General features: G+C 31.6%; 60 protein-coding genes and 1 riboswitch. Of the genes, 55 read left to right on the top strand and 5 right to left on the bottom strand.

Annotation, left to right across the window (positions count from 1 at the left end; genetic code table 11):
- Positions 1–367: 367 nt before the first annotated feature.
- On the top strand, positions 368–1,873 hold the full coding sequence (locus BUB36_RS07170; RefSeq protein WP_131821218.1) for a HAMP domain-containing sensor histidine kinase: 1,506 nt from the start codon (positions 368–370) through the stop codon (positions 1,871–1,873).
- 52 nt (positions 1,874–1,925) lie between these two features.
- Here the strand turns inward: BUB36_RS07170 and BUB36_RS07165 are convergent, their stop codons facing one another.
- The gene (locus BUB36_RS07165; RefSeq protein WP_073148494.1) at positions 1,926–2,849 is read right to left on the bottom strand and encodes a sulfurtransferase; all 924 of its coding nucleotides are present in this window, start codon (positions 2,847–2,849) and stop codon (positions 1,926–1,928) included.
- A gap of 348 nt (positions 2,850–3,197) precedes the next feature.
- On the opposite strand from BUB36_RS07165, the gene BUB36_RS07160 reads away from it, so the two are divergent.
- Positions 3,198–4,145, top strand: coding sequence for a sulfurtransferase (locus tag BUB36_RS07160; RefSeq protein WP_073148492.1), 948 nt, complete (start codon positions 3,198–3,200; stop codon positions 4,143–4,145).
- An 82-nt stretch (positions 4,146–4,227) separates the two neighbouring features.
- On the opposite strand, the gene BUB36_RS07155 is transcribed toward BUB36_RS07160, so the two are convergent.
- Positions 4,228–5,103: a nucleoside hydrolase gene (locus BUB36_RS07155; protein WP_073148489.1), complete on the bottom strand. Its 876-nt coding sequence runs from the start codon at positions 5,101–5,103 to the stop codon at positions 4,228–4,230.
- A 195-nt stretch (positions 5,104–5,298) separates the two neighbouring features.
- On the opposite strand from BUB36_RS07155, the gene BUB36_RS07150 reads away from it, so the two are divergent.
- The 10 genes from BUB36_RS07150 to BUB36_RS07105 all read left to right on the top strand — a co-directional run bounded on the left by BUB36_RS07150 (position 5,299) and on the right by BUB36_RS07105 (position 13,252).
- Positions 5,299–6,003, top strand: coding sequence for a YeeE/YedE thiosulfate transporter family protein (locus BUB36_RS07150; protein WP_242655738.1), 705 nt, complete (start codon positions 5,299–5,301; stop codon positions 6,001–6,003).
- Positions 6,004–6,018: 15 nt separating this feature from the next.
- Entirely contained in the window at positions 6,019–6,246 is a 228-nt protein-coding gene (locus BUB36_RS07145) for a sulfurtransferase TusA family protein (RefSeq protein WP_073148487.1), read from the top strand.
- A gap of 21 nt (positions 6,247–6,267) precedes the next feature.
- Positions 6,268–6,786 carry a YeeE/YedE thiosulfate transporter family protein gene (locus tag BUB36_RS07140; protein WP_073148486.1) on the top strand — a complete coding sequence of 173 codons (519 nt, stop codon included), beginning with the start codon at positions 6,268–6,270 and terminating at the stop codon, positions 6,784–6,786.
- Positions 6,787–6,807: 21 nt separating this feature from the next.
- Positions 6,808–8,046, top strand: coding sequence for an ABC transporter substrate-binding protein (locus tag BUB36_RS07135; protein ID WP_073148484.1), 1,239 nt, complete (start codon positions 6,808–6,810; stop codon positions 8,044–8,046).
- Positions 8,047–8,050: 4 nt separating this feature from the next.
- A complete protein-coding gene (locus tag BUB36_RS07130) occupies positions 8,051–8,914 on the top strand; it encodes an ABC transporter permease (RefSeq protein WP_073148482.1) in 864 nt (287 codons plus the stop codon).
- Between the two features lie 99 nt (positions 8,915–9,013).
- Positions 9,014–9,820, top strand: coding sequence for an ABC transporter permease (locus BUB36_RS07125; RefSeq protein ID WP_073148480.1), 807 nt, complete (start codon positions 9,014–9,016; stop codon positions 9,818–9,820).
- A 23-nt stretch (positions 9,821–9,843) separates the two neighbouring features.
- Entirely contained in the window at positions 9,844–10,872 is a 1,029-nt protein-coding gene (locus BUB36_RS07120) for an ABC transporter ATP-binding protein (protein WP_073148478.1), read from the top strand.
- A gap of 22 nt (positions 10,873–10,894) precedes the next feature.
- Positions 10,895–11,569 (top strand): TIGR04283 family arsenosugar biosynthesis glycosyltransferase, encoded by a 675-nt coding sequence (locus BUB36_RS07115; RefSeq protein WP_073148476.1) that lies wholly within the window; start codon positions 10,895–10,897, stop codon positions 11,567–11,569.
- Complete coding sequence (locus tag BUB36_RS07110; RefSeq protein WP_242655737.1) at positions 11,566–12,276, top strand: TIGR04282 family arsenosugar biosynthesis glycosyltransferase; 711 nt, start codon at positions 11,566–11,568, stop codon at positions 12,274–12,276. The genes BUB36_RS07115 and BUB36_RS07110 overlap by 4 nt, the downstream gene beginning before the upstream one ends.
- Complete coding sequence (locus BUB36_RS07105; RefSeq protein ID WP_073148472.1) at positions 12,251–13,252, top strand: phosphotransferase; 1,002 nt, start codon at positions 12,251–12,253, stop codon at positions 13,250–13,252. The genes BUB36_RS07110 and BUB36_RS07105 overlap by 26 nt, the downstream gene beginning before the upstream one ends.
- 386 nt (positions 13,253–13,638) lie before the next feature.
- On the opposite strand, the gene BUB36_RS07100 is transcribed toward BUB36_RS07105, so the two are convergent.
- Positions 13,639–14,529 carry a LysR family transcriptional regulator gene (locus BUB36_RS07100; protein ID WP_073148470.1) on the bottom strand — a complete coding sequence of 297 codons (891 nt, stop codon included), beginning with the start codon at positions 14,527–14,529 and terminating at the stop codon, positions 13,639–13,641.
- 397 nt (positions 14,530–14,926) lie between these two features.
- Here BUB36_RS07100 and BUB36_RS07095 point away from each other — a divergent pair, with 397 nt between their 5' ends.
- From BUB36_RS07095 to BUB36_RS07080, 4 genes are all read left to right on the top strand, one after another.
- Entirely contained in the window at positions 14,927–16,720 is a 1,794-nt protein-coding gene (locus BUB36_RS07095; RefSeq protein ID WP_073148468.1) for an FAD-dependent oxidoreductase, read from the top strand.
- A gap of 16 nt (positions 16,721–16,736) precedes the next feature.
- Positions 16,737–17,510, top strand: coding sequence for a (Fe-S)-binding protein (locus BUB36_RS07090; RefSeq protein WP_073148466.1), 774 nt, complete (start codon positions 16,737–16,739; stop codon positions 17,508–17,510).
- A gap of 85 nt (positions 17,511–17,595) precedes the next feature.
- Positions 17,596–18,570 (top strand): sulfurtransferase, encoded by a 975-nt coding sequence (locus BUB36_RS07085; protein ID WP_073148464.1) that lies wholly within the window; start codon positions 17,596–17,598, stop codon positions 18,568–18,570.
- A 60-nt stretch (positions 18,571–18,630) separates the two neighbouring features.
- Positions 18,631–19,329 (top strand): TVP38/TMEM64 family protein, encoded by a 699-nt coding sequence (locus BUB36_RS07080; RefSeq protein WP_073148462.1) that lies wholly within the window; start codon positions 18,631–18,633, stop codon positions 19,327–19,329.
- A 115-nt stretch (positions 19,330–19,444) separates the two neighbouring features.
- Here BUB36_RS07080 and pdxT read toward each other — a convergent pair whose 3' ends face one another.
- Together pdxT and pdxS are read right to left on the bottom strand one after the other, a co-directional pair.
- The gene (gene pdxT / locus BUB36_RS07075) at positions 19,445–20,026 is read right to left on the bottom strand and encodes a pyridoxal 5'-phosphate synthase glutaminase subunit PdxT (protein ID WP_073148460.1); all 582 of its coding nucleotides are present in this window, start codon (positions 20,024–20,026) and stop codon (positions 19,445–19,447) included.
- A 1-nt stretch (position 20,027) separates the two neighbouring features.
- Positions 20,028–20,906 carry a pyridoxal 5'-phosphate synthase lyase subunit PdxS gene (pdxS, locus tag BUB36_RS07070; RefSeq protein ID WP_073148458.1) on the bottom strand — a complete coding sequence of 293 codons (879 nt, stop codon included), beginning with the start codon at positions 20,904–20,906 and terminating at the stop codon, positions 20,028–20,030.
- 441 nt (positions 20,907–21,347) lie between these two features.
- Here pdxS and BUB36_RS07065 point away from each other — a divergent pair, with 441 nt between their 5' ends.
- The 39 genes from BUB36_RS07065 to BUB36_RS06875 form a co-directional block, all read left to right on the top strand.
- The gene (locus BUB36_RS07065) at positions 21,348–22,136 is read left to right on the top strand and encodes an enoyl-CoA hydratase/isomerase family protein (protein ID WP_073148456.1); all 789 of its coding nucleotides are present in this window, start codon (positions 21,348–21,350) and stop codon (positions 22,134–22,136) included.
- Positions 22,137–22,150: 14 nt separating this feature from the next.
- Positions 22,151–23,437: an acetyl-CoA hydrolase/transferase family protein gene (locus tag BUB36_RS07060; RefSeq protein ID WP_084111825.1), complete on the top strand. Its 1,287-nt coding sequence runs from the start codon at positions 22,151–22,153 to the stop codon at positions 23,435–23,437.
- A gap of 70 nt (positions 23,438–23,507) precedes the next feature.
- Positions 23,508–25,847, top strand: coding sequence for a 3-hydroxyacyl-CoA dehydrogenase/enoyl-CoA hydratase family protein (locus tag BUB36_RS07055; RefSeq protein ID WP_073148455.1), 2,340 nt, complete (start codon positions 23,508–23,510; stop codon positions 25,845–25,847).
- Entirely contained in the window at positions 25,780–27,042 is a 1,263-nt protein-coding gene (locus BUB36_RS07050; protein WP_330390444.1) for an acetyl-CoA C-acyltransferase, read from the top strand. The genes BUB36_RS07055 and BUB36_RS07050 overlap by 68 nt, the downstream gene beginning before the upstream one ends.
- A gap of 261 nt (positions 27,043–27,303) precedes the next feature.
- On the top strand, positions 27,304–29,040 hold the full coding sequence (locus tag BUB36_RS07045; RefSeq protein ID WP_073148451.1) for an acyl-CoA dehydrogenase family protein: 1,737 nt from the start codon (positions 27,304–27,306) through the stop codon (positions 29,038–29,040).
- 196 nt (positions 29,041–29,236) lie between these two features.
- Positions 29,237–30,703: a two-component system sensor histidine kinase NtrB gene (locus BUB36_RS07040; RefSeq protein ID WP_073148449.1), complete on the top strand. Its 1,467-nt coding sequence runs from the start codon at positions 29,237–29,239 to the stop codon at positions 30,701–30,703.
- A gap of 20 nt (positions 30,704–30,723) precedes the next feature.
- Positions 30,724–32,064 carry a sigma-54-dependent transcriptional regulator gene (locus BUB36_RS07035; RefSeq protein ID WP_165613048.1) on the top strand — a complete coding sequence of 447 codons (1,341 nt, stop codon included), beginning with the start codon at positions 30,724–30,726 and terminating at the stop codon, positions 32,062–32,064.
- Positions 32,065–32,200: 136 nt separating this feature from the next.
- Positions 32,201–33,529, top strand: coding sequence for an amidohydrolase (locus BUB36_RS07030; RefSeq protein WP_073148447.1), 1,329 nt, complete (start codon positions 32,201–32,203; stop codon positions 33,527–33,529).
- A gap of 100 nt (positions 33,530–33,629) precedes the next feature.
- Positions 33,630–34,775 (top strand): BMP family ABC transporter substrate-binding protein, encoded by a 1,146-nt coding sequence (locus BUB36_RS07025; protein ID WP_073148445.1) that lies wholly within the window; start codon positions 33,630–33,632, stop codon positions 34,773–34,775.
- A 71-nt stretch (positions 34,776–34,846) separates the two neighbouring features.
- Positions 34,847–36,400: an ABC transporter ATP-binding protein gene (locus tag BUB36_RS07020; protein WP_073148443.1), complete on the top strand. Its 1,554-nt coding sequence runs from the start codon at positions 34,847–34,849 to the stop codon at positions 36,398–36,400.
- On the top strand, positions 36,393–37,484 hold the full coding sequence (locus BUB36_RS07015) for an ABC transporter permease (RefSeq protein WP_073148441.1): 1,092 nt from the start codon (positions 36,393–36,395) through the stop codon (positions 37,482–37,484). Before BUB36_RS07020 ends, BUB36_RS07015 begins: the two co-directional genes overlap by 8 nt.
- A gap of 1 nt (position 37,485) precedes the next feature.
- The gene (locus BUB36_RS07010) at positions 37,486–38,421 is read left to right on the top strand and encodes an ABC transporter permease (RefSeq protein ID WP_073148439.1); all 936 of its coding nucleotides are present in this window, start codon (positions 37,486–37,488) and stop codon (positions 38,419–38,421) included.
- A gap of 20 nt (positions 38,422–38,441) precedes the next feature.
- Positions 38,442–39,773, top strand: coding sequence for an amidohydrolase (locus BUB36_RS07005; protein WP_073148437.1), 1,332 nt, complete (start codon positions 38,442–38,444; stop codon positions 39,771–39,773).
- A gap of 227 nt (positions 39,774–40,000) precedes the next feature.
- Complete coding sequence (locus tag BUB36_RS07000) at positions 40,001–41,998, top strand: sigma-54 interaction domain-containing protein (protein ID WP_073148435.1); 1,998 nt, start codon at positions 40,001–40,003, stop codon at positions 41,996–41,998.
- 482 nt (positions 41,999–42,480) lie between these two features.
- Positions 42,481–43,911 carry a Na+/H+ antiporter NhaC gene (gene nhaC / locus BUB36_RS06995; RefSeq protein ID WP_073148433.1) on the top strand — a complete coding sequence of 477 codons (1,431 nt, stop codon included), beginning with the start codon at positions 42,481–42,483 and terminating at the stop codon, positions 43,909–43,911.
- A gap of 14 nt (positions 43,912–43,925) precedes the next feature.
- Positions 43,926–45,071, top strand: a complete 1,146-nt coding sequence (iadA, locus tag BUB36_RS06990; protein WP_073148431.1) for a beta-aspartyl-peptidase — start codon at positions 43,926–43,928, stop codon at positions 45,069–45,071.
- A gap of 1,108 nt (positions 45,072–46,179) precedes the next feature.
- Positions 46,180–48,396, top strand: a complete 2,217-nt coding sequence (locus BUB36_RS06985; protein ID WP_073148429.1) for a glycosyl hydrolase family 18 protein — start codon at positions 46,180–46,182, stop codon at positions 48,394–48,396.
- Between the two features lie 287 nt (positions 48,397–48,683).
- Complete coding sequence (locus BUB36_RS06980) at positions 48,684–50,882, top strand: hypothetical protein (RefSeq protein ID WP_073148427.1); 2,199 nt, start codon at positions 48,684–48,686, stop codon at positions 50,880–50,882.
- 357 nt (positions 50,883–51,239) lie between these two features.
- Positions 51,240–52,706: a metallopeptidase TldD-related protein gene (locus BUB36_RS06975; protein WP_073148425.1), complete on the top strand. Its 1,467-nt coding sequence runs from the start codon at positions 51,240–51,242 to the stop codon at positions 52,704–52,706.
- Between the two features lie 14 nt (positions 52,707–52,720).
- On the top strand, positions 52,721–54,040 hold the full coding sequence (locus BUB36_RS06970) for a metallopeptidase TldD-related protein (protein WP_073148423.1): 1,320 nt from the start codon (positions 52,721–52,723) through the stop codon (positions 54,038–54,040).
- Positions 54,041–54,084: 44 nt separating this feature from the next.
- Positions 54,085–55,476: a radical SAM/SPASM domain-containing protein gene (locus tag BUB36_RS06965; RefSeq protein ID WP_073148421.1), complete on the top strand. Its 1,392-nt coding sequence runs from the start codon at positions 54,085–54,087 to the stop codon at positions 55,474–55,476.
- A 397-nt stretch (positions 55,477–55,873) separates the two neighbouring features.
- The gene (locus tag BUB36_RS06960) at positions 55,874–57,076 is read left to right on the top strand and encodes an MFS transporter (RefSeq protein WP_073148419.1); all 1,203 of its coding nucleotides are present in this window, start codon (positions 55,874–55,876) and stop codon (positions 57,074–57,076) included.
- Positions 57,077–57,090: 14 nt separating this feature from the next.
- A complete protein-coding gene (locus BUB36_RS06955; RefSeq protein WP_073148417.1) occupies positions 57,091–58,008 on the top strand; it encodes a serine hydrolase in 918 nt (305 codons plus the stop codon).
- A 315-nt stretch (positions 58,009–58,323) separates the two neighbouring features.
- Positions 58,324–59,019, top strand: a complete 696-nt coding sequence (locus BUB36_RS06950; protein ID WP_073148415.1) for a transglycosylase domain-containing protein — start codon at positions 58,324–58,326, stop codon at positions 59,017–59,019.
- Between the two features lie 214 nt (positions 59,020–59,233).
- A complete protein-coding gene (locus tag BUB36_RS06945; protein ID WP_073148413.1) occupies positions 59,234–60,394 on the top strand; it encodes a DUF4430 domain-containing protein in 1,161 nt (386 codons plus the stop codon).
- Positions 60,395–60,451: 57 nt separating this feature from the next.
- Entirely contained in the window at positions 60,452–62,500 is a 2,049-nt protein-coding gene (locus tag BUB36_RS06940) for a hypothetical protein (RefSeq protein ID WP_073148411.1), read from the top strand.
- Positions 62,493–63,290, top strand: coding sequence for a hypothetical protein (locus BUB36_RS06935; RefSeq protein ID WP_073148409.1), 798 nt, complete (start codon positions 62,493–62,495; stop codon positions 63,288–63,290). The genes BUB36_RS06940 and BUB36_RS06935 overlap by 8 nt, the downstream gene beginning before the upstream one ends.
- Entirely contained in the window at positions 63,250–64,809 is a 1,560-nt protein-coding gene (locus tag BUB36_RS06930; protein ID WP_073148407.1) for a hypothetical protein, read from the top strand. Before BUB36_RS06935 ends, BUB36_RS06930 begins: the two co-directional genes overlap by 41 nt.
- Positions 64,790–65,761, top strand: coding sequence for an AAA family ATPase (locus BUB36_RS06925; RefSeq protein WP_073148405.1), 972 nt, complete (start codon positions 64,790–64,792; stop codon positions 65,759–65,761). The genes BUB36_RS06930 and BUB36_RS06925 overlap by 20 nt, the downstream gene beginning before the upstream one ends.
- A 1-nt stretch (position 65,762) precedes the next feature.
- The gene (locus tag BUB36_RS06920) at positions 65,763–66,602 is read left to right on the top strand and encodes a DUF58 domain-containing protein (protein WP_073148403.1); all 840 of its coding nucleotides are present in this window, start codon (positions 65,763–65,765) and stop codon (positions 66,600–66,602) included.
- Positions 66,603–68,318 carry a vWA domain-containing protein gene (locus BUB36_RS06915; RefSeq protein WP_073148401.1) on the top strand — a complete coding sequence of 572 codons (1,716 nt, stop codon included), beginning with the start codon at positions 66,603–66,605 and terminating at the stop codon, positions 68,316–68,318.
- The gene (locus tag BUB36_RS06910) at positions 68,302–70,827 is read left to right on the top strand and encodes a VWA domain-containing protein (RefSeq protein WP_073148399.1); all 2,526 of its coding nucleotides are present in this window, start codon (positions 68,302–68,304) and stop codon (positions 70,825–70,827) included. The genes BUB36_RS06915 and BUB36_RS06910 overlap by 17 nt, the downstream gene beginning before the upstream one ends.
- Positions 70,828–70,848: 21 nt before the next feature.
- Positions 70,849–72,468, top strand: coding sequence for an S-layer homology domain-containing protein (locus tag BUB36_RS06905; protein WP_073148397.1), 1,620 nt, complete (start codon positions 70,849–70,851; stop codon positions 72,466–72,468).
- Between the two features lie 118 nt (positions 72,469–72,586).
- Positions 72,587–73,849 (top strand): S-layer homology domain-containing protein, encoded by a 1,263-nt coding sequence (locus BUB36_RS06900; RefSeq protein ID WP_073148395.1) that lies wholly within the window; start codon positions 72,587–72,589, stop codon positions 73,847–73,849.
- Positions 73,850–74,059: 210 nt separating this feature from the next.
- Positions 74,060–75,397 carry a prenyltransferase/squalene oxidase repeat-containing protein gene (locus BUB36_RS06895; protein ID WP_073148393.1) on the top strand — a complete coding sequence of 446 codons (1,338 nt, stop codon included), beginning with the start codon at positions 74,060–74,062 and terminating at the stop codon, positions 75,395–75,397.
- 33 nt (positions 75,398–75,430) lie between these two features.
- The gene (locus BUB36_RS06890) at positions 75,431–78,556 is read left to right on the top strand and encodes an S-layer homology domain-containing protein (protein ID WP_073148391.1); all 3,126 of its coding nucleotides are present in this window, start codon (positions 75,431–75,433) and stop codon (positions 78,554–78,556) included.
- A 109-nt stretch (positions 78,557–78,665) separates the two neighbouring features.
- Positions 78,666–78,869, top strand: a riboswitch (cobalamin riboswitch).
- Between the two features lie 276 nt (positions 78,870–79,145).
- Complete coding sequence (locus BUB36_RS06885; protein WP_207550776.1) at positions 79,146–79,298, top strand: DUF2292 domain-containing protein; 153 nt, start codon at positions 79,146–79,148, stop codon at positions 79,296–79,298.
- Between the two features lie 175 nt (positions 79,299–79,473).
- A complete protein-coding gene (locus BUB36_RS06880; RefSeq protein WP_073148387.1) occupies positions 79,474–80,319 on the top strand; it encodes a DUF4430 domain-containing protein in 846 nt (281 codons plus the stop codon).
- A 141-nt stretch (positions 80,320–80,460) separates the two neighbouring features.
- A partial coding sequence (locus BUB36_RS06875) for an Ig-like domain-containing protein (RefSeq protein WP_207550775.1) occupies positions 80,461–80,792 on the top strand: 332 nt, incomplete at its 3' end.

Genomic DNA, 80,792 nt, shown 5'->3' with positions numbered 1-80,792 from the left:
GTATTAAGCCAATTTTTTCAAGAAAAGAACGAACTATTATTAACCCTGCATCTGAAGAAAGATTACCTCCACCGAAATCATATGAAAAACTTTTGTTGAAGTTAAGTGAATTTTGATGTAAACTTGTCATAGAAAGAACCTCTTTTCGTGATATAGTTTTTGTTTTAACGCTTTAACTTTAACACAAAATTAGGTTCTTTTCTTTATTTTTTTGTTATTTCACCCAATGGGTGCAAAGTCCAATTTGTTGGACTACTTGTTAATACTACGATTCAATCATTTTTGATGTTTTCTATGAATAATTCAGGTATATATTGATTTATTCTTAAAAAATCTTAGTATAGATAAAAAAGCTTTTATAGACGGATTGGCGATTGAGGTTATTGGAGAAATGGAGAGTTATGATAATCAAAATACATACATATTTCCATATCAAATTATTATAGATGGTAAAGAATATGACAGTTTTGGAATAGGAGGTTTTGAGAGCAACGAAGGACAATATAATACTATTATACTAGAAGATATACTAGAAGATTTTCAGACGACTAATGTTGTAACTGGTAGTATTGATTATGATTTTATACTTGAAAACAGTGAGGATATAGAGTTAGTTAAAATTAAAGGTTATATTTCATCCCTATACATTCCAGATGAGAAGTTCTATAGTAGTTTATATAAGGAACAAACACTTTATAATAATATATTAAATTTAATGGAAAATAAAAACCTTAGCGACATATTTAAAGAAAATGAATTATCTTTCTATGAATTAATGGATGAAGGCACAGGTATAAAGAATATTATATTTATTAAACCAGTTGATATAAAAAATCATGGACAATATTTATTTTTTGCTTCCACTTCACTACAGCCAGTAGATGATGCTATAGCTATTATAAAGAATTATAATAAATATTTCTTTCTCTTGGCATTTATAATGGTTGCAATTGCTGCATATTTCTATTCTAAGATCATTTCACGACCCTTGATTCATATGAAAAATATAGCATGTAAAATGGCAAACCTAGATTTTTCAAGTGAATGTAAAATTGATTCAGATGATGAAATTGGAGATTTAGCAAATAGCTTGAATACTTTATCAAATAATTTAAATACAAGCCTTACACAATTAAAAGAGGCTAATGAAAAGCTTGTTGATGATATTGAAAGAGAAAGAAAACAAGAAAAGATACGAAAGGAATTTATAGCTAACATATCCCATGAGCTAAAAACACCCTTAACCATTATCGAAGGGATTGCTTCAGGTATTAGAGACAGTGTATATGATAGTCACGATGTTTATCATATAAATTCTTTGATCGAAGAAGTAAACCATATGAATGAATTAATATTTGAAATGTTACAGTTATCAAAAATTGAAGCTGATGGTTACAGTTTGAATTGGGAAATATTTGATATATCTGATATTGTATTAAAGGTTCATAGCAAATTTAAAAAACTAGTTAAGGATAAAAATATCGAAGTAATATTAGATTTAGAGGAAGTTTTCGCTAATGGTGATAGTAAGAAGCTTGAGCAGGTAATAACTAACCTATATAGTAATGCTGTTAGATATACTAACGAAGGAGAAAAGATATTAATCAATATTAAGGAAAATGAAGAAAAAATCTTCGTTTTCGTGGAAAATACTGGAGTAAACATACCAGAGAATGAGATAGAAGAAATATGGAAACCCTTCTACAGAATTGAAAAATCAAGAAATAGAGAGTCTGGTGGCACTGGGCTAGGACTACAAATAGTAAAAAGAATTTTAGAGCATCATAAAAGCGATTTTGGTGTAAAAAATAGTAATAACAGTGTAATATTTTATTTTTCATTAGATAAACATGTTGATGCAAGAATTATATAAATATAAAAAAAGCAAGGTTATTATTAAGTAGTAACCTTGCTTTTTTGAATAATTACTTTTCTATAGGTTCACCAGATTCTCCGAATTCTGCCCATGAACCGTCGTAGTTTTTAACATTTTCATAGCCAAGTAATTCAGATAAAACGAACATTGAGTTAGCTGCTCTCCAGCCACCTAAGCAATATGGCATTATTAAATCCTTGTCAGCAGTAACTCCCTTTCCTTCATATAGTGCTTTAAGTTCGCTAGCACTTTTAAATGTACCATCTTCACTTATAGCATTAGTCCATTCGACCCAGACTGCACCTGGAATTCTTCCTTTTTTCCATTCTTTTTCAGAACGAGTATCCAAAGTAATTATATTTTCATTATCATAGCTTGTCTTTATAGTATCCAATGTAGCAAGTACATCTGGATTTTCACCTTTTATTTCATAGCTTGAGGCTTTTCTTTCAGCGGGAGTTGAGTCTGTATTAAAACCAGCATTTTTCCATGCATTGATACCACCGTTTAAAATTTTAACATTTTCATGTCCATAATATTTAAATATCCACCAAACACGTGCTGATAGCAGCATATTTTTTGTATCATAAAGAACTATTGTATCATCGTTATCAATTCCGTAATTTGATAAAGCCTGTACCCATATTTCTGGAGTAGGTCTCATATCAGGTACCCCATTAAGCTCTGTATTAAAATCTTTTTCCTTTAGGTTAACAGAACCAGGGATATATTTTCCTTTTACCATAACACCAACAATGACAACATTTTCATCATCCATTATTTCTTTTAACTCTTTTGCTGATATTAGGCTTTCCGGATGTGCATATTCTTCTTTAGTTTTTTCGTCAGCTTGCTGTTGAGCTGGTTTTTGTTCCTTAGTGGGCTGTGGTTCTTCAACCTTTGCAGTACATCCAGCCATAAGCGCAACAATTAACAGTAATACTAGTAAGAATTTTGCATTGAATTTAAACATGAACGTATTCCTCCTCTTTTCCTAAGCTTTTGCTAGAATATCAAATGGACATTTGTTAATAATTTGTCCAGCGAAACTATATTATCATAACTATTTTAAAAGGCAAGAATTTATAATTATTATTTATAACTATAATAAAAATTTATATTATTATTTCTACATCTTCTAAAGTGGCACATTAGTGCATATTAAATTTTTTGTATAAACAACTTTTATACTTATAATGATTTCATATAAATACTATCAAAAAAATCAAATTAGTTTTATAATTATCATAGATAATAATTTAACAAATATTGTCCATTGCATTAAGACCTAAATGCAAAAGAAAAGAGGAGGTAAAAGAATATGTTAAAATCAAAAAATTTATTTGTACTACTTCTCGTGTTAGCACTAATTTTTAGTGTAGTTGGATGTACTACTACGGTAAAAGAAGAGCCTGCAGTAAAAGAAAAATCTGAACAAGAAAAAGAACCAGAACAAGGTCAAGAAGCAAAGAATGATATGGGCTATGCTAAACCACAAAGCCTAGTATCAGCAAATGAACTAAAAGACATGATAGATAAGGGTGAAGTTAAGGTTGTAGACTTTAGAGATGCAAAATTACCTGGAGGTTATATACCTAGTTCAGTAAAAATAGCTAGAGGCGATATAGCAGCAACTGTAAATGGTGTTAAAGGTATGATAGCACCTAAGGAACAAATAGAAAAAGTACTTGGAGCAGCAGGAATAACTAATGAAGATACTGTAGTAATTTATGATGCTGATAATGAGCTTTGGGCAGCTCGCCTTTGGTGGGTAATGAAGGTATATGGACATGACGATGTAAGGCTACTTAATGGCGGTTTAAAGGCATGGGAAGCAGCAGGGTTTGAAACTGAAAAATCTCCAGCGGATGTTGAAGCTGCAACATATACTGCCAAGGAAGCAAATAAAAGCTTGATTGCGGATTTAGATATGGTAAAAGCCAGCTATGATAATGATAAGTTAATAGTATTAGATACTCGTTCAGAGAAAGAGTGGAATGATGGGCATATTCCAAGAGCAGTTTGGATAGAATGGACAAAGGCTTTAAATGAAGATGGTACATATAAAAGTGCTGATGAATTGAAAAAAATATATGAAGCTGCTGGAATAACAGCTGATAAGGAAGCAATAATTCCTCATTGCAAAAGTGCTGTTAGAGCAGCCCATACAATGTTTGCTTTAACAGAATTATTAGGGTATGAAAATGTTAAGAATTATGATGGTTCATGGTTAGAGTATTCAAAAAGCGGTGAAAAAATAGAAAAATAAATTTAAGAAAGGGTTGGGCCAATCATTAATGGCTTAACCCTTTTAAATTTAAAAAATATTGATAAATTAAAAGCTTTACCATTTAAATTTTCACCTTTGCCCATGAATCAAAAATTACTTTATTAAACTTATCTATATCCTTTATCTTGGTAGGAATATTTATTTCATAGCTATTACCAGATAAGTTATTAATTTTAAGATATCCATTATCTAAGTCCTGAGAAGTAGAGGTAATTTTTTGAATGTTTCTATCAAATAATTCAGGATGCGTTATATATACGGAAGCAACTATATCCCAGTTGTAAAAGCCTTTTATACCAAATTTTTGCATAATGAATTCAAACCAATTTATAGTCTTATCTCTAATATACTGATAAATCTTTACTGAGTCATTTTCCATTAGTCTTTTGTATTCATTTTCTCCGAAGAAGGCTTGAAGACAAATATGTCCAGTAATTACTGTTACATTGGTATTAGAGCTTAAAACTTTATATGTGGCTTCTGAATCGCAAGAGAAATTTAGTTCATCTAAATTTTTACCATTGATTATCAGTGGCTCGGTAATACCACCCATCAAGACAATTTCTTTTAAATTGTTAAAAAAATTGTTATCCAGTTCATATGCTCCTAGTAAATTGGTTAAGGAACCTGTTGCAAGTAGTATTATTTCTCCAGGATATTTTTTTGTCATTTTTGTTAAAAATTCAGCAGCTTCACTTTGTCTATCTTTACTTGAAGAAGCACCTTTGTATAGAGGAATGTCATTAAGTTTTAGTTCATTAAACATCTTTATAGTGTTGTTATAAACGATATCAATTTTACTATTGCCAAAGGTAGTGGTGACACCTAAAAGGTCAATATCCTGTCTACCTAGTAGATATAATAGAGTTAGACCATCATCAACATCACAGTTTTCAACTCCCATAGTGTTGTCACAATCAAAAATAACTTTATGCATTTTAGACCACCTTAATAATTGGATTATTTAACATTTTTATTTTAGCACAGAAGCTGTTAAAATATAAATAGCAAAGCTATATAATATTTAGTTATTCTATATAAACATTTTAAATGCGAAATGTTTTTTATATAATATATAATATAACTAATGGATTGACTAGAATTTAACATACTAGTCTATCCATATAAGGGAGTGAAGCAATTGTCTTCAAGTAAAATACAAGAGTTGAAGAAAAATCGACAATTAAATTATAAAGGCAAGAAGAATCAACTAAAATACGGTTTGATTTTTATAATGATAGTAAGCTTTATATATCTTTATTTATTCAGAAATAACTTTATATATAGCATAATTTGGCTTTTAGGACTCTTTATAGGTTTTACACTCCAAAAATCGAGATTTTGTTTCACGGCTAGTTTTCGAGATCCGATAATGGTGGGAAGTACATCTATATTCAAAGCTGTAATAATAGCATTTATTATTTCTACTGTAGGATTTGCTATCATTCAGTATAAATCTTTAGGAGGAAATATAGATACAGATATAATGAAAATTCCTGGACAAATTGCTCCAGTAGGAGTGCATACTGCTTTAGGAGCAATATTATTTGGAATAGGAATGGTTATAGCTGGTGGATGTGCAAGTGGAACCCTCATGCGAATAGGAGAAGGGTTTATTTTGCAATTGATTGTATTAATAGGATTTGTTATAGGAACACTTTTAGGTGCAAGACACTTTGAATTTTGGGATAAATTATTTATCAGCAAATCACCTGCTATATATATACCACATTATCTAGGGTTTCCTTTATCAATAACTATTCAAATATTAGTTTTGATTATTCTATACTATATAGCTGATTGGTATGATAAAAATAATAATATGATGGCAATGTAATTTGGGGGTTTTTATATGGCAGAAGTCAGAATAGATTGCATGTATGAGGCATGTCCCATACCACTTATCAAAGCATTAAAAAAACTAAATAATATGAAAATCGGAGATGTTTTAATAATGGAAACTGACCACAGCTGTTCAATAACTAATGTCATTGAATGGGCTAAGAAACAAGGGCATGAAGTTGATTATGCTGAAGTGGCTGATGGTGAATGGGAAATATACATTGAGAAGAGACGATAAAGGGTGATTAAGGGTGATTATATGAAATTTTATCAAAAGATAATAAAGAAACCTTGGACTTATGTAGTTGGAGGAATTATTTTAGCAATACTCAATATAATTCTTTTTTGGTTTTCTGGTAAAACATGGAGAATAACCAGTGGATTTTTATATTGGGGAATGGGAATATTAGAAAAATTTGGACTTGAACATTCGAACTGGTATTATTTTAATGTATATGGAAATGAGTTAACAAAGGGTAAGACCTTTTTTAATAATGAATATACGATATTAAATTTGGCAGTTATTTTAGGAGCACTAATAGCAGCATTATTAGCATCAGAGTTTAAATGGAAGAAGATAAAAAGCAAAAAGCAATTAGTATTTGCTCTTTTAGGTGGAATTTTAATGGGATATGGAAGTAGATTAAGCTTTGGGTGCAATATTGGAGCATACTTTAGCGCAATACCGTCTTTTTCCTTGCATGGATGGGTATATGCAATTTTTATGTTTGTAGGAGCATGGATAGGATGTAAGCTTCTATTTAAATTCTTACTTTAAAAAATGTGAGGGGGTAATATCATGAAAAAAATATCAATTATTTTACTAATGATAATGCTAGTTGTTAATTTGACAGCGTGTGGCAATAATTCAAACAAGGAAGAATATAATGTCTTAGATAAGGAGTGGAAAGATATTTTAGAAGATGCTAAGGGTACTACAGTTAATTTTTATGGATGGGGAGGAAGTCAAAAAACTAATGAATGGCTAGATGATTTCGTAGCCAAGAGACTTAAGGAAGAGTATGATATAACCTTTAATAGAGTACCCATGAATATAGATGATATATTAAACAAACTATTAGGTGAAAAGCAAGTAGATGTAAAGAAAGGTAACATTGATATAGTATGGATAAACGGTGAAAATTTTTATACTGCTAAAAATAATGATTTATTGTTAGGTTCTTTCACAGAAAAGCTACCGAATTTTAACAAATATATTGATAAGGATTCTCCAGAAGTAAAGTATGATTTTGGATTTGCTGTAGATGGATATGAAGCACCCTATGGGAAGGCACAATTCGTTATGATTTATGATAAAGTTAGATTGGATAAAGCTCCTAAAAGTCATGAAGAAATACTAGAAATGGTAAAAAATAACCCTGGTAAATTTACCTATCCTGCACCGCCAGATTTTACAGGAAGTGCCTTCGTTAGAAATATAATATATGATATTGTAGGTTATGAAAAGTTCATAAGTATGGAAGCTGATAAGGAAAGGATACAGAAGGAAGTTGCACCAGCAATGGAGTTCTTAAAAGAAATAAGACCATATTTATGGAAGGAAGGTAAGACTTATCCTGCTACTATTGCTCAGTTAGATAATATGTTTGCAGATAATGAAGTTTTAATGACTATGAGCTATAATCCCAATCATGTAGCAAGTAAGATTGTAACTGGTGAATTTCCAGAAACAAGTAGTGTAACAATACTTAATAGAGGAACAATCGGCAATACACATTTCTTAACGATACCTTATAATGCTCCTAATAAAGCAGCAGCTTTAGTAGTTATTGATTTTATATTAAGTATTGAAGCTCAAAGCTCAAAATATGACCCTGAAAATTGGGGGGATTTACCTGTAATCGACAATGGTAAGTTAAATGAGGCAGAAAAGAAAATCTTTGAGAACATTAAGCTGGGAAAAGGGACACTTCCTCAAAGCGTACTGTTAGAACATAGAGTTCCAGAAATGCCAGCTAATATAATACCAATAATAGAAGAAATATGGCAGGAAAACATACCAGTAGAGGGTGAATAGGAAATTGTATAAAAAACTAAAGCCTTATATTATGCTTGCTCCAGTTATGATAATAATCTTGGGGATATTCACAATGGGGCTTGTATTAGGATTTTTTCAGAGCTTAGGATATTTTCCAGTTATAGGACTTAATGATTTCACTTTAAAATATTATAAAGAGGTATTGTTAGATAAAAGTTTTATAGATTCCTTCAAATTTAGTATATATATATCCCTTATATCTTCGGTTTTATCAGTTATTATTGGAGTATTACTGGCTTATTCAATTTTTCAAAGTAAGCATAAAAAAGGAATTGAAGAGATAATTTATAAATTGCCTATAATAGTACCCCACTCCATAGCGGCACTGCTTGTATATAATATGCTGACCCAGAGTGGGGTTTTAGCAAGAGTATTATTTTCATTAGGATTTATAAGTGAACAGGCTCAATTTCCTTCCTTAATATTTGATAAAAATGGAATTGGTATAATAGTTACGTATATTTGGAAAGAAACACCCTTTATTGCAATGGTGGTGTATACTGTGTTAAGTAATATAAACGAAAAATTAGCTGAAGCAGCCTTGAATTTAGGAGCTAATAAAAGACAGGTTTTTTGGAGAATCATTTTACCTTTAATTATGCCAAGTATATTGTCATCATTTATAATAATTTTTTCATTCTCCTTTGGATCTTTTGAGGTACCTTATTTATTGGGACCTACTAATCCAAAAACGTTGCCAGTAAAAGCATATATTGAATATACAAATCCTGATTTAACCCATAGGCCTTATACTATGGTTATAAATATGATTTTAACATTTTACTCATTCCTTTTGGTATGGCTTTATAGTAAAACCTTTAAGTTGATTTCAAAATTTAATGGGTGAGTTATGGCTAACTGGTTATTGGTTGACGATTAACAGTGAAAAAGGATAGCCATTTAAGATATTAGAAGCGTTTCAAGGATATAGAGAAAGGAAAATGAAATGAAAAGAAATAGCTATATATCCAAAGTTATAATGTGTGTTATCATATTTTTATTAATTTTTCCACTTGGTGTAGTATTATTATGGAGCTTTGTTAAAATATGGCCTTGGCCAAACCTGGTTCCTAGAGATTTTGGAATAAGAGCATTTGAATATATATTAAATCCTAATAATAAATCCATAAGAATTCTTTGCTTTAGTGTATGTTTATCCAGCGTAGTTACTGTTATTACTCTTTTGATAAGTATTCCTGCTGCAAAGGCATTAGGAGTATATAATTTTAAAGGTAAAGACTTTTTTAAGATATTAGTTCTTGCACCTATAATTGTTCCAACGATAGCAGTTGCAATGGGAATTCATGTTGCTTTTATTAAGCTTGGATTAGCTAATACTGTTTTAGGAGTTGTGTTAGTTCATTTGATTCCTTGTTTACCATATGGTATAAGAATACTTACAAATGTTTTTGAGATAATCGGAGAATCTATGGAAATGCAGGCTAGAGTATTGGGAGCAAATTCTATCCAAACTTTTATAAGAATTACTTTGCCATTAATTGCTCCAGGGTTATTGTCGGCAGGAAGTTTAGTATTTATAGTATCCTTTAGTCAATATTTTCTGACATTTTTAATAGGTGGTGGAAGAATTATAACTTTTTCGATGTTGATGTTTCCATATATACAAAGTGGAGATAGGATGATGGCTTGTTCATATAGCATAGTATTTATATTATCAACTTTAGTTATTCTTCTGATAATAGAAAAAATAGTTAGATCTTATTATAAAGGGGAAAATTATTTCTATATGTAGCTATTTAGGTAGGAGAATGGATAATGTGTAAGATAGAATTAAAAAATATATCTAAGGTTTTTGAAAATAAGAGAGTATTAAATGATATAAATTTTACTGTAAATGAAGGTGAGATGGTTTCTTTACTTGGTCCATCGGGCTGTGGCAAAACGACAACCTTAAAGATTATAGCAGGTCTTATTTCTCCTGATTGTGGAGATATACTTTTTAATGAAAAATCCATTGTTAATATCCCTGTGGAAAAAAGGGGCGCTGTAATAGTTTTTCAAGATTATCTTTTATTTCCTCATATGACTGTGGAGGAAAATATAGGCTTTGGACTTAAAATGGCTAAGATAAAGAGAGCTAAAAGGATAGCACGGATAAAGGAAATGATTGAATTAGTTAAATTAGATGGGCATGAGAGAAAATATCCAAACGAACTTTCTGGTGGACAAAAACAAAGAGTTGCAATAGCAAGGGCATTAGCTATAGAGCCAAAGGTACTTTTGCTAGATGAACCTTTTTCAAATCTTGATACTAGACTTAGGGAATCTATGAGAAATTTTGTTTGTGATATACAGAGAAAGCTTAAGATAACGACTTTACTGGTAACCCATGACAAGGAAGAAGCATTGATGACATCTGATAAAGTGGCAGTTATGCTTGATGGAGAAATAAAACAGTTTGGAAGTCCTTGGGAAATTTATGAAAAGCCTGTTTCCACTACTGTAGCAGATTTTTTTGGTGAGAAAAATTATCTGACAGGTGAAATAAAGGAAGGTATTTTTTATTGTGGAATAGGAAAGTTTAGGACTAGTTTTAACAAATATTCTAAGGTGATAGCTATGATTAGACCTGAAGAAATAGAAATAACTGATTCTGAAGAAAATTGTGGTTTGTGGGTGAAAATATTATCAAAACAATATGCTGGTGACAAAATTTATTATACACTAATAGCTGATAATATACAGTTAAAATGTATAACTAACTCAAAAAATATTTTTGAAGTAAATCAGAAAGTATGGTTAAAGGTTGATTTTGATAATATCGTGTTTTTTGAATCAGAATGACTCTTAATATGAGGTGCTAAATATGATATCTATAATTGTTCCTGTTCTAAATGAAGAAAAAAGTATAGAAAATTTATTAATAGAGTTGGACTCATTGAAGGGGGAAAAGGAAATTATAGTTGTTGATGGTGGAAGTCACGATAAAACTGTGGAGAAAGCATTTAAATACGCTAAGGTTATCCACAGCGAAAAGGGTAGAGCAAAGCAAATGAATGAGGGGGCTAAAGTAGCTTTAGGAGATATACTTTGGTTTCTACATTCGGATTCAAAGGTTCATAATAGTTCATTGGAATATATTGAAAGAGCCATACACAAAGGTAGTATAGGTGGAGGATTTTCCTTATATTTTTATGATTATGATTCATTGTTTATGAAATTTGTAGCAAAAACGTCGAATTTAAGGGCTAAGTTCCTCGGGTTGATTTTTGGAGATCAAGGCATTTTTGTAAAAAGGGATGTTTTTACAAAAATAGGAGGGTATCCAGATATAGAGCTTATGGAAGATTGGAAACTATCTAAGAAACTTTATAAGTCAGGAAAAGTTAGTATACTTAGCTTACCTATCGGAACATCAGCGAGAAGATTTAAAAATGGGGGACAGCTTAAAACTCTATTACTGATGCATAAAATAAAAATATTATATGTACTAGGTGTATCTCCCTCGAAGCTAAAGGAAATATATAGGGAGGCAAGATGATGAAAGCTTTAATACTAATGACAAGAGTACCTATGCCAGGTAGAACTAAAACGAGACTTATGAAAATTTTATCTGGAGAAGAATGTGCAAATCTCCATAAATGTTTTTTATTGGACTTGTTTAATGTATTTGAATTTATAAAAGAGGATATAGATATATATTTAACCTATACTCCAGAGGAATCATTTTTTTTGATGAAAGACTATATTCCTGGTTATATAAAGTGTTTTCCGCAACATGGCAAGAATCTTGGAGAAAAAATGTTCAATGGTTTTAGATATCTTTTTAATAAAGGCTACACTAAATTAGCCCTTATGGGAGCTGATATCCCAGATATTCAACCTGATGATATTAAAAAATCCTTTGAAGTTTTAGAAAATTCCGATGTTGTATTGGGTCCAACGACTGATGGGGGATATTATTTCATTGGTATGAAAAAGGCTTATGAGAATTTATTTGAGGACAAATTAAAATGGGGAAACAAGTCGGTTCTAGAAGGTACTATTGATATTGCTAATGGTTTAGACCTAGAAATAGGATTTGCAAATAAATTTAGAGATATAGATACTAAAGAGGATTTAATAGCTTTTATAGAGGAAATTGATAATAAGAAAGATAGATTAGATGTTGTGCCATATAATACAATAAATTATTTGAATAACTTGTGGAGTGATAAACACTATGTTAAAGGATACTCTAAAGGATAAAATAAAAGAATATATATTAAAGAAAAAAATTTTTTTGGATTTGAAAATAGATAGAAGTTTTAATGTGGATTTTTTAGCACAGGGAGAATATAATATAAACTTTATCATAGATGACGAAAAAACCAAGTATGTTTTTAGGGTTAACACGGGAAGCCAACTAGAACTTACTAATCAGATAAGCTATGAGTATAATGCCATAAAAGCTTTAGAAATAAGTGGAGTAACTCCAAAGGTCTATTTTGTTGATGATACAAAGGAATTTTTTGATTATGGTATTTTGATTATGGAGTTTTTAGAAGGCAGACCCCTTGAGTACGATAAAGATTTAGCAAAGGCTGCTAAAATATTTGCTAAAATACATTCTATAGATATAAATACTATTGGCGATTGTTTTATTATTGAAGAAAATATTTGTAGTGATAGGATTTTAGAAGGTAAAAGACTATTAAAGAATTATTTAGAATCTCCCATAGTAAACAAAGAATTAAAGAACTTTTTCTATAATTTTTTAAACTGGGCTGAGAAAAATAGAAATCGAGAAAAGTATTTTATTAAAAACAAATGGCATGTTATCAATAATACCGAAGTAAATTCTCATAATTTCATTATTGGAGATAGAAGCAGCTATCTAATAGATTGGGAAAAACCTGTTATAAGTGACCCATGCCAAGATATAACTCAATTTTTAGCTCCAACAACTACTCTTTGGAAAGCTAATTATATACTTACTAAAGAAGAAAAAGATAACTTCTTTAAGACCTATATAAAAAGCTTAGACGGAGGAGATAAGAACATCAGAGAAAGAGTACATCTGTATAGCCCATATCTATACTTAAGAGCATTATCATGGTGTGCCTATGCATGGCTTGAGTATCAAAAACCCGATAAAAATATTAAGAATATGGACACCTTTAGGAAGATAGAACAGTATCTAAATATAGATTTTATGAAAAGCTTACTTAAAGGGTATATGTAAATAAAAAAGTTGAAGGTTAGATGTTGTATGTTTATAGGATAAAGCTCTGAGGATGTCAAAGTTTTTAAGGGCTTTTCTAATATATAGATAACCAACTCTAAAGTATTATAAATTTGGTTATCTATAATAATGAATCAAATTATTGAGCATGTAAAAAGAATAAAGAGTACTATTCTTTTTTATTAAAATTTTTCTAAAAGCTTTTTATATAGATTTCCAATAGTAAAACTTAATTTATGCATATCAAAATATCCAAAGCTTTTGGGGATTTTTGATGTGTATAAATTAATTGTTTTACTAGAATATCTATAGTTGTACTTTACATCTATATACTTTAAACAATGAACTGAAAACTTGTAACTTAGAACATGGAACTTGTAACTCTATTAACAAAATCCTCGTTTTGATGATTTTATAAAGTTTATGAAATCAGATTCAAAGGGAGTGAGATTATAATCTTTTCTATATGCGATATAGAAATCGCTATGAATCTTTAATCCTTCTATTTCAATAGGTTTTAAAACTCCGTCTTTTAAATCTCTTTTAATTGTTAATTCTGGTATAAAGGATATACCTTTACCTGCAATAACAGAAGTTTTTATGGCTTCCATAGAGTTAAGCTCGTAAATAATATTCAGGTCATTATCTTTTATCCCATGGGGTTTTAGAGCCTCAAGTATAGTTTTTCTAGTGCCTGAACCATCTTCTCTGAATATTAAAGGCAGACGTTTTAGTTCATTTATTGATATCTTATCTTTTACTAAGGGTAGGGATGTAACTAATAATAATCTATCTGAGGTAATATTTTGAATTATAAGATCTTTATTGCTTTTATAACCATGCAATACTCCAATATTTATTGTTCTGCTAATGAGGGCTTGAACCACTGCACTTGTATTACTTATCTCTAAATTTATATCTACATCCTTATTATTTTGTTTATACATGTATATGCTACAAGGCAGGGCATATTCACCAACGGCTTTACAAGAACCTATAAGAAGGTATTTTTTATCTGATTTTAGATTTGCTAGGTCTCTTTCTATATTATCCTGCAAAGATAATATAGTTGTTGCATAATCGAAAACAATCTTACCAGCTTCAGTAAGTTCAACTCCCTTATTACTTCTGTTTAGGAGACTAACACCCAGCTCTTTCTCTAATGATTGTATTTGCATACTAAGACCTGGTTGTGTCAAATGTAGAAGTTTAGCAGCCTTTGAAATACTATTTGCTTTTACAGTCATATAGAAAGCCTTTAAATATTGTATATTCATATAATCCTCCATTATATAAAAAACTATTGGAAAACAAGTAATTTAAAATTTTGTTTATATATTATTATAACATAATTAGTTGTGGTATTTGTTACTTTTATATCAAAAAGAATATATAAATAAATTAAGGTCTGCTATGGGGAATTTATATAGATATTCCAGTAAAACAGTTAATTTATACATATCAAAAATCCCCAAAAGCATTGGATATTTTAATATATATAAATTAAATTTTACTATGGGAAATCTATATAATAAGTGATTATTATATATCATAAATAATACTTATTAAGTATTTGTGAAAAATTATATTATAATTATATTATAAATTGTAGAGTTTTTAACAAAGGTTGTTTTTATATAAACAATCCGTGTTGAAAAAGAAGGGGGCAAAGGTATGAAAAAAATAACTTATCCAAAACAAGTTTTGGATAAAATGCAGGATATAGTAGATAATTGTATGGGTGATGCACCGCCCTATTGTCAAGCTACATGTCCAATGCATACAGATGTAAAGGGGTATGTAAACTTAATTGGAGAAGGAAAGCATAAGGAAGCTATAAATCTAATTAGAGAAAAGCTTTTTTTGCCAGCTACGCTAGGCAGAATTTGTGCCCATCCTTGTGAAGAAAAATGTAAAAGAGAAGAGGCATTTAGGCAGCCCATGGCAATTGCAGCTTTAAAAAGATTTGCTGCTGATAACTATGACGATAAAAAGGATTGGAATCTAACAATTGAAGTAGAAAAGCCTCAAAAAATAGCTGTAATTGGGGCAGGCCCAGCTGGAGCACAAGCAGCACTGGATTTAAGGAGAAAAGGCTACAAGGTAACGGTATTTGAAAGACTTCAGGTAGTTGGTGGAATGATGAGGGTTGGTATACCTGAGTATAGATTACCTAGACATATTATTGACCATGAATATAGCTTATTAAAGGATATAGGTGTTGAATTCAAAATGGGTGTTGAAATCGGAAAAGATATTTCCTTTGAAAGCTTAAAAAACGACTTTGATGCAGTAATAATAGCAGTAGGAGCTCATAAAGGAGTAGTTATTCCAATACCTGGACATGATTTAAATGGGGTACTAAATGCAGTTGACTTTTTAAGAGAAGTCAGCTTGACTAGAAAATACGATATAGGAAAGAAAATTGCAGTTATTGGTGGAGGAAATGTTGCTATAGATGTTGCAAGGAGTGCTAGAAGAGTAGGAGCAGAAGAGGTACACCTTGTATGCTTAGAAAGTAGACCTGAGATGCCTGCCCATGATTGGGAGATTGAGGAAGCAGAAGAAGAAGGCATAATTTTACATGATGGCTTTGGGCCTGTAAAAATCGTAGGAAATAACGGAAAGGTATCAGGCTTTGAAATAAAGAAATGTGTATCTGTTTTTGATGAAGATGGTAAATTTAATCCTAAGTATGATGAAAATGTGAAGAAAATATTGGATGTTGATAATGTTGTTTTTGCTGTAGGACAGGCAGTAGATAATTCCTTTGATCAAGAGGGTGACCTAGAAACTATAAGGGGCGGAAAATTTAAAGTAGACCCTATAACACTTCAAACCAAAATAGAAAATGTTTTTGTAGCAGGAGATGCCAGTGGCAGATCCGTTATAGCTATAGAAGCCATGGCAGAAGGTAGAAAAGCTGCAATATCTGTAGATAGATTCTTTAATAATCAAGATATGCTAGAGGACAGAGAATATGAAGGAGCTTATGAAACTTGGCTCGAAACAGATTTAAAGGAAGACGATATTGATATTCCAAGAATAAAAACGACCCAAAGGGATCCAAAAGAGAGAGTAAAAAGCTTTGAAGAAGTTGATTTAGGTTTTACAGAAGAACAGGCTATCAATGAAGCTTCTAGATGTCTAAAATGTGAATGTAAGCTTTGTATGAAGGAATGTGAGATGCTTGGTGACTATTGTGAATGTCCTAAGGATTTATTTGAAAATATCTTAAAAACTGGTGAAGTAGATCCAATAATACCTTATTCATGTAATATGTGTAGTCAATGTACTATTGCTTGTCCAAAGGATTTTGAGATAAAGGATAGATTTATGGATATTAGAAAGCTTATGATTAAAGCCAATGATGGGAAGTCACCTATTAAGGGACACGGAGCTATCGAGGTTCATCAGGCTCTAGGTTTCTCAAAATTATTTAATACTGCTAGACCAGCTAAAAAATAAGGGGGGAGGCACTATTATGACTGTTAAAACAAAGAGAGTTTTTATTCCAGGATGTAGTTTACCATCCTATAATCCAGAAGCAGTGAAAAGAACTTTAGAATATTTACAGGAGAAACTACCAGGTACTGGAGCAATATTAAAGTGTTGCGGTAAGCCAACGAAGGCTCTAGGGCAGGTGGATAAATTTAAAGAAAGATATAGTCAATTTCAAGCAGAAGTTGATAAGTTAGGAGCAGAAGAAATAATAGTTGCTTGTCAGTCATGTTACATGACTATGTCTGAATATAGTCCAAATCAAAAAGTTACTTCATTATGGCAGCTATTACCTGAGATTGGTTTGCCTAAAGAAGCCATTGGAAAAGGAAAAGATAGTGATATCGTATTTGCCATCCATGATTCATGTCCCACTAGAAATGTAAAGTCAATTCATGATGGAATAAGATGGATTATGAATGAATTAGGATATAAGGTTGAAGAACCACCTCATACTAGGGAAAATACAAGATGTTGTGGCTTTGGAGGAATGGTTGTGCCAGCTAATCCAGAGTTAGCTTTAAGAGTTATGAAGAGAAGAACATCAGAAATGAAATCAGATTATGTTGTAGCATATTGTGCGGCATGTAGAGAATCAATGGTTAAGGGTGGTAAGAAAGCTGTTCATATACTTGATTTAATATTCGGAGAAACATGGAATTCTAAATCTGAATTTCCAGGAGTGCCAGGCAGTCCTGTTACTAGCTGGGCAAACAGATATAAATCAAAGAAAAATATAAATAAAGTGTTAAAGTAAGGCAGATCTATAAGGGAAAGAAAATTTTTCCCTATAAATAAATATTAATATGTTTAATTATTAACAACAAAGGAGAGGAAGAATTATGAAGAAGTTTTTATTATTAATTTTAGCCTTAACGTTAGTTATTGGACTAGTTGGATGTAATACACCTGTTCAAAAAACAGAAGATGAATTAAAGAAGCAAGAAACAAAATATGATAAGTATGCAAATCCAGAAGTTATAGTAAGTGCTAAAAAAGCAAAGGAACTGATTGAGTCAGATGAAAAAGTTGTAGTAATTGATATTAGAAAATCTGCTGAGTACTTACTTGGACACATTCCAAAGGCTGTAAATATATGGAGACCAGATTATAGTGCTGATGAGGGTGAATATGAATTTGGTGGTATGAGAAGCAAGTCAGAAAAACTTGTTAAGCTTTTAGGCGATATTGGCATAGATAATGATACGATGATACTTCTTTATGATGCAAAGGGCGACTATGATGGAGCTAGATTTTTATGGCAATTAGAGATTATTGGACATAAAAAGATGGCTTTAATCGATGGTGGTATAAATGGTTGGAAAGCTTCAGGATTTAAAACAACTACTGAAAAGCCAGAAATAACTAAAACTGAATATAAATTTGATGGTAAGGAAAATTTAAGTAAATTAGCTACTTTGGAGGATGTTAAAGCAGCTATAAATGATCCAAATGTAATAATATTAGACACTCGCTCTATTAAAGAAGCAACAGGCGAAGATTTAAAATCAGGTGCTTTTAGAAAGGGAAGAATTCCATCAAGCGTATTTATAGAATATAAAAATGCTATCAATGTAGGAGAAGGTGAAGATACTACTTTTAAGACTGTTGAAGAGTTGAAGGAAATATACGAGTCCAAAGGTGTAACACCTGATAAAACTATAATTGCATATTGTCAATCAGGAGTTCGTTCAGCTCATACAACTTTTGTTTTAAGTCATCTTCTTGGATATAAAAATGTAAAGAATTATGATGGGTCATGGATTGAGTGGAGCTATAATAAAGACTTACCAGTTGAAACTGGAGAAATAAAATAATATGTATTGATATAGGTGGGGGTCCCCCTCCCCTTATATTTTAATTAGGAGGTGTTTTTCATGTCAAAGACACAAGATAAAAAGAAAAGTTCAGGGAAATTAGTCATTGCAGTACTTGTAATCGCAATAGGCTTTTTCATAGCTTGGAAAACTGGTTTAGTTAGTAAGATTCAAGATGTTGAAGCCATGCAAGCGTTTTTTAAGTCATTTGGTGTATGGGGTTATCTTGTTTTTATTTTAGTATTTATAGCATCTTGTGTATTCATGTTACCAGGATCAATGCTTACCATAATAGCTGGAATAGCCTTTGGACCAATAATAGGTGGTGTTGTATCATTACTAGGAGCTACTCTTGGTGCCACAGCAGCATTTTTGGTTGCAAAGTATGTGGCTAGAGGTATGATTGAGGACAAAATTGGACAAAATGAAATGTTTAAAAAGATAGATGATGGAGTTGAGAAGAACGGTACAAGTTTTTTAATACTAACTCGTTTAGTTCCTGTATTTCCATTTTCTTTCCAAAATTATGCCTATGGATTAACTAAAATTAAATTAAGCACATATTTTATCGTATCATTGATTTGTATGGCACCAGGAGCATTTATCTATGCATATATGGCTGGTGAAATAGTAACAAATGGATTTTCAGCAGGATTGTTAATTAAATTTGCCGCAGCGGGTATTATATTATTTTTGATCTCATTAATTCCTAAGTATATTGCAAAGAAAAAAGGTATTAATATGGATGAGTTGAAATAAAAATAGGTTGAAGGTAAAAGGTTGTTTTTGAATACTTTGTCTATTAAAATCCATGGGGGATAGACTACAACCTATACTACCTTCAACCTATAAACTACAACCTAAAATCATGCTGTTAGACAGATTTATTATTTTTTATCATTTTAACAAAATATCTATGAAAAGCTCTATTTTCAGTAAGCTCAGGATGAAATGATGTGACAAGGATGTTTCTTTGCTTTGCGGCTACAATATTTCCGTCAACCTCACATAAAATGTCTACACCGTTATTTACACTGTTTATATAAGGTGCTCGAATGAAAACCAATTCAATTGGCTCATCAGAAATCTCAGGGATTATTTTTTCAGTAGAAAAACTACCCAGTTGTCTACCATAAGCATTTCTTTTTACATCTATATCCATTACTCCAAGATGAGCCTTATTTTCTCCATCGATTTTTTTAGCAAGTAGTATCATACCTGCACATGTACCCCAAGCTGGAAGACCGTTTTTGATTTTATTAGAGAGATTCTCCTTCATATTAAAATCTACAAGTAGTTTTCCCATGGCGGTACTCTCACCACCTGGTAAAATGATTCCATCTATGCCCTCTAGGTCTTTATTGCTTTTTACAAGCTTACCATGAATACCAATTTTTTTGAGGCATTTCATATGTTCTCTAAAGGCACCTTGTAATGCTAAAACACCTATAATCATTTTACCACCCACGATCAGCCATTCTATTATTTGCATTTATATCACTTACTGAAATGCCAACCATTGCTTCACCAAGATCTTCAGATACTTCAGCTAATACCTTAGGGTCATTGTAATGAGTTACAGCCTTAACGATTGCCTCAGCTCTTTTCTTAGGATTACCTGATTTAAAAATTCCCGATCCAACAAAAACACCATCACAGCCTAATTGCATCATTAAGGCAGCATCGGCAGGAGTAGCAATTCCACCAGCAGCAAAGTTAACAACAGGTAATTTACCATGTTCATTTACATATTTGACTAATTCATATGGAGCACCCATATCTTTAGCAGCAGTCATTAATTGTTCATCAGTCAAGGACTTGATATATCTAATCTCTTCATTCATTCTTCTCATATGAGTTACAGCTTCAACAACATCACCGGTACCTGGTTCTCCCTTAGTTCTAATCATTGAAGCTCCTTCCCTGATTCTTCTTAAAGCTTCACCTAGATTTTTAGCACCACAAACAAATGGTACCTTAAATTTACTTTTATCGATGTGGTATACATTATCGGCAGGCGTTAATACTTCACTTTCATCTATATAATCGATTTCCAAGGCTTCAAGGATTTGAGCTTCAACAAAATGACCAATTCTCACCTTAGCCATTACTGGAATAGAAACAGCTGCTTGAATTTCTTTGATCATTTTTGGGTCGGAAGCCCTTGAAACACCACCTTTAGCTCTAATGTCTGCAGGAATTCTTTCTAATGCCATAACCGCACATGCTCCAGCAGCTTCAGCAATTCTAGCTTGCTCTGGATTCATAACGTCCATGATAACGCCACCTTTAAGCATTTCGGCTAAGTTCTTATTTAACTCATATCTTTTACTCATTATAAATCCCCCTTATATTTTAAAATTGTAACTATAATGTATCTATAGAAACACAATAGATACAAATACAATAACATCACAATTTTATTTTTGCATAAAATTGTATCCATGTCAATATGATTTATAAATTTAATATAGAAAAATATTTACGGAGGATTATGGGTTTAGTAGCTAATAATGTTTATTTAAGATTTGTTTAAATTTTTAGTAACTCCAAATTTGTTTGAGGGTGAATAGAGTTTTATTCAAAATTTTTATGTCTAATACAAATTAAGTAAATATCAAAGAAATTGTTTATATTTAGTACGAAAATTTCACTTGGTGTACAATCTTTGCACCAATAAAAGATTTCTGCATAGTTATTTAGCGGATTCTAAGTTGGCATTGTTTTTGCTCAATATATTAAACAAGTATAGAAAAAGGGTGAAAGGAGTGCTAATTTTGAACTTTAAAAAGATAAGGTATTCTGTTTCAAAGGGAATAGCTTCAATTGTATTAGATAGCCCCAAAAATTTGAACGCATTAGATGAAGCTATGATTGATGATTTATTAATTGCTTTGGATATGTGTGCAGAAGATGATTCTGTAAAGGTTATAGTTATTTCTGGTGCAGGAAAAGGTTTTAGTGCTGGTGGCGATATCGGAATGATGTATAAAGGCATAAAAGGAGAAGAATTAGACTTTGTTGGAGCAATTGAAAAGGTTGGGAAGGTTTCACTAAAAATAAAGAAATTATTAAAACCAGTTATAGCAGCTGTAAGTGGACCAGTAGCAGGAGCGGGCTTTAACGTAGCATTAGCTTGTGATTTTAGAATTGCAGCAGAAAACACTAATTTCATACAAGCCTTTGTAAATATTGGATTAGTTCCCGATGCTGGAGGAGTATATTTGCTCACTCGTGCTATAGGTGTGGCTAAGACTACTGAATTAATCATGACAGGTAAACCGATAGATGCTAATACTGCCCTTGGTTTAGGATTAGTTAATAAGGTAGTGGTTTTAGAAAAGTTAAAGGCTACTGTAGAAAATTTTGCACTTAAATTAGCTAGTGGACCTTCTTTAGCTTATGCAGGAATGAAGGATTTGATTTTTGAAAGTGAATATAAGGAGTTTGAGAGCTTTATAGCGAAAGAAGTAGAGCATCAAGTGAGATGTGGACAATCAGAGGACTTCAAAGAAGGTGTAACTGCCTTTATAGAAAAAAGAAAAGCCAACTTCCAAGGCAAATAAAAGGGGGATTAATTGTGGATTGGAAAAAATATTATGAGAGTAAGCTAGTGTCAGTTGAGGAGGCTGCTTCAAAAATAGAATCTGGAGATAAAGCATGGTTTGGATGTTGTTCAGCAGCACCTATTCAATTGTTAGAGGCAATTTCAGATCGTGTAGGAGAATTAGAGAATGTGGACTTAATGTCAGCATTAGTGCTTTATCCATTTAAGTTTTTGAAATCACCTGAATATATAGGTCGTATTAATTATCATACAACTTTCTATGGAGGTTATGCTAGAGCCTTTTATAAAGTTGGAAATGTAAATATAAACTCAGTTCATCTTTCAAGACTAGATAAAGCTATAATTAATTTTCAACCGAATGTTCTACTAGCAGATGTTTCTATGCCCGATGAAGAAGGTTATATGTATTATGGACCTATGGGGGTTTCTGCAAATGGATTAGTTGCTGATTTAGCAGATAAAATAATAGTTCAAGTTAACAAATATCAACCAAAGGTTAAGGGTATAAAGCATAGGATTCATGTAAGTGAAGTAGATTATATATGTGAATTTGATCATGAACTGCCAATATTACCACAACCCGAAGCAACTGAAACAGATAAAAAAATTGCAGAGTTAATTCTTCCAAATATTTCAGATGGATCAACCATTCAGATTGGACTTGGTGGTTTAGCTAATGCAATAGGCTATGGACTAGAGTCTAAAAAGGATTTATCTGTACATACTGAAATGTTTACTGATTCAATGGTTTATCTTGCTAAAAAAGATGTTATTAATGGAAAAATGTATGCAGGATTTGGTTTAGGAAGTAAAGAGTTATATGAGTTTGTTGGAGAAGGGAAGGTTGAACTTGCTCCTATCTATGTTGTAAATGAACCATATGCAATTGGCAAAAATGAAAATTTTGTATCAATTAATGCTTGCTTAATGGTTGATTTAACAGGACAGGTTTGCTCAGAATCTATTGGATTTAGACAATATAGCTCTACTGGTGGACAATTGGACTATGTAAGGGGTGCTGGAATATCTAAAGGTGGAAAGAGCTTTATTTGTCTAGCATCTACAACTAAAGATAAGGATGGAAAGCTTAAGTCTACAATAACATCAGTTCTTCCTCCAGGAGCAGTTGTTACAACCCCTAGAAGCGATGCTATGTACATTGTAACTGAATATGGTATAGCTGATATATTTAATAAACCAATTAAAGATAGAGTAAATGCCTTAATTTCTATAGCACATCCTTATTTTAGAAATCAATTAAGAAAAGAAGCTATTGAGGCAGGTTTGATTAAAGAATAGTAATTAAATGGGATTTCTTAACTAATAATTTATATTTAAGATATGCACTTTAGAAAGAGAGGGAAGACTAATGGATTTTAATATAAATAAAGTGGCAGTGTTAGGGGCAGGTGTTATGGGAGCTGGAATTGCAGCCCATATAGTAGGAGCAGGGATACCTGTTTGTCTATTGGATATAGTGCCTAGAGAATTAACTGAAAAGGAAAAGGCTAAGGGGCTGACACTAGATAGTCCTGTAGTTAGAAATCGTTTTGCACAGGCGGGAAAAGATAGAGTTACTAATCCTAAAAATAGAGCAATATATGATGAAGCCTTTGGAGATATGATTGAAGTAGGTAACTTTAGTGATAACATGGATGTGTTAAAGGATTGTGACTGGATTATTGAAGTTATCGTTGAAAATTTGGAAGTTAAAAAGAATTTTATGAAACAGATAAATAAATATCGTAGACTAGGTAGTATAGTGTCATCAAATACTTCTGGAGTATCAATAAATAAAATAGTAGGAGATATGCCTTTAGAGTTTAGACAACACTTTTTAGGTACACATTTCTTCAATCCACCTCGTTATATGAAGTTGTTTGAGCTAATACCTGGGGAGCATACTTTACCTGAAATAGTTGATTTTATGACTGAATTTGGTACTAAAAAATTAGGTAAGGGAGTTGTATTGGCAAAGGATACTCCTAATTTTGTAGGTAATCGAATAGGAACATATGCTATTGCTAATACGATACAGCTTATGGAGAAATATAGATACGACATACCTAAAGTAGATCAATTAACAGGTAATGTTATGGGTAGACCAAAGAGTGCTACTTTCCGTACTTTAGATATGGTTGGATTAGACATTTTTCATCATGTTGCTGAAAACGTTATCAATAATATAGATGATGAAGCAGAAAAGTCAGAGTTTAATGTTCCCAAATTTGTTGTTGATTTAATTGAAAATGGACAATTGGGGGATAAAACAAAACAAGGATTCTATAAGAAAATTAAGACAGAAAGGGGTAAAGAAATCCTTGTTTGGGATAGACAAAAAAAAGAGTATGTAGCACTAGTTAAAGAAAAGCTTGAAGCTATAAATGAAGCACTTAAATCATCTAATAAGTATGAGACCTTAGTTTATGGTAAAAGAGAAGAAAATAAATTTGCTTGGGAAGCTATTAAAAATGTCTTACTATACAGTGCTAGAAAGATACCAGAAATAACAGATAACTACAAAGAAATAGATAATGCTATGATGTGGGGCTTTAACTGGGAATTAGGACCTTTTGCTATTTGGGATGCAATTGGATTAAAGAAATCTGTATCAAGAATGAAGAAAGAAGGAGAGGTCATTCCAGAGTGGATTGAAGAAAGATTGGCAGCTAATAAGGTTAAATTTTATGATGAAGTTGATTTTGAGACTCCTTATATAACTATTTCATCGCCTAAAAATAATATTGTAAAGGATAATGGACATGCTGCTTTAGTTGATATTGGAGATGATGTTTTATGTCTACAATTTAAAACTAAAGGTAATACAATTACAGATGAAGTCATGGACATGATATATGATGCAGTAGAAGAAGTTCAGAAAAATTATAAGGGATTAGTAATTGGTAATCAAAGCAAAAATTTTTCAGCAGGTGCCAATTTAATGCTTGTAGGTAAATTAGCGTCTGATAAGAAATGGAATGAATTAGAGGACATGGTTAACAAGTTTCAAAGGGCTAATATGGCAATTAAATATTGTAAGAAACCAGTAGTTGTAGCTCCCTATGGAATGACTTTAGGTGGGGGGGCAGAAATAACTATGCATTCTCATTTTGTTTCAGCTCATGCTGAGACCTATATGGGACTTGTAGAAGTTGGAGTAGGCCTTGTTCCAGCTGGTGGTGGAACTAAAGAATTATTGGTTCGTAGTATAGAGAATCTAGGTAAGGTTAATAATGGAGAGATGCTTTCCCATATTAAAAAGGCTTGGAAAAATATTGCTACGGCTAAAGTATCAAGCAGCGGATATGATGCAATTAAAAATGGCTATATGAGAAAATGTGATAATGTTGTAATGAGCAAGGAATACTTGATAGATGAAGCTAAGGCAAAGGTCCTTTATTTAGCTGAAAGTGGATTTAGACCACTACAGAAAAATACAATTAAAGTATTAGGAACTAGTGGAAAAGCTTCATTACAATATGTCATAGATTTTATGCTAAAAGGCGGCTTCATCTCAGAATATGATGCCTATATTGCTGATAAGGTTGCTCACATTTTAACTGGTGGAGAGGTTCCCGCTGGCATAGATGTTACTGAAGAACAAATTCTTGAACTAGAGAAAGAAGCCTTTGTTAGTCTTTGTGGAGAAGAAAAAACCTTACAAAGAATTGGGCATATGCTTAACAAGGGTAGACCCCTTAGAAATTAATGGAGGTGACAGTAAAATGAGAGAAGCAGTTATAGTAGCCTATGGTCGTTCTGCAATAGGTAAAGCGCCAAAGGGAAGTTTAAGATATACTAGACCAGATGATATTGCAGCTCAAGTTATTAAAGGAGTTTTAAAGAAAGTACCACAGTTGAAGCATGAAGAAATAGATGATTTTGTTATGGGATGTGCATTTCCCGAAGCTGAACAGGGATTTAACGTTGCTAGAATTATTGCCCATAGGGCTGGATTACCAAACTGTATGCCTGCTCAAACGATAAATAGATTTTGTTCCTCTGGACTTCAATCAATAGCAATAGGAGCAAATAGCATTATGGCTGGTCAAACAGATATAGTAATGGCTGGTGGAGTAGAATCCATGAGTATAGTTCCAATGGGAGGAAATATTATTACACCAAACCCATATCTTATGGAAAATTATCCTGAGGCATATACTGCAATGGGATTAACAGCAGAAAATGTTGCAGTAAGGTATAATGTAACACGGCAGATGCAGGATGAGTTTGCTGTTGAAAGTCATAGAAGGGCAGCTAAAGCACAGGCTGAAGGAAAATTTGATGAGGAAATAATTCCTATAGAAGGTGTTAGACCTGTTACTAATGATGCAGGAATAGTAAAGAATGAAACCTTTATATTCAATAAGGATGAAGGAGTCAGACCAAATGCAACTATTGATGGTTTAGCAAAGCTAAAACCAGTTTTCAAAATGAAAGGATCTGTAACGGCAGGAAATGCATCGCAAATGAGTGATGGAGCAGCAGTGGTAGTACTTATATCAAGGGAAAAAGCAGAAGAACTTGGAATAAAACCATTAGCTGCGTTTAGATCATTTGCTTCTAAAGGTGTAGATCCTGAAATTATGGGAATCGGTCCAATTAAAGCAATTCCTAAAGCTTTAAAAATTGCAGGCTTAAATAAAGAGGATATACAGCTGTTTGAATTAAATGAAGCCTTTGCTTCTCAAGCTATAGCATGTATCAATGAGTTAGGTTTAGATAAAGAAAAAGTAAACGTAAATGGAGGAGCTATTGCATTAGGACATCCGTTAGGCTGTACTGGCTCCTTTTTAACCGCTAAGCTGCTTTCAGAAATGAAGCGTAGGAATAATAGATATGGTGTTGTGAGTATGTGCATTGGCGGTGGTATGGGGGCAGCTGCTGTATTTGAGCTTTTATAGAGCTCAAGTAATACTATTAATTTATACATATTCTAAACTCTTATAAGCACTGTGTATTTGTACATGTATAGATTAAGTTTTACTATTGGAAATCTATATAGATAACCAGTCTCAAAGATCAATAAATCAATAGTATGTGTCATAGCCCTGGGACATTGAAGAGATGCACGGGAGTGAAGCCTGCACCTAAGAAATATATGGCTTAGGTGCAGAGTTGACACATTAATATAAAAAATTAATATAAAAAAGGTGGGAATAAGAATGTCAATTAAATCAGTATTGTTAAATCCAAGTGAATATAATGTAAAACATGCTGACCCAAAAACCCATGACGCAATGATTAAAACTATAAAGTTTTTTGAAAATAAAGGCTTACGGGCAATAAGAGAAGATCATAAGGCTTATAGATGGCAGGAGGATTGGATAAAATATCAGGCAGAGCATAAAATATTTGCAACAATGTTAACTGCTAAAGGATATGGTGCAGATGACTCTCGTTTTGATTTAGCAAGAATTTGCGAAATGAGTGAGATACTTGCATTTTATGGTGAAGCTTATCAATATCCTTTTCAGGTTTCAGTGCTGGGTGTAGGACCAATTTGGATGAGTAAAAATGAGGAACAAAAAAAGGAATTGGCTGCTCAATTAGAAGAGGGACATGTATTTGCCTTTGGAATGTCTGAAAAGGAACATGGTGCAGATCTCTATTCTAATGAATGTACAATCAAACCAGTTGGTGATGGAAAATATGTTGCTAATGGTAATAAATACTATATAGGAAATGCTCAAATAGCACCTAAGATAACTACTTTAGGTAAAAATTCTGAAACAGGTGAGTGGACTTATTGGGTAGTAGATAGCAGACATAGGAATTATAAATATATAAAGGATATAGAAACTCCATCAATAGGGCAGGCTAGAGTTGGAGAATATGAAATGATAGAGTATCCTCTTACTGATAGGGATATTTTAAAGATTGGGGATGAAGCCTTTGCCGATGGATTATCATCAGTAAACATTGGTAAATTCCAGTTAGGCTTTGCAGCAGCAGGGATAGCTGCCCATGCATTTTGGGAAGCAATTACCCATGCAAATAGACGTGTTATCTATGGTAGAAAGGTTACTGATTTTCCACATATTAGATCATTTTTATCTGAAGCCTTTTGCCGTACCAATGCAATGAAATTATATGCACTTAGAAGTCTTGATTACTTCAGATCCATGTCTGAGAATGATAGACGTTACTTATTGTTTAACCCAATTCAGAAGATGAAGGTTACAACTCAAGGTGGAGATGTAGTTAGACTTATTATGGATGTTGTGTGTGCCAAGGGCTATGAAAATGAAAATTATATATCTGATGCCTATGGAACTATGGATTATCTATTTAGACTAGAGGGTACTGCCCATGTAAATATGGCATTAGTACTTAAGTTTATGAAGAATTATTTCTTTGGAAATATACATTATCCAGAAATTCCAATACGTGACGAAGCTAAGGACGATTCTAATGTATTTGCGCAAAGAATGGGTGGACTTAGAAAGGTTAAGTTTCCTGATTATAAAAAGGCATATGAAGGTGTAGAAATTCCTAACGTAAAAATATTCTTAAACCAAGTAGAAATCTTTAGAAAAATGTTGGCTGATGCTGCACCAGACGAGAAATTAGTTAAAAATATGGATTATATGCTTAACTATGGAGAGATATACACAATGATAGTATATGCTCAGCTCGTATTAGAAGGTGCTAAATTAAGGAATGTACACGAAGATTTGATTGATCAGATGTTTGCATTGTTTGTTAAAGATGTAAATAGATATGCATTAACCCAGTTAAATAGCCAAAATAATACTGAAGAGCAAGAAAAATTCTTAAAAGAATTAGCTTTGACTAAGCCTATTATAGACAAGAAAAAAGACATGAAGTTTTGGAAGGAATTTGTTGAAATTCTTGATGGTGCATATATAATGAATGGAGCTGTAATTGGTAAAGAATAATCTTAATTGAATAGACTCAATAGTGCAGAAAGACAAACTCCTATATCAGTGATAGGGAGTTTGTTTTTTTTAGATATAAATAAACGATGTTTATATTTTAGAAAGTAAATTGAAGGGATTGAACATATTGTATAGAATAATAGTAAATAAAAGTATAAATTCAAAATATTCAAAATATTATTACGGAGGATTGAAAATGATTTATTCTGACGTTAGCTGCAATGTAAAGAATACTTTAAAAAAGCTTATAAATTTAGATTTCGATAAAATAATAAAATCCGATTATTTTGCATTAATTACTATAACAAGATATGGAAGGATTTTAATAGACGGAGATATTAATTATTCAAATGTTGATAGTAGTGTATTAGCAAAGCTTTTACAAGGGAAAAGAAAGGAGTTATATATACTTGAAGAAGGTAAGATTTATAGCTTTAATGAAAATGGTAAAAAGCTAGATATTATTGTGGTTCCATTAAGAATGCAGGACAATTATAAGGTGTTTTCCATATGCTGTAGTTTGGATAAAGATTATACTGAAAGAGATTTATCTATAATGAAATTTGTTACAAAGGTCACTTACGAAAATGTATTATTAGATAATGAAGTTATAAAAGAAAGAAATTATTTACAAAATCTTTTTGATAGTGTAGATTCCTTTGTTATTGGCATAGATATAGATGGCAAGATAACATCTGCTAATAGAGGAACCTTTGGGATGTTTGGATTGGAGCCAGATAAAATTGTAGGTAGAAGCTATAGTGATTTTATTACAGAGGAAAATAATATTAAAATACAAAACACAATAGCGAAGGTAATAAACAAGAATAAGAGTTATAGTGGTAAGGAAGAAATTTTTTCAAATTTAAATCATGAAAAAATATATGTCAATCTCACTATTTCACCTATTAATAATAATAAAGAAGAAGTAGTTGGTGTTGTAATTATTGGAAGAGATGTAACAAAACAAAAGATATATGAGAGGGAGATAGAACAGATAAAGCAATTTGCTCTTTTAGGCGAGTTAGCAGCAGGTCTCGCCCATGATATTAAAAACCCCCTTATGAGTATTAGAGGCTGTGCTAGGATTTTAGAAAAAAAGCTGTCAAAAGATTATAAGTGTAAAGAGTTTATTGAACCTATTATATATGAAGTTGATAGAATAGATGAAAAAATAAAGCAAATGCTTTCCTATTCCTTTATAACGCAGGAAGAATTATATTCATTATTAGATATAAATGAAGTATTAGAAAAGTGCTTTAATGTTGTGAGTTTTCACAAAGAATCAAAGTATATAAATATAGAGAGGAAATTTTCAAAGAATTTACCACTTATAAGAGGAAATAATGTCCAATTGCAGCAGGCTTTTATAAATATTTTATTTAATGCAGTTCAAGCCATTGAAGTAGAAGGAACAATATATATAGAAAGCCATAATGTAGAGAAGGAAAAAAAAGTTTTAGTTATTATTTCTGATGATGGAAAGGGAATAAGCGATGATGAAATGAATCGGATATTTAAGCCCTTTTATTCTACTAAAGGTAGTGGAACAGGATTGGGATTATCTATTGTTAAGAGAGTAATAGAAAAATGTGGTGGACAGATAATAGTAAACTCTAAGTTAGATGAAGGTACTGAATTTAAAGTTTACTTACCTTACTAGGAATGAGGAGAGGATACTATATGTATATGAGGAAGAAGATACTTGTAGCTGATGATGAAGGGATTATATTAAAGATTATAAATGAAGAATTAATTAATGAGGGCTACGAAGTAGATACAGCTAGTGATGGAGAAGAGGCAAGTATAAAGATTAAGCAAAAAAAATATGATTTAGTTATACTTGATAATAAAATGCCTAAAAAAAGTGGTATTGAAGTATTAAAGGAAATTAAAGATAATAGACCCAATATAGTAGTTATTATGATGACAGCATTTGGTACAATTAATAATGCAGTAGAAGCTATGAAGCTAGGGGCCTATGACTATATAACCAAGCCCTTTGAGAATAATGATTTAATATATAAAGTTAAACAGGCATTTAAAGTTAAGGAAAGTATAATATATAAAGCCGATAGTAGGGAAGAAGAACCCCAATTAGTGGGGTCAAGTAAAGAAATTCTTGAAATAAAAAGAAAAATTGAGAAAATCAAGGATTTAGATACGACAGTATTATTGACAGGTGAAAGTGGGACTGGTAAAGGTGTTATAGCAAGGGAAATTCACAATTTAAGTAATAGAAGCAAAGCTCCTTTTATTCATGTGAATTGTGCAGTGCTGCCAGCCAATCTTATTGAAAGTGAGCTTTTTGGACATGAAAAAGGTGCTTTTACAGGTGCTAATGAAAGCAAACAAGGAAAATTTGAATTGGCTTTAAATGGAACTATTTTTCTTGATGAGATAGGAACCCTTGATCATAGCTTGCAGGCTAAGCTCTTGACTGTGTTGCAGGAAAAGAAATTTGAGAAAATTGGAGCTTCAAAAACCATTCCTCTAAGGGCAAGAATTATTGCGGCTACAAACGATAACCTTGAAGAGGCAGTTAAATATAGGAGATTTAGAGAGGATCTATACTATAGACTAAATGTTATTTCTATAGAATGTCCACCTTTACGATTTAGAAAAGAAGATATAGAAAAATTAGCACTATATTTTGTAAAGAAAATGAATACAAGATTGGGAAAGAATATAGAAAAAATTTCTCCAGAGGTTTGGGAGATATTTATGAACTATAATTGGCCAGGAAACATTAGAGAACTTGAAAATACCGTTGAAAGTTCAATAGCTTTATCAAATGGGAAGATATTATTAGCAGAGGATTTACCCCTTAGAATCAGAAAAAAAGTGGGTAGTTTAGATGAACCAACCAAGGAAGATGGACATAGCATCTTAGAAATTGAAGAAATTAAAGTTATAAAAAAAGCATTAGAAAGAAATAATGGACATCGTCAGAGAACAGCTAAAGACCTTGGAATATCTAGAAGAACACTTCAATATAAATTGAAGAAATTTGGATTATTATAAGAGGACAGCCTAGCTAGATATGATTTATTCTAATCGATCATATCCTTTTCTAAGTGCTACAAGGACTATGAAAAACATTGTATTATAGTAATTGAATATGATAAAATCTTCATGTATGTGAAATATCAATAATGGGGTGGTAACAATTAAGGGTAAATTATGTGAAATTATAGATAAAAACAGGGACGAAATAATTAATATTGGAAATGATATTTTCAGAAATCCTGAGTTAGGATTTAAAGAGTTTAGGACATCAAAAATAATGGTTACATATTTAAGAAATATAGGCTTAGATGTAGAAGAAAATATATCTGTAACAGGTATTAAATCGTCCCTAGGAAATAACGAAGGAATAAATATTGCTTTAATAGCTGAACTTGATGCTGTTCCAACACTTGGACATAAATATTCTACACAGGATAATGGAGCAGCCCATACATGTGCCCACTCAAATCAGATAGCTATTATGTTGGGGGTAATGAAGGCATTAAAAGAAAGCAATATGATGGACAGCTTAGGTGGGAAAGTAACATTGATAGGAACTCCAGCCGAAGAATTTACAGATTTTGAATATAGAAGAAGGCTAATAGAAGAAGGAAGGATAAACTTTATGTCGGGTAAACAGGATATGATTAGTAAAGGTGTATTTGATGATGTAGATTTAATTATATCCTGTCATACTATGGGAGGAATAAAAGAGAGGAAAGCAGATGTCAATTCATCCCTTAATGGATTTATATCAAAGAAAATAACCTACTATGGTAAAGCTGCCCATTCTGGTGCTGCTCCTCACCTAGGTATAAACGCTTTAAATGCAGCTACCATTGGTCTTACAGCAGTAAATGCTCAGAGAGAAACCTTTATGGATGAACATAACATAAGAGTACATGGAATAATCAAAGAAGGTGGACAAACCGTAAATACAGTGCCAGAAAGGGTTGTTATAGAAGCCTATGTAAGAGGAAGAACTCTAGAATCAATTTTAGATGCCAATTCCAAGGTGGATAGAGCATTTGAGGCAGGAGCCTATGCTGTTGGAGGAAAGTGCGTAATAGAGGATATTGCTGGATACATGCCATTTGAGCAATGTTTTGATTTATCAGAGGTCTTGAAACAAAATCTTAGCAGACTAATAGGTACAGAAAATATTTTTGATGGTCAAAAATCTATGGCATCGGGAGATATAGGAGATTTGGCAGCTATAAAGCCCACGATTCAGTTTGGTTTTGGTGGTTTTATGGGAAATGTACATGGGCCAGATTTTGAGATAGTTGATGAGGAAATGGCCTATATTGTACCTCAAAAAGCAATAATTATGACAATAGTAGATCTACTAGAAGATGACGGAAAGAAAGCAAAAAAAATTATTAAGAGTAATCCGTCAAAGCTTACAAAGGATGATTATATAAGGAACTGGCTTAAAAATAAATCTGTGAAGATGTTTCCACAACTCCAAAAAATTTAAAAATTCTGACTTGTTCAGCAAAGAATTTACAAATTGATTTAAATGTGATATTATTAGCATAGTTTGGCGAAAAAAGTATAAATATGTAGGAGGATGTAGAATGAAAAAGGTTTTATCTTTACTATTGGTTGTATCAATGATTTTTATTTTTGGTGCTTGCTCTGCTCAAAAAACTGAAACAAATACTGATAATTCAGCAAAAGAGGCAAATACTGAAGAACCAGCAGATGTGACAAAGATTGTGCTGTTGGTTTCAGGTTCATTGGGGGATAAGTCATTCCATGATTCATCACAAGCTGGAATGGATATGATTAAAGAGAAATATGGTGATAAAGTAGAAGTAAAAACAATAGAAATGGGTTCAGATAAGACTAAGTTTATTCCTACTTTAGAAGATGTTTCTGAAGAAGAATGGGATATTATCATAACAGGAACTTTCCACATGAAGGAGCCTGTAGAAGAAGTTGCTCCAAACTATCCTGAAAAGACTTACATATTATTTGATACCGCAGTAAGCTATGATGAAGTTGAAGGATTAGATAATGTATACTCAATTACATATAAGCAAAATGAAGCAGGATTCTTAGCTGGTGCTTTAGCTGCTCAAATAACTACTAGAACAGATGTAAAAAATATAAATGAAGAAAAGAAGATAGGTTTCTTAGGAGCTATGGATATACCAGTAATCAATGACTTCTTAGTTGGCTATATTGAAGGTGGTAAATATATTGATAAAGATATAAAGGTAGATATATCCTATATAGATTCATTTAGTGATGCTGCAAAGGGTAAAGAATTAGCATTAATTCAGTATCAAACTAAGGGTGTAGATATTGGATTCAATGTTGCTGGTAGAGCAGGATTAGGACAAATAGAAGCAGCACATGAGACAAATATGTATGCTATTGGTGTTGATTCAGATCAAGCTGAATTATTTGCTGACAATGAAGAAAAAGCAAATAAGATTTTAAGTTCAGCATTAAAGAGAGTAGATAATTCATTATTAAGAGCTGTTGATATGTACTTTGATGGAACTATTCCAACAGGAAAAGCAGAAGCAGTTGGTCTAGAGGAAAACGGAATTGGCATTGCTAAAAATGCTTACTATGAAAAGCTTGTACCACAGGATGTAAGAGAGAAAATTGAAGAGATTGAAAAAGAAATATCAGCAGGAAATATCAAAGTAAGCAGTGCATTTGGTATGGATAGTGAAACACTTGCTAAATTAAAAGAGTCTGTAAAATAAAACTCTAAGATATAGAAATCACGAGCCAGCTTATAGCTGGCTTTATTTATAATCGAAAAGAGGTGTATTAAATGTCAGAGATACTAAAAATGGATAAAATCACTAAGATTTATCCTGGCGGTGTAGTAGCCAATTATCAGGTCGATTTTTCTCTACAAGAAGGAGAAATACATGCTTTAGTAGGTGAAAACGGAGCAGGAAAATCAACACTTATGAAGATACTTTTTGGCATGCAAAAGCAAACTGAAGGTAAGATATACTTAAGAGGAAAAGAAATAAATATGAACTCTTCACAGGATGCACTTGAACTCGGTATTGGTATGGTTCATCAGCATTTCATGCTAGTACCAAGTTTAACGGTTGCAGAAAACATTGTTCTTGGTCATGAAATAAAAAAGGGAATATTCCTTGATAAAACAAGAGCCATAGAGGCTACAAAGGAACTATCTGAAAAATATAATCTTCCTATAAATCCTAAAAACAAGGTTCAAGATATATCTGTATCACAAAAGCAAAAGGTTGAAATACTTAAAGCCTTATATAGGGGAGCAAAAATATTAATACTAGACGAACCTACTGCTGTTCTTACACCTCAAGAAATTGAAGAATTGTTTGAACAATTGATGCTATTGAAAAAATCTGGACATACTATAATATTTATCTCCCATAAGCTCCACGAAATTAAGAAGCTTTGTGACAGACTTACTATTATGCGAGATGGTCTTTCAGTAGGTGTACATAATGTAAATGAAGTTTCAGAAGATGATATTTCAAGACTTATGGTAGGTAGAGATGTAAAATTAGAAATAGATAAGGCTAAGGCACAGCCTAAGGAAGTACTACTAAGAGTAGATGGAATTAATTATATAAATGATTTTGGTAAAGCTGTAGTTAAAAATGTCTCTTTTTCAGTTAGAAAAGGTGAAATTGTAGGTATAGCTGGAGTAGAAGGAAATGGACAATCAGAAATAATAGAGATCATAACTGGACTAAAAAAAGCTACTAAGGGAAAGGTTTTAGTTCATGGCAAGGAGATAAGCAATCTGAGTGTAAGAGAAATAAGAGAACTAGGTATGGCTCACATACCAGAGGATAGAATGCACACAGGTATAGCTCCTAATATGAGCATAGAAGAGAATTTTATATCTGAAAAATATAGGAGTGAAGAATTTAGTAAAAACGGATATTTATTAGATAATAAAAAGATAAGTGATTTAGCAAAAAGACTAATACGGAAATTTAATGTAAAAACAGACAGTGAAAAAACAGCTGTTAAAGGACTATCAGGTGGGAATATACAGAAAGTAGTAGTTGGTAGAGAATTTAGTTCTGATACGGATTTGTTAATAGTAAATCAACCAACAAGGGGTATAGATGTTGGAGCTATCGAGTTTATAAGAAAAATGATAGTGAAAATGAGGGATGAAGGAAACGCAATATTATTGGTTTCAGCTGATTTAAATGAAGTAATGACATTAAGTGATTCTCTCATTGTAATGAATAGTGGCGAGATAGTAGGATATTTCCCTGATGCAAGTAAAGTTATGGAAAAAGAACTTGGACTATATATGTTGGGAGTAAATAAACAATCAGAAGAGGAGATAAGGAGGGCTGTAAATGAGTAGTTTAAAATTAAGCACCAAAATTAATAAATATGATACTTTAAGAACAGTGATAGCTATACTTATAGCTCTGATAATCTCTGCAATAATTATTTTTGCAACCAGTGAAACACCTATCTATTCTATTAATAATTTTCTTTTTGGTCCCATACAGAAGCTTAAATACTTCTCCAATGTCCTTGAAATGATGATTCCTTTGACTTTTACTGGATTAGCACTTTGTATAATATATCAGTCGAAGCATTTTAGTTTGATTGCTGATGGCTGCTTTTTTATGGGAGCAATAGTAGCATCCTATGTTGCCATAAACTTTACATTGCCAAAGGCAATACATCCAGTAGTAGCCATGATTTTTTCAGGTATTATTGGGGGATGTATAGGGGTATTACCAGGCATCCTCAAGATAAAATGGAAGGCAAATGAACTAGTAACTTCACTTATGTTCAACTATGTATTTTATTTTTTTGGTTTATACATAGTAAATTACTATCTAAGGGATCCAGAGGCAAGTGTATTTGCATCCTATAGATTCAATAAAAGCTTTGCACTTCCAAGAATATTACCAGGAACAAGATTACATGCTGGTTTTTTAATAGCTATACTATTTATAATTTTAGCTTATATATACATATACAAAACTAAATGGGGATATGAAATACGTACTGTTGGCGACAACATAAACTTTGCAAAATACTCTGGTATAAATACTGCAAAGGTTATAATAAGCTCACAATTTATTGCTGGTGCTGTTGCTGGCATAGGTGGAGCAATAGAGATGTCAGGAATGTATAAGAGATTTCTCTGGGATGTTACTCCATCATATGCTTGGGATGGAGTTATCATTGCCCTACTTGCTAAGAATAATCCTAAATATGTACCTTTAGCTGCATTTTTCTTATCCTATTTAAGAATAGGTGCAGATATGATGTCTAGAAGGGCAGATGTGGATAATGAAATTATTTCTATTATACAAGCAGTTATGATACTTTTAATTGCAGCCGAAAGATTTTTAGCTTATTGGAAGCAAAGAGAAGAAAACAAATTAGCAAAAGAGAAATATCTAAATGCTAAGAAGGAGGTACAATAATATGGATTTGTTACTTAGCATGATTTTTAAGGATGCATTTTGGTTTGCAGTTATAAGATCTACTACACCTATACTTTTTGCTACATTAGGAGCGGTTGTAGCAAGCAGAGCAGGTGCTATTAACATAGGCATTGAGGGAACTATGCTGACAGGTGCATTGATGGGTGTGATATTTAGTGCATACACGCAAAATGTATGGATAGGACTTTTAGCAGCAGTTTTATCAGGGATTTTAGTAAGTATGCTTCTTGGATATTTTGCACTAAAGCTTAGGACTAACATTGTACTTACTGGTATAGCTATCAATATATTGGCTGCTGGAGGTACTGTGTTTTTACTTGCTGAGTTGACAGGAGACAAAGGAATATCTACATCATTAAATAGTTTAGTTTTGCCAAATGTTAATATACCTATAATAAACAGCATACCAGTAATAGGAAATATATTGTCGGGACACAATATACTTACATATGTTGCAATATTATGTATAATACTTATGCATATACTATTTAATAATATGTCCTTAGGGCTTAGAATAAAAGCTGTTGGAGAGTCCCCAGAGGCTGCTGAATCTGTTGGTATAGATGTATTTAGAATAAAATTTATTGCTTTGATAATAAGTGGCATATTTGCTGCATTGGGTGGAGCTTTCCTATCAATGGGCTATGTTTCTTGGTTCTCATCAGGAATGACTGCTGGGAGAGGTTTTATTGCATTAGCAGCTAGAGCCATAGCAGGCAATACCTCACTTGGTTCACTTTTTGCTTCATTTTTATTTGGATTTGCAGATACATTATCAAATTATCTTCAAGAATTTTCTATACCCGTTGAATTTATCCATATGACGCCTTATTTAGTTACTATAATAGGATTTATTGTAATCTCGATAATAAATGACAAGAAGGAATTAGAAAGAAAGAAAAAGCAAATGAATTAGAGCAAAGGAGAGTAGGAACAATGTCCTATAAATGTATTTACAATGGTACCATTATTACTATGAATGAAAATAGGGAGATTATGGAGTCTGGAGCTGTAGTAATAAATGGAACTGAAATATTAGAAATAGGTACTACAAGTGAATTATTAAACAAATATGATTATGATGAGAAGATAGATGCAAAAAATGGTATTATTATGCCAGGATTTATTAATGGACATTGTCATGTATCTATGTCTGTATTTAGAAGTCTTGGAGAAGATATACCCGATAGACTTACAAGGTATATGTTCCCATTAGAAGATATGCTTGTAGATGAAATATTGGTAAATATTGGAGCGAAGCTAAGTATTGCTGAGATGCTTCTTGGGGGAGTTACCACCTTTGTAGATATGTATTATTTTGAGGCTGAAGTTGCAAGGGCTGCTAAGGAATTAGGAATGAGAGCAATAGCAGGAGAAACAATTCTTGAAAAAATTGCTCCAGATACCAATGTTCCATATGGCGGAATAGAATATGCTACTAAGTTCATAGAAAAATGGAAGGATGATGAACTGATTATCCCAGCCTTTGCTCCACATGCAACCTATACCAATGATGAGGAACATCTAATTGAAATAAAAGAATTATCTCAAAAATATAATGTGCCAATACTCATGCATATATCTGAAATGACCTTTGAGATGGAAGGGTTTAAAGAAAAGTATGATATGACACCAGTACAATATCTTGATAAAATAGGTTTTTTGTGTGATAAAGTTATAGGAGCACATCTAGTATATACAAATGAAGAGGATATGGATATATTGCATAAAAATGATGTTGGTGTAATACATAATGTAGCTGCAAATGCTAAAAGTGGTAGAAAAGTAGCTCCAGTTCCTAAAATGTTAGAAAAAAAAGTTAAGGTAGGTTTAGGAACAGATGGGCCTATGAGTGGTAACCATCAGGATATAATAAATGTATTGGATCAATACACTAAAATTCAAAAAGTTGCTGCCAATAACAATAAAATTTGTCCAGCAATAGAAGCTGTTGAGCTTGGAACTATTGGAGGAGCAAGAGCTATAAAACTAGACAATATCATTGGATCGATAGAAGCTGGGAAAAAGGCAGATATAATAATAATTGAAACAAACACACCTAATATCCAGCCTATATATGATTACTATTCAGCCATAACCTATGCAGCCTATCCCCATAACGTTGTAATGACTATGGTAAACGGTAAGGTTGTCATGAAGGATAGAAAGCTCCTAACAGGTGATTTAGATAAAATAATTGCTGATGTAAAAGGGATGCAAAAAAAGATAAAAGAGGTTGCATTAGAGCTTGAAAGAAAGGCTAAATAAAGGTTTTGACTTTTTAAGGAGGTGGTTATATACTGCTTCCTTAAAATTTTTTATGGAAAAATTTATTCATTATATAGAAATATTGATAAAATAAAGGTATTCTTAATATAAGAGGAATGGTTTAAGATATTCTTCTGATTTAATATGATAAAAGTTACGATATTAAAAGTCTTGGTAAAATAATTTTAGCTTAGATATAAAATATAATCCTATTATGGAGGGACTATATGAAAAAGCTAACAATAGTAAGTATGGGAAAGACTACAGGAAATGCAATAGCACAGCAGATTAGAAGTCTAATAGGTAAACATATTATAGTAGAAGCAGTTCTCATGTCTGAGGTATCTAAAACCAATATGAAATGTGATCTTGTACTTTTTACAAGTGAATTCACTGCAAGATTAGCTTTGAAGCGCTATGAGGGAAATACTCCTTTTTTGATAGCCGATAGAGTAATAAATCATAAGAACATTGAAAGAGTTATTTCCCTTCCTGTGGGAATGGAGGTACTTTTTGTAAACGACGGTGAGAACTCTGCTTTTGAAGCTATAGAGCAGCTAGTTGAATTGGGGCTTGATCATGTAAAATACTATCCATTTTATCCTGGTTGCACATATTATCCAACACTAGAAACAGCTATAACTCCAGGTGAGGTGCCCTTGGTGCCTAATTTTGTAAACAACATAATTGATATAGGAACGAGGATACTTGACATAAGAACTATATATGAAATTATTTCAAGGCTTGACATAAGAGAAACATTAAGAGAAAGTCTTGTTACAAGATATATCAAGGATATAGTCCGAATTTCAAAATCTATAGATGACAGTAGAAAGTCTGCAAAAGAATCTGAAAAACTTCTTGAAACAATTGTTGATAGTGTGGAATCTGGAATAGCCTATGTTAACTCTCTCGGAAGAATTGTAAGAGTGAATTCAAAATTTCAGTCGATTTTTGAAAAAAAGCAAAAGGATATTCTTAATAAGAAACTCTCAAAGGTTATAGATTCTATAGATATCTTATCTAATGAAAATAAAACCCTGATTACAGAAATAGAGGGAAGAGAAGTGCTTATAGATATTCATCAAATAAATTTGGAGGATAATTTAGGTCATTTGGTGACAGTTGACTATACTGATAAGATATCAAAGCTTGATCACAAGATAAGAAGAAATTATGAAAAGAGGATAACAAGAAAGCTCTATACTTTTGAAGACTACCTGAGTGTAAATAGAGAAGTAAAGGAAATGATAAAAAAAGCTGAAAGATTTTCGAAAACCGATGCTACAATACTTATTCAGGGAGAAAATGGAACTGGTAAGGAGATAATTGCTCAGGCAGTCCATATGAATTCATTTAGAAGAAAAAATGCCTTTATCCCAGTAAATATTGCAGCTATAACTCCAAATCTTCTTGAAAGTGAGCTTTTTGGATATGAGGAAGGGGCATTTACTGGAGCTAAAAAAGGAGGAAAAGTAGGACTTTTTGAGATAGCAAATGGAGGAACAATATTTATAGATGAAATAGGTGATGCCCCTATTAATTTTCAAGTAAAGCTTTTGAGGGTTCTTCAGGAAAAGAGAATAAGAAGGGTCGGAGCTCTTGAGGAAATTCCCATTGATGTGAGGGTTATTGCAGCTACTAACAAGAATTTGCTTAACCTTATAGATAAAGGACAATTTAGGGAAGACCTATTTTTTAGGCTTAATATTCTTCCACTTAAGACTATACCTTTAAGACGAAGAAGAGATGATATATTATATCTTTTTATGCACTTTGTAGGTATCTACTTTAGAAGAGAAAAGCTAAAATCCCTTGACGAATTGTTTGAAGATATAGTAGTGGAGTTTCTTCAAAATTATCGCTGGAGAGGAAATGTAAGGGAGCTTATGAATCTGGTGGAGTATCTGTCATTTATATATGAGGGTAAAAGATTTGAACTGTCATCTCTTCCTTATTATATGCTAGAGGATACACAAAATAGTGAAAGGATAATTCTTGATGGCAATGAACTGTGGGTTCTTAGAGAAATCGAAAAGAACAGTGGAATAGGAAGAAGTTCTTTAGCACAGCTTGCACAAAAACAGAATGTAAATCTTGGGGAAGGAAAGATAAGAGGGATAATGAAAAAGCTTGAGGATAAGAAACTGATAGACTATAAGAAAGGTAAAAGAGGATGTATAATTAGCGAAAGGGGAATAAGAGTTTTGGAAAGTTATGAATAAATGGATAAAACCATCCTGATAATGGACAAAAAAAGCCTGAAATTATTTTTGGGCTTTTATTTTTAATTATTAAGACGAAAGATTAATATTTGGATTTTTATGAAAATTCCCCATGAAATAAATGGAAAGGAAAATATTTTTATATTAATTTCTTTATTTTTAGCATTTGGCACATTAATTGCTATTATAGATAATTGCTAATATATTTTTAATAATAGATGATTGCGAAACTATTTAGAGAGTTATCCACAATCAATTTTTAAGTTTTTAAATATTGACTATTAGAAATACTGTATTTGCTAAGATAGCAAGTTAATAAAATAGCTTTAGCGATACTTAAAATTGAACCATATATGTATTCTGTGGATAAATTTTATGTCAAGTGGAGGAAAGTTTTCGTTTTTCTCTATGAAAATCTTGAAAATACTAGCTTATGAATTTTGCAATCGACTATATTTTTAATAATTTAAGGAGGAAATTTAATGAAGCAGAAAGAAAAGAAAAACCCAACAATTGGGCAGGCAGTTATTCCTATTATTTTTATGATTATATCACTTGCAGTAGGGTATGGTTATTTTAAGCTTAGGACTGAACCACTTCTTATAATTTCAGCATTTGTTGCAGGCATAATTGCCATGAAGCTGGGATATACATGGAAGGATATGCAGGAGGCAATTATTGAAAAGATAGCAAGGGCTTTACCAGCTACGCTTATCTTGTGGAGTGTAGGTTTCCTTATAGGTTCATGGATGTTTTCAGGAACGGTACCTATGATAATATATTATGGTGTACAGATAGTTAATCCTAAGTTTCTGCTTGTGACAGCTTTCATCATAACTGCAATAGTATCTATAGTTACAGGTACTTCATGGGGTTCAGCAGGTACAATTGGAGTTGCACTTATGGGTATTGCAGGAGGACTTGGAGTATCACTTCCAGCAACTGCTGGAGCTGTAGTTGCGGGTGCATATTTTGGAGATAAGATATCACCACTTTCAGATACAACAAATCTTGCTCCTATAGCAGCAGGAAGTGAGCTTTATGAGCATATAAAGCATATGCTTTATACTACAGTACCAGCATTTATAGTATCTCTTATAGTATATCTTGTAGTAGGTCTTGGAGCTTCAGGAAACGTAAATACACCTGAAACAGTAAAAACAATGCTTCAGCAGCTCGATACAATGTTTGATTGGAATATTGTTCTTATTTTGCCTGTTCTTATTATAATAACAGGTTCACTTAAGAAATGGCCTACAATACCTACTATGCTTGGGACAAGCTTATTTTCAGTTTGTCTTGGTGTGCTTATACAAGGCTTTACATTTAAAAATGGATTTACAGCTATTGTTAAAGGATTTAATGTATCAATGACAGGCTATGAAGGTGAAGTTATTTGGGAAGTTACAAGACTAATAAACAGAGGCGGAGTGGTTTCAGTTACAGGTACAACTGTTCTTATTTTCTGTGCCATGGGCTTTGCAGGAATAGTTAGCAGATCGGGGATGCTTGATACAGTACTTCAAGCATTAATGTCAAAGGTAAAATCAACAACTGGAATAATTCTTTCAACTATAGCATCATGTTTTACAGTAGCATTTGTGACAGGAAGTTCATATCTTTCAATATTGCTTCCAGGAGAACTTTTTAAGGATGTATATGTACAAAGAAAGCTTCATCCAAAGAATCTATCAAGAACTTTAGAAGATTCAGGAACAGTTTTAGTTCCTTTGATACCTTGGTCAGCTGCAGGAGCCTATATGACATCTACTCTTGGAGTTTCAACGGTTGAATATCTTCCATGGGCAATTCTGAACTATATGGGTATAGTGTTTGCAATAATACTTGCTATTACTGGAATTGGAATAGCACATATTGATGAAGATAAGGAAAAAGTGGAAAAATCTATATAGCAGAGGAGTAGGATATGATGATTTTAGTAAAAAATATAGAAATATATGATCCTAAATATATAGGTAGAAAAGATGTATTTATTTGTGGAGGAAAGATTGTTCTTATAGAGGATAGAATTGAGATTCCCAACAACAAGGTGAAGGTGATCGATGGAAGTAGAAAAAAAATGGTTCCAGGCTTCATAGATCAGCATGTACATATTACTGGTGGTGGTGGTGAAGGAAGTTTCAGAACAAGGGTTCCTGAAATAACTTTATCAAAGCTTATAACAGCTGGGATAACAACTGTAGTTGGTCTTCTTGGAACTGATTCAACTACAAGGAGTGTTGAAAACCTTGTGGCAAAAGCCAAGGCCTTAAAGGAAGAGGGAATCACAGCATATGTTCTTACAGGTTCATATGAATACCCTACAAAAACACTTACTGATTCTGTAAAGAAGGACATCGTATTTATAGAGGAAGTAATTGGAGCTAAAGTAGCACTTTCAGATCACAGATCCCCCAGTCTTAGCAACGAAGAATTGGCTAGATTAGCTTCAGATGTAAGGGTATCAGCAATGCTTTCTGGGAAGGCAGGTATTCTTGTAGTTCATATGGGCAATGGTGAAAAAGGATTGACACCTATAAATGAAGTTATTGAAAGCACTGATATACCTATCAGAACTATAAGACCTACCCATGTTAACAGGAATAAAGACCTTCTTCTTGAGGCCTTCGATTATGCAAGAAGAGGAGGAGTAATAGATCTTACCTGTGGTATATATGAGGAGTTAGGTCCAGGAAGAGTGATACTAAAAGCTACAGAATCGGGTGTACCTCTTGAAAACATTACTATTAGCTCCGATGGATATGGAAGCTGGTCAAGATATGATTCTTTGGGGAATATGACTGAAATAGGAGTTTCACAAGTTGATAGTATATATAAAGAATTTATAACTATGGTTCAAAATCTTGGGTTTGATATTGAAAAGGCCCTTAGATTCGTTACAAAAAATGTATCAAAGGCATTGAATATTTATCCCCAGAAGGGAACTATAAAAGAGGGTTCAGATGGAGATGTACTCATCCTTGATGAAAATCTTGAGATAAAAACTGTCATTGCAAATGGAAGGCTTATGATTTATGAAGGAGAACTATTATTAAAAGGAACATATGAATAAAGGACAGGGGTACAGTTCCTCATGGACTGGTTCGAGCTAGAGGGTACGGTCTAAAAAGCATGTCTATACAAGCTAAAATTACTGAATTAGCGGTAAATTTAAAGAGGATAGCCAATCTAGTATTCTCTTTAAATTCATTCGTTTTACACAAAATGGTAATATTCTGCTAAGATGATAAGATATTCGAAAATTTCAAAATTAGATAGGGAAAAACACCCACTTTTTCAGTGGTTTCAAATGTTTAGCTTGTCGTGAAGTGGTAAAGTGTGTAAAATAGTGTGTAGTCAAATTACACACTATTTTGTTTTTTTTATAATAAATATATGAATATATTTTTAAGTTTTTTATGTATTTATATTTTGAAAATGGCTCAAATACATGTTTATGAAAACTTGGAATAAAATAACTGGAAATTTTAAGAATAAAAGATACTTGGCATCATTCATGCGTATATAATATGATGTATAACAAATGAAATAAGTTTTATTTATCTGGAATGTTTTCTTATTTGAGAAACTTGAATAATTCACACTAATAATTTTGAAATACAATATGCAGATAGCTTTCTTGACTTTCTCTACTACATTTTGTATCCCAAAAATTCTTTAAATGTATTATGCAATTTCTTCATTTGATTTCTAATCTATAGTATTTTAAAAGTTTTTTGAGGAATTAAGGTTTGAAGATTGATATTGATAGATTTAATATAGTAAAACTTAATTTATACATGTAAAAATACGCAATGTTTATGGGTGTTTTAGATATATAAAGAAAAGTTTTTACTAAAATTTCTATAATTGATTTTGGAAAACCTTTATCCACAAAATACATATAAAATATCTTTTTATGGATAAGCAACTAAAGTTTGAAGTTGTGTATCTCTAACTACAATTCGCAAATTTCTTAGTATAGTACAAATCATTATTTTCATAATAAATGTTCAAAAATTCAAAATTATATTGTGGATAATTCTTAAAAGCATTTTGCAAAGGAGGTGTTTTTTATTAGATAAAGTTGATGATTATGAGAGTTTATAAACATAGACATTGTGTATTGAAAGTAAAATAATGAAACTATTCATTAAAAAGAAAAAGGAGTTGAGAATACCATGAAAAAAATTATTAAGAGTAAATCAATAGTGGCTTTAGTATTGATGTTATTGTTAGTACAATTACCATTTATTTCAGAGGCTGCTGAAACATCTTCTAGTAAGAATATTGTAGTATATTTTCCAAATTGGGGAATGTATCAGGCTGGGCATAACAATTTTACAGTTTCTATGATACCTTGGGATAAGGTAACAGTGATAAATCATGGATTTTTTACTGTAGATAAGAGCTTTAAATTAGCAAGTATTGATCCCTTTGCAGATTTTGATAAATCCTTTGAGCATTCGGAAGGTTGGGAACAGGGAGCACTTAGAGGTCATTTTGGAGAGTATAAATACTATAAATCCCAATATCCAAATGTAAAGGTACTTGTATCTGTTGGAGGCTGGACTAGAGGAGAAAATTTTCATGATATGGCATTAACAAAAGAGAGTCGAACTATATTCATTAATAGCTGTATTGAATTTCTTCAGAAGTATCCTTTTATTGATGGTATAGATATTGATTGGGAATATCCAAGTATTGATAGACCAAAGGACCCCAATGATCAGTATGACCGAGGATGTCCAGGAGGCCCAGAAGATAGGGAAAATTTCACAGCGCTGCTGCGTGAATTAAGGCAGGCATATGATACAAATAATATGGCTGATAAGATGTTGACAATAGCTGCTCCAGCAGGCTATGATAAGCTTGAAGGGAAACAAGACCCTAATATTTATCACCAGTATTTAGATTTCATTAATGTAATGACATATGATTTCCATGGGGCGTGGGAAAATAGAACCAATCACCTTTCTCCATTATATGCTAATCCTAATGATCCTTCACCAGAAGCACCGATTGACATAAAAAATAAATATAATATGGATTCTGCAATGAAGCTTTATAAAGATACCTATAATGTACCATCCTACAAACTGAATGTAGGTAGTCCATTCTATTCACGTGGATGGAAAAATGTAGATCCTAATACTGGAACAGATGGATTATTTGCAAATGCAAATGGTGCACCTGTGGGTACTTGGGATAATCCTCAAGCTCCTGGTGGGCAATATCCATATTTTAAGTTAAAGGAATTAGAAAATACTTCTGGTTATAACAAGTATAGAGATGATTATGCAAGGGTTCCATATTTATATAACCCATCACTGGGTGTAATGCTCACCTATGAAGATGAAGTATCCCTTGGTGAACGTTGTGATTATGTAAATACTAACAATTATGGTGGTATTGTAGTTTGGGAAATTTCAGGTGACGATATTAATGGTTATCCGATGACCAGTTTAATATATGAAAAATTGATTGGAAATGTCCCAAAACAGAAACCTGGAATACCTGTTCTCAATGTTGAAAATGTAGAAAATACTACAGACAACATTGATAACAATGGAAATTATACTATAAAAATGAACATGAATTCTGGTAATAATGGAACTTCATGGAAATTATATGAAAACGGACAATTGATACATACTGAAGCACTTACCGACAATTCGCCAAACCCACAGACCGCTTCTTATTCCGTTGCAAACAAACCGAATGGCAAGTATACCTATACCTGTGAGCTTATTAATAAATATGGAGCCACCTCCAGTACACCTGTTACCGTTACCGTAAATAAAGATGGTGGAGCTACTGGAGTACCTGGGACACCCGTTTTAAATCACGATAACAACGATAACGACGGAAATTATACAATAACAATGAATATGGCTTCTGGTAACAATGGAAGCTCATGGAAGCTATACGAAAACGGGCAATTGATACATACTGAAGCACTTGTCGACAATTCGCCAAACCCACAGACCGCTTCTTACTCCGTTACAAATAAACCAGATGGGACTTATGTTTACATCTGTGAGCTTATTAATGAATTTGGATCTACTAGCAGTGCTGAAATTTCCGTTACTGTAGGGCTTCCTCCTAAAGCAACAGATAAACCAGCTACTCCTGTATTGTCCCATAATAACTGGGATAACGATGGAGATTATTCTATTACAATGAATATGTGGTGGGGAAACAATGGAACTCTTTGGAAGCTTTATGAAAACAACGAACTAATATATTCTGCTCCGCTTACCGACAATTCACCAAATGCACAAAGTGCTTCTTATGATATTACTGGAAAATCCAGTGGGATTTATACCTACAAATGTGAACTTATCAATGCTTTTGGCAATACAAGCAGTAATGAAATTGAAGTAACTGTTAAATAAAAACTTAAAGATACCAAGCCTTCATTTTCCCCCAAATTATTATTATATAAGCATTTTATAAGAAAAAAAATTTAGATTTCTAAGAAGACACATATGTTTTATGAAGGATTCCTTTATAAAGTAAGTTTTATCCTTATGCTATTGAGGTGGAAAATTTACTTTCAGGATAAACTGGAGGAAAACATATGTGACTTCTCTATATATTTATATTATTTTATATTATGTAAATTATCGTAAGTCTGAATTATATAATTTATTTAAATAAATGAAAGGAGTCTAATAAAATTATGAAAACAACATCAAAAAAATATCTATCTTTTTTATTAATTTTAATCTTGGTATTTTCACAAATATCGATAGCATTTGGAAGTGAAAAGAGTACATTGAAAGCTGATATAATCACTGCTAATACAACTCAAAGTCATGGTTATTATACGATTATTATAACCATACCTAAGGGGAATGCTGCTTCTTTAATGAAATTGTACGAGAACAATGGGGTTGTTAAAACTGAAAGGTTGAATTCAAATTCAAAAACTGTCAAAATCATATATTATCCTGTTGTAGATAAAGCTCCTGGAACTTACACTTATAAATGTGAATTATTGGATACATCTCAGATCATATTTAGTCAGGAAATTACAGTAACTGTAACCCCTGGTGGACCATATATGGCAACAGGTGTTCCTGCTATACCACAGCTTTCAAAGGATAAGTGGAATGGTGAAGCAGACTATAATATAGAAATGAATATATGGTGGGGAAACAATGGATATGCATGGTTGCTTTATGAAAATAATGAATTGATTTATGCAGAGGATCTTACCGATAATTCCCCTAATAAGCAAATTGCATCTAAAGCCTTTACAGGTAAAACAAATGGAACTTATACGTATCAGTGTGAACTTGTAAATGCTTATGGTGCTACATCAAGTAGTACACTCGATTACACAGTAAACGTTCCAGGTGGTGAACCTGAACTACCTATTACAGGACCTGCACAAACTGAACCAGCTTATGGCTATGTGGTAGTAAGTGAAGACGATAAACAATTTGAATGGCTGTTTTATATCTCCAATCCAAACAAAAAATATGTTTGGGATGGTACGAGCTTTGACGTATGGGCAATCAGTTTTGATACAACATCAGATATTAGCAGTGTAGAAGGTTGCGATTCCTTTATAAAAAAAGGAAATACAGTTACTATCAATCTTAAAGGGTATGAAAGAGTATTTCCCTATGATACTACTAGGACAATAAGGGTAAAGGGTAATAAAAGTGGAAATATAATAAATCCTCAAAACATTAAAGTAAATTTAATGAGAGGTGATATTCCTTATCCTCAATATACAGGACTTCCTTCAAGCTGGTATAAGGGTAAGACTGATTTGAAGCTGTCAGACCTTGTTGCTGACTCCAGTGCTTATTATAACACAGGTGTAGCTCCAAGTACTGACCACCTAATTGCCTATAATCCTGTAAGTGATACACAGCTAATTATTGCTGAACCTCATTCAGTAAACTATCCAGTCAATGGCGTAGAAGGATTACGCATGTGGGTGCCGTCGAAATTTATAGCAATGGGGCTAGGATTTGCAAAGGAAACTTTTAGAATTAATCCCCATTACATGTGCGGTCTTGGTACAAAGGAAAACTTTACCTTTGGGCTTGTTCCTGCAAGTACAGGATCTACTACTAATCCTGTTGTTATAGATGGGGAAACATGGTATTGGCCTATTCAAAAAGAACACCCAGATGGACCTTTCCAGCAGGAAGCAGGCAATTTTAACGAATGTAAAGGGGAATATCCAGATTACCTCTCTCCCGATGCAAAACACGATGAGTATACAAAGCTTATAACAGGTGATCCAAATGATGCAAAATTTGCTACTGCAGCTATTTCATCTGCGATTAGCTTAACTATGACAAGGGAATTCTTATACTCGATACCAAAAATAAAATTTAAGGAGTTTGTAGAAAATGCAGCAGACCCTTGGGCGGAATTTGTATGTATAAATTATGCATATAATAGAGGAGTGTACGGTTTCCTGCAAAAAGGCATATTTACTGAGCATAGGGCAAGAGCTTTAGCTACAACGGATTTTGCAGCGGAATTTGGTTTATCGGGTTTTGCAAGTCATGTAGAAAATGTTCGTGCCATGATTGAAGCTGCTAATGCTGATACAACTCATATCTATGATTCACAGTTAACATGGGATGACTTTGAAGCCTTCTTTAAGGAACTTAGATTGTTCTATAGACAGGGAGTACCGACAGATGCTGAATGGAACGCTATGAAAGAGGATGTTCACAGAGCCTTTAATGTACTTGCGCAGCACTGGGGCGGTTCAACGGTATCTTTGAGATATGACTTCCTTACACTACTTAGAGTTGCAAAAGCACATTTACCATATCCAGATACACCCAATCCGACAGGACAAAACTGGGCAGATCATATAAATAGTTCAAATCAAAAACTTAAATGAGGGGGAAAAAATTCGTAGTATTTAAGTAAAACTGTTCTTGAAAATCGGCATATGCTATACAACAATAATGAAAGATGAAACAAAAATTCTTTCAGCAGAAGATTAGATAAAAAGAAAGATATCTGAATAAGGTATCTTTCTTTTATCGAGGGTTTATAGCTGAAATGGAGAAGTTATCCCCTATAATTTTTATCAAATTTATAATAAAATTACTAATATTCAAAAAAATATTGAAATTTATAAAATTTTACATTAAAATAATATATAGATATTGGTAATTAATATACAAATATCCAATATTTCGAATTTTATGTATTGATTAGAGAATTTTTATATTTTTCTATAGGGAAAAGGAGTATGGCATTAATAATGTATGAAAACTTTTTTAAAAATATTAAAAAGCAAATTCAGGCATCATTTAATTTGTACTCTAAGGAAAATTTTATTGAATTCCATATAATTTTAGATTCTAATGACCAATGTTTATTTTCAGATAAAAAATGGATAAGTCAAAGATGGATGTGTACTGAAGGCATTCAGTGCAGAGTTTATACAAAACGTGGAGCAGGTGTAAGCTATAGGACGTTGGATGTGGATATTGAATTTGAGAATTTGATTGAGGAAGCAATGATTATTGCTGATCAGGAATTACTTGATGATATTTGTGAAATATTTTGGGATGATTATTTATCAGAAATAAATATTTCTGATTCAAGAGAATATAGTCATTTTAAAAAAGGTTTAAACGAACAAATATGGTTGATTAATTCTCATTTGCCAACTAATAAAAGCATTGACAAAATTAATATTGAATTTTGTAAAAAATATAGGATTGAGATTTACGCAAATAATAGGGGAGTATTTTTTATTCATGATAAACCATGTAATCTTTTTATGTCGAAAATGATTTCAGAGAAAAATGATATTTCATATTTTATAAGAAAAGCATATAACACTACGGCAATGATAGATGAAAAAGAAATAGATAAATTTTTTAATATAGGAGTATATCTGATTAACGAGATAAAGGATGCACGAATTTTATGTGAATGTCCTGAATATGACTATTTGGCGGTTGAATATAGTCTTATGGGAATGATAGTTCATGAAGCATTAGGACATGCCCTAGAAGGAGATAACATATATAATGGTTCTTCTAAGTTAACCGAACTAAAAGAAAAAAATAATAGGATAGTCCATAAAAATTTGAACATAATTTGTGATTCTACAATTGATAACTGTGGCAAGCAAATTATAGATTCTCATGGCATAAAGGGGGGACCGAAATATTTAGTTAAAAATGGTGTTTTGATAGGAGCTATGACAGATAAGATTTTATCAAAATACATATCTTCAGATGCTAATGGACATGCACGAAATCAATATTATTATGAAAGACCACAATGTAGGATGACAAGTATATATTTAGCTCCAAATGATTATGATGAGAAAGTTGATTTAAATATATATGATGTGGAAAGTGTTAAAAAAGTTTTAGGGTTGAAGGGGTATTTACGTAATAATAAAAAAATATTATATTTATTTGATTGGATTGGTGGAAATGCTAGCTGGTCAAGCTTAAATTTTAGGATAAGTATTCCATTAGCTTATCTAATAAGTGCAGCAGGAGATATACAAAGATTTAGGAACATAGTAATTACTGGGAATGCTTTAGATTTACTAAATTCTTATGAAAAATCTTTTGGGAAATTGAGAGTAGATACATTTGGATATTGTTCAAAACAGAAAACTTTAATCTTAACCTCCGATGGAGGACCTGAATTAACATTATTTAAAAAACCAGATACAATAAAGTTTTTTTAACAAAGGTGATAAAAGTGAAAATTGAAAAGAAATATAACGAATTGATTAATTTTTTGAATCAAAATTCAGATATAAAAAAATGGTTTTTTAACGTAACAAGATACTATACCTTAGATTTGAGGCTAACCAATGGGAAAATCAATTATTATAATGTGCCAATGGTAGGATGTAGATATATATTTGATTTCGTTATTGAGACTAATGAAGGAAGATTAGGAACTATATCTTTAGAGACAAATGTAGTTGATCAAATTAAAATAATGTTATCAAAGTTACTTGAATCTTCTTTGCCGAAAGGGAAAATATATTTTTCAAAAAATAATGAATATAATAATTTGGATTTTTACAATCAAGAAATTAAAAGTATTATTGAACAGAAAAATTTAAAAAAAATGAAAGAAAAATCATTAGCTATTTATCAACATATTCAGAAAACTCAATGTGTTAGTTCGGAATTTGTCATGACATTACAATTAATGAAAAGGCATTATTTCAATTCTATAGGTATTCATTTGTACTTAGAAGATACAAATGTGAACATTTTAACATATTTATTTTATAAAGATGGAACCAAAAGGTTTGAATATCAAACAAAGCAATGGAAGGAGGTAGAAAAGGAAACAAGTAAGCTTTTTACTAGTAAAAAGACAAAGACTAGTACTGTATTATCAGACCTTTCACGAATAGAAAAAGTTGTTTTTTTACCGAAAGCTTTAACTTGGATATTTAAGCTAATATTAGAGCCAAATTTAAACGGTTTAATGATTTCTCAAGGATTAACATTTATAAGACCTGAAATGATTGGGAAAAAAATTTTAGGAAACCTTACAGTGATCGATAATGGATGCATGAAGCATGGTACAAAGTCATTAAAGTTTGATTTTGAAGGAGTTCCTAGAAAGGAGACTATTATTTTTGAAAAAGGAATATTTATGACACCATTATTAACAACTCAAACAAAAAAATACTTCTCTAAATGGGGGTTGAATGAAACTGGAAATGCTGTAAACTTGTCACATACTGAATTGAGTAATTTGATTATTCGTGGTTCTGATAAAAAGGTTGAGGACTTACTAGAAGATGAAACACCGATTATATTGATAGAAAATTTAGCTGGATATAGCGGTGACATAGCAACTGGCAATTTCAAGTTTGATGTAGAAATGGGTGAATTGTATATTAAAGGAGTTAAATCTGGCTTTTTAAACTTTTCTGTAAGCGGTAATATTTTTGAAATTTTAAGAAATCCAGCCACGTTATATTCAGAAACCTTAAAATACGAAAACTTCTATATTCCAGCATTAAAAACATCTAATGTTGTTTTATATTTATAAAGATAAAATGTGGTTTTAAATAAAGAATTATTAGGGGTGTTTATATGCATGCAGTTTTATATAAAAATAGTCAAAATGAGTTTGTTATATTAGATGCATATTTTAAAGGGAGATGGAGTGCTGATAAAGAATCACTTATAATATATTTGAATTATTTGGATTTAAGGGAAAAATACAATGAAAGAGATCAGCATATTTTTAAAAAAGCACTTGGAGATAAATGTTTACAATATGATATATCATTGAAAAAAACACAAGAAATATTGAATTTTATTTATAAAGAAAATATGCCAAGATTATGCAATTATGATCCTATATTTATTTTAAATATGCTTGATAAAAAAGAAAACGGGATTATAACACCTCCAACACCAATTATCGAAGTTACTCCATATTGTAATTACGGATGTACATGGTGTTATATTCCACCTCGTAACATTGACAGCAAATTATTTTATAGAAAAGACGAACTTCAAAAAAATGTCATTGATCCTATGCTAGAAGAATTTGGACTTTTAGAATGGTGTCTTACAGGAGGTGAGCCTAATATAGAAAAAGAAAAAACTATGGAAATAGCAAATTTAATAAAAGAAAGATCCCTTGCTATATTAGGACGAAAGCCTGTGAGCATATACTTGTTAACAAATGGCTATAATCTTGAAAAATATGCAGAAGATTATAAAAAAGCAGGAATAAATTGTTATCAAGTATCATTAACTTCGCCAATTAGAGAACATGAAAACCTTTTAAGAAAACCAAAAAAAGGAATTGATTCATTTGAACATGCAGTCGCTGGACTTAGAAAAATTGTTTCTTTAGGCATGAGAGCTGAAATAAATATGATTGTACAGCCAATGGGAGTACATGATGCTAATAATTTACATGATATTGATAAAATGTTTGAATTGGCAAAGGAAATTGGTGTTAAGATGTTAAGGATAATTCCAGCGGTACCGTGTGGTACAGCTAAGGAAAATCATATTTGGATGAGTAAAAAAGAATATGATATTGTTCGGAACTATGTTCGAGAAGGAAGAAAAAAAGTCAGTAATATGGAAATTGATTGCCCAATAGATCAAGAAATTGAAAAAGATCGAGAAATATTCTGTAGAGCAGGAACCTTATGGGTATATGTTAATTTTAAAGGAGAAGTTTATCCATGTAATAACATTCAAGATAGAGAAAGTATTTGTTGGGATAAGACTATAAAAGAAGATAAATTGACTGATATTTGGAGAAATTCAAAGCTATTAAATTTTATGCGGGATTATAATGTTAAGTCTATAAATGAAGAATGTATGGAGTGTTCATATAGAGTAGAATGTGTTGGAGAATGTAGGGCTTTAGCATGGTCGAGGTATAGGACTTATAACTTAAATATGAAGCCAGAAGTTTGTTTTAAAGATTTAAATATAGAAGAATTTCGTGGATATTAAGCAGGGCATATAATGCAAACAAGAAGAAAAATTATAAAAATTTAATGGTTTTGGAAATTGCATAATTTTTCATATAAATTCTTTTTACACAATATAAATCTTCTATTTAATCAGTGAAACTGAATATATTGTGTTGAAGAATCAATAAAATGTAATTATGCAAAATCTTAAGAAAGGGGGTTAATGGGATGAAAACATTAAAAAAACAATCTACTAAGTCACTAGAATTCTCATGTATGAGGATTTCAGGTGATATTGTTAAACCTGTTTCTTAAAACTTTAAAGCAAAGAAAGAAATTAGAGAAGGAATTACCTTCTCTAATTTCAAATTTTAGATAGAGTTTACAGGATAGGTTATCATCAAAAAATATTTATAATAATAAGAAAGGATGAAGTAATGAATAGATATAGGATATTTAAAAACAGCAATTTTATCAAAATGTGGCTAGCTTATTCAATTTCAGCGTTAGGCTCATCAATAAGCTTTTATGCGATTATGATTTATTTATATCAACAAACAGGTAAAGCACTGGATATTGGTATATACACCATGACAAGTATTCTAGCTAGTATAATATCAGGACCTTTTGTTGGGCTTATAGTTGATAAATATAACAGAAAAAGATTAATGGTATTTTCTAATTTGATAAGTGGTATATTGATTTTATTATTGGTTGTAAATAAATATATATTTGTAGTTTATATTGTAATCTTTTTTATGACAATATCTAATAAGGTTTATATTTCTGCTAGAATGTCATCCTTGCCCAATATTGTAAAAGAAGAGGAATTAGTTAAGGCCAATGGGTTAATAAGTGGTACTTCTTTTACTATTAGAATAATAGGACCAGGTCTTGCAGGTATTATTACTTCTTTAGTTGGCAGTAGGATTATATTTGTATTTGATAGTGTTTCATATTTTATAGGAGCTATAATAATAATGATGATTGTCTTTTCAAATGAAACAGATAAAGAAGGAAGTTTGAAAAAAAATCTACTGACAGGTATTAAATACATGTTTACTCATAAAGTTCTCAAATTTTATGTTGTTCTAGGGATTTTTTTTAGGTTGTTTTTTTCAATGTTATCTCCATTAATGCTAATTTATGTAATTAAGTATCTTGAAAAAGGAAATGCTGAATATGGAATTTTGATGATGATGGTAGGAATAGGAGGTATAATAGGGAGTTATATAGCTCGAATTATTGAAAATAAATATGATGTCAATACAATATTTGGGAATGGTTTAATTGCTTTAGGATTTATAATGGTACTTTTTTTAAATGTAAAAAAATTTTATTTAGCAACTATTGTTTATTTGATTTACAATATTACATTATTTAGTACAATTATAAATATACATACTAATGTGCAAAAAATAACTCCTGATAATATGAGGGGACAAGTATTTGGAAATATTGGAACAATTTTTGGACCTTTTCATTTAATTTCTATGAGTTTAGGAACATTTTTAGCAGATATATTTAATGTTAGAACAGTATTATTAACTTCAGCAATTTGTTATACTTTTTTATCATTTATAATAATTAGAGTACAAAGATATAATTTATTAAAGGAAGAAAAAGAAAATATTGCTTAGATGGGGGGAAAAATTTGATTATTAATGATATTCGTAAAATAATAAAACCACATATGGCTAATTATGGAATAAGCTTGTATGATGTTAACTCTAATAAAGTGATATTTGAAGAAAGAGAAAATGAACGATTTCATTTGGCTAGTGTTGTAAAAATGATTATTTTAATTGAGGTTTTGAAATTAGTTGAAGATAATAAAATTTCTTTAAATGAACAAATTGAAAGTAGTAAATTAGGCTTTTTTAAGGGGACTATATTTGATTATTTTGATAATAGAAAAGATTTTTCTATAAAAGAATTATTATATCTTATGATAACCTTTAGTAACAGTATAATAGCTGATTATTTTATAAATCTACTAGGGAAAGATTATTTAAATAAAAGGTTTCATAAGCTTGAACTTTATGATACAAAAGTAAATCTTACTATTTTAGAACTAAATATACTTTCATATGGTTTAGATGAAACATATTGTGAAAAGCTTAATACATGGAGGAAATTTTATGATTTCTTTATAGAAAACAAGGATAGTTTTAATAGAAAAGAATGTTTTCAGCGGAATAAAGAATTTGATTATTGTAGATATAATTACTCAACACCTTTAGAAATTAGAAAATATATTAACGATTTTTTAAGCAGTAAAATTATTAATCAAGAATTAACTAATATTGCAAAGGGAATTTTAAAACAACAAAGTGCAAGATTTAGAATGCGTTTTATGGTACCACCAAATATCGAATGGAATATAGGCAACCAAATTGGAACGATTGCAGAAGACAATAAATTTATAGTAATAAATGATTGTGGATTCATTGACGTAAATGGAAAGCAAATAATTTTAGTTTTTTTTACAAATAATATTAGAACAGATTTTTATAAAATTAATCTATCTATAGCTGAAATTACTAAGTTGGTTTATGAAAAATATGTATAGCAGGGGCTTAGGCTTGGAATATGAAGGACATGGGGATAGTTCATCTGTCCTTTTATTTTTATATAGAAACTGAAACTTTTTGCAATAAATTACATAGCTTAAACAGAGTACTAGAAGAAAAATTAAAACTATTACCAGTAAAATATTAGCATAAAATATTTTCTTTTCTTCTTCTTACCCGATTTTAGATTTTATAACATTACAAAAATGTAAGCTTCAATAAAACAATTGTAATCTAATTCAATTGTACCTATTTTGATGTATATATATAATAAAATTAATAATACGGATATAAAGAAAGTGAGGGATACTAAGATGAAAAGAATAATTATGTTTATAATAGCATTGGCAATTTGTTTTATGGGTATTATCTATTGTGTGTATCAAGATATAAATGAATTTTATTTTGCAGATCAAGACCTTATTAAGAAAGTTTCATCCAGTACCCCTGACTATACAAAGATAGATAAAATTCCTAAGGAACTTGTGGATGCTATATTAGCTGTTGAAGATAAAAGGTTTTATATGCATTATGGATTCGATATTTTAGGTATAGGAAGAGCTTTTATATCAAATTTAAGGGAAGGAGAAGTTGTTCAGGGTGGAAGTACGATAACCCAACAATTAGCCAAAAACTTATTTTTGTCCAGTGAAAAAAGTTTGAAAAGGAAATTAAAAGAATTATTTATAGCGGTTAAAATAGAAAGCTTATATACAAAAGAAGAGATTTTAGAAATGTATCTAAATACAATTTACTATGGAGCTGGAGCCCATGGAATCCAAGCTGCAAGTAAGACTTATTTCAATAAAAACGTCGAAGACCTTACAGTAACACAGTGCACTATGCTGGCTGGACTTCCTCAAGCTCCCAGCCTTTATAATCCAAAGAAATATCTTGAAAGAGCTAAGAAAAGACAAGAAATTGTGGTGGATTCAATGTCTAAGAATGGATATATAAGTAAAGAAATAGAAAAAAAGATCAAAAAACAAATGATATGTATTTTTCAGTAAAATATCCTATGGATAGATTTATAATGCAGGTTATGGTAATTGAAGAAGTGACTTGACATAAACAGTGAAAACTAATAGACTATTCTTAGAGAAGAATATATAATAAATATAAATATAATAAGCTAAATGCTGACTAGAGAACTAGAGGCATTATCTATATAAAGGATATAGGTAATGCCTCTAGTCTTTGTTTTTAGGAGGTATTAACAGTTATATGAATCAATTGACAAAGAAATTACTTATTTTTTTACTTATTGTTTTTATGACTCTTTCTTTATGTGGATGTAAAAACGAAGATAAAAGGGTTATTACAAATATAGATGAGAAACAAGAAGAAAGAAAGGAAAGTAAAAATAAAGAAGAAAAAGGATTATCTGTAATAATAGACAATGTAACATACAAAGGATATAAGGGTCCTGTACAAGGAGAAATAAAATATCAGGAAGGAAGACCAGCAGAAGAAAATTCTAGGATATATAAGGCTTCAGGAGATATAGAAAGCCCATATCATGTAAATCTAGTTGTCACAAGGGATTTTGGACATACAAAAATCTTTGGTAAGAATGTAGGATTGGTAAAGGATGAGGTTGGAATGGAGGTCATGTTCCGAAATCTAGATATACAGACGGCATACGGTGGAGGTTTTGTTAATGCTATCAATGGTTTGGAATCAAAATTCACTTTTTATACTGGAGCTGAAAGGGAAAAGATGGATTGGTTTTATTGGGTAAACGGTATACTAGCCCCTGTAGGAATTGCAGAATATCGTCCTCAGCCCGATGATGTAATTTGGTGGGATTATCATGATTGGAGTACTTCTATGTTTATACCAGCAGTTATAGGTTCTTATCCACAACCCTTTAAGAATGGATTTGGAGGAAAAAATCCAGGAACGGTAATTATGTATACAGAAGACTTTGAACAAGAAGCTCAAAAATTAAAGGCAAGTTTAATAGATAAGGGCGTTAAGGAAGTAGAAATAACTCCATATAATCAGTCGGTTTTGGGGAAAATCAAAAAGTATTATATTCTTCTGGGGAAATGGAAGGATTTATCTAATGATAGTAAATTATTACAAAAAATCAATACAAAGAATAAGCTTATTGGATTTTATGTTAAATTCCATGAGGACAAGCTTTACTCTTTAAACTTTAAAGGGAAAGTAATAAAAGTCTACGATGAAAAAGCAGGGGTTATACATGCTCATTCCTCTGGAATGGGTAGTACTAAACCGATTTGGCTTGTAACAGGAATAGATGATGAAGGAGTAAATATGGCTCTAGAGATACTACTGAAAAGACCAGAAGAAATTTATCAGCATTTTGGAGCAGTAATAACCAAAGAAGGTATAGAAAATGTACCATATTTGGATTAAAAATAAAAAATCTTTATTATTTTTGAATCCTTAAAGTAAGGAAGTGAATCGTTATAAATGAATAATAGTAGGATGATTTTTTTACTTATGACGCTAGCCTTTATAATCCTTTATGGGCAAGTTTATGCTGATGCTTTAGTATCTATGGATGTAGAAATGGGATTTGAAGGAATATGCAGGATAGGAGAATTTAATCCTATAAAAATAACTATAAAATCAAAGGAACAAGAAGTCCAAGGTCATTTAATGGTAGAAGTAGATGGAATGATATATAGTCATCCAATAAATATATCTAAAGGAGTTAAAAAGGTATATAGATTTTCAATACCTATTATAAAGGCAAATACAGAAATTAAGGCAAGTATTTCAAGGGCAAAGGATACTATTGTTACTATGGATATTTCTCCTAAAATTTTAGTCTCCAATTCGGTACTCGTAGGATTTTTAAGCGAAGCTTCTGAAAAATTGTATCATATAAAAAGTATAGAGGGTATTCTTATGGAGAAAACAGATTTTATAGGTGTAAATTTAAACGAAGATTTAGACTATAGCTTACAAGAATTGAATAACTTTAATATAATCGTTGTAGATAATTTTATTATAGCTAATCTAAAAAAGGATAAACAGCAGATGCTTATGGATTGGACAAATAATGGAGGATTATTACTAGTTGGGGCAGGAAAATATAGGCATAAAACCTTGACGGGAATCTTATCAGGCCTAAATGGTAGAAAAAAGACAGGTTTAGGTACTGTCGTTCCTATAAAGGAAGGGCTTGAAGGCAATAAAAATATAGAAATGATAAAGGATATAATCGACAGTAATATTACAGCTAAAGGATTGGATAGGATAATTAATGGAAGTAGAATAAATGAGCAGCTTCAGTCTGCACAAGATTTGCAATATGTGGCAGACAGTTTGTTTAAGCCAGATCTAAATTATATGTTGTCTTTAACAGCTTTTTTAATTCTATATATTCTATTAATTACAGGGGCTATTATCTGGCGTAAAGGATCAAGAGGAATAGTTTTAGCAACAGTATTTGGAATCATAATGTTTTTTTATGCTTTGATTTGGTCAGGAGTAATACAGAAAAATAAAGTGGTGTGTACAGGTATTAGTACATATGAAGAATATGGTATATCCTATTCCCTAAATAATATATACCCATATAAAGAAAAAATGCTTTTAGATTTGACTCCCCATTTCTACAGTAGAGAATTGACAAATTCGAAATATGCTATAGATCCTGTTGATGGCAGGATAATATATGATACCAAAGAGCCCCATTATCTGTTCCAGAAAGGAATAATAAAACAAGAAAAACCGCAAATAAAGCTAAAATTAAATGAAGAAATACTTCGGGGAGAAATATTTAATCCTCTGGCTGTAAAGCTATATAATAGTTTTTTAATAGTAGGTGATACTGCTATAAGTATTGGAGATATAGATGGTGGAGGAAAAATAGAAATAAAGTATCGACTTGACCATAATCTTTTTAATATAGGTAATTATAATTATATTACTTCTATATCCCAAAATGCTGGATTAAATAAATATCATATAGAGCTTTTAGAGTACTATCATGAACAAATAGGAGAAGGAGCATTAAATTGTAAGCTGCTTGGATTTAGCAGTGGAGATAAAAAAATAAATATAAATGGCAAAGCTGAAAAGATTAAAGAATTAAGATTAAATGTATTTCCTGTTACTCTAAGCTCAGAGTCAGATGAGGTATCTATACCCTTTAGACTGATTCAACCTGTTGTTAAGTGTAATAAGAAACCTCTAAATAGGATTAAAAACGAATATACGCTTAAAAAAGGAGAAGAACTAGAGCTTTATTATGTAATGCCTATAAATATGGAGCCTAGTGAGATTACAATTCATACTAGGGTTGAAGGTGGCATGATGGAGTTAGAGGTTTACAATTACAATGAAAAACAATGGGAAACAGTTACATCGGAAAAGCTAAGAGGTGATAGCTTAAAGGATTTTATTCAAGATAAACCCTTAACAATAAAAGTAAGGGGTAGTGGCAGAGTATTGATTCCTCAAATAACCGTTAATGGATTTATAAACCTAGGAGATGAGTTGAATGGATAAAGTTTATAATAGAAACTTAATCTTAATTCTAGTCTACTTAATAGTAGACACTATATTTTTAGCTGGATATATGTTTATGGTAATTTTTCAAAGAGAAGGCTATGAACCTCAGGTATATAAAGATGCATATGTATATTTAGTTACCTTTAGCTTTATTTTTTCCAACTTTTTATTCATGCTATGGGATAAAGGAGAATTAGAAAATTTACTTGATAATAGATTAAAAGGATTAGGGATTACAAAAACAATCCTCAGGTATTATAGGAATTTATTTATAGAAATAATTATACTTGCCTTTGTATTAGTTCCCCTTATAATTGCTATTTTTATAATTGGAAATCTAAACCACATTAACTTTGTATTACCGCTATTTATACAGGCTGCATGGGGAATGGCTGTATTGAGCATACGGGGATATTTAGTTACCTTAAAATGTGACAAGCTGTGGAAGGAATTATTTATTATTTTATTTATGTTTACTGTGATTATTTTAACAATAGTATTTTTGTATTTTTATAGCCAATATGGAAGACTGGTTATTACTACAGTCTATGATAATGACATACCAATGGGATTTTTTGTAAATCCTTTATTAACAATTGTAGGACTGCTTTACTTACAGACAGGGTCACCCACCTATATAGGCTATATTCCAGTAATTTATACTATAGGATTCTGCGTTTTTATATTTATACTTAGTTTGCTTTTAACAATTAAAAAGGTGTCTTATGAATTGGGAGGTAAGAATATTGCAAAGTCATCCAGCGGAAAAAACATTGAAAAAGCTTAAAGGTAAAATTTGGGGAGAAAGAATTCTGAATCTGATGATACAGGGTTTATTGGTATCGTCAATATTTTTATTTTTAAGTATACTATTTTCTCATATATATCCTATAGTCTATGTTTTTAGGAAGGTAGTTTATATGGCATTATTTATTCTTATAATTTTTATATCTATAGGATTATTCAAAAAACCACTACTGCAAGAGGCAGCCACTATTGGAGATAGTCTAGGTCTTAAGGATAGGCTTGTAACCTATATAGAGTATAAGGACAATAAGTCACCAGTTGTTGAGGTTTTTATGGAGAATTTAGAGCATATCATAGAAAACATGGATATTGTAAAAAAGTATAAAGTAAAAATAAAATTTAAAAACCTTCTGATTGCCGCATTGATTAGTTCATTATCCCTTGGGGTATATTTTTTACCTTCTAATGCAAGACAGATAGCTGAGGAAAGTGAAGATATAAATAAAATGATAAAGGAAGAGGCAAAAAAAATAAGGGATATAAAGGAAAAGAAAATTGATTCAGCTTCCGATGATGCTTCAAAAGATTTGATTAATACCCTAGAGAAATTAGAAAAGAAGCTTGAAAGCTGTTATAGCTTTAATGAGGCAGCGACAGAGATTTCACAAACACAGAGGAAAATAGAAGGAATAGACGTGAGAAATACATATGATATGATAGAAGCTTTATCGGGAGTTTTTAATGGTACCTTAGCTATGGAGAATAGCTTTGAAATTTCACTAATGAACGATGATATAGACAAGAATTTAGACATAGGATTAAATACAAATTTTTCTGAGGAAGACCAGCAGAAATTTCTTAAAAATCTAAAGAAAGAAATGGATAAACCCCATAATTCAAATACAAAGGATATCTTAAAAAAAATAGAAGCTGAATTAGCCAACAATTCTTTAAATAAAGAAAAATTAAAAAGAATGATTAAGTATAATAAAGAAAATATAGAGGAAGATACACTGATCAAACTTCAAGAAGCAAAGGAAAGATTAATGGCTCAAGATGACAATGGAATGAAAAATCAAGTTGGTGATTACCAGTTTTCCACCTTTGATAAGGGAAAGAATATGGATTATAGAAAAGGAGAGGTTTCCGATAGTGATGAAAATAAAATGTTCATAGGAGGTAGGGGAAATAAGTCAGTTACAAGTTCCTGTGGAATAGGAGGAGGACACCAAAGAGCTTCTGATGAAGGGCGTGGAGAAGAAACCTTGGGTGAACTTGATAAAAATAGTAAAAATGAACGCCTTGGTGATGATGGAAGTTCTGTATCCAATATTTATGGTCAGATCAATGATTCGGGAACTATTATCCATCAGGTTTCAAATAAGGTTTTAGCTATAGATGGAGAGAGCAGCATATTGGAAGCAGCATTAAAGGAGTTTCAAAAAGATGGGTTGAAGTATGTTTATAAATATAAAATACCTTTGAAAAGAAGAGAACTTATAATGGATTATTTCAGTCGGCTAAATGGAGGGGAATTAGATGGAGAAGAGATACATTAGAAATTTTCAGCAGAGCTTTGAAGCCATAGAGGAAGAAATTAAAAAGGCTATTATTGGGCAGGAGGAGATAGTTAGAAATATGCTCATTGGCATAGTTGCGGGAGGAAATGTTTTGATGGAGGGTACCCCAGGTCTAGGTAAAACTCAACTGGTAAAGGTTTTATCCCAAGTTTTAAATGTATCCTTTGCTCGAATCCAATTTACACCAGATTTAATGCCCATAGATATATTAGGTACGGTGATAGTTAATAAGAAGGAAGAGGATTTTGGTTTTACCTTTCAAAAAGGTCCTATATTTAATTCTCTAATATTGGCAGACGAAATTAATAGAGCTACACCAAAGACTCAAAGTGCCATGCTTGAAGCAATGCAGGAAAAAACCATAACAGTTGGAGGAGATACATATAAATTACCAGAACCATTTTTTGTATTAGCCACAGAAAATCCTTTAGATATGGAAGGAACATACCCACTTCCTGAGGCACAATTGGATAGATTCTTGTTCAAGCTTAAGATTTCTATTCCAAATATGGAAGCGCTATCTAGAATAATAGATATTACTACTGGTAAACAAAATATCCTTCAAATAAAAAAAGTTGCAGATAAAGAAGCAATACTAAAAATGAAGGAAATTGCGATGAAGCTTCCTATAGCTTTACCTATAAAGGAATATGCCATAAGGATTATGCTTGCTACTCACCCCCAGCAAAGTCAGTTTCAAGCTGTGAAGGACTACGTGAAGTGTGGAGTTAGTCCTAGGGGTGTACAAGCCATGATAAAAGCAGCTAAGGTTAGAGCTTTGGCTGAAGGAAGATTTAATGTTTCCTATGATGATATAGAAGATATGGCATATCCATGCCTTAGGCATAGGATTTTCATGAATTTCCGTGGATTAGCCGATGGAGTAGATACTGATGACATAATCAAGGATATTGTTAAGAGGGTGAAATAAAATGGAAGAATTCTTAAGAGAAATAGAACATCTTATAATATCAACTAAGAAAAGGTTGATTACAGGGGCAGTCGGCAATCGTAAAGGAAAGGGACTTGGAAGTTCCCATGACTTTTATGGTCATCGCATTTATATTCCAGGAGATGATATAAGAAGGATTGATTGGAAGGCCTATGTTCGTACCGAGAAATTTTATGTACGTGAGTTTACAGAAGAAAGAGAAATGAAGGTGAATATAATTTTAGATAGCAGTGCTTCCATGGATTTTGGTATACCTAATAAGCTAAATACAGCTAAGATGATAACCTTAGGAATTGCTTATATAACATTGAATCAATTGGATAGTCTTAGTATTTATACAATAAATGAAAAAATCGAAATTCTTAGAGAAGATATTAAAGGTAAATACAATTTTTATCAGTTGATAAATCCTATAAAGGAAGTTAAGGGAAAAAGAAAGACTGAATTTGGCTTATTAAAGGGCTTTAGAAGCCTTAGATACGGAAAGACCTTCATAATATCGGATTTATTTAGTAAAAATCTATCTCTTGCGTTAGACTATCTTTGCTCAAAGGGGCAAGATATAGTAGTTTTGCATATATTAGCCCCTGAAGAAATAAACCCAAATTATAATGGAGAGATAAAGCTTATAGACATTGAGACCAACGAAAACAGAATGATACAAGTAGATAAAATAATCAATGATATATATATAAAGAAGATAAAGAAATTCGTAGAAAAGAATAAAGAAATATGCCAGTGTAGAGATGTAAAATATGTTTATTCAACTACAGATATGGATTATATTAGTATTTTACATAAGATAACTGAGGTGACTTAGATGAGTTTATTATATCCCCTTGGACTACTATTATCCTTGTTGCTACCTATTATAGTAATACTTCATTTTAAGAAAAGACAGGCTGTTGAAATAAAAATTTCAAATATAGGATTGTGGGATGAAGTAATAAAGGAGGTACAAGGGATAAGATATAAAAAAATCAATAGATATCTACTACTTTTAATACAGCTTTTAATAGGAGGCCTAATAGTAATAGCTTTTTCCAGACCAGTAAGACTAGAGCCCTTTAAAGGACAGAAACTGACAATAGCTTTAGATTGTTCAATTACTATGCAAGCTGTGGAAAATGGAAAATCTAGGTTTGATATGGCAAAGGAAGAAATAAAAAAATATATTGAAGAAATAGATGATGATGTCCTTATAGACCTTATAGCTTTAAAAAGCAATAGTGAAATAGTTATAGAAAATGGACGAAAAAGAGATGTGAAAGACAAGATTAAAAATATAAAATGCACATATGAATGTTTAGATACAGAAAAGGCAAATAAAGTATTATCTTTAAAGCCTAACCTATCCTTAGTATTTAGCGATAAGAAGCTACCCTTTGGAGATAGAAATATAAAGATAGGCGGTGAGTTTAAGAATATTGGCATTATAAGTGGAAAATATGATTATTATTCAAATACTGCCCTATTTAGCATTAAAAACTATGATAAAAAAGAGAACTCCTTTGTGGTTGAATTAAAGGATGAACAGGGAAGAAAAGATATGCAAAAATTGGAGGTTAAAGGAGATGAAATTGCAAATTTAAGCTGGTCAAAGGTTTGGGAGGACTCAACAGTATTGTGTATGTCTATTCTTGAGAAGGATATGCTAAAGGAAGATAATTGCTTTTTCTTACCAATAGGAAATCAGTATAAATATAGGGTTCTTATGGTAGGAGAAAATTATTTTCTAAAAAAAGTTATCCTCAGTATTCCTTATATAGATGTAGAGTTTGAAAATGATTATATAGTAAAAAATGACTATGACTTATACATAATAAATACAAAGCTATCTGAGGATAAAGTTCCTAAGGGAGATAACATATGGTTTTTAAATCCCGATGACAGTATATTGGATGGAGCTATAAAGGAATCAGGTAGAATTGAAATTTCAAATGATAGTTTTTCTGATGATTTAGACCTTGTAAATACATATGTTGAAAATATTCCTATAGTTAAAGATTTAGAAGAAATGGAAACTATCCTTAAGGTTTCTGGTAAACCTGTAATGGGATTTAAGGAAACAGAAGATTCAAAGAAAATATACTCCACCATAGATTTTAATAAGACCAATTTACCTTTACAGCCAGATTTTCCTATACTAATAGAAAATCTGATTAAATGGTTTTTAAGTGAAAAAAGGAAAATATACGAGCTAGGGGATAAAGTATATGTGAAGGAAGAAGATTTAAGTTTAATAACTCCTTCTGGTATAAAGGAGAAAATTTCATCTAAATCAGTGGCTTTAAAGGAAATTGGAGTTTATAAATTGGTAAAAGAAGATAAAGTAGTCAAAAACTTTTTTGTTAATCCGTCTAAGGAAGTAATTTCAGATTATAAAGCAGAAGATTCTAAAACTGTATATAAGGATGATTGTTTATATCTTAAAAACATAAAGAGATTTGATTTTAGAAATATAATAATATCAATTCTGCTACTGCTGTTGATTGTTGAATGGGAGGTTTATAGGCGTGATGTTAAGCTTAGATAATAACATAGGACTACTTATAATACCTCTTATAATATTAGGATATTTTATTATTCAAGGATTTAATTGCTGGAGACAATTACCCTTTAAAAGAAAAAAACTGTGGGTTATATCAAGAATATTATTGATACTTTCCTTGGCAGGGGTATTGAGTGGAATGACTTTAGAATTAAATTCAAAGAATACTACCACTATATTTTTAGTAGATAGATCCCTGAGTATGAAAGATTCAGTAGATGAGATAGAGATATATATAAAAAACCAGCTTAGCAACAAAAAAAATAGGGACAAAGCGGCAATAATCAGCTTTGCAGGAGATACTATGATCGATATTCCAATACAAAGGGTTATAGATAAGGTAAACTTATCCTCGGAGCCTAATCCCAATTTTACAAATATAGAATACGCTGTGGATTTTGCATTGGACTATTTTCCAAAGGACACAAATCGCCGTTTGGTATTAATTACCGATGGTAGAGAAAATATGGGAGATGTTGCATCCATACTTGATAGGCTAGAGGACAATAAAATAAATTTATATGTATATCCATTAGGCTCTGGTGTTAATCAGGATGTACAGCTTACCTCTTTAGATATACCTGAAAATATCTACCAAAGAGGTAAAATTCCTGTAACTTTAAAGCTAAATAGTAATGTTACGAGTAAAGGGACGTTCTTCCTATATTCTAAAGATCAGCAGTTGCTTATGAAAAAGTTAAAGGTGAATCCTGGAGAAAATATATTTAAATTCCATATACCCTTAAAAAGTAGAAAAAGCATAGAAATTAAAGGGGAGATAAACTTTGATGGAGATAAAAATTTAAGAAACAATATAGCTAATAAAATCATAGAGATTGATAAACAGTCTAAAATTTTGATAGTTGGATATGAGGAAGATATAAAAATTATTAATTCACTTGTTAATAGTGCTGGTTTAGATGCAGTTAAATATTCTCCAGAGGAAGTACCAGATAATATGAATTTTATATCAAAATTTCAGGGAGTTTTTATAGTAAATGTTCCTCACTCCAGATTAACTTCTAATTTTGAAAACAACCTAAAAAAATGCGTAAAGGAGCTTGGAACAGGGCTTATGATAGTTGGAGGTGAAAATAGCTTTGCCTTGGGAGGCTATAGGAATACTGTTTTAGAAGAAATACTTCCAGTTAGCTGTCACATGAAGGGAGATAAGAAAAAGCCCAATACTGGACTAATATTAGCCATAGATTGCTCAGGAAGTATGGAGGATGAAAGCCATGGTATAAAAAAAATCGAAATGGCTAAGGAAGCTGCCATTCGAGCATTGGAAATCTTAGAAAGCAAAGACTACTTAGGAATACTTGCATTTTCAGATACTTTAGAATGGATTGTACCCTTTGGACCAGTGGATGATAAGGAAAGTATAATACATAATATTGAAAAGCTTTCTTCAAAGGGTGGAACTTTGATTTTACCAGGTCTTAAGAAAAGCATAGAAGAACTAAAGCATGCTCCAGTGAAAATAAAACATCTCATACTTTTGTCCGATGGGCAAGGAGAAAAAAAGGGCTATGAGCCTTACTTTCAACAAATGAAGGAAAACAAAATAACACTTTCTTCGGTGGCAGTAGGGAGTGATGCCGATTTAGAAGTACTAAAAAAATTGTCGGATAATGGAAAGGGTAGAAATTATATAGCTAAAAGCTTTGAAACAATACCTAAAATTTTCGCTAAGGAAACCTATTTAGCTACTAAGAAATATATAAATAATGATGAATTTCAGGCAATACAAGTACAGGATACGGATTATTTTCCAAGGCTTCCATTGCCAAGCTTGAAGGGATACATCGGTACAGGTATAAAAGAAAATGCCAGTATAATTCTAAAGACTCCCTTAGATGATCCGCTCCTTGCTTATTGGAGATATGGGTTAGGAAAGGTTATAGCATGGACTTCTGATTTAAATGGTAAGTGGAGCCATGAATGGATTAAGTGGAGAGGATTTAGGGATCAATGGTTAGGATTAATTAACTGGTGCATATCAAATAATTTTAAAGAAAAAATGGAAGTACAACTAGAAACAAATGGTGGTGAAGTGAAGGTAATAGGGTCTGTAGCTTCACCTGAACAAGATGAATATATGGAAATAGTAGTTCTGCAGGATTCTGGGAATTTAAGAGATGAGATTTTAATGGATCAGATTTCGCTAGGAAAGTACAGTGGTAAATTTTATTTAGCTCAAGCTGGAGATTATTTAATTACTGTAAGATTAAAGAATAATGATGAAATAATTGATAGCTTAAGCAAGAAGATACATTTGAGCTATTCAATAGAGTATTCAATAAACAATGGCTCTGGAATAAAAAAGATACAATCCTTAGCTAATATAGCCAAAGGAAAGGTTATAAATAAAGATGACAATGTATTCCAACAGCCCATAATTAAAAATAAATCTAAAACTGATTTAAACTTTATATTATTGCCCTTATCATTATTATTATTCATATTTGATATTGCTTTAAGAAAAATATAATTCCAGAGGGGAGGGGTTTTCATGTCTAATTTATTAAATAGAAAAAAGCTAATGGGTTTTTTAATGACATTCTTTATATTTATGCTGATATTTAATTATTCAATTGAGTATACCTTTGCAGCTCCATCTAAGATTGCCAGAGAAGATATTAAAAGGGCAGCTGAAAAAACCATAGATTATTACAATAAAACATATAGAAAAAAAGAGTTTAAAGGTATACTTGATTGGCCAGCTCTAGGACTTTTTGGATTTGGAGAAGATGTCAGCGGTCCTAAATGGACGGTTAATGGGAAAAATGGTCCATATTTTAGAGAAGAGCAGGTGAAAAGGGGTATAGGGCTTAGTAAAATTAAAAATACCGATTTTCAAAGAACCATCATAGGAGTATGTTCAGCAGGCAAAAATCCTAGAAGCTTTGGAGGTATTAATCTAGTTGAAATTGTAAAGGGAACCATGCTACCCAATGGTCATTTTGCTGATTCAGTCGAAGATAGAAAAACAGGAAAACCCGTTGGAGAAGAACTAGTAAATGCCCATATCTTTGGTATAATATCACTCCATTGTGCAGGAGAGCCTATTCCTAATAGAGATAAATGCCTTGAATGGCTACTGAATCAGCAGCATCATGATGGTGGATTTACATGGGATGTAAAATATTTTGATGATCCAGAGGATTACAAATTGATAGAATCTGATGTTGATATGACAGCAGGAGGACTAATGGCAATGGCAATATTAGGATTAGATGAAAAGCATCCAGCAGTAAAGAAAGCATTAAAATTTTTAAAGGAAAAGCAATTGGATAATGGAGGCTTCGATTCATGGGGAACCGAAAATCCAGAAAGCTGCGTATGGGTGATACAAGCTCTGACCTTATTGGGACAAGACCCCATTGGTCCTGAGTGGACAAAACAAAATGGAGAAAATCCTGTAACTGCAATGCTAAGATTTCAGCTAGAGGATGGAAGCTTTGCCCATGTACTTGATGAGGAAGAAATGCTTCCTATATATGACAATGGAATGTCTACAGAGCAAGGACTTTATGGTATGGCAAGCGCATATAACAATAAGTGTGTATATGATATGCTTCACGAAAAATATAGACTAGAGGCTCAAAAAAATATATTTGATGATTTTAAACCAGGAGAATTTGGCTTTGATGAAGTAATGGAACTGGTATATGACTATGTATTAGCTGGATATACCGATGGTACATTTAAACCTGAAAAACCTGTAACAAGATCAGAATTTGCAAAGCTTTTAGTATGCAGTTTAAATCTCAAGGATGAAATAAAGAATTATAGAGGTTCAACTAGGTTTAAGGATATAAATGAAGGGCATTGGGCTGATAATTATATAGGAATGTGTGTAAATAAAGGCTATGTAAAAGGAACTTCAAATAATACTTTTATGCCAGACGAAAATATAACTGGAGAGCAGTTAATGGTAATACTTGTAAGAGCTATGGGCTTAGAGGATGAAGCTAAAAAAAGAAGTATAGGGGGAAAGGAATTGACCTATGGATATATGCAGATAGCTAAAGAAAAGGGATTTATATATGAAGGCTTTAAAGCAAAGGAAAATGTAAATAGAGCTGAGTGTGGGTGGAGTCTTGTAAGGCTTAGAAAGGCTTTAAATTAATTCATTGTTTAAATTTTAACTCTAGTAGTTTTAATATTTACCTTTGGATTATATCAATAAGCTGATTATGAAATTATTAAATAAATAATACAAATTTTATTTAAGAGGAGGAATAAAATTGAAAAAAACAATATTATCAATAGTTTTAGCAGCTTCTTTTATAATACCTTCATTTGCAGAGATAAATATAGAAACAATAAGGGACAGTTTAAATCCGGAAAAGATAGTATTAAAGGGAAAATCAGATTATTATGGAAGACTTGCATCAATAAAAGTTTATGACAAAGAGAATAATGAGAAAATGTATTATCTAGACACATCTAAAACCAACTTAAATGGGAATTTTGAATTTAGCTTTAATATACCAAAAGGTAAAACAGGTATTGGTCAAATAGTAATAGGAGATGAAACAAAGAACATAGAGATATCTGTAGATGAAGAAGATAAAGAAGCTCCTGTTATAAAGGTAGAAGGAATAAAGGATAATATGACCGTTAAGAAAAAGTATATAGGCTTTAAAATAGAAGTAAAAGATAATAAGGATAAGAATATAGAGGCAGTAGTAAAGGTGAATGGGAAGGGGATAAATAAGAATGATAATGGTAATTATAATGCAGAATTAAGCAGGGGGGAAAACAAAATAGAAATAATAGCAGAGGACAAAGCTGGAAATAAGACAAAGTTAACATATGAAATAAAATATAAAAAGGATAAAGACAAGGATGAAGATAAAGACAATGACAAGGATATAGACGAAGATAAGAAGAAAAATAGAAATGATAATGATGAAGATAAAGCGACTGTTGAAGCATATATGAGTGGTGTTGAAGAAAATATAGGCTTTAAGGATATAGTAGGATATGAATGGGCAGAGGAAGCTATTAATAAGATGTGTGAAAAAGGGATAATTAAGGGAAGAAGTAAGGAAATATTTGATCCAGAGTCAAGCATTACAAGGGCAGAATTTGCTACATTAATTACAAGGATTTTAAATGTTGAAGATAATCATGACTATACAATAGCTTTTAATGATGTACCACATGATAAATGGTATTATGAATCAGTAAGAATGATTTGTGCAGCTAAGCTAATGAAGGGAAAATCAAAGGAATTTTTTAATCCTGAAGAAAAAATAACTAGACAGGAAATGGCTGTGGTTGTGGCAAATATCTTACATAAGCAAGGATATAAAGCTTTAGATATAGCTGAGGTTGAATTCAAGGATAAGGATAAAATTGCACCATGGGCTATTAAAGCAGTAGTTACATCACAGCAAAGGGGCATTATAAAAGGAATCAATGGAGAATTTAAACCAAATGAACCACTAAATCGAGCTCAAGCAGCTATTATAATCTATAGATTATATGAAATATTAAATTAACCTATTGTGCTAGTTTCTATCACTAGAGTTTTAATATTTTCTTTTCGCTTATGTAATAAACCTGTTTTTTTATATTGATTTGAAGGAAAAAACAGGTTTATAAAAATCACTTAAATAAAATATTAAAACTCCCTAAGGCATATAAGAAACAGAAAATTTATTTTATAGCTTGGCGGGTTAAATTAATCTAAATAAATGGGAGGGTTTTATATGAAGAAAATAGTAAAAGCTTCTATACCATACATAATAATTTTTTGTCTTATCTTTTCATATTCAAGCATTGGTTTAAATGTATATGCTGATTCATCAAGTGATGATTTATATGACAAGGTTTTAGCTGCAATAGACAATACATCAAATTATATGATGAATAATAGCACCTTTAGCAGCGACTGGAAAGTCGTAGGATTAGTAAATGCTGAAATGCCGATCCCAGAAAGTTATCTAGAGGATACCGAGGAAAATATCAAGCAAAGAAACGGATATTTCATGAAGGTAACAGATTACGAGAGGATTGTAATTGGAATTACAGCAGCTGGGGGAAACCCAAGAAATATTGGAGGATATGATTTACTAGAAAAAATATATAACTTTGAAGATGGAGATAAGGACATAACCTTTCAAGGAATAAATGGTGTAATATACGCATTGATCGCATTGGATTCTAAAAATTATTCTATACCACCTAATAGCAAATATGATAGGGCTTGGCTGATTAATTATATATTGGATAGTCAAAATCATGATGGAGGTTGGAATTTAAGCGGAAATCAAGGTGACAGTGATGTAGACATAACTGCTATGGCATTAATAGCCCTTGCACCATACCATGATTATCTAGGGGTTAGTGAGAAAGTAGAAAATGCTGTTAATTGGCTTTCTGCTGTTCAAAGGGAGGACAACGGAGGATTCAACTCATGGGGATCATATGATAATTGTGAAAGCGTATGCCAAACTATTATAGGTCTTTGTGCAAATGGAATAGACCCTACTTCAGAAAAATTTACTAAAAATGGATTTAATGCAATCCATGCTTTATTATCCTTTGCTAAGGAAGATGGAACATTTGTACATACAAAGGACAACGACGACAACATAGGTATGTCAACTGAACAAGCCTACCAAGCACTACTTGCATATGATAAATTTGTAGAAATGGGTAGTGAATATTGTGATGGTAAAAATTCCATATATTATTTTGGAGAAGAAGAAAAGCCCGTTGAAGATGAAGACTTTAAAGAATTTGAATCTAGAGAGGATATTAAGGCAGATAAAATATGGAGTATAATATTCAATCAAAAAATTCAAGAAGGATGTGTAGACACAGAAAATGTCATTATAGTAGATGAATATGGAGAAAAGCACCCTATAGAAGTAGAAATAATTGATGATAATACTGCAATAAAAGTTACTCCAAAGATCCCATATTATTCTGGTGAGAAATATACGCTATATGTAAAAACTAAAAATGTATCTAATATAATAAGATCAGAAAGTGGAAAAGAATTAAAGCAAGGCATAAAAATGAGTTTTACAATTGAGAACTAATATGATTATTATGTATACAAAGAAGGTGAAGCCATGAGAAGCTATAAGAAACCTTTAATTCCTTTAATGCTTGCAATATGTATGATTTTATTAAATTTTACATCAGCCTTTGCAGCATATAGTCCTAAAGGCAAAGTGCTGCAAATTGCAGACCCAGAGTCAGAATTAGAAGTAATTGAAATTATTGAATATATAGACCCTTCAAGCTATAGTATAGAAATTGAAGTAGAAAATAATAAAATTGAGGAAAAGGAAAAAATAAAACTAAAAGCAAAGGTTTTAGATAGTCAAGGAAATGAAATTGAGGATAAAAGCATTATTTGGACAAGCGCTGATGAAGATATAGTAAAAATAAATAAATATGGTGAAGCTATTGGAGTTAATCCTGGAAAAACAACCATAAGGGCTTCCCTTAAAGAAAATAGGAAAATATATGGAGAAATAAAGCTTGAAGTCGAAGAAGGTAAAGGAAATATTTCAAAAATAGAAATCCATGCAGCCTCTAAAACGTTAGAAATTGGAGAAGAATTAGAGCTAAATGTATATGATAATAAGGGTACAAATGTTAAAAATAATAGAATAATATGGTCAAGTAGTGATGAAGAAATATTAGAAATAAATGACAATGGAGTAGTAACGGGTATAAATAAAGGAACAGCTATTATAAAAGCTGTTCTTAAGGAAGATGAGGAAGTATCTGACACTGTAGAATTAAAGGTTTTAGAAAAGGAAGAGGTTGAAGTTAGTATTCGAATTGAAGGATATGAAGAAACAATAGTACCTGAAAGAAATATAGAAGTGGACAATTTTGATTTGACGCCCTATTTAGGACCAGCTTCTGGGGAGTCAGCAGAAGAGTCAGATGGATGGGGTCTTGACCGTTTAAAAGAACCTACAGTAGCCCATGCCTTGATACAAGCCTTAGAGGATGAAGGGATAGATTGTAAAGACCATAAAAAAGGACTAGATCTTCAAGATTATGGATGGTCATTATATGTTGCTATGATTGATGGAGAAAGGGAATTTGATTATAGATCAACCTCAGGATGGCTTTATAGGGTAAATGGCTGGAATCCAAATTATGGATGCCAACAATATAAATTAGAAAAAAGAGATGAAATACTATGGTATTTTGGTGCCTATGGATTTGATACATTGGTTACAGAAATAGAAGCAGATAAAAGAGAAGTAAATATAGATGAGGAAATTACATTAACTTTAGAAGGCTCAAAGTGTTCAAGGGGGAGTAAGAAAAAAAATAATAACAAAAAAATAGAGGGTGCTGCAATATATGTAGATGGCGACAAATATGAGATTGATGGAGAAGAGATATTAACAGATAAAAAGGGGAAAGCAATAATAAGGTTTAATGATGCTGGTACCTATGAAGTATCGGCAGAAAGATTTGATAGTAAAGGTATAAGAGATATAGTAAGACCTAAGCCCATAGAGATTAAAGTTATAAACGAAGCTGCATATGATGATGAAGATATTGAGGATATTTGGAAGCTGATAAAGAGTAAAAAGTCAACAGAAAAACAAATCTGTGAGAAAATCTGTAACACCATTGAAGGTTTATTAGAGTATAGCGAAAGTACTAAAAAGGAAAAAGAGGTAAAAGCTATTATAATAGATATTGAAAAGCTATTAGAAGCTATTGGACAAGCGAGGGAGAGATTAGAGAATGAGGCTTCAATTAAGAAAGTTGCAAATGCAAGTCTAAAGCTTATAGAAATATTATTACAGTATTCCCATAAGTATGAAGACCTATTAAAAGACATAAATGAAGAAACTTTACAGGCTGCAGATGTGTATTTTAACCTAGTATGCAAAATAGAGGACAATACAAAGGGCGATTCATCATTGAAGAAATTAATTGAGCTACTAGGTGAAATTATTGAAAATTGTGGAGCCTTAGACCAAAACATGATGGAAAATGAATTAGTTGTATTTTTAGAAGAATTTATTAGAAATAAATATAAAATAAAAGTAGGTAGTAAAGATATAGAAGAAGTTGACGGAAAAGTCATAGTAAATCTAAGTTCAAAAGATATATTAGTGAATGTAGAAAAAATAATTAAAAAAGCAGAATTTATTGAAGAACAATTGAGCTTAAATGATATTGAAGCCATGAAATTATTAACTAATGAATTAGTGATAGAAGTTCCAGATTGTAAGGATAAGGAAGTTGAAATAGGCTTTAGCAGAGATACTATTGAAGAGCTATTCTTTAAGGATATAGATAGAGTTAAGGTAATAACCCCTAGTGTTTCTTTCAAAGTGTCTACCGATTTTGCTAAGAAAAATACAAATTTTAGTAATATGAGTATTGGCATTAAAACTTTAGCAAATTATAAACTAAATGGGATAGAGCTAGGTATAAAGCTAGATAATGAGGAGCTAGGCAAGTGGAATAGTCCTTTGATTATTGAAATGCCATATAAAGTTAAGGAAGGAAAAACCCATGAAATAACGGTTTTCAAAAAGGAAGAACATAATAATATAAAAAACGTTGGAGGCATTTATTTTGAGGATCAATACATGGTAAAGTTCATGGCAAATGAATCGGGAATATACATTCCTATGGTAAATAAAAAGATATTTACAGATTTAGAAGGTTTTAAGTGGGCTGAAAAGGAAATAGCAAGTATGTCATCAAAGGGATTAATTAAAGGGAGAGATAAACAGAAATTTGATCCAGCATCCAAAATAACTAGAGCCGAATTTGCAGCATTGATTTCTAGAGTGCTAAGATTAAATACTCATCTACAGAATAATTTAATCTTTAAAGATGTTACTAAAGATAAATGGTATTACGATGTTGTAAAGTCAGTATATAAGAATGGATATATGAAAGGAAGAACAAAGAAAATATTTGACCCTAATGGAAAAATAACCAGAGAAGAGATTGTTGTTGTAGTTGCAAACATATTAAAAAAGGAATTTTATAAATATGTAAAGAAACAAAATAGTTTAGAAAAATACTTAGATGGTCATGAGGTTTCAAGTTGGGCAGAAAGCTCAATGGATATGATTATAAAATTGGGAATATTAGATGAGATTAAAGGCCTAGAATTAAGACCAAAGGAAGAACTAAACAGAGCACAGGCTAGCATTATACTACATAGGTTATATCATATATTAATGGATAATTACTAGAATATTTATAATATGATTATAAATTGAACTTCAAAGATAAATTTGATTTATTGACATATTTTTATATATGGTATAGAATGTTCTTGTAAAGAAGTTACATCTTTTAAATTTCATAATAGATTATTTAGGTTTTTCGATGAAATACCGAAAATTAAAAGGGAATCTGGTGAAAATCCAGAACGGTCCGGCCACTGTAAGTGGGGAGTGATCCTTCAACATGCCACTGTTCAATACTAGCTCAAGTATAGGATGGGAAGGTGAAGGCAAGCTATGATCCATAAGTCAGGAGACCTGCCTAGATAACTTTACATTGTACCTTCCGGTGAAAGGGAATATGTAGAACATAGAGTGAAATCATCTGTGTCCAACATTTATGGTGAAATATCTGAAAATATCCATAAAGCCCTAACTTTCATTGGAAGCTAGGGCTTTTGTTATTGTCTACAGACTCATATGTTTCTGAAAAAAATTATGGATTAGTACAAAGTAAGAAGTAATCTAAAATACTTGTTTTGATGTTTAGAAATTTTATCCCATAGTAAAAATATATATTATGATAGATATAAAAGGAGTAAAGGGGGATAATATCTTGAATAAGAAACAGGTTCAAATGCTTATCAATGAAAAGGAAAAACGTTTGCTAGAACTAGTTCGTAGCACTGGATATGGAGAATTAAAGGTGGTTATACAGGATGCTTTACCCATAAGAGTAGAGGAGCTTAAGAAATCTATAAAATTATAATTCAAAAGAAGAGCTGACCAGAAAACTGGAGGCACTGCCATATTATATGGTAGTGCCTTTTAGTTATAAAGAATAATTAGCCATAAAAGGGGGGAATTCAGGGGGCAACACAATTTTATGGTATTAAATATCAAATGCAATTCTTTTAAATTAAACAAATAAAAGGAGATGAATAATGATGAAAAAAGTTTTAAGTATGTTAATGGTTACTGTTATGATTTTAACTGTTTTGGCAGTACCTGCATTTGCAGATGATGGGTGTACTACTTATCCATATGTTACTTTAGATGATAGTAATGATTTTACGATTGTAGGAGATGTGAGCAATACTCAGACCATAAAGGCTGTAGGACTGGATTCTTCATGGTCAAAGCATGATTTTACTGCTATAGAAAAGCAATACCTAACTTGGACAACCAGTGATTCAGAGGTAGTGAAGTTTGTGTCAGGACCTACAACAGTAACATCAAAAACTGGAGTAGATCAAGTAACGATTAAGACAATGGGTCAAGGAACTGCAACTGTAACTGTAACTTATGATACGCCAGATGATGCACCTGTAACAGTAACTAGTTATGTAGTGGTAGAAGGATCAACAGTAACTAATTCAGTATCAGAAGTAAATATTGTAGTGGACGGAGTATCTTCAGATGATTTTACAATGACATTTAATACAGTGCCACTTTTTGATTTAAGTGATGCTGGAATATGCACCAATGACAATGACGTATTAAAGAAAACTCCAAGTGCAATCCATGCATTATTATATGCACTAGAGATTTATTATAGTGACGAAACTACTTCAACTGCCATTAATAATTTTGATTGGAATTGGGTAAAAAAGAATGTGACAATTGAAAGTGAAGGTAGTTATGTAAGTAGAATATCAAATGATACTAATGATTATTCAAATGGCTGGCAGTTTGAAGTGAATTCAAGTGCTCCTAACCATGCAGCATCTGTAATACCATTATCAGATAATGATGGTGTTACATGGAAATTCAAACAATTTTCATGGTAATTTAATTTTAATAAATATATATTGATTATTTATTTACAAGTTAGATATTTTATATCTAACTTGTATTTGCATTAAAATAATAACACAATATGTAAAATATTAAATATTATAGAAATTAATTTAGGCGGGGGAGATAGTAGAATGACTAGTAAAAGAATAATAAGTTTACTCTTGATTATGCTTCTGCTTATAAGCTCTGTGGGTGGTGTTAATGCTGAAGGTGACTCAGCTTTAAGTATAGTAACAAGTATAGGTATAAATGGAGATAAAACAGTAAAGGTAGGAAGTACAATAGACTTAGATGCAGTAGTAAGGGATCAAAATGAAGCCCAGATGCCAGAGGAAGAAGTGACATGGGAATCAGAGGATACAGAAACAGCAACAGTGGATAAGGAAACGGGAGAGGTAACGGGAATAAAAGAAGGTAGTGTAGCAATAACAGCAATATCAAAAACAAAGGATACAGTTAAAGC

It is taken from the genome of Paramaledivibacter caminithermalis DSM 15212 (genome assembly GCF_900142245.1).
GTDB classification, from domain to species: Bacteria; Bacillota; Clostridia; order Peptostreptococcales; family Caminicellaceae; genus Paramaledivibacter; species Paramaledivibacter caminithermalis.
The sequence above is the reverse complement of the archived record's forward strand: the minus strand, read 5'-3'. Positions and strand labels throughout refer to the sequence as shown.

Excerpts from the sequence above, each read along its gene's own strand:
- BUB36_RS07165 (WP_073148494.1), bottom strand. The coding sequence starts at position 2,849 with ATGTTTAAATTCAATGCAAAATTCTTACTAGTATTACTGTTAATTGTT.
- BUB36_RS07160 (WP_073148492.1), top strand. The coding sequence starts at position 3,198 with ATGTTAAAATCAAAAAATTTATTTGTACTACTTCTCGTGTTAGCACTA.
- BUB36_RS07155 (WP_073148489.1), bottom strand. The coding sequence starts at position 5,103 with ATGCATAAAGTTATTTTTGATTGTGACAACACTATGGGAGTTGAAAAC.
- BUB36_RS07145 (WP_073148487.1), top strand. The coding sequence starts at position 6,019 with ATGGCAGAAGTCAGAATAGATTGCATGTATGAGGCATGTCCCATACCA.
- BUB36_RS07140 (WP_073148486.1), top strand. The coding sequence starts at position 6,268 with ATGAAATTTTATCAAAAGATAATAAAGAAACCTTGGACTTATGTAGTT.
- BUB36_RS07135 (WP_073148484.1), top strand. The coding sequence starts at position 6,808 with ATGAAAAAAATATCAATTATTTTACTAATGATAATGCTAGTTGTTAAT.
- BUB36_RS07125 (WP_073148480.1), top strand. The coding sequence starts at position 9,014 with ATGAAAAGAAATAGCTATATATCCAAAGTTATAATGTGTGTTATCATA.
- BUB36_RS07120 (WP_073148478.1), top strand. The coding sequence starts at position 9,844 with ATGTGTAAGATAGAATTAAAAAATATATCTAAGGTTTTTGAAAATAAG.
- BUB36_RS07115 (WP_073148476.1), top strand. The coding sequence starts at position 10,895 with ATGATATCTATAATTGTTCCTGTTCTAAATGAAGAAAAAAGTATAGAA.
- BUB36_RS07110 (WP_242655737.1), top strand. The coding sequence starts at position 11,566 with ATGATGAAAGCTTTAATACTAATGACAAGAGTACCTATGCCAGGTAGA.
- BUB36_RS07105 (WP_073148472.1), top strand. The coding sequence starts at position 12,251 with ATGTTAAAGGATACTCTAAAGGATAAAATAAAAGAATATATATTAAAG.
- BUB36_RS07100 (WP_073148470.1), bottom strand. The coding sequence starts at position 14,529 with ATGAATATACAATATTTAAAGGCTTTCTATATGACTGTAAAAGCAAAT.
- BUB36_RS07095 (WP_073148468.1), top strand. The coding sequence starts at position 14,927 with ATGAAAAAAATAACTTATCCAAAACAAGTTTTGGATAAAATGCAGGAT.
- BUB36_RS07090 (WP_073148466.1), top strand. The coding sequence starts at position 16,737 with ATGACTGTTAAAACAAAGAGAGTTTTTATTCCAGGATGTAGTTTACCA.
- BUB36_RS07085 (WP_073148464.1), top strand. The coding sequence starts at position 17,596 with ATGAAGAAGTTTTTATTATTAATTTTAGCCTTAACGTTAGTTATTGGA.
- BUB36_RS07080 (WP_073148462.1), top strand. The coding sequence starts at position 18,631 with ATGTCAAAGACACAAGATAAAAAGAAAAGTTCAGGGAAATTAGTCATT.
- pdxT (WP_073148460.1), bottom strand. The coding sequence starts at position 20,026 with ATGATTATAGGTGTTTTAGCATTACAAGGTGCCTTTAGAGAACATATG.
- pdxS (WP_073148458.1), bottom strand. The coding sequence starts at position 20,906 with ATGAGTAAAAGATATGAGTTAAATAAGAACTTAGCCGAAATGCTTAAA.
- BUB36_RS07055 (WP_073148455.1), top strand. The coding sequence starts at position 23,508 with ATGGATTTTAATATAAATAAAGTGGCAGTGTTAGGGGCAGGTGTTATG.
- BUB36_RS07045 (WP_073148451.1), top strand. The coding sequence starts at position 27,304 with ATGTCAATTAAATCAGTATTGTTAAATCCAAGTGAATATAATGTAAAA.
- BUB36_RS07040 (WP_073148449.1), top strand. The coding sequence starts at position 29,237 with ATGATTTATTCTGACGTTAGCTGCAATGTAAAGAATACTTTAAAAAAG.
- BUB36_RS07035 (WP_165613048.1), top strand. The coding sequence starts at position 30,724 with ATGTATATGAGGAAGAAGATACTTGTAGCTGATGATGAAGGGATTATA.
- BUB36_RS07025 (WP_073148445.1), top strand. The coding sequence starts at position 33,630 with ATGAAAAAGGTTTTATCTTTACTATTGGTTGTATCAATGATTTTTATT.
- BUB36_RS07020 (WP_073148443.1), top strand. The coding sequence starts at position 34,847 with ATGTCAGAGATACTAAAAATGGATAAAATCACTAAGATTTATCCTGGC.
- BUB36_RS07015 (WP_073148441.1), top strand. The coding sequence starts at position 36,393 with ATGAGTAGTTTAAAATTAAGCACCAAAATTAATAAATATGATACTTTA.
- BUB36_RS07010 (WP_073148439.1), top strand. The coding sequence starts at position 37,486 with ATGGATTTGTTACTTAGCATGATTTTTAAGGATGCATTTTGGTTTGCA.
- BUB36_RS07005 (WP_073148437.1), top strand. The coding sequence starts at position 38,442 with ATGTCCTATAAATGTATTTACAATGGTACCATTATTACTATGAATGAA.
- BUB36_RS07000 (WP_073148435.1), top strand. The coding sequence starts at position 40,001 with ATGAAAAAGCTAACAATAGTAAGTATGGGAAAGACTACAGGAAATGCA.
- nhaC (WP_073148433.1), top strand. The coding sequence starts at position 42,481 with ATGAAGCAGAAAGAAAAGAAAAACCCAACAATTGGGCAGGCAGTTATT.
- iadA (WP_073148431.1), top strand. The coding sequence starts at position 43,926 with ATGATGATTTTAGTAAAAAATATAGAAATATATGATCCTAAATATATA.
- BUB36_RS06985 (WP_073148429.1), top strand. The coding sequence starts at position 46,180 with ATGAAAAAAATTATTAAGAGTAAATCAATAGTGGCTTTAGTATTGATG.
- BUB36_RS06980 (WP_073148427.1), top strand. The coding sequence starts at position 48,684 with ATGAAAACAACATCAAAAAAATATCTATCTTTTTTATTAATTTTAATC.
- BUB36_RS06975 (WP_073148425.1), top strand. The coding sequence starts at position 51,240 with ATGGCATTAATAATGTATGAAAACTTTTTTAAAAATATTAAAAAGCAA.
- BUB36_RS06965 (WP_073148421.1), top strand. The coding sequence starts at position 54,085 with ATGCATGCAGTTTTATATAAAAATAGTCAAAATGAGTTTGTTATATTA.
- BUB36_RS06960 (WP_073148419.1), top strand. The coding sequence starts at position 55,874 with ATGAATAGATATAGGATATTTAAAAACAGCAATTTTATCAAAATGTGG.
- BUB36_RS06950 (WP_073148415.1), top strand. The coding sequence starts at position 58,324 with ATGAAAAGAATAATTATGTTTATAATAGCATTGGCAATTTGTTTTATG.
- BUB36_RS06945 (WP_073148413.1), top strand. The coding sequence starts at position 59,234 with ATGAATCAATTGACAAAGAAATTACTTATTTTTTTACTTATTGTTTTT.
- BUB36_RS06940 (WP_073148411.1), top strand. The coding sequence starts at position 60,452 with ATGAATAATAGTAGGATGATTTTTTTACTTATGACGCTAGCCTTTATA.
- BUB36_RS06935 (WP_073148409.1), top strand. The coding sequence starts at position 62,493 with ATGGATAAAGTTTATAATAGAAACTTAATCTTAATTCTAGTCTACTTA.
- BUB36_RS06925 (WP_073148405.1), top strand. The coding sequence starts at position 64,790 with ATGGAGAAGAGATACATTAGAAATTTTCAGCAGAGCTTTGAAGCCATA.
- BUB36_RS06920 (WP_073148403.1), top strand. The coding sequence starts at position 65,763 with ATGGAAGAATTCTTAAGAGAAATAGAACATCTTATAATATCAACTAAG.
- BUB36_RS06915 (WP_073148401.1), top strand. The coding sequence starts at position 66,603 with ATGAGTTTATTATATCCCCTTGGACTACTATTATCCTTGTTGCTACCT.
- BUB36_RS06910 (WP_073148399.1), top strand. The coding sequence starts at position 68,302 with ATGTTAAGCTTAGATAATAACATAGGACTACTTATAATACCTCTTATA.
- BUB36_RS06905 (WP_073148397.1), top strand. The coding sequence starts at position 70,849 with ATGTCTAATTTATTAAATAGAAAAAAGCTAATGGGTTTTTTAATGACA.
- BUB36_RS06895 (WP_073148393.1), top strand. The coding sequence starts at position 74,060 with ATGAAGAAAATAGTAAAAGCTTCTATACCATACATAATAATTTTTTGT.
- BUB36_RS06890 (WP_073148391.1), top strand. The coding sequence starts at position 75,431 with ATGAGAAGCTATAAGAAACCTTTAATTCCTTTAATGCTTGCAATATGT.
- BUB36_RS06880 (WP_073148387.1), top strand. The coding sequence starts at position 79,474 with ATGATGAAAAAAGTTTTAAGTATGTTAATGGTTACTGTTATGATTTTA.